This window comes from Pseudomonas migulae NBRC 103157, assembly GCF_002091715.1.
GTDB lineage: Bacteria > Pseudomonadota > Gammaproteobacteria > Pseudomonadales > Pseudomonadaceae > Aquipseudomonas > Aquipseudomonas migulae_A.
The window spans coordinates 1-93168 of sequence record NZ_BDAG01000029.1 but is presented as its reverse complement, the minus strand read 5'-3'; the positions used below and the strand labels follow the sequence as shown (position 1 = coordinate 93168).

General features: G+C 60.2%; 88 protein-coding genes. 30 read left to right on the top strand and 58 right to left on the bottom strand.

Annotated features, from left to right (window positions below; genetic code table 11):
- Window positions 1-69: 69 nt before the first annotated feature.
- Together PMI01S_RS20805 and PMI01S_RS20800 are read right to left on the bottom strand one after the other, a co-directional pair.
- A complete protein-coding gene (locus PMI01S_RS20805; protein ID WP_084321945.1) occupies window positions 70-3135 on the bottom strand; it encodes an efflux RND transporter permease subunit in 3066 nt (1021 codons plus the stop codon).
- Window positions 3136-3141: 6 nt separating this feature from the next.
- A complete protein-coding gene (locus PMI01S_RS20800) occupies window positions 3142-4242 on the bottom strand; it encodes an efflux RND transporter periplasmic adaptor subunit (RefSeq protein ID WP_084321944.1) in 1101 nt (366 codons plus the stop codon).
- A 93-nt stretch (window positions 4243-4335) separates the two neighbouring features.
- Here PMI01S_RS20800 and PMI01S_RS20795 point away from each other — a divergent pair, with 93 nt between their 5' ends.
- Window positions 4336-4980, top strand: coding sequence for a TetR/AcrR family transcriptional regulator (locus tag PMI01S_RS20795; protein ID WP_084321943.1), 645 nt, complete (start codon window positions 4336-4338; stop codon window positions 4978-4980).
- 106 nt (window positions 4981-5086) lie between these two features.
- On the opposite strand, the gene PMI01S_RS20790 is transcribed toward PMI01S_RS20795, so the two are convergent.
- Window positions 5087-5869 carry a class I SAM-dependent methyltransferase gene (locus PMI01S_RS20790; protein WP_008035485.1) on the bottom strand — a complete coding sequence of 261 codons (783 nt, stop codon included), beginning with the start codon at window positions 5867-5869 and terminating at the stop codon, window positions 5087-5089.
- Window positions 5870-5962: 93 nt separating this feature from the next.
- On the opposite strand from PMI01S_RS20790, the gene PMI01S_RS20785 reads away from it, so the two are divergent.
- Window positions 5963-6583, top strand: coding sequence for an energy transducer TonB (locus tag PMI01S_RS20785; protein WP_084321942.1), 621 nt, complete (start codon window positions 5963-5965; stop codon window positions 6581-6583).
- Between the two features lie 17 nt (window positions 6584-6600).
- Here the strand turns inward: PMI01S_RS20785 and PMI01S_RS20780 are convergent, their stop codons facing one another.
- The 7 genes from PMI01S_RS20780 to ppc form a co-directional block, all read right to left on the bottom strand.
- The gene (locus tag PMI01S_RS20780) at window positions 6601-7296 is read right to left on the bottom strand and encodes an extensin-like domain-containing protein (protein WP_084321941.1); all 696 of its coding nucleotides are present in this window, start codon (window positions 7294-7296) and stop codon (window positions 6601-6603) included.
- Window positions 7297-7298: 2 nt separating this feature from the next.
- Complete coding sequence (locus PMI01S_RS20775; RefSeq protein ID WP_084321940.1) at window positions 7299-8120, bottom strand: isocitrate lyase/PEP mutase family protein; 822 nt, start codon at window positions 8118-8120, stop codon at window positions 7299-7301.
- A 33-nt stretch (window positions 8121-8153) separates the two neighbouring features.
- Entirely contained in the window at window positions 8154-9014 is an 861-nt protein-coding gene (locus PMI01S_RS20770) for a DUF72 domain-containing protein (protein WP_084321939.1), read from the bottom strand.
- Window positions 9014-9319: a hypothetical protein gene (locus tag PMI01S_RS20765; RefSeq protein ID WP_084321938.1), complete on the bottom strand. Its 306-nt coding sequence runs from the start codon at window positions 9317-9319 to the stop codon at window positions 9014-9016. The genes PMI01S_RS20770 and PMI01S_RS20765 overlap by 1 nt, the downstream gene beginning before the upstream one ends.
- Before the next feature lie 187 nt (window positions 9320-9506).
- Window positions 9507-10181 (bottom strand): tRNA (adenosine(37)-N6)-threonylcarbamoyltransferase complex dimerization subunit type 1 TsaB, encoded by a 675-nt coding sequence (gene tsaB / locus PMI01S_RS20760; protein ID WP_084321937.1) that lies wholly within the window; start codon window positions 10179-10181, stop codon window positions 9507-9509.
- A 94-nt stretch (window positions 10182-10275) separates the two neighbouring features.
- Window positions 10276-10923 carry an adenylate kinase gene (gene adk / locus PMI01S_RS20755; protein WP_084321936.1) on the bottom strand — a complete coding sequence of 216 codons (648 nt, stop codon included), beginning with the start codon at window positions 10921-10923 and terminating at the stop codon, window positions 10276-10278.
- A gap of 288 nt (window positions 10924-11211) precedes the next feature.
- Window positions 11212-13842: a phosphoenolpyruvate carboxylase gene (gene ppc, locus PMI01S_RS20750; RefSeq protein WP_084321935.1), complete on the bottom strand. Its 2631-nt coding sequence runs from the start codon at window positions 13840-13842 to the stop codon at window positions 11212-11214.
- A gap of 213 nt (window positions 13843-14055) precedes the next feature.
- Here ppc and PMI01S_RS20745 point away from each other — a divergent pair, with 213 nt between their 5' ends.
- From PMI01S_RS20745 to lptF, 3 genes are all read left to right on the top strand, one after another.
- Window positions 14056-14400 carry a pilin assembly protein gene (locus tag PMI01S_RS20745; protein ID WP_084321934.1) on the top strand — a complete coding sequence of 115 codons (345 nt, stop codon included), beginning with the start codon at window positions 14056-14058 and terminating at the stop codon, window positions 14398-14400.
- Between the two features lie 354 nt (window positions 14401-14754).
- The gene (locus PMI01S_RS20740) at window positions 14755-15168 is read left to right on the top strand and encodes a DUF4398 domain-containing protein (RefSeq protein ID WP_084321933.1); all 414 of its coding nucleotides are present in this window, start codon (window positions 14755-14757) and stop codon (window positions 15166-15168) included.
- Between the two features lie 48 nt (window positions 15169-15216).
- A complete protein-coding gene (gene lptF / locus PMI01S_RS20735; RefSeq protein WP_084321932.1) occupies window positions 15217-16005 on the top strand; it encodes a lipotoxin F family OmpA-related lipoprotein LptF in 789 nt (262 codons plus the stop codon).
- 199 nt (window positions 16006-16204) lie between these two features.
- Here lptF and PMI01S_RS20730 read toward each other — a convergent pair whose 3' ends face one another.
- The 15 genes from PMI01S_RS20730 to PMI01S_RS20660 all read right to left on the bottom strand — a co-directional run bounded on the left by PMI01S_RS20730 (window position 16205) and on the right by PMI01S_RS20660 (window position 32577).
- Window positions 16205-16534 carry a PA3694 family proteiin gene (locus tag PMI01S_RS20730; protein WP_084321931.1) on the bottom strand — a complete coding sequence of 110 codons (330 nt, stop codon included), beginning with the start codon at window positions 16532-16534 and terminating at the stop codon, window positions 16205-16207.
- Window positions 16531-17445 carry an alpha/beta hydrolase gene (locus tag PMI01S_RS20725; RefSeq protein ID WP_084321930.1) on the bottom strand — a complete coding sequence of 305 codons (915 nt, stop codon included), beginning with the start codon at window positions 17443-17445 and terminating at the stop codon, window positions 16531-16533. The genes PMI01S_RS20730 and PMI01S_RS20725 overlap by 4 nt, the downstream gene beginning before the upstream one ends.
- 84 nt (window positions 17446-17529) lie before the next feature.
- Window positions 17530-18807 (bottom strand): flavohemoglobin expression-modulating QEGLA motif protein, encoded by a 1278-nt coding sequence (locus tag PMI01S_RS20720; protein WP_084321929.1) that lies wholly within the window; start codon window positions 18805-18807, stop codon window positions 17530-17532.
- 35 nt (window positions 18808-18842) lie between these two features.
- Window positions 18843-19397: a hypothetical protein gene (locus PMI01S_RS20715; protein ID WP_084321928.1), complete on the bottom strand. Its 555-nt coding sequence runs from the start codon at window positions 19395-19397 to the stop codon at window positions 18843-18845.
- Window positions 19398-19557: 160 nt separating this feature from the next.
- On the bottom strand, window positions 19558-20274 hold the full coding sequence (locus PMI01S_RS20710; protein WP_167362919.1) for a TetR/AcrR family transcriptional regulator: 717 nt from the start codon (window positions 20272-20274) through the stop codon (window positions 19558-19560).
- 102 nt (window positions 20275-20376) lie between these two features.
- On the bottom strand, window positions 20377-21879 hold the full coding sequence (lysS, locus tag PMI01S_RS20705; RefSeq protein WP_084321926.1) for a lysine--tRNA ligase: 1503 nt from the start codon (window positions 21877-21879) through the stop codon (window positions 20377-20379).
- Between the two features lie 84 nt (window positions 21880-21963).
- Window positions 21964-23059, bottom strand: a protein-coding gene (prfB, locus tag PMI01S_RS20700; protein WP_139272976.1) for a peptide chain release factor 2 whose coding sequence is annotated in 2 segments (ribosomal slippage) — window positions 21964-22986 and window positions 22988-23059 — 1095 coding nt in all. Because the reading frame shifts where the segments join, the coding sequence is not laid out codon by codon here.
- Window positions 23060-23161: 102 nt separating this feature from the next.
- On the bottom strand, window positions 23162-24163 hold the full coding sequence (locus PMI01S_RS20695) for a response regulator (RefSeq protein ID WP_084321925.1): 1002 nt from the start codon (window positions 24161-24163) through the stop codon (window positions 23162-23164).
- 48 nt (window positions 24164-24211) lie between these two features.
- Window positions 24212-25222 carry a chemotaxis response regulator protein-glutamate methylesterase gene (locus PMI01S_RS20690; RefSeq protein WP_084321924.1) on the bottom strand — a complete coding sequence of 337 codons (1011 nt, stop codon included), beginning with the start codon at window positions 25220-25222 and terminating at the stop codon, window positions 24212-24214.
- Window positions 25219-27507 carry a hybrid sensor histidine kinase/response regulator gene (locus PMI01S_RS20685; protein ID WP_084321923.1) on the bottom strand — a complete coding sequence of 763 codons (2289 nt, stop codon included), beginning with the start codon at window positions 27505-27507 and terminating at the stop codon, window positions 25219-25221. The genes PMI01S_RS20690 and PMI01S_RS20685 overlap by 4 nt, the downstream gene beginning before the upstream one ends.
- Window positions 27504-28187 (bottom strand): chemotaxis protein CheW, encoded by a 684-nt coding sequence (locus PMI01S_RS20680; RefSeq protein WP_084321922.1) that lies wholly within the window; start codon window positions 28185-28187, stop codon window positions 27504-27506. Before PMI01S_RS20680 ends, PMI01S_RS20685 begins: the two co-directional genes overlap by 4 nt.
- Window positions 28184-29452 carry a CheR family methyltransferase gene (locus tag PMI01S_RS20675; RefSeq protein WP_084321921.1) on the bottom strand — a complete coding sequence of 423 codons (1269 nt, stop codon included), beginning with the start codon at window positions 29450-29452 and terminating at the stop codon, window positions 28184-28186. The genes PMI01S_RS20680 and PMI01S_RS20675 overlap by 4 nt, the downstream gene beginning before the upstream one ends.
- Window positions 29449-29985 carry a chemotaxis protein CheW gene (locus PMI01S_RS20670; RefSeq protein WP_084321920.1) on the bottom strand — a complete coding sequence of 179 codons (537 nt, stop codon included), beginning with the start codon at window positions 29983-29985 and terminating at the stop codon, window positions 29449-29451. Before PMI01S_RS20670 ends, PMI01S_RS20675 begins: the two co-directional genes overlap by 4 nt.
- Entirely contained in the window at window positions 29985-31607 is a 1623-nt protein-coding gene (locus tag PMI01S_RS20665) for a methyl-accepting chemotaxis protein (protein ID WP_084321919.1), read from the bottom strand. The genes PMI01S_RS20670 and PMI01S_RS20665 overlap by 1 nt, the downstream gene beginning before the upstream one ends.
- Before the next feature lie 247 nt (window positions 31608-31854).
- Window positions 31855-32577, bottom strand: a complete 723-nt coding sequence (locus PMI01S_RS20660) for a tellurite resistance TerB family protein (RefSeq protein ID WP_084321918.1) — start codon at window positions 32575-32577, stop codon at window positions 31855-31857.
- Window positions 32578-32763: 186 nt separating this feature from the next.
- Here PMI01S_RS20660 and PMI01S_RS20655 point away from each other — a divergent pair, with 186 nt between their 5' ends.
- The 8 genes from PMI01S_RS20655 to PMI01S_RS20620 all read left to right on the top strand — a co-directional run bounded on the left by PMI01S_RS20655 (window position 32764) and on the right by PMI01S_RS20620 (window position 42892).
- Window positions 32764-33678, top strand: coding sequence for a LysR family transcriptional regulator (locus PMI01S_RS20655; RefSeq protein ID WP_084321917.1), 915 nt, complete (start codon window positions 32764-32766; stop codon window positions 33676-33678).
- Window positions 33679-33808: 130 nt separating this feature from the next.
- Complete coding sequence (locus PMI01S_RS20650) at window positions 33809-35266, top strand: gamma-aminobutyraldehyde dehydrogenase (RefSeq protein ID WP_084321916.1); 1458 nt, start codon at window positions 33809-33811, stop codon at window positions 35264-35266.
- Between the two features lie 228 nt (window positions 35267-35494).
- The gene (ydcS, locus tag PMI01S_RS20645) at window positions 35495-36646 is read left to right on the top strand and encodes a putative ABC transporter substrate-binding protein YdcS (RefSeq protein ID WP_084321915.1); all 1152 of its coding nucleotides are present in this window, start codon (window positions 35495-35497) and stop codon (window positions 36644-36646) included.
- A 124-nt stretch (window positions 36647-36770) separates the two neighbouring features.
- The gene (locus tag PMI01S_RS20640; protein ID WP_084321914.1) at window positions 36771-37808 is read left to right on the top strand and encodes an ABC transporter ATP-binding protein; all 1038 of its coding nucleotides are present in this window, start codon (window positions 36771-36773) and stop codon (window positions 37806-37808) included.
- Window position 37809: 1 nt separating this feature from the next.
- Window positions 37810-38757, top strand: coding sequence for an ABC transporter permease (locus PMI01S_RS20635; RefSeq protein ID WP_084321913.1), 948 nt, complete (start codon window positions 37810-37812; stop codon window positions 38755-38757).
- On the top strand, window positions 38747-39556 hold the full coding sequence (locus tag PMI01S_RS20630) for an ABC transporter permease (RefSeq protein WP_084321912.1): 810 nt from the start codon (window positions 38747-38749) through the stop codon (window positions 39554-39556). The genes PMI01S_RS20635 and PMI01S_RS20630 overlap by 11 nt, the downstream gene beginning before the upstream one ends.
- A 174-nt stretch (window positions 39557-39730) precedes the next feature.
- Window positions 39731-41155: a gamma-aminobutyraldehyde dehydrogenase gene (locus PMI01S_RS20625; RefSeq protein WP_084321911.1), complete on the top strand. Its 1425-nt coding sequence runs from the start codon at window positions 39731-39733 to the stop codon at window positions 41153-41155.
- A 252-nt stretch (window positions 41156-41407) separates the two neighbouring features.
- Entirely contained in the window at window positions 41408-42892 is a 1485-nt protein-coding gene (locus tag PMI01S_RS20620; protein ID WP_084321910.1) for an APC family permease, read from the top strand.
- Window positions 42893-43414: 522 nt separating this feature from the next.
- Here the strand turns inward: PMI01S_RS20620 and PMI01S_RS31735 are convergent.
- Complete coding sequence (locus PMI01S_RS31735; protein WP_159439518.1) at window positions 43415-43801, bottom strand: hypothetical protein; 387 nt, start codon at window positions 43799-43801, stop codon at window positions 43415-43417.
- Between the two features lie 84 nt (window positions 43802-43885).
- Here PMI01S_RS31735 and PMI01S_RS20600 point away from each other — a divergent pair, with 84 nt between their 5' ends.
- The 3 genes from PMI01S_RS20600 to PMI01S_RS20590 all read left to right on the top strand — a co-directional run bounded on the left by PMI01S_RS20600 (window position 43886) and on the right by PMI01S_RS20590 (window position 46236).
- Window positions 43886-45109 carry a type II and III secretion system protein family protein gene (locus PMI01S_RS20600; RefSeq protein WP_084321907.1) on the top strand — a complete coding sequence of 408 codons (1224 nt, stop codon included), beginning with the start codon at window positions 43886-43888 and terminating at the stop codon, window positions 45107-45109.
- 125 nt (window positions 45110-45234) lie between these two features.
- Entirely contained in the window at window positions 45235-45948 is a 714-nt protein-coding gene (locus PMI01S_RS20595) for a tetratricopeptide repeat protein (RefSeq protein WP_084321906.1), read from the top strand.
- 18 nt (window positions 45949-45966) lie between these two features.
- Entirely contained in the window at window positions 45967-46236 is a 270-nt protein-coding gene (locus tag PMI01S_RS20590; protein ID WP_084321905.1) for a DUF3613 domain-containing protein, read from the top strand.
- 205 nt (window positions 46237-46441) lie between these two features.
- Here PMI01S_RS20590 and PMI01S_RS20585 read toward each other — a convergent pair whose 3' ends face one another.
- From PMI01S_RS20585 to PMI01S_RS20525, 13 genes are all read right to left on the bottom strand, one after another.
- A complete protein-coding gene (locus tag PMI01S_RS20585) occupies window positions 46442-47404 on the bottom strand; it encodes a type II secretion system F family protein (RefSeq protein WP_084321904.1) in 963 nt (320 codons plus the stop codon).
- A gap of 29 nt (window positions 47405-47433) precedes the next feature.
- Window positions 47434-48420, bottom strand: coding sequence for a type II secretion system F family protein (locus PMI01S_RS20580; RefSeq protein WP_084321903.1), 987 nt, complete (start codon window positions 48418-48420; stop codon window positions 47434-47436).
- Entirely contained in the window at window positions 48417-49850 is a 1434-nt protein-coding gene (locus PMI01S_RS20575; RefSeq protein WP_084321902.1) for a TadA family conjugal transfer-associated ATPase, read from the bottom strand. The genes PMI01S_RS20580 and PMI01S_RS20575 overlap by 4 nt, the downstream gene beginning before the upstream one ends.
- A 3-nt stretch (window positions 49851-49853) precedes the next feature.
- Window positions 49854-51074, bottom strand: coding sequence for an AAA family ATPase (locus PMI01S_RS20570; protein ID WP_084321901.1), 1221 nt, complete (start codon window positions 51072-51074; stop codon window positions 49854-49856).
- Complete coding sequence (locus PMI01S_RS20565; RefSeq protein WP_084321900.1) at window positions 51068-51562, bottom strand: TadE/TadG family type IV pilus assembly protein; 495 nt, start codon at window positions 51560-51562, stop codon at window positions 51068-51070. The genes PMI01S_RS20570 and PMI01S_RS20565 overlap by 7 nt, the downstream gene beginning before the upstream one ends.
- Window positions 51562-52041 carry a TadE/TadG family type IV pilus assembly protein gene (locus PMI01S_RS20560; protein WP_084321899.1) on the bottom strand — a complete coding sequence of 160 codons (480 nt, stop codon included), beginning with the start codon at window positions 52039-52041 and terminating at the stop codon, window positions 51562-51564. Before PMI01S_RS20560 ends, PMI01S_RS20565 begins: the two co-directional genes overlap by 1 nt.
- An 8-nt stretch (window positions 52042-52049) precedes the next feature.
- A complete protein-coding gene (locus PMI01S_RS20555) occupies window positions 52050-53396 on the bottom strand; it encodes a TadE/TadG family type IV pilus assembly protein (protein ID WP_084321898.1) in 1347 nt (448 codons plus the stop codon).
- A gap of 73 nt (window positions 53397-53469) precedes the next feature.
- Window positions 53470-54297, bottom strand: a complete 828-nt coding sequence (gene cpaB / locus PMI01S_RS20550) for a Flp pilus assembly protein CpaB (protein ID WP_084321897.1) — start codon at window positions 54295-54297, stop codon at window positions 53470-53472.
- A 15-nt stretch (window positions 54298-54312) separates the two neighbouring features.
- Window positions 54313-55647: a DUF8689 domain-containing protein gene (locus PMI01S_RS20545; protein WP_084321896.1), complete on the bottom strand. Its 1335-nt coding sequence runs from the start codon at window positions 55645-55647 to the stop codon at window positions 54313-54315.
- Window positions 55648-55649: 2 nt separating this feature from the next.
- Complete coding sequence (locus PMI01S_RS20540; protein ID WP_084321895.1) at window positions 55650-56180, bottom strand: A24 family peptidase; 531 nt, start codon at window positions 56178-56180, stop codon at window positions 55650-55652.
- 27 nt (window positions 56181-56207) lie between these two features.
- The gene (locus tag PMI01S_RS20535; RefSeq protein WP_084321894.1) at window positions 56208-56399 is read right to left on the bottom strand and encodes a Flp family type IVb pilin; all 192 of its coding nucleotides are present in this window, start codon (window positions 56397-56399) and stop codon (window positions 56208-56210) included.
- A 151-nt stretch (window positions 56400-56550) separates the two neighbouring features.
- Window positions 56551-56742 (bottom strand): Flp family type IVb pilin, encoded by a 192-nt coding sequence (locus PMI01S_RS20530; RefSeq protein ID WP_084321946.1) that lies wholly within the window; start codon window positions 56740-56742, stop codon window positions 56551-56553.
- Window positions 56743-56893: 151 nt separating this feature from the next.
- Window positions 56894-57085: a Flp family type IVb pilin gene (locus tag PMI01S_RS20525; RefSeq protein ID WP_084321893.1), complete on the bottom strand. Its 192-nt coding sequence runs from the start codon at window positions 57083-57085 to the stop codon at window positions 56894-56896.
- Window positions 57086-57491: 406 nt separating this feature from the next.
- Between PMI01S_RS20525 and PMI01S_RS20520 the strand changes: the two genes are divergently transcribed.
- Complete coding sequence (locus PMI01S_RS20520) at window positions 57492-58361, top strand: response regulator transcription factor (protein WP_084321892.1); 870 nt, start codon at window positions 57492-57494, stop codon at window positions 58359-58361.
- A gap of 80 nt (window positions 58362-58441) precedes the next feature.
- On the opposite strand, the gene PMI01S_RS20515 is transcribed toward PMI01S_RS20520, so the two are convergent.
- Window positions 58442-58627 (bottom strand): hypothetical protein, encoded by a 186-nt coding sequence (locus PMI01S_RS20515; RefSeq protein ID WP_017340256.1) that lies wholly within the window; start codon window positions 58625-58627, stop codon window positions 58442-58444.
- A gap of 416 nt (window positions 58628-59043) precedes the next feature.
- Between PMI01S_RS20515 and PMI01S_RS20510 the strand changes: the two genes are divergently transcribed.
- Window positions 59044-60669, top strand: coding sequence for a glucan biosynthesis protein D (locus PMI01S_RS20510; protein ID WP_084321891.1), 1626 nt, complete (start codon window positions 59044-59046; stop codon window positions 60667-60669).
- 208 nt (window positions 60670-60877) lie between these two features.
- Here PMI01S_RS20510 and PMI01S_RS20505 read toward each other — a convergent pair whose 3' ends face one another.
- From PMI01S_RS20505 to PMI01S_RS20495, 3 genes are all read right to left on the bottom strand, one after another.
- A complete protein-coding gene (locus tag PMI01S_RS20505; protein WP_084321890.1) occupies window positions 60878-61984 on the bottom strand; it encodes an NADH:flavin oxidoreductase/NADH oxidase in 1107 nt (368 codons plus the stop codon).
- A 267-nt stretch (window positions 61985-62251) separates the two neighbouring features.
- Window positions 62252-63961 (bottom strand): single-stranded-DNA-specific exonuclease RecJ, encoded by a 1710-nt coding sequence (gene recJ / locus PMI01S_RS20500; RefSeq protein ID WP_084321889.1) that lies wholly within the window; start codon window positions 63959-63961, stop codon window positions 62252-62254.
- 58 nt (window positions 63962-64019) lie between these two features.
- Complete coding sequence (locus tag PMI01S_RS20495) at window positions 64020-64562, bottom strand: YaeQ family protein (RefSeq protein WP_084321888.1); 543 nt, start codon at window positions 64560-64562, stop codon at window positions 64020-64022.
- 150 nt (window positions 64563-64712) lie between these two features.
- On the opposite strand from PMI01S_RS20495, the gene PMI01S_RS20490 reads away from it, so the two are divergent.
- Complete coding sequence (locus PMI01S_RS20490) at window positions 64713-65912, top strand: CaiB/BaiF CoA transferase family protein (protein ID WP_084321887.1); 1200 nt, start codon at window positions 64713-64715, stop codon at window positions 65910-65912.
- A complete protein-coding gene (locus tag PMI01S_RS20485; RefSeq protein ID WP_084321886.1) occupies window positions 65866-66825 on the top strand; it encodes a TIGR02285 family protein in 960 nt (319 codons plus the stop codon). Before PMI01S_RS20490 ends, PMI01S_RS20485 begins: the two co-directional genes overlap by 47 nt.
- A 175-nt stretch (window positions 66826-67000) precedes the next feature.
- Here PMI01S_RS20485 and PMI01S_RS20480 read toward each other — a convergent pair whose 3' ends face one another.
- The 10 genes from PMI01S_RS20480 to ffh form a co-directional block, all read right to left on the bottom strand.
- Window positions 67001-67285 (bottom strand): DUF3509 domain-containing protein, encoded by a 285-nt coding sequence (locus tag PMI01S_RS20480; RefSeq protein ID WP_084321885.1) that lies wholly within the window; start codon window positions 67283-67285, stop codon window positions 67001-67003.
- An 833-nt stretch (window positions 67286-68118) separates the two neighbouring features.
- Window positions 68119-69528: a threonine synthase gene (gene thrC, locus PMI01S_RS20470; RefSeq protein ID WP_084321883.1), complete on the bottom strand. Its 1410-nt coding sequence runs from the start codon at window positions 69526-69528 to the stop codon at window positions 68119-68121.
- A 66-nt stretch (window positions 69529-69594) separates the two neighbouring features.
- Complete coding sequence (locus tag PMI01S_RS20465) at window positions 69595-70899, bottom strand: homoserine dehydrogenase (RefSeq protein ID WP_027924910.1); 1305 nt, start codon at window positions 70897-70899, stop codon at window positions 69595-69597.
- Between the two features lie 134 nt (window positions 70900-71033).
- Window positions 71034-71765, bottom strand: coding sequence for a bifunctional protein-disulfide isomerase/oxidoreductase DsbC (dsbC, locus tag PMI01S_RS20460; RefSeq protein WP_084321882.1), 732 nt, complete (start codon window positions 71763-71765; stop codon window positions 71034-71036).
- Window positions 71766-72022: 257 nt separating this feature from the next.
- Complete coding sequence (gene xerD / locus PMI01S_RS20455) at window positions 72023-72919, bottom strand: site-specific tyrosine recombinase XerD (protein WP_084321881.1); 897 nt, start codon at window positions 72917-72919, stop codon at window positions 72023-72025.
- Window positions 72920-73018: 99 nt separating this feature from the next.
- Window positions 73019-73369, bottom strand: coding sequence for a 50S ribosomal protein L19 (gene rplS / locus PMI01S_RS20450; protein WP_003175895.1), 351 nt, complete (start codon window positions 73367-73369; stop codon window positions 73019-73021).
- Window positions 73370-73414: 45 nt separating this feature from the next.
- Complete coding sequence (gene trmD, locus PMI01S_RS20445) at window positions 73415-74167, bottom strand: tRNA (guanosine(37)-N1)-methyltransferase TrmD (protein ID WP_007897583.1); 753 nt, start codon at window positions 74165-74167, stop codon at window positions 73415-73417.
- Between the two features lie 2 nt (window positions 74168-74169).
- Window positions 74170-74706 (bottom strand): ribosome maturation factor RimM, encoded by a 537-nt coding sequence (gene rimM / locus PMI01S_RS20440; RefSeq protein ID WP_017340266.1) that lies wholly within the window; start codon window positions 74704-74706, stop codon window positions 74170-74172.
- 5 nt (window positions 74707-74711) lie between these two features.
- On the bottom strand, window positions 74712-74963 hold the full coding sequence (gene rpsP / locus PMI01S_RS20435; protein ID WP_003198088.1) for a 30S ribosomal protein S16: 252 nt from the start codon (window positions 74961-74963) through the stop codon (window positions 74712-74714).
- 250 nt (window positions 74964-75213) lie between these two features.
- Window positions 75214-76590, bottom strand: a complete 1377-nt coding sequence (gene ffh, locus PMI01S_RS20430; protein ID WP_084321880.1) for a signal recognition particle protein — start codon at window positions 76588-76590, stop codon at window positions 75214-75216.
- A 195-nt stretch (window positions 76591-76785) separates the two neighbouring features.
- On the opposite strand from ffh, the gene PMI01S_RS20425 reads away from it, so the two are divergent.
- The 3 genes from PMI01S_RS20425 (at window position 76786) to PMI01S_RS20415 (ending at window position 80360) form a co-directional block, all read left to right on the top strand.
- Window positions 76786-77598, top strand: a complete 813-nt coding sequence (locus PMI01S_RS20425; RefSeq protein ID WP_084321879.1) for a cytochrome C assembly family protein — start codon at window positions 76786-76788, stop codon at window positions 77596-77598.
- A 12-nt stretch (window positions 77599-77610) separates the two neighbouring features.
- Window positions 77611-78846 (top strand): HlyC/CorC family transporter, encoded by a 1236-nt coding sequence (locus PMI01S_RS20420; RefSeq protein WP_084321878.1) that lies wholly within the window; start codon window positions 77611-77613, stop codon window positions 78844-78846.
- A 197-nt stretch (window positions 78847-79043) separates the two neighbouring features.
- Window positions 79044-80360, top strand: coding sequence for an MFS transporter (locus tag PMI01S_RS20415; protein ID WP_084321877.1), 1317 nt, complete (start codon window positions 79044-79046; stop codon window positions 80358-80360).
- 93 nt (window positions 80361-80453) lie between these two features.
- Here the strand turns inward: PMI01S_RS20415 and purT are convergent, their stop codons facing one another.
- The 5 genes from purT to PMI01S_RS20390 form a co-directional block, all read right to left on the bottom strand.
- A complete protein-coding gene (gene purT, locus PMI01S_RS20410; RefSeq protein ID WP_084321876.1) occupies window positions 80454-81635 on the bottom strand; it encodes a formate-dependent phosphoribosylglycinamide formyltransferase in 1182 nt (393 codons plus the stop codon).
- 100 nt (window positions 81636-81735) lie between these two features.
- Entirely contained in the window at window positions 81736-82203 is a 468-nt protein-coding gene (locus tag PMI01S_RS20405) for a 7-cyano-7-deazaguanine/7-aminomethyl-7-deazaguanine transporter (protein WP_084321875.1), read from the bottom strand.
- 174 nt (window positions 82204-82377) lie between these two features.
- A complete protein-coding gene (locus PMI01S_RS20400; protein ID WP_084321874.1) occupies window positions 82378-82593 on the bottom strand; it encodes a DUF1289 domain-containing protein in 216 nt (71 codons plus the stop codon).
- Window positions 82590-83114, bottom strand: coding sequence for a gamma carbonic anhydrase family protein (locus tag PMI01S_RS20395; protein WP_084321873.1), 525 nt, complete (start codon window positions 83112-83114; stop codon window positions 82590-82592). Before PMI01S_RS20395 ends, PMI01S_RS20400 begins: the two co-directional genes overlap by 4 nt.
- A 69-nt stretch (window positions 83115-83183) precedes the next feature.
- Window positions 83184-83783, bottom strand: coding sequence for a CoA pyrophosphatase (locus PMI01S_RS20390; RefSeq protein ID WP_084321872.1), 600 nt, complete (start codon window positions 83781-83783; stop codon window positions 83184-83186).
- A 153-nt stretch (window positions 83784-83936) separates the two neighbouring features.
- Here PMI01S_RS20390 and PMI01S_RS20385 point away from each other — a divergent pair, with 153 nt between their 5' ends.
- The 7 genes from PMI01S_RS20385 to nagE all read left to right on the top strand — a co-directional run bounded on the left by PMI01S_RS20385 (window position 83937) and on the right by nagE (window position 92656).
- Window positions 83937-84488 carry an NUDIX hydrolase gene (locus tag PMI01S_RS20385; protein WP_084321871.1) on the top strand — a complete coding sequence of 184 codons (552 nt, stop codon included), beginning with the start codon at window positions 83937-83939 and terminating at the stop codon, window positions 84486-84488.
- A gap of 96 nt (window positions 84489-84584) precedes the next feature.
- Window positions 84585-85088, top strand: coding sequence for a L,D-transpeptidase family protein (locus PMI01S_RS20380; RefSeq protein WP_084321870.1), 504 nt, complete (start codon window positions 84585-84587; stop codon window positions 85086-85088).
- Between the two features lie 358 nt (window positions 85089-85446).
- Window positions 85447-86178: a GntR family transcriptional regulator gene (locus PMI01S_RS20375; protein WP_084321869.1), complete on the top strand. Its 732-nt coding sequence runs from the start codon at window positions 85447-85449 to the stop codon at window positions 86176-86178.
- 44 nt (window positions 86179-86222) lie between these two features.
- A complete protein-coding gene (gene nagA / locus PMI01S_RS20370; RefSeq protein WP_084321868.1) occupies window positions 86223-87329 on the top strand; it encodes an N-acetylglucosamine-6-phosphate deacetylase in 1107 nt (368 codons plus the stop codon).
- Window positions 87322-88332: an SIS domain-containing protein gene (locus PMI01S_RS20365; protein WP_084321867.1), complete on the top strand. Its 1011-nt coding sequence runs from the start codon at window positions 87322-87324 to the stop codon at window positions 88330-88332. Before nagA ends, PMI01S_RS20365 begins: the two co-directional genes overlap by 8 nt.
- Window positions 88333-88391: 59 nt before the next feature.
- Complete coding sequence (ptsP, locus tag PMI01S_RS20360; RefSeq protein ID WP_084321866.1) at window positions 88392-90908, top strand: phosphoenolpyruvate--protein phosphotransferase; 2517 nt, start codon at window positions 88392-88394, stop codon at window positions 90906-90908.
- A 32-nt stretch (window positions 90909-90940) separates the two neighbouring features.
- Window positions 90941-92656, top strand: coding sequence for an N-acetylglucosamine-specific PTS transporter subunit IIBC (gene nagE / locus PMI01S_RS20355; RefSeq protein ID WP_084321865.1), 1716 nt, complete (start codon window positions 90941-90943; stop codon window positions 92654-92656).
- Window positions 92657-93168 lie beyond the last annotated feature (512 nt).

Sequence of the window (93168 nt, the reverse complement as noted above, 5' to 3'; positions counted from 1 at the left end):
ATTACCGCAGAAATGGATATGCACCACCCAGTCAACAAAAGCCTGGTCGGCCCAAAGGCCGCCAAGACCTCAAACCGGTTCTTTCTTGATGCGGAACCAAGCCGCATACAGCGCCGGCAAAAACAACAGCGTCAACGCCGTCGCCACAATCAGCCCCCCCATGATCGCCACCGCCATCGGCCCGAAGAACACACTGCGTGACAGCGGAATCATCGCTAGCACAGCGGCAAGCGCCGTCAGCACGATCGGCCGAAAACGACGCACCGTGGCCTCGATGATCGCCTGCCAGGGTTTCAGCCCCGCAGCGATGTCCTGCTCGATCTGATCCACCAGAATCACCGAGTTCCGCATAATCATCCCGGACAGCGCGATGGTCCCGAGCATAGCCACAAAACCAAACGGCTGGCGGAACACCATCAGGAACAGAGTCACCCCGATCAACCCCAATGGCGCCGTCAGAAACACCATCACCGTGCGTGAGAAACTGCGCAGTTGCAGCATCAGCAACGTCAGCACCACCACAATGAACAGCGGCACGCCAGCCTTCACCGAGTTCTGGCCACGGGCCGAGTCCTCCACGGTCCCGCCGACTTCCAGCAAATAGCCATCAGGTAGTTCCGCGCGGATCGGATCGAGCGTCGGCATGATCTGCTGCACCAGCGTCGCCGGTTGTTCCTTGCCGTAGATGTCGGCGCGAATCGTCACGTTCGGCAAGCGGTTGCGGTGCCAGATGATGCCTTCTTCAAAGCCGTATTCCAGCGTCGCGATTTGTGACAGCGCCACGCTGCGACCGTTGTCGGTCGGCACCGCCAGGCTCGGCAGCAACGACAGTTCAGTGCGTTCATGCAACGTGCCGCGCAGGAGGATTTCGATCAACTCATTGTCTTCGCGGTACTGGCTGACGCTGGACCCGGTCAGCGAGCTCTGCAGGAATTTCGACAGGTTTGCAGTACTTACGCCCAGCGCGCGGGCGCGGTCCTGATCGACGTTCAGATAAACGACTTTGCTCGGCTCTTCCCAGTCCAGGTGGACGTTGGCCACGTGGGGATTCTCGCGAACCTTGGCCGCCACTTTGCGGGCCAGGGCGCGAACGTCCTCGATGTGTTCACCGGTGACCCGGAACTGCACCGGATAACCAACCGGCGGGCCGTTTTCCAGACGCGTCACCCGCGAACGCAGGGCCGGGAACTGTTCGTTGAGGGTTTCAATCAACCAGGTGCGCAGGGTTTCGCGGTCTTCGATGGTCTTGGCCAGGACGACAAACTGGGCGAAGCTCGCCGCCGGCAGTTGCTGATCCAGTGGCAGGTAAAAACGCGGCGAACCGGTGCCGACGTAGGCCACGTAATTGTCGATACCGGCGTGATCCTTCAGTAAACCTTCGAGGCGTTTAACCTCGTCGGCAGTGTTGCTCAACGAAGCGCCTTCGGCGAGCTTCAGATCGACCATCAACTCCAGTCGCCCCGAGGCCGGGAAGAATTGTTGCGGCACAAAACGGAACAACACGATGGAGGCAATGAACAGCACCACCGTCAGCGCGATCACCGTCTTGCGCCACCGCACGCACCACTCCACCAGGCGTCTGACACGCTGATAGAACGGAGTGGCGTAAGGGTCCGGTTGGCCGGTGCCGTGTTTCGCCGCATGAATCTTCGCCAGGTCCGGCAGGAGTTTTTCCCCCAGATACGGCACAAAAACCACGGCGGCAATCCACGATGCCAGCAGCGCGATGGTCACCACCTGAAAAATCGAACGGGTGTATTCGCCAGTCCCCGATTGCGCAGTGGCAATCGGCAGGAACCCGGCGGCGGTGATCAGCGTACCGGTGAGCATCGGAAACGCGGTGCTGGTCCAGGCGTAACTGGCCGCCCTGATCCGGTCGAAGCCCTGCTCCATTTTGATTGCCATCATTTCCACGGCAATGATCGCGTCGTCGACCAGCAAACCCAACGCCAGCACCAGCGCACCGAGGGAAATCTTGTGCAGGCCGATGCCCAGGTAATACATGCAGGCGAAGGTCATCGCCAACACCAGCGGAATCGCCAGCGCCACCACCATGCCGGTGCGCACGCCGAGGGAGAAGAAGCTCACCAACAGGACGATGGCCAAGGCTTCCACCAGCACTTGTACGAACTCACCGACACCGGTTTTCACCGCAGCCGGCTGGTCGGAGACCTTGCGCAGCTGCATACCGGCCGGAAGGTTTTTCTGGATCCTGGCGAACTCGATTTCCAGTGCCTTGCCCAGCACCAGAATGTCCCCGCCGTCCTTCATTGCCACGGCCAGGCCGATGGCGTCTTCCGCCATGAAGCGCATGCGCGGTGCCGGTGGATCGTTGAAGCCGCGACGAACGTTCGCGACATCGGAGATACGGAACGTACGATCACCGACACGGATCGGGAAGTTCTTGATCTCTTCGACCGTCTGAAAATTCCCCGAAACCCGTAGCTGCAACCGCTCACTGGTGGTTTCAAAGAAGCCAGCCGTGGACATCGCGTTCTGCTCTTCAAGCGCCTGCTGCACCGCCGCCAACGGCAAGCCGAGGGTGGCGAGTTTGACGTTGGACAGTTCGATCCAGATCTTCTCGTCCTGCAACCCGAGCAGGTCGACCTTGCCCACGTCCTTGACCCGTTGCAGCTGAATCTGGATGCGATCGGCGTAGTCCTTGAGCACCGCGTAATCAAAACCATCGCCGGTCAGCGCGTAGATATTGCCGAACGTTGTGCCGAATTCATCGTTGAAAAAAGGCCCCTGAATGCCCGGTGGCAAGGTATGACGAATGTCGCTGATCTTCTTGCGGACCTGATACCAGAGATCCGGAATATCCACCGAATGCATGGAGTCACGCGCAACGAACGTCACCTGGGATTCACCCGGTCGAGAAAACGAGACGATGCGCTCGTACTCACCGGTTTCCATCAGCTTCTTTTCAATGCGCTCGCTGACCTGTCGCGACACTTCCTCGGCGGTGGCCCCGGGCCAGTTGGTGCGGATCACCATGGCCTTGAAAGTGAACGGCGGGTCCTCGCTTTGTCCGAGTTTGGTGTAGGAAAGCGCGCCGACAATCGCCAGCAACAGCATCAGGAACAGTACGATCTGGCGATTACGCAGCGCCCATTCGGAAAGATTGAAACCCATCGGGGATTACTCCTTGTCCGCCAGATTGACCACGCGGTTGGAGCGATCCACCGGGCGTATTTGCTGCCCGTCATGAAGCACATGGACGCCGGCGGCCACCACCCAGTCGCTGGCGTTCAGGCCTTCGAGCACCGGCACGGTTTTCTCGCCGAATGCACCGACCCGGACCGGGGCTTTTTTCAGGGTGTTGTTGGCGCTGAGCACCCAAACGTAGGTGGCGCCGTTTTCGGCGGTCACTGCCGAGAGCGGTACCGACAGTGCCACGACGTCGGCAGTCTGGATAAATACCCGGGCGCTCTGGCCAAGTTCGGCCGGGACTTTACCGGCAGTGAACGCGATCCGAGCCGCGAAGGTGCGCGACTTTGGATCGGCGGCGGGCGACAGCTCGCGGATGCGTCCGGCGAATCGTTGATCGGGTTGGGTCCAGAGTTCCACCGACACCGGCTGACCGACCTTGAAACGACCGAAACTCTGCTCCGGCAGGCTGATCAGCACTTCGCGCTCGCCATCGGTAGCGAGGGTGAACACGGTTTGACCGGCGGCGACGACTTGCCCGACTTCCACCGCGCGCTTGGCCACGACGCCGTCCTGAGGCGCGCGTAATACGGCGTAGCTGGCCTGATTGGTGGAGACGTTGAATTCGGCCTTGATCTGCTTCAGGCGTGCTTCACCGGATCTGTAGAGGTTTTCAGCATTGTCGTACTGGGAACGGCTGACCATCTGACGTTCCATCAGGGTCTTGTAGCGATCACGCTCGGCGCGTACGAGATTGAGATTGGCTTCGGCAGCCGCGACCTGGGCGCGGGTTGCTTCCAGTTGCAGGCGCACGTCCTGGGGATCGAGTTCCGCCAGAGGCTGGTCAGCCTTGACCCGCTGCCCTTCTTCGACCAGTCGTCGACTGACTTTGCCGCCAATGCGAAAGGCCAGGTCCGGCTCGTAGCGGGCACGGACTTCACCGGGATAGCTTTCCATCGCCTGGGCCGAAGGCTCTGGCTGCACGACCATGGCCGGTCGGACAGTGACCTGCGGCGCCTCTTCGTGACCACACGCAGACAATAAAAACGCCAGACTGACTGGCAAGGCGAGGGGCAAGGCATAGCGGAACATGGTGAAGGACCTTTCGCTAATGGTGCTTGGAATAATTATACTGAGCAGTATGTTATTAATAGCAAACTCACCAGTCCAGTATTAAAAACGAATATGCCGAACAATCTTTCAGCCCCCAATGGCCCGGGCCGTCCCAAGGATCTGGCCAAACGCCAGGCGATCCTCGATGCGGCGAAAATCCTGTTTCTGAGCAATGGTTATGCGAGCACCAGCATGGACGCCGTCGCGGCTGAAGCTGGCGTGTCGAAGCTGACCGTCTACAGCCATTTCAACGACAAGGAGACGTTGTTCTCCGCCGCCGTGGTCGCCAAATGCGAAGAACAATTGCCTACGCTGTTTTTCGAATTGCCTGACGGCATTTCAGTGGAAGCAGTGCTGTTGAATATCGCGCGCGGCTTTCATCACCTGATCAACAGCGATGAATCGGTGAACCTGCACCGGTTGATGATGACGCTGGGCAGCCAGGACCCAAAGCTCTCGCAAATCTTCTTCGAGGCCGGGCCGGAGCGCATGTTGCATGGCATGGAGCGGTTGCTGAGCAAGGTAGATCAGAGCGGTGCGTTGAGCATCGACAAGCCCCGTAACGCGGCGGAGCACTTCTTTTGCCTGCTCAAGGGCGCGGGGAATTTTCGGTTGTTGTATGGCTGTGGCGAGCCGTTGACCGGGGATGCGGCCGAGGAACATGTGCGGGAAGTGGTGGGGTTGTTTATGCGGGCGTATCGGCCTGAGACAGCCTGATAGGTATCGACTGTCTGTTCTGGCCCCTTCGCGAGCAAGCCCGCTCCCACATGGGAATGCATTCCCATGTGGGAGCGGGCTTGCTCGCGAAGGCTGCGACTCGGTCTCAGGGCTTGAGCGCCTTCTTCGGATAAATGTCATACCGACTGGATTTCCCGTCCAGTGCATGACTCGGCTTCGGCCCCGCAATGCACGGCGCCTTGCGCGGACGCTTCACCACCACCCGATGGCTGGCCAATGCCAACGCGGCCTCCAGCAACGCGGGTGCATCCGGGTCATCCCCCACCAACGGCCGGAACAGGCGCATTTCCTTCTTTACCAGCGCGGTTTTCTCACGGTGGGGAAACATCGGATCGAGGTAGATCACCTGCGGTGGCTCGCCCTCCCAGTTGCGCATGACCTCGATCGAGTTACCCTTGAGCAAACGCATGCGCGCCACAATCGACGCCACGTCGAAATCTTCCGCGCCGCGTGCCAAACCATCCTCGAGCAACGCACCGATCAACGGCTGGCGTTCGATCAGGCTCATCTCGCAGCCCAGGCTCGCCAGCACGAACGCATCCTTGCCCAGCCCCGCCGTGGCATCCAGCACCCGCGGACGCACGCCCTGCGCGATGCCAACAGCCTTGGCGATCATCTGACCGGTGCCACCGCCGAACAAACGGCGATGAGCCGCGCCGCCCTCGACAAAGTCCACCCGCACCGGCCCCGGGGCGTCGGGCCCCAGCTGTTGCAACTGCAAACCCTGCTCCCCCACCTGCAAGGCAAACTCGCCATCATCGACCTGCAAAGGCAGGCCCAGGCGTTCGGCCCATTGCTCGGCCTGTGGCTGAAAAGCCGTGCCCAGGGCCTCGACATGGATGCGGCAAGCCGCGGGTTGCTCAATCATGGGAAAACACGCTCAAAAAATTAATGATCGGCAAAAACGGCCGATAACAAAACTAACGAGCATTTTGCCAGAGCTGAGCGTCGACCGAGAGAAATGTCAGACATTCAACGCACATCGATAGGTTACATCTCGCCCCACGGCGATTTTGGCCTGCGAAATTCCCAGGCACTGAGCGGCGTCAGTCACCTGTGGCAGGATTTTTTTGCCCAGGCTCTGGCCGATCAGTCGGGCGATGTCGTGCCGGCTTCTCTCGATTTTCCGGCGGTCGATCTCGAGAGCCCGGTCGAACCTACGATTGGCAGCGAGCTGCTGGCGCACATCGTTTCCCAGCGTGAATGCGATGTGAAAGAAACCCAGGTCAAGCCACCCGAGCCATTGTTCCTGCCGATTGCCGAGTTCGACATGGACCTGGCCGACAAACCGTTCCCACCGTTCCCGGCAGAAGAAATCGTCGCTCAGCAGAAACAGCAGGACTTCGAAAGCGGCTGGGTTCGCCCGATCGTGCTGACCGCAGGTCAACCCGTGCCAGAAGCCGGCCCGGCGCCGCAACCGCGTCCACTGCACTTGCCGATCGCCGAATTCGAAATGGACCTGCTGGACAAGCCATTCCCGCCGTTCCCGCCCGAAGAGCTCGCGGAACAACAGAAAAACTTCGATTTCGACATCGGCTGGGCACGCCCGATCGTTCTGCAGAACCTGCGCATCGCCGCCTGATCTTCAATAACAAGTCCTCAGCGACACACCCACCACGGCCCGACATCCACGTGAAAATGATTGCGATGGGCAGCGTTGTAGTCCGGGCCCAACACCACACTGAACACGTCGCAGGCGCCGTCGCGGACCTGACGTAAAAACCGTGCGTCCTGATTATCCTTCGGCCAATCCTTGAGCACGCTGATCGATCGGCCGTCGGCCAGGCGAAAACCGGCGATATCCAGCGCGTTCGCCGTGGCGTGCTGGCTGAGCCTGCCATTCTCACGGCCGTAGACGTTTCGACAGGCAAAGCTTCCCAGATGGTCGACGCGGGTGACCGCTTGCCAGTAGACCGTCTGGGCCGCTGGTTGCAACGCATGATGTTCGAACAGGGCAAACGACACCGCCAGGCGACAACTGGCGAGGAAACTGCTGCTCAATGCGACGTTCCCGCCCTGCACGCGCAAGGCCTCGTTCAATGGACACTTTGCATCAGGGCTGTCGGCTTGAGGGGCGACGCGCAATCCGGAACTGCTCAGGGCCTGCTCGCACAACTGCGAATCATCGCGCAGTAGCATGAGTTTGTAGCGGGTCAGCAGGTTCGGTTTGGCCTTCACGTCCAGCGGCGCCCAAGGGTTCCACTGCGGCGGCAGCGAGATCCAGCCGCGCCAGACGCTCACTCCAGCCACACCGACCATCAGCAGCAACACGAGCAGCACCCGCACAAACCGCATCGTCAGCCTTTGAATAACTGATTGGCTTGCGCGTACGGCATCGACCGCGACGTGAAGGTGAATGTGCCGGAGGTCTTGACTTCTTCGGCCGCCCGGTAGAACTCGCCAAGCGCTGCCAACGCCAGTGCCGAGCCGACGCTGATGCGTTTGACGCCCATTTCGCTCAACTGCTCGACCGTCAATTTCAGCCCGCCGGACATCAGCACGTTAACCGGTTTGGGCGCCACAGCGCGAACCACCGCCAATACGTCTTCAGCGCTGCGCAGTCCCGGCGCATACAGCACGTCGGCGCCTGCTTCGGCGAAGGCCTGCAAGCGGCGAATGGTGTCGTCCAGATCGGGATTGCCATGCAGGAAGTTCTCGGCCCGGGCCGTCAATGTGAAGGGGAACGGCAAACTGCGAGCCGCGGCGACAGCGGCTTCGATCCGTGCCACCGCATGCTCGAAACAGTAGATCGGGGCCTCTGCGCGGCCGGTGGCATCTTCGATCGAACCACCCACGGCGCCCGCTTCGGCGGCTCGCAAAATACTTTGCGCACACTCGGCCGGATCGTCGGCAAAACCGTTTTCCAGATCGACCGCCACGGGCAGATCGGTAGCCGCGACAATCGCCCGAACGTTCGCCAGGGTATCGTCCAGCGTCAGTCCGCCATCGGGACGGCCCTGGGAAAAGGCATAACCGGCACTGGTGGTCGCCAGCGCCTCGAAGCCCAGGCTGGCGAGCATTTTCGCCGAGCCGGCGTCCCACGGATTGGGAATGACAAAAGCGCCAGCGCGTTCATGCAGTGCTTTGAACGCCTGGGCTCGAAGGGTTTGCGCATCCATTGGCAGGCTCCTGAAAAAGGCAGGGAATCCGCCTCAGAGCAGGCCAAGTTGCTCGGCGGCGGGCTCTCTGTATAGCTCAGGCAGCGGCGGCAGGCCAGGCAAACGCAGCATCAGTTGTGCGTGAAAACGTTGCGCAAGCTTCGCGGCCAGCAGGTTGTCGGCGGTGTGCAGGAAAATATAAGGCGTGCGGCCCTCTTCGATCCACAGGGCGATTTTCTCGATCCAGGGCACCAGGAACGGATCGTTGGCTTCCAGTTGCGGATGGCCGATGAAGCGCACTTGCGGGAACTGAGTGAACGCCGCCGGACGGGGCGGAACCCTGGGTTTCTTGGATTGGGCGTGAAGTACGGATGGATCGGTCGAGGTGCAACTGAACAGCGCACGCGGATCGAGGCAGATACGTTCAACGCCGCGATCCAGCAGCAGACGATTGAGCGCGCGCTCGGCATCACCCTTGGCGAAGAAATCGTCGTGTCGCACTTCGATGGCCAGAGGCCGGCCCACAGCGTCGATAAAACCCGCCAGCTCGTGCAATCGTTGGGGTGTGAAGCTTTTCGACAGCTGCAACCACAGTGGCGAGACTCGCTCGCCTAACGGGCTGAGCAGTTGCAGGAACGTTTCGGTGGCGATCAGTTGTTCACGCAGGTCACCGCCGTGGCTGATGTCGCCGGGGAATTTGGCGGTGAAGCGGAAGTGTTCGGGCATGGTCTCGGCCCAGCGTTGCACGGTGCTGGCAGCCGGGCTCGCGTAGAAGGTCGTATTGCCTTCCACGGCGTTGAATACTTGAGAATAGAGATTTAGAAAATCGGAGGATTTTGCGTCCTGCGGATAGAGGTAATCACGCCAGGCGTTTTCACTCCAGGACGGGCAGCCAAGGTAATAAGGCAGTCGCATCAGATGTACAGGTCGAGACCCATCACATCCGAATCCCAATCGACAAAACCGGCAGTGCTGAGGTAGCTGGCCAAGGCCATCGCTACGCTTTTGCTCATGGCGCGGTGGTAAATCATGTCTTGTTGACGCGCGGGAAGATTGCTCAGGCGCTGGGCGGAGGCTTTGGCGGCGCGGGCGGCCAGTTGCTCTTCGGAAGGGAATTCCAGCTCACCCTCGATATCGACGGATTCGTCCTCAACCACATGCCCTTTGCGAGGCTTGCGCTTGATGGGGTAGGACTGAGAGGAAAGGCCGTCTATACGCATAAAGTCATGCTCGGTATCGATGATGGCAGTCTAGTGGCACACAACCCACTTCGCAAACCGCCGAGTGATAACTAGAACACAGAAAAACGAAAAGGTTTAAAAGCGGGATTAGAAAACGACGATTGGCAGGCGTTGGCTATTCATTGTGGCGAGGGGACTTGTCCCCTCGCCACAGGAACAGCGGGAATCAACGCGCTTTGGGGGTCGCAACCTTGTCGCGCAGGTAAACCGGCTGCGCCTCATCCGCCACAATCGCTTCACCGCGTGCCCAGGCAAATCGCGCCAGGGTCAGCAGGTCTTCGGCGTGAGGCAGCATGCCCGCATCCTGCCCCGTCAGGCCGACGGCAATGCGTTCGGCGTACCCCCAACCGGTGCCCGCGCCAAACCACTCACCGCTGGCATCGGCCGGCAGTGCCGCCATTTCCGGCGGCAATACGGCTTCGTTACCGACCAGACGCATCTCCCCCGCCGTTTCGCGGTAGCAACCCCAATACACTTCATCCATCCGCGCATCGATGGCCGCCGCGACCTGACTCACGCCGTGTTCGCGATAAGCCCGCTGCGCCAGCACTGCCAGGTTCGACACCGGCAACACCGGGCGATCCAGCGCAAACGCCAGGCCTTGCACCACGCCAATGGCAATCCGCACGCCGGTGAACGCGCCCGGCCCACGGCCAAAGGCAATCGCATCGACCGCTTGCAGGGTGGTCCCGGCATCGGCGAGCAATTGCTGGATCATCGGTAACAGCTTCTGCGCATGCAGGCGCGGGATCACCTCGTAATGGCTCGTGACTTTGCCGTCATGCAGCAAGGCAACGGAGCAAGCTTCGGTCGCGGTGTCCAGGGCCAGCAAGGTGCTCATCGATGTTTCCGTAAGAGAGGTCAGAAAAAAGTGCGCCAGTATAAACAACTACGGCCCGCAAGCGGGCCGTAGAAGATGAAGCGGTTCAGACTTTTCAGCTCAGCGCTTCAAGCACCTTGCCGGTGATCGCTTCAACCGAGCCGACGCCAGCGATGTGGCTGTACTTCGGTTTGCCTTGAGCCGCCGACAGCTTCTGGTAGAAATCTACCAGTGGCTTGGTCTGCGAGTGGTAGACCGACAGGCGATGGCGCACGGTTTCTTCTGTGTCGTCCTTGCGTTGCACCAGGTCTTCACCGGTGATGTCGTCTTTACCAGCAATTTTCGGCGGGTTGTAGACGGTGTGGTACACGCGGCCGCTGGCCTCGTGAACGCGACGACCGGCGATACGCTGAACGATTTCTTCATCATCAACGGCGATTTCGACCACGTGGTCCAGCTCGACGCCGGCCTTCACCAGGGCTTCAGCCTGAGGAATGGTGCGCGGGAAACCGTCGAACAGGAAACCGTTGGCGCAATCCGCCTGGCTGATGCGTTCCTTGACCAGATTGATGATCAGGTCATCGGATACCAGGCCACCGCTGTCCATCACGCTCTTGGCGATCAGGCCCAGCTCGGTGCCGGCCTTGACCGCGGCACGCAGCATGTCGCCGGTGGAGATTTGCGGGATGCCGAACTTTTCGGTGATGAACTTAGCCTGAGTACCTTTACCGGCCCCGGGAGCTCCCAGCAGAATGACGCGCATCGATGTGCTCCTCAATTTTTTATATAGATAACAACGGATTCGCCTCGTGGGGCCAATCTCAAAAACAGGGTCGTGACCGCCCAAACGGCCAAAGGCTGATCAAGATACACAGCAGGCCCGGACCACACAAGCCGCCGAAAGTCGGAGAAACCCGCGCCTTGTGTGACTCTGCGACGGGGTACCCCAAGTCGCAACCCCATCATTAACTGTCGCCTGGCAGCACTTTCCCGCCCTGCGCAAACCGGCACTCAACGCCCGCGCCGAGTGCCCGAATCCACGACAAAAACCTTAGCCGGTATTTCGCAAACCGGCGGCAATCCCCGCCACAGACACCAGCAACGCCTGTTCTACCGGGCTGCCCTGTGCCACTTCCTGCTGTCGCGAACGTGCCAGCAACTCAGCCTGCAATAGATGAAGCGGGTCGAGGTAAGTGTTGCGCAGACGGATGAATTCGAGGGTGTCTGGGCTATGTGCCAGTAGCTGCGACTGGCCGGTCAATCCCAGGACAACCGAACAGGCCTGCGACAATAGGTCGCGTAAATGCGCGCCCAAAGGCAGCAGATCCGGCTCGACCAACCGCTCATCGTAGGAGCGGGCGATGTCGGCATCGGCCTTGGCCAGGACCATTTCCAGCATGTCGATGCGCGTGCGGAAGAACGGCCACTGCTCGCGCATTTGCCCCAGCAACTCCCCTTCGCCACGCTCCAGTGCCTTGCTCAGCGCCGCTTCCCAGCCGAGCCAGGCCGGCAACATCAGACGTGTCTGGGTCCAACCGAAGATCCATGGAATCGCCCGCAGGCTTTCGATCCCGCCGGCGCGACGTTTGGCCGGGCGGCTGCCCAGTGGCAGGCGTCCCAACTCCTGCTCTGGGGTGGACTGGCGGAAATACTCGACGAATTGCGGATTTTCCCGCACCACGGCGCGGTAAGCGCTGACACCGTCTGCTGCCAATTCGTCCATCAAATGACGCCAGGCCGGTTCCGGCGGCGGCGGTGGCAGCAAAGTCGCCTCCAGTACGGCCGCAAGGTAGAGATTGAGGTTTTGCTCGGCGATGTCCGGCAGGCCGAATTTGAAACGAATCATTTCGCCCTGCTCGGTGGTGCGGAAACGTCCCGCCACCGACCCCGGCGGCTGCGACAGGATCGCCGCGTGTGCCGGGCCGCCGCCACGGCCCACGGTGCCACCGCGACCGTGGAACAGCAGCAGCTCGACTTGCTGCTCGCGGCAAATATCCACCAGACGTTCCTGCGCCCGATACTGCGCCCAGGCCGCCGCCGTGGTGCCGGCGTCCTTGGCCGAGTCGGAATAACCGATCATCACTTCCTGCGGCCCTTGCAGGCGCGCGCGATACCCCGGCAGCAGCAACAGTTTTTCAATCACCGGGCCGGCATTGTCCAGGTCGGCGAGGGTTTCGAACAGCGGCACCACGCGCATCGGCCGCAACACGCCAGACTCTTTGAGCAGCAGTTGTACAGCGAGCACATCGGACGCCGCGCCGGCCATGGAAATGACGTACGAACCGAGCGAAGCGCCCGGTGCAGCGGCGATTTCCCGGCACGTCGCCAGCACTTCAGCGGTGTCGGCAGATGGTTTGAAGTACGCCGGCAGCAACGGCCGACGGTTGTTCAGCTCGCGCATCAGGAAAGCGATGCGCTCCTCTTCGCTCCAGTCTTCATAGCGACCGAGGCCAAGGTAATCGGTGATTTCCGTCATCGCCGCCGAGTGCCGCGACGAGTCCTGCCGAACATCGAGACGCACCAGGAACAAACCGAACGTCACCGCGCGACGCAGGCAATCAAGCAACGGCCCATCGGCGATCACGCCCATGCCGCACTCATGCAGCGACTGGTAGCAGAGCTCCAGGGGATCGAGCAGGTCGCGATTGTTTTGCAACACATCGGCGGTTGCCGGCGTCGCGGTGGTCAAGGCGGCATGCGCCCAGTTACGGGTGGCGCGCAGGCGTTCACGCAACTGTTTAAGGACGGCGCGATACGGTTCGGCGCTGTCGCCGGCCTTGGCTTTCAGCGCGTCGCTGGCCTGTTGCATCGACAGCTCGGCGGCCAGGTGATCGACATCGCGCACGTACAAATCGGCAGCCATCCAGCGCGCCAGCAGCAACACTTCGCGTGTCACGGCAGCCGTCACGTTGGGGTTGCCGTCGCGGTCGCCGCCCATCCATGACGCAAAGCGAATCGGCGCGGCCTCCAGCGGCAAATGCAGGCCAGTGGCGTCATGCAGGGCTTTATCGGCCTTGCGCAAATAGTTCGGGATTGCTTGCCACAGCGAATGCTCGATCACCGCGAAACCCCATTTGGCCTCGTCCACGGGCGTCGGACGGGTGCGGCGGATTTCTTCGGTGTGCCAGGCCTCGGCGATCAGGCGCTGCAACTTCGCGTGGATCTGCTCGCGCTCGGCGCTGGTCAGGTCACGATGGTCCTGAGCGGCGAGTTGCGCGGCGATGGCATCGTATTTCTGGATCAGCGTACGGCGTGCGACCTCGGTCGGGTGTGCGGTCAACACCAGCTCGATTTCCAGTCGTCCCAATTGCCGCGCCAGGGACTCGGCACCATGGCCTTCGGCAAGCAGGCGCGCGAGCAATTCGGGCAGCACACGCGCTTCGAACGGCGCGGGCTGCGATTCTTCGCGGCGGTGAATCAGCTGATATTGCTCGGCGATGTTGGCGAGGTTGAGAAACTGGTTGAACGCCCGCGCCACCGGCAGCAACTCGTCTTCGCTCAACTGGTTGAGGCTGGCGCTCAGTTCGGCGTCCATCGAACCGCGACGGTCAGCCTTGGCGCCTTTGCGGATCTGCTCGATCTTGTCGAGAAAACCGTCCCCGTACTGCTCACGAATGGTGTTGCCCAACAGCTCACCCAACAGGTGAACGTCCTCGCGCAAGCGTGCATCAATATCGGTCATCAGCCGTTCTCCAGCGAAAAATCCGGTGTCTTGGAATGACATGCCTTGAAAACAAAGAGTGCCGCCGTAAAGCGCTTCTTACAAGCAAACGACGAAGGGACTTTAAACCTCGGGCCTGCGAGCTAGTCTGAAGAGTAAGCCGTACGACGGCTTTCGCCGGCCATGCCGGACACTTACCCTGCCTGCCACGAGCAGGCGCGCAATGAGGTTTTTATGAAAATCCGCGAGCTTGCCCATCACTGGGAAGAAAACGCCAAGGGTCGCCTGACCGACACCGGCTACGCGATTCATCTGGATGTGGAGGCCGCCGCACGACTGGCGGCGATTATCGAGATGTACCCCAAGCGGCATCCCGAAGAACTGCTCGGCGAACTGATCGGCGCTGCGCTGGAAGAGCTGGAAAAGAGCTTCCCGTACGTGAAGGGCTCAACCATCGTAGCCACCGATGAAGAAGGCGATCCACTGTACGAAGACATAGGTCCGACTCCGCGTTTTCTCGCGTTGTCCCGTCGTCATTTGCATGATTTGTCATCCAGCGAAGACAAGCAGAAGCACTGAATTCACCTCGAAACCTGTGGGAGCGGGCTTGCTCGCGAAGGCGGTGTGTCAGCCAGCAGAGAGGTTGACTGACACACCGCCTTCGCGAGCAAGCCCGCTCCCACATCAGGTCGCAGAACCCCTTCAACAAAACCCGGGAATACCGCTGCACATCGCTAAAGTTCCCGACTTAGAGCCTTGTCCATTCGGTCAAAGTTTTTTCCGGCGAAAGGCCATCTTCTCTGAACTTTTGAAAAATGCCTCGGGTCGTAACCAGTAACCACGCCTGGGACGGCCGTTTCAAAACGCTTTCGAAATTTGATGGTTGCGGCTCCTTACCCAGGATGGATTTTTAGCTTTTCAGGAGTTTTTCCAATGGAGTTGATGACCATGAAAACCAGCACTGCCAAGTCCTCGTCCAACCACTTGCGTAGCCTGAAACTGGCCGCTCTGGCGATCGGCAGCAGCTTCGTTCTGGCCGGTTGTGCCGGTAACCCGCCGACCGAGCAATACGCCGTAACCCAATCCGCCGTGAACAGCGCCGTCAGCGCGGGCGGCACCGAGTTCGCCGCGGTTGAGATGAAGTCCGCTCAGGACAAGCTCAAACAAGCCGAAATCGCCATGCACGACAAAAAGTATGACGAAGCCAAAATGCTCGCCGAACAGGCTGAGTGGGACGCTCGTGTCGCCGAACGCAAAGCCCAGGCGATCAAAGCCGAACAAGCTGTGAAGGACTCTCAGAAAGGGGTTCAGGAACTGCGTCAGGAAAGCCAGCGCACCGTGCAATAAGCGCCGCCTCGACGTACTTCTTACTCGACTTAAAAGGACGAAACCAAAATGCGCACACAATTGATGATCCCTGCCCTGCTGGCCGCAAGCGTTGCACTGGCCGGCTGCTCGACGCCGCCCAATGCCAACCTGGAACAGGCCCGCACCAACTACAGCGGCCTGCAAGCCAACCCGCAGGCGAGCAAAGTCGCGGCACTGGAAACCAAGGACGCCAGCGATTACCTGGACAAGGCCGACAAGGCTTATCTGGACAAGCGAGATTCGAACGAGGTCGACCAATTGGCCTACCTGACCAATCAGCGTGTTGAAGTGGCGAAGCAGACCATCGCCCTGCGCACCGCTGAAGCCAATCTGAAAAACGCCGCCGCACAGCGCGCCCAGGCTCGTCTCGACGCTCGCGATCAGCAGATCAAGCAGTTGCAGGACAGCCTGAACGCCAAGCAGACCGATCGCGGGACGCTGGTGACTTTCGGGGATGTGCTGTTTGCCACTGACCGTGCCGACCTGAAATCCAGCGGTCTGGTGAACATCAACAAACTGGCGCAATTCCTTCAGGAAAACCCGGACCGCAAGGCGATTGTCGAAGGCTATACCGACAGCACCGGTACAGCGTCGCACAACCAGTCGCTGTCCGAGCGTCGCGCCGGTTCCGTGCGCATGGCGCTGGTGAAGATGGGCGTTGATCCGGCGCGCATCGTTGCCCAGGGTTACGGCAAGGAGTATCCGGTGGCCGAGAACTCCAACGCCTCGGGCCGGGCAATGAACCGTCGGGTGGAAGTGACCATTTCCAACGACAACCAGCCAGTGATTCCGCGTTCGGCGGTCAGCTCGAACTAAGCTTCACGCAGTAACGCAAAAGCCCCGCCTGAGTCGATCAGGCGGGGCTTTTTGTTTTCGCGGTTTGGCGGTTTGGCGGAACACCGCGTGGCCCCCCATCGCCAGCAAGCCGGCTCCTACCGGTTCAATGCAATCCTGTAGGAGCCGGCTTGCTGGCGATGAAGGCAACCGCGGCTTGTCTGATTTGAACGCGTTACCGTTACTGCTCCAGCTTCTGCGGGGTTTCCTGCCCCATGCAGCGCACCGCTTTTTTCCGGTCGTTGATCAGCACGCCGCTCAGGCCTTTCTGTTCGGTATCAAACAGCACCAGCACGCCATCGATGCACTGCGCCACTTGCGCCGCCGGCTCCAGGGAGACTTTGTAATCCTCACCCGGCACGGTCTTGAGCATGGTGAATTGGTTGAGCAGCAACGCATCCTCAGGCTTGGCGAAGTGCAGGTAGCCGTACCACCACAGGGCACCCACTGTGCCGAGGATGCTGCAGATACCGGTGATGATCAGCGGGATGGCGTTACGTTCTTCACTCATTGCGGGCTCTCTGATGGTTCATCTTCTGAATTCGGGGGGGCCGGGTAATTGGGGATTTCACCCAGTCGACGCAGGCCGTTGAAATGCTGCGGGTCTTCGAGGTAACGCAGCATGACTTTGCGCCAGACCGGGTCGGCGAACGTCTGCACGTGACCGCCGCGGGTCAGTTGCAGCACCCGCGGCGGCGGCGCAGCTTGATACAGACGGATGCCGTTGGAAAGGGGCACGATCGGATCGTCGATGCTGTGGTAGATCAATTTCGGCACGCCATTGAGCTGCTCCATGGAATGGATCGCGCTGTCACCGTCCGGCACCAGCCAGGACAGCGGCACCTGGAACGCCCAGGTCAGCCAGGAATTGCTCAGGGCGAACTGGCCGATGCTGCGATAACTGGCAGGCACGCCGTCGAGGACAAAGGCCTTGAGTTGCTTCTGGCGTTCAGGGTGTTGAACCAGGTAATGCACGGCCATTGAGCCACCGAGGCTTTGGCCGAGCAGGATCAGCGGCTTGCCTTTGACTTCCGGTGCCTGGTCGAGCCACTTGAATGCGGCGTCGATGTCCTGATAGATCGCCGGCAAACTCGGTTCGCCTTCGGACAAACCGTAGCCGCGATAATCGATCAGCAGTACCTGATACCCCTCTTCCGGCAACCACCAGCTGCCGCCCAGATGCATGGGCAGATTGCCGCCGTTACCGTGCAGGTGCAGCACCGTGCCTTTGACCTCGACGCCTTTTTTCGCTGGCAGCCACCAACCGTGCAGCTTGAGACCGTCGGCGGTGGTGAGGGTAACGTCGCGGTATTCGAGTTTGGCTTTTTCCGGGGTGAACAACTGGCCGGGCTCGGGGTAGAACAGCAAGGAGCTGCAACCACCGAGGGTCAGGAGAAGGCAGAGGATGCCGAGGATTCTCATCCGTTGAAACCTCGCGAAAAAGGGTTGGAACACAGGTCAAATGTGGGAGCGGACCAAGCCTGCTCCCACATGGGGTCCGTGTCCTTACAGGATGTTGGAATAATCCGCTTCGATCCGGTCCAGGCTCAAGTGATTCAGGAAGTTGGAGAAGCACATCCACGCCGACAGCGCGTTCATGTCGCGGAACTGTTCAGGCAGATATTTGGGTGGCACCACCAACCCCTCATCGACCAATTGGCGCAAGGTCCGCATGTCCTCCAGCGTGGTCTTGCCGCAAAACAGCAGCGGTATCTGCTCAAGCTTGCCCTTTCGCACGGCCAACTGAATGTAGTTGTAAACCATGATGAAGCCCTTGAGGTAGGACAAGTCTTTGGTAAATGGCAGACCATTCGGCACCGAACCGCGGAAAACCCGACTGGCATTGCCGTAGCTTTCCGCCATTTCAAAGCCCTGCTCGCGGAAGAACTCGAAGATCTGCAGGAAGTCCGCGCCCTCTTCCACCATGTGAATGGCGCGGGTGCGGTTGGTCAGTTTGCGCAGGCGGCTTGGGTAAGAGGCGAATGTAATGATTTCCATCAGGATCGCCAGGCCTTCCTGAGTCACCGTCGACGAGGGCGGGCCTTTGGACAGGAAGGTGCAGATCGGCTGGTTCAGACCGTTGAGCGTGGTGCCGACATGCACCAGCCCTTCATGGACTTCGAGGGCGCGTACGTCACGCTCGTTGAACATCGCGTCGGTGCGGATCTTGATGTAGTCGGCGCCCGCGGCGGCATCGGCGACGATCCCGTCAGACTCGAATACCCGAATGGTTTCCTCGGCCTCGCCAAATACTTTGCTCAGCCGGGTTTGCAATAAATGCACGGCGTCCTTGGCGGTAAGGATCTTCGGCTCATCCTTGAGGTCACCACGGCCATCGATGTTGTTCAGGTAATCGGAGAGCATCAGGCCGAGGTCGGACAGGGTCGGGTCACCCGCGTGGAACGCATCGGACGCCGCGCCGTACAGTTCCTGGGAAATCAGCCCGAAATCCTCGGTGCCGCGTGCTTCGAGCATGCGCACCACCATCCGGTATTCCTTGCACATGCGGCGCATGATCTGGCCGACCGGGTTGAACTGGCCGAGCTGACGGGTGATGTCACGCTCGATGTTCTGGAACTCCAGTTTCACTCTGCTGGAGTCGAAGGACAGTGGCCGGTTCAGGTAGTAATCACGGTCCACCTCCGGCATTTCCTTGCCCTTGGCCTTGAGGAAACGCTTGCGGATGCTGTCGTCCCACTTCACCGCGTCCAGGACGCGTATCGGCGTCTGCGCCAGCACGATGCGATCGGACAAAATGCGTATCGACTGCTGGTAATCGTCCACCCGAAACTCCTGTAGAAAAACCGTTATGTGCTGGTTTACTTGGCTTTGGCCAAGCGCTGATAGCGCACGGCCTCGACGAATACGTCGGAATTGGCCGGATCATCGAGGTAAGCGAAGACCTGATCCATGTTGGTGTTGATCAGCACGCCGTCGCCATCGTCGGTCTGGAAACCTTCACCGCTGAGGGTTTTCTGCCCCAGCGCCTGGTTGATCTGCTCGACGTCGAGGTTATAGACCACCAGTTCATGCTTGTCGGTGAGTTCGAAACCGGCAATGGTGAAATGCCCGCCGAACTGCGCGGGCACTTTCGCCGACAGGTACCAGCGACTGCCATGGCGCGAGACGGTGAAGGGATAAGCTTCGCGCTCCTTGGGTTTGGCCTTGAAATAGCTGACCGCCTGATAGCGATTGTCGCCAATGCGCGTCAGCTCCAGGTTCATGGGTTCGCCCCAGGCGTTGGTGCTGGTCCACTTGCCGAGTAATCCCTTGGGCGCGGGGTCGCTCGTGGGCAGCGGTTCCTTGAAGGTCACCAGGCAGCCACTGAGCAGCAGGAACGACAAGGCGATCACAACGACGCGCCAGGCTTTCATTCAACACTCCCTTTGAAACATACGCCGGCTTGATGTGGCCACCGAACCTGTGGGAGCGGGCTTGCTCGCGAAAGCGGTGTATCAGAAGACGGAAATGTTGAATGTTAAACCGCCTTCGCGAGCAAGCCCGCTCCCACAGGGGATCGAGCACCACAATGGATCACACCGACGCCAGGACCAAGTGCATATACCGCGTCAGGATACCGAGCATTTCGGCTTCGGCGGCAGGCTCGGCGTCGTTGAGCAGGCCCTGATATTCCATCCGTCCGATAATCGCCGTCAACACTTTGGCATCTTGATGGGGTTCACGGGAACCCAAAACCTGGAAAAGCTGACACGTGCCCTGCAGGAGAATTTGCTGGTGCGAGCGCACCAGCTCCGCCAGGCGGGGGTTGAGCAACGCTTCCTGACGGAACGCTTGCTCGGCCATCAAATGTTCGCGGCGGTTGATCAGTTGCCGATGGACATAGTCCGCCATCAACCGCGCAATATCGTCCGCCAGCTGCGAGCGCGACTCGGGGCTGCCGTCGCCGCTGACGACCATCTCGCGCAGCAGGCCTTCATTGTTCACCCACAACTTGGCCATGAACGCCGCGCTGCGCTCCACGTATTGGGCGAAGGTATCGGTGAGCAGGTCATCGATGTCCTTGAAATAGTAGGTGGTGGCCGACAGCGGCACACCGGCCTCGGCGGCGACCGCACGGTGACGCACCGCCCGCACGCCATCGCGCACGACAATGCGCATGGCGGCATCGAGAATGTCCTGTCGACGTTGCTCACTGCCCTGGCGGCTGGCCTTGCGGCCCTGGTACTGAACACTTTCAGCGACCGCAGTGGCGACACCCGCTGCACCTTCTAGAGCCATTGCGCGATTCACGGCAGGTATTCCTCTCTTACTTCAAAAGTAACCAATTGATACGTTTGTACCAGACAGGCAATAAAAAGCCGCCCATTTCAGGCGGCTTTTTAGTTGAAACACTTACGCTTGCGGCCGCATGTGCGGGAACAGGATCACGTCGCGAATCGACGGGGAGTTGGTCAGCAACATCACCAGGCGGTCGATGCCGATCCCTTCACCCGCCGTTGGCGGCATGCCGTACTCCAGCGCGCGAACGAAGTCGGCGTCGTAGTGCATGGCTTCGTCGTCGCCGGCGTCCTTGTCGGCCACCTGCGCCATGAAGCGCTCGGCCTGGTCTTCCGCGTCGTTCAACTCGGAGTAGGCGTTGGCGATTTCACGACCACCGATGAACAGCTCGAAACGATCGGTGACGTTCGGGTTGTCGTCGTTACGACGGGCCAGCGGCGACACTTCGAACGGGTACTGGGTAATGAAGTGCGGCTGCTCCAGCTTGTGCTCGACCAGCTCTTCGAAAATCATCACCTGCAGCTTGCCCAGGCCTTCAAAGCCCAGCACTTTCGCGCCAGCCTTCTTGGCGATGGCACGAGCCTTCTCGATGTCGTTCAGGTCGTCAGCGGTCAACTCGGGGTTGTACTTGAGGATCGAGTCGAACACCGACAGACGCACGAACGGTTCGCCGAAGTGGAACACCTTGTCGCCGTACGGCACGTCGGTGCTGCCCAGAACCAGCTGCGCCAGCTCGCGGAACAGTTCTTCGGTCAGGTCCATGTTGTCTTCGTAGTCGGCGTATGCCTGGTAGAACTCCAACATGGTGAATTCAGGGTTGTGACGGGTCGAAACGCCTTCGTTGCGGAAGTTGCGGTTGATCTCGAACACCTTCTCGAAACCGCCAACCACCAGACGCTTGAGGTACAGCTCAGGCGCGATACGCAGGAACATTTCCATGTCCAGCGCGTTGTGGTGCGTTTCGAACGGCTTGGCTGCCGCGCCGCCCGGGATGGTTTGCAGCATCGGCGTTTCGACTTCGAGGAAGTCGCGCTTCATCAGGAAGCTGCGGATGTGCGCAATCACTTGCGAACGCACGCGGAAGGTCTGGCGCACGTCTTCGTTGACGATCAGGTCAACGTAGCGCTGGCGATAGCGCTGTTCGGTGTCGGTCAGACCGTGGTGCTTGTCCGGCAGCGGGCGCAGCGACTTGGTCAGCAGGCGCACTTCGGTCATTTCAACGTACAGGTCGCCCTTGCCGGAACGGGCCAGGGTGCCAACGGCTGCAATGATGTCGCCCATGTCCCAGGTTTTCACTGCGGCCAGGGTTTCTTCGGACAGGGTCTTACGGTTGACGTAGACCTGAATGCGCCCGGTCATGTCCTGGATCACCATGAACGAGCCACGGTTGAGCATGATGCGACCGGCAACCTTGACCGGGATTGCAGCCTCTGCGAGCTCTTCCTTGGTCTTGTCCGCGTACTGTTTCTGCAAGTCTTCGCAGTAGTTGTCACGGCGGAAGTCGTTCGGGAAGGCATTGCCCTTGGCGCGCTCGGCAGCCAGCTTTTCCTTGCGCAGGGCGATCAGGGAGTTTTCTTCCTGTTGCAGGGCTTGCGGGTCGAGTTCTAGGTCGCTCATGTCTTTAAGTATTCCATCAGGTTCATTGTCCCCGGCCGTTGGCCGGGGATCGCCAGCAAGCCGGCTCCTACAGGGGGGATCGTGTTACAGGCCTTGTTTCAGGCTGGCCACCAGGTATTCGTCGATGTCGCCGTCGAGCACCTTGTCGCAGTCGCTGCGTTCGATGTTAGTGCGCAAATCCTTGATTCGCGACGCATCGAGTACGTAGGAGCGGATCTGGTGACCCCAGCCGATGTCCGACTTGGTCTCTTCCAGGGCTTGCGAGGCGGCGTTGCGTTTCTGCACTTCCTGCTCGTACAAGCGCGCCCGCAACATTTTCATCGCGGTGTCTTTGTTGGCGTGCTGGGAGCGTTCGTTCTGGCAACTGACCACGGTGTTGGTCGGTACGTGGGTAATCCGTACGGCCGAGTCGGTGGTGTTTACGTGCTGACCACCGGCACCGGAGGAGCGGTAGGTGTCGATGCGCAGGTCCGACGGGTTGATGTCGATTTCGATGTTGTCATCGATTTCCGGCGACACGAACACGGCCGAGAACGAGGTATGACGGCGGTTGCCGGAGTCATACGGGCTCTTGCGCACCAGTCGGTGCACGCCGATTTCGGTACGCAGCCAGCCAAAGGCGTATTCGCCCTTGATGTGCACGGTAGCGCCCTTGATCCCGGCGACTTCACCGGCAGACAACTCCATGATGGTCGCGTCGAAACCGCGTTTGTCAGCCCAGCGCAGGTACATGCGCAGCAGGATGTTGGCCCAGTCCTGGGCCTCGGTGCCGCCGGAGCCAGCCTGGATGTCCAGGTAGGCGTTGTTGGCGTCCATTTCACCGCTGAACATGCGACGGAATTCGAGTTTTTCCAGGGACTCGCGCAGACGCTCGACTTCGGCGGCGACGTCATCGACGGCGGCCTGGTCTTCTTCCTCTGCGGACATCAGCAGCAGGTCTTTGGCGTCGGCCAGGCCGGTGTGCATTTCGTCGAGGGTTTCGACGATCTGCGCCAGCAGGGACCGCTCGCGGCCCAGTTCCTGAGCGTACGACGGGTTGTTCCAGACAGACGGATCTTCAAGCTCGCGATTGACTTCAGTCAGACGCTCATGCTTTTGATCGTAGTCAAAGATACCCCCGAATAGTTTCGGATCGCTCGGACAGGTCCTTGATACTGTTAAGGATCGGGTTGATTTCCATGGCGGGCAGCACTCGTTGGCGAACTTTTGAAAGCCGGCGAGTATAACGGCAAACGGTCCAAAACGGCAGCCCGCCTGGCTGAAAAGGCCTGTCCGCTCGCTCCTACTCGATGCCGACCTGATTACGCCCATTGTTCTTCGCCAGGTACAGCCCCTTGTCCGCCGCCGAGATCAGTTGTCGGCAATCGGCGCCCGGTTGCGGGGTCATGGTCGACAGACCGATGCTGATGGTCAGGCTCGAGCCTTCGGTCGGGAAAATGTGCGGGATCTTCAGCGCGGCCACGGTCTGGCGCAGTTTCTCCGCCACCAGTCGCGCACCGCCCGGCGTGGTGTTGGGCAGCACCAGCGCAAACTCTTCACCGCCATAACGGGCCGGCAGGTCCGAAGGCCGGGCGCTGGCGTCACGGATGGCTGTGGCGACCTTGCGCAACGCTTCGTCGCCTTCCAGGTGGCCAAAGCTGTCGTTGTAGGACTTGAAGTAGTCCACATCGATCATCAGCAACGACAGTTGGCTCTGGTCACGCAACGAACGGCGCCACTCCAGCTCCAGGTATTCGTCGAAGTGACGACGGTTCGACAGCCCGGTCAGGCCGTCCGAGTTCATCAAGCGCTGCAGCACCAGGTTGGTGTCGAGCAATTGCTGCTGGCTGACCCGCAGCGCGCGGTAGGCCGCATCACGCTGCAGCAGGGTCATGTAGGAGCGCGAGTGATAGCGAATGCGCGCCACCAGTTCGATGTTGTCCGGCAGTTTCACCAGATAATCATTGGCCCCGGCCGCGAAAGCCGCGCTTTTGATCAACGGGTCTTCCTTGGTCGACAGCACAATGATCGGAATATCCTTGGTGGCCGGATGATTGCGGTATTCACGCACCAGGCTCAGGCCGTCAAGACCGGGCATGACCAGATCCTGGAGGATCACGGTCGGTTTGATCCGGATGGCCTGCGCAATGGCCTGATGCGGGTCTGCGCAGAAATGGAAGTCGATGTTCTCTTCATTCGACAACCCGCGGCGCACCGCCTCGCCGATCATCGCCTGATCGTCCACCAACAACACCATGGCGGCGTTTTCGTCGGTTTTAAAGCCGTCGAGCTGTAATTCATTCATGTTCGGTCACCTGAGTACTGCCTGGGCCAGGATTGCTGCTAAGCGTAGTCATTTAGCGAAAATCTCCAGCAATCGTGGCGCTATCTTGTCCAGCGGGCGAATTTCTACAGCGGCGTCGATGGCCGCTGCCGCTTTCGGCATGCCATACACCGCGCTGCTTTGTTGGTCCTGAGCGATGGTCAGGTAGCCCTGTTGGCGCATGAGTTTAAGCCCCTGCGCGCCATCGCGCCCCATGCCGGTCAATAAAACACCCACGGCATCGCCGTTCCAGTAACTGGCCACGCTCTCGAAAAACACATCGATCGAGGGCCGATAGATCTCGTTGACCGGCTCGGCGGTGTACGCCAGCGTGCCGTTTTTCAACAAGCGGATATGGTGGTTGGTGCCGGCCAGCAGCACGGTGCCGGCCTGTGGCTGTTCGCCTTCCTGGGCCAGGCGCACGTCCAGGCCGCTGGCGCTGCTGAGCCACTCGGCCATGCCAGCGGCGAACACCTGGTCGACGTGCTGCACCAGCACGATAGCGGCCGAAAAATCTCGCGGCAGCCCCTTGAGCAGTACTTCCAGCGCTGCCGGCCCGCCCGCGGACGAACCGATGGCGATCAATTTTTGCCGAGAGCCCGAATGACGCGACGGACTCGGCGCGGGTCGTGCCCGATTGCCCTTGTCGCCGATCAGCCAGCTGATGTTCAGGATCTTGCGCAGTAGCGGCGCCGCCGCTTCCTGGGCATTGCCGGCACCGATCGCCGGCGTATCGACCACATCCAGCGCCCCATGCCCCATGGCCTCGAACACCCGATGCACGTTCTGCTGGCGGTCGACCGTGACAATCACAATGGCGCATGGCGTCTCGGCCATGATCCGCCGGGTCGCCTCGACGCCATCCATCACCGGCATGATCAGGTCCATCAGGATCAGGTCCGGGGTGTTTTCCACGCAACGTTGCACCGCCTCGGCCCCATTGCTGGCGACCCAGATCACCTCGTGCGCTGGCTCAAATGCCAAGGCGCGGCGCAAAGCCTCAACCGCCATGGGCATGTCGTTGACGATTGCGATTTTCATGCCCGCGCTCCTCCGATGAGCTCAACCACTGCATCAAGCAGGGCGTCGTCATGAAAACTGGCTTTGGCTAGATAATAGTCGGCCCCGGCGTCCAGTCCACGACGACGGTCTTCTTCACGGTCTTTATAGGACACCACCATAACCGGCAGCGATTGCAATCGATTGTCCCGACGCAATAAAGACACCAGTTCGATGCCATCCATGCGTGGCATATCGATGTCGGTAATCAGCAGATCGAAATCCTCCGAACGCAGGGCGTTCCAGCCATCCATGCCATCCACCGCCACGGCCACGTCGTAGCCGCGATTGACCAGCAATTTGCGCTGCAACTCGCGAACGGTCAGCGAATCGTCGACCACCAGGACCCTTTTGCGCGCTGCTTCGACCGCCTGATTACCGTGGCGGGCAATACGTTCCAGGCGCCCGGTATTGAGCAGTTTGTCCACAGACCGCAGCATGTCCTCGACGTCGACAATCAGCACCACCGAACCGTCGTCGAGCAAGGCGCCGGCAGAAATGTCCTGCACCTTGCCCAGACGCTCGTCCAGAGGCAAAACCACCAGCGTGCGCTCGCCAATAAACCGTTCGACCGCGACGCCGTAGATCGCATCGCGCTCGCGGATCACCACGACCTTGAGGGTTTGCTGACTGTTCTGACTCGCTGGGCGCTGGAGCAATTGGCTGGCGGCAACCAATCCGACGTGCCGGCCTTCGTACCAGAAATGCTGACGGCCTTCGACCTGCACGATGTCCGCCGGCTCCAGGTCGCACATGCGCTCGATGTGAGCCAGCGGAAACGCATACGCCTCGTCGCCGACTTCGACCACCAGGCTGCGCACCACCGACAGTGTCAGCGGCACTTCGAGGTGGAAACGGCTGCCCTCGCCCGCCGTCTGCTCCAGCACCACTGCGCCGCGCAACTGACGAACCATGTGTTGAACCGCGTCCAGGCCGACGCCGCGTCCGGACACTTCAGTGACCTCGCCCCGCAGGCTGAAGCCCGGCAGGAACAGAAACGTCAACAGTTCCTCTTCGCTCAATTGCGCGGCGGTGTCCGGCGGCGACAACTGCCGTTCGATGATGCTGCGGCGGACCTTTTCCAGATCGACGCCGTTGCCGTCATCGCTCAGTTCCAGCACCAGCAGACCGGCCTGATTGGACGCGCGCAAGCGGATCAAACCTTCTTCCGGTTTACCGGCCAGCATCCGCTGCTCCGGGGATTCTATGCCGTGATCGACGGCGTTGCGCAGCAGGTGCGTCAGTGGTGCTTCGAGTTTCTCCAGAACGTCGCGGTCGACCTGGGTTTTCTCGCCTTCGATCTCCAGCCGTACCTGTTTACCGAGGCTGCGACCCAGGTCGCGGACCATGCGCACTTGCCCGGTCAGTACATCGGCAAACGGCCGCATCCGACAGGCCAGCGCCGTGTCGTACAGAACTTGCGCGCGCTGACTGGCCTGCCAGGCGAACTCATCCAGTTCGGCGTTTTTTTCCACCAGCAATTGCTGGGATTCCGCCAGCAGCCGGCGAGCATCGTCGAGGGCTTCCCGGGCCTCCAGGCTCAAGGTCTGTTCCTTGAGACGGACGTTGAGGTTTTCCAGTGCCCGCAGGCCGTTGTTCTGCATGCGCTTCAGGCGCTGCATGGTGGCCAGGTGCGGTTTGAGGCGCTGGGTTTCCACCAGAGATTTACTCGACAGGTCGAGCAAGCTGTTCAAGCGCTCGGCCGTAACGCGCAATACGCGCTCGCCACTTTCGGTGGTGCGTTTGGTCTTGGGCGAGGGCTCGGCGGCACCTGCCGAAGGGGCTTGCGTGGCGGCCGGCATGGGCGACTCAACCGTGGCCGTCGGCGGCTCCAGCTGAAGTTCTGCCATCGGCGGCGCGATGGGGGCAACCGTCGCCATGTGAACAAGCAGCCGTCCCATCAAGACGACATAAGCTTCGATATCCGCAGGCGCCGGTGCGTTGTTCGGCGTCGCGATGCGCATCAGCAGATCGGTGCCCTGCAGCAAGGCATCAATGTGCTCGGGCCGCAGATACAACCGGCCTTCCTGGGCGCTGACCAGGTAATCTTCCATCACATGGGCAACGCTGACGCCGGCATCGACGCCGACAATTCGCGCCGCGCCTTTGAGCGAGTGAGCCGCGCGCATGCACGATTCAAGGTAATCGGCCTGGGTCGGATCGCGTTCAAGCGCCAGCAGCCCCGTGCTCAACACCAGGGTCTGGGCCTCGGCTTCCAGGCTGAACAGCTCCAGCAAAGAGGCGTCGCGCATTTGCTCAGGGGTCATGTGAGGCTCCGGGTCACGGCAGACAGCAGCTGTTCTTCATCCAGCCAACGCAGGCTGCGACCTTTGAATTGCAACACGCCACGGGTGTATTTGGCACTGGCCTGGTTGCCAGAGCGGGACGCCGCGTCGAGGATGTGCTCCTCGATGGCATGGATGCCGTCGACTTCGTCCACCGGCACCACCACTGGCCCACCGTGGGCGGCAATGATCAACATCCGCGGCATCACGCGTGCGCCTGAAGCCACGCTGCTGGTGGCGTCCAGCCCTAGCAGTTCCACCAGCGAGAGGCACGCTACCAGTGCGCCGCGTACGTTCGCCACGCCGAGCAAGGCCCGGGAGCGCTGGTGCGGCAGGGAGTGGATGGCTTGCAGCGGCGCCACTTCCACCAGGCTGCGGGTGGCCAGGCCCAGCCATTCTTCACCGAGGCGAAACATCAACAGCGAGCGGGTTTTCACATCGCTTTGGACGGCAACCGAGACTTGCCCGCGGTCGTCCTGCTGCAACGCATAGCGGTCAAGCAAACGCGTGGCGGCGGCCGAATACACCGCGCAATTGCGGCAGTGAATGTGGTCGATCAACAGCGGGCAGGATTTGTCGCCGTGGATACCGATGCGATTCCAGCAATCATCGATGGCCTGGGCATCTTCATGGGTGAGGCTAAAGGTGTCGGCGGCGTTCATCGTTTGCGCTCACTGTCTGCGCGCTCGCTTCGGGCGGCGCGGTCCTGCAATCGTCGGGCGCCCGCCGTGTCGCCCTGGGATTGCAGCAAGGCCGCCAGGTGCATCAACGCGTCGGGATGTTGCGGTTCGAGGTACAACGCCTTGCGATAGAACCCCTGGGCTTCGAGGGCACTGCCGGCGACATCGCTGAGCAGTCCGAGCCAGTAAAACACTTGGGCCACCGGTTCATGACTGCGCAAATAGCTTTCGCACGCGGCGCGGGCTTCGGCGCTTTTGCCTTCGTTGGCCAGTGCGGCGATGTTAGCCAGCAATGTGGCGGCGTCCGGGTTGGCGGCTTTCGTCACCACCGGCAACGGCGTCACGGTTGCGAAAGGCCGGCTGCGCACGGGCGGCGGTGTCACGCTGCGCACCGGCTGGCGCGCCGGTAACTGAGTCGGCAAAAAGGCTGGAACAGCTTCAGGCGCAAGGACGCTCTGCCGGCTGAACGCGAAAGACTGAGGAATTCCAATCGAGCGCATGCCAAAGCGCCCCAGCAAACTGCCCTCGGCCGGGCCGATAAACAGCACACCCTCGACATGGGTCAGGCGCTTGAGCACTTCGAACACTTGCTGCTGGGTGGTCTGATCGAAATAGATCAGCAGGTTGCGGCAGAACACGAAGTCATACGGTGGTTCGTTGGCCAGCAACGCCGGATCCAGCAGATTGCCGACCTGCAAACGCACCTGTTCCAGTACTCGTTCGCCAAGGCGATAGCCATCGTCTTCAACGATGAAATGCCGGTCGCGGAATGCGATGTCCTGGCCACGAAACGAGTTTTTGCCGTACAGCGCGTGCTTGGCTTTTTCCACCGACAGCGGGCTGACGTCCATGCCTTCGACTTTGAACTGATGTGGTTTGAGTCCGGCATCCAGTAACGCCATGGCGATGGAATAGGGCTCTTCGCCGGTGGAACATGGCAGGCTGAGGATTCGCAGCGCGCGCATGTTGTTGATGTCGGCCAGGCGTTTTGTCGCCAGTTTCGCCAGGGTGGCAAAGGACTCCGGGTAACGGAAAAACCAGGTTTCGGGAACGATCACCGCTTCGATCAGCGCTTGTTGCTCATCCCGCGATCCCTGCAAGGTGTGCCAATACTCATCGGCCGTCTGCGACCGTGATGCGGTGCTGCGCTGGCGCACGGCCCGCTCGATGATCGCCGGGCCCACCGAGGTCACGTCGAGGCCGATGCGCTCCTTGAGAAAATCGAAAAACCGCTGATCGCTGCTCATGGCCGCTCCTCAAGCAACGCCGGATCCAGTGGCGGTGACGGAAACAGCAGTGCGCGAACCTGTTCATCCAGCAGGTCGGCGACACGCACCCATTGCAGCAAACCTTGCGCATCTTCGCGAACAGGTCCGAGGTAAGGTGCCTGGCGATTGTCGAGACCATAAGGCTGAAAATCCGCCGGGTTGCAGCGCAGCGTGTCGGTCGCCTGTTCCAGGATCAGCCCGAGCAACTGCGTCTCAACGGATTCATCCGGACGATAATTGACCAGCACTAAACGCGTGCTGGTGCGGGCCTGAGCCGGTAAACCGAACGTCAGCGCACTGAGGTCGATGACCGGCACCACCGCGCCGCGATAGGCGAACACCCCGGCGACCCAGTCCGGTGCGCGGGGAATCGGCTTCAACGGCAGACGCGGCAGCACTTCCGCCACCTCGATCGCTTGCAGGGCATAACGCTCGCTGGCGATGCGAAACACCAGAAACAACGCCTGCATCGCCGGCTTCACGGCGGTGCGTTTGGCCGTGAGTTCGCTCATCAGACTTTGAATCGCGAAACGCCGCTACGCAGCCCGACGGCCACCTGGCTCAGTTCGTCGATGGCAAAACTGGCCTGGCGCAGGGACTCGACGGTCTGGCTGCTGGCATCGCCCAACTGCACCAGCGCGTGGTTGATCTGCTCGGCACCGGTGGCCTGGGCCTGCATGCCTTCGTTGACCATCAACACCCGCGGCGCCAGCGCCTGAACCTGATGGATGATCTGCGACAGCTGCTCACCGACCTGCTGCACCTCAGACATGCCGCGGCGCACTTCTTCGGAGAACTTGTCCATGCCCATGACCCCGGCCGACACCGCCGACTGGATCTCGCGCACCATCTGCTCGATGTCGTAAGTGGCCACGGCGGTCTGGTCCGCCAGACGCCGCACCTCGGTGGCGACCACGGCAAACCCGCGACCGTATTCCCCGGCCTTCTCGGCTTCAATAGCGGCGTTCAAGGAAAGTAGGTTGGTCTGGTCGGCGACCTTGACGATGGTCACGACCACTTGATTGATGTTGCCGGCCTTCTCGTTGAGGATCGCCAGTTTGGCGTTGACCAGATCCGCGGCGCCCATCACCGAGTGCATGGTCTCTTCCATACGCGCCAAGCCCTGCTGCCCGGAACCGGCCGCCACCGAGGCCTGATCGGCAGCGGTGGAGACTTCGGTCATGGTGCGTACCAGATCGCGCGAAGTCGCGGCGATTTCACGGGATGTCGCGCCGATTTCCGTGGTGGTGGCGGCGGTTTCCGTGGCGGTGGCTTGTTGTTGCTTGGAGGTGGCGGCGATCTCGGTGACCGACGTGGTGACCTGCACCGAGGAGCGCTGAGCTTGGGACACCAGCGACGTAAGCTCGGCCATCATGTCGTTGAAGCCGGTTTCCACGGCGCCGAATTCGTCCTTGCGCTCCAGGTTCAAGCGCCCACTCAAATCACCGGTGCGCATGATTTCGAGGATCTGCACGATGCGGTTCATCGGTGCCATGATCGCGCGCATCAGCAACAGGCCGCACAGACCGGCGGCCAAAACCGCCACCAGCAGGGAGATGCCCATGATGGTTTTCGCAGTGCCCACCGCGTCATCGATGTTCACGATGTCCTGATCCGCCACCGCCTTGTTTTCGCGCAGGATGTCATTGAGCTTCATGCGCCCTGCTGTCCACGCCGGGATCAGTTGTTCATTGAACAACTTGATGGCCTCGGCTTCCTGATTGCGCTTATGCAAGTCGAGCACTGCGGCCAGGATCTTGCCGTAATTCTCATGGAGTTTTTCGAAGGCTGCGAATTCGAGCTTGTCTTCGTCCGTGGTGACGGTGGCGCGATAGCTATTCATCGCGTCCAGCACGCGCGCTTCAAAATTCTTGAAGTCTGCGGCGTCCTCGGCGCTGATGCCCTGCCCTTCCTTCAAGCCCAGCATTTCCTGGATCTGGAGAAAACTGTCGACCCAGGCGCCACGAATCGTCGAGCTGTAATACACCCCTGGAAGCGCGTCATCACGAACGCTGGCTTCGCTGGCCTCGATCTTCAACAGCCGCGAATACGAGACGACGACCATCAGCAGCATGATGGCGATAATTACCGCAAAGCTCGCCAAAATGCGTTGGCGCAACGTCCAGTTCTTCACAGTCAGTCCTCGGGGGCCGTTTCAAATGTTGCGGAGTATAGCCGAGGGCGGTGTTTCATTTATAAGACGGATGCGCGGCAGTTCTCATCCAGAGGAAAAACGTCGGGAGCGCTATGAATGAGTGGCGTAGCGGATGACGTCTTCGCGGGCAAGCCATGCGCCTACTGGGCCTGGTGTCGCCCACATATCATGTGGCCGACTCAAATCCTGCAGGAGCATGGCTTGCCCGCGAAGGCGATCTTGAGGGTTACAAAGAAGCCTGGCGCACCTGTTTTTCCAGCTCGGCCTTGAGGCCCGGTTCCAGCTTCAGCTGGCGCGCCAGTTCATCCAGGTAGGACTTCTCCATGAAGTTCTCTTCGTCCACCAGCATTACGCTGGCGATGTACATCTCGGCGGCCATTTCCGGGGTGCTGGCGGCGCGCGCCACATCGGTTGGATCGAGCGGTTTGTTGAGTTCGGCGTGCAGCCAGTGTTGCAGCTCCTGATCATTGTCGAGTTTAGTGAACTCGCCTTCGATCAACGCCCGCTCGCGCTCATCGACATGGCCGTCAGCCTTGGCCGCGGCCACCAGCGCCTTGAGAATCGCCTGGCTGTGTTGCTCGACCTGCGCCGTCGGCACGCGGTCCACGGTTTGCGGCTCTTGCTTCGGTGCAGTGCCCTGCTGGGCCTGCCAGTTGCCGTAAGCCTTGTAGGCAATCACGCCCAATGCCGCGAGGCCGCCGTAGATGGCCACTTTGCCGCCGACCTTGCGAACCTTCTTGTTGCCGATCAAAAGGCCCATGGCACCCGCCGCCAGCGCACCGCCACCCGCGCCCGAGAGCAAACTGCCAAGCCCGCCCGAACCACCGCTGCCGCCGAGCAAGCTGCCCAATCCACCGCTGGACGCTTTGTTCTGCGAGCCACCGGCCTTGTTCTGCAACATGTCCTGGCCAGATTTGAGCAACTGATCGAGCAATCCACGGGTATTCATTCTTGCCGCCTCCACAAATGGGGTAAACCAGACACTGAGGCCACCAGCCTAGATCGAAAGTGCCCAGCCCCTCCCGGCGAGAGTGCTTCCAGATGTTGCTCAACTTCTTTAACGCAAAAAAGCCCATCGATTAAAAAGATATAAACTCGAGTGAATCTATAAAAACCGCCCACCGGGTACTTATTCATGATGACCTTGCGTCAAATCCGCCATTTCATCGCCGTGGCCGAGACCGGATCGATCTCCGCCGCCGCGCAAGCCGCGTTCATTTCCCAATCGACATTGACCCTGGCGATCCAGCAACTCGAAGAAGAGATTGGCGTCGGCCTGTTCAACCGACACGCCAAGGGCATGAGCCTGACGCACCAGGGCCATCAATTCCTGCGCCAGGCGCACCTGATTCTGGCCACCGTGGACAACGCCAAGCGCAGCCTGCAACAAAGCACCGACCAGGTCGCCGGGCAATTGATCATCGGTGTGACCAGCCTTGTCGCCGGTTACTACCTCGCGGATTTACTCACCCGCTTTCAGCGCGCCTACCCCAACGTCGAGATCCGCGTGATGGAGGACGAGCGCCCGTATATCGAGCATTTGCTGGTCAGCGGCGAGATCGATGTCGGCGTGTTGATCCTCTCCAACCTCGAGGACCGCCACGCCCTGCAAACGGAAGTACTGACCCATTCGCCTCATCGGTTATGGCTGCCGGCCCAGCATCCGCTGCTGGAACACGACAGCATCAACCTCGCCGACGTCGCCCGTGAGCCGTTGATTCAACTGAACGTCGATGAAATGGACCGCAATGCCCAGCGCATGTGGTCGGCGGCGTCGCTTCAACCACGCATCACCCTGAAAACCGCCTCGACCGAAGCGGTACGAAGCCTGGTAGCCGCAGGGTTGGGCGTATCGATCCAGCCCGACATGACGTACCGCCCATGGTCATTGGAGGGCGACATCATCGAAGCGCGGCCAATCGCCGACCTGAGCCAGACCCTCGACGTCGGCCTGGCCTGGCGTCGTGGCACGGCGCGCCCGGCGCTGGTGGACCCGTTCCTGACCGTGGCACGCGAACAACCCCACGGCGGGCGCAAGCCATCTATTTAATCGAATGCCACCTTCAGTATTTAGTATTTGTCGACCTCGGGTCCGGGCACTAGTCTTGGTACATCTATAAGACGGCCGGGCCCCAGTCACTGGGAGCAGCATGGCCACACAAGAAAAGAGATCCCGAAAAATGACTGGCGCGCAGACCCCGCTGTTCACCGCGTTGCTGATCGATGGAGAACTGGTCGCGGGTCAGGGCTTTGTCGAGCCGATCCTCAATCCGGCCACCGGTGAGGTGTTGACGCACATCGCCGAAGCCAGCACCGAGCAAGTCGAAGCCGCGATCCTCGCGGCCCATCATGCGTTCGCCAGTTGGTCACGGACCACGCCACAGCAGCGCTCGAACCTGCTGCTGGACATCGCCAACGCCATCGAAAAACAAGCCGACCTGCTCGCCCGCCTCGAATCCCTGAACTGCGGCAAACCCTTGCACCTGGCGCGTCAGGACGACTTGAGCGCGACGGTCGACGTGTTTCGCTTCTTCGCCGGCGCCGTGCGCTGCCAGACCGGCCAGCTCAGCGGCGAATACCTGCCGGGTTACACCAGCATGGTGCGTCGCGATCCTATTGGGGTTGTAGCGTCCATCGCGCCGTGGAACTACCCGATCATGATGGCCGCGTGGAAAATCGCCCCGGCCCTCGCCGCCGGCAACACGCTGGTGTTCAAACCGTCCGAGCACACGCCGTTGTCGATTCTGGCCCTGGCGCCCGCGCTGGCCGAGATCCTGCCGCGCGGCGTGATCAACATCATTTGTGGCGGCGGTGAAGGCGTTGGCAGCCACTTGGTGAGCCACCCGAAAATCCGCATGGTGTCGCTGACCGGCGATATCGTCACCGGACAAAAAATCCTGCAAGCCGCGGCAAAAACCTTGAAGCGCACGCACCTCGAACTCGGCGGCAAGGCGCCGGTGATCGTCTGCAACGATGCCGACATTCAGGCCGTGGTCGAAGGCGTGCGCACATACGGTTACTACAACGCCGGCCAGGACTGCACCGCGGCCTGCCGGATTTATGCACAGGCCGGCATTCATGACCGACTGGTGGCGGAACTCGGCGCAGCGGTCAGCAGCCTGCGCTTCGCCGGCAAACGCGATGCCGACAATGAAATCGGCCCGCTTATCAGCACCCGCCAGCGCGACCGCGTGGCCAGTTTCGTCGAACGCGCCCTCGGCCAGCCGCACATCGAGCGGGTGACCGGTGCGGCCGTGCATTCCGGCGCCGGCTTCTATTACCAGCCGACCCTGCTGGCCGGCTGCAAACAGAGCGATGAAATCGTCCAGCGCGAAGTGTTCGGGCCGGTGGTCACCGTGACCCGCTTCGACGGGCTCGAACAAGCAGTGGACTGGGCCAACGATTCGGAATACGGCCTCGCGTCTTCGGTCTGGACCCAGAACCTCGACAAAGCCATGCAAGTGGCCGCGCTCTTGCAGTACGGCTGCACCTGGATCAACAGCCATTTCATGCTGGTCAGCGAAATGCCCCATGGCGGCCTGAAACGTTCGGGTTACGGCAAAGACTTGTCCAGCGATTCGCTTCAGGACTACAGCGTGGTGCGGCACATCATGGCGCGCCACGGACAGCATTTATAAAAGCGCACTACGCTAACAATTAGCCGTAAAGGCATTGATGTTGAAACGTTGGAACAACGCGAATCCCTTGCAGGAGCTGGCTTGCCAGCGAAGGCGTCGGTCCAGTTGACAACCAGGTTGACTGACCCACCGCTATCGCCAGCAAGCCGGCGCCTACGAGGATCGTGTTTACAACGCTGAACCACGTTCAAAACTGCCCCGACCATAATTAAAGAAGAGGGAATCCCCATGTTCGTGCACAAGACCGCACTGCTCAGTGCAATCACTACCGCGCTGCTGGCCAGCGCCAGTATCCAGGCCGCCGAACCGCTGAAAGCCGTCGGTGCCGGCGAAGGTCAGCTGGATATCGTCGCCTGGCCCGGTTACATCGAACGTGGTGAAAGCGACAAGGCCTACGACTGGGTGACCGATTTCGAGAAGGAAACCGGCTGCAAGGTGAACGTGAAAACGGCGGCCACTTCCGATGAGATGGTCAGCCTGATGTCCAAGGGCGGTTACGACCTGGTGACCGCGTCGGGCGATGCGTCGCTGCGGTTGATCGTCGGCAAGCGTGTACAGCCGATCAACACGGCGTTGATTCCGAACTGGAAGAACCTTGACCCGCGTCTCAAGGATGGCCCGTGGTACGTCGTCAACAAACAAACCTTTGGCACTCCGTATCAGTGGGGCCCGAACGTGTTGATGTACAACACCAACGTCTTCAAGACCGCGCCGGACAGCTGGGGGGTGGTGTTCGAGGAACAGAACCTGCCGGACGGCAAGTCCAACAAGGGCCGGGTTCAGGCCTACGACGGTCCGATCTACATCGCCGATGCGGCGCTGTATCTCAAGTCGAAGCGGCCGGAACTGGGGATCAAGGACCCCTACCAGCTCAACGAAGAACAATACAAAGCCGCGCTGGACCTGCTGCGTAAACAGCAGCCGTTGGTCCACCGCTACTGGCATGACGCGACCGTGCAGATGAGTGACGTCAAGAACGAAGGCGTCGTGGCGTCCAGCAGCTGGGGCTACATGGTCAACGGCCTGATGGCGGACAAGCAGCCGGTGGCTTCGGTCATTCCGAAAGAAGGTGCAACGGGTTGGGCCGACACCACCATGCTGCACGCCGACGCCAAGCACCCGAACTGTGCTTACAAGTGGATGGACCATTCGCTGCAACCGAAAGTCCAGGGTGACCTGGCCGCCTGGTTCGGTTCGTTGCCGTCGGTTCCGGCGGGATGCAAGGAGAGCGAATTGCTGGGCGCCGAAGGCTGCAAAACCAACGGTTTCGACCAGTTCGACAAGATCGCCTTCTGGAAAACCCCGCAGGCTGAAGGTGGCAAGTTCGTGCCGTACAGCCGCTGGACCCAGGACTACATCGCGATCATGGGCGGTCGCTGACACCTGAAGGTCCTTCGGACCTTTATCGCCAGCAAGCCGGCTCCTACAGAGTACGCGTACCCCGTGTAGGAGCCGGCTTGCTGGCGATGCTTTTCAAGATTCCAGATTCCCGGAGCACCGCACCATGACGCTTGCAGTCCAGTTCACCAACGTTTCCCGTCTATTCGGCGAAGTGAAAGCCGTAGACCGGGTTTCCATCGATATCCAGGACGGCGAGTTCTTTTCCATGCTGGGCCCTTCCGGCTCGGGCAAAACCACGTGTTTGCGCCTGATCGCCGGTTTCGAACAACCGAGCGCAGGCTCGATCCGGATTCATGGCCACGAAGCCGCCGGGCTGCCGCCGTATGAGCGTGACGTCAACACGGTGTTTCAGGACTACGCGCTGTTCCCGCACATGAACGTGCTCGACAACGTAGCCTACGGTTTGAAAGTCAAAGGCGTCGGCAAAACAGAACGCCGCAAGCGCGCCGAAGAAGCCCTCGACATGGTCGCCCTCGGCGGCTACGGCGAGCGCAAGCCGGTGCAACTCTCCGGTGGTCAACGCCAGCGCGTGGCCCTGGCCCGCGCCTTGGTCAATCGCCCTCGGGTGTTGCTGCTCGACGAACCCCTCGGCGCCCTCGACTTGAAACTGCGCGAGCAAATGCAGAGCGAGCTGAAAAAGCTGCAGCGCCAGCTCGGCATCACCTTCATCTTCGTCACCCACGATCAGACCGAAGCCTTGTCGATGTCCGACCGCGTGGCTGTTTTCAACAAGGGTCGCATCGAGCAGGTCGACACACCGCGCAACCTCTACATGAAACCGGCGACCACCTTTGTCGCGGAGTTCGTCGGCACCTCCAACGTGATTCGCGGCGATCTGGCGCAGCAACTCAGCGGCAATCCGCAGCCGTTTTCGATCCGCCCGGAACACGTGCGTTTCGCCGAAGGCCCGCTGGCCAGTCACGAGATCGAAGTCAGCGGTTTGCTCCACGACGTTCAGTACCAGGGCAGCGCCACCCGCTATGAACTGAAACTGGAAAACGGCCAGACCCTGAACATTAGCCAGGCCAACAATCAATGGCTGGACGTCAGCGCGCAACATCAGACCGGGCAACGCATCAGCGCACGCTGGGCGCGGGAAGCGATGATCCCGTTGCACGACACCGTTGCCGGCGGGGTGTGAGATGACCAGCGTGGCTCTTCCTCAAACCCCGGCCGGCGGCTCGCCGTTACGCAGGTTTTCCAACCTGCTGTATCGCCGGCCGAACTTTTACCTGTCGCTGCTGCTGGTGCCGCCGTTGTTGTGGTTCGGCGCGATCTACCTTGGTTCGCTGTTGGTGCTGTTGTGGCAAGGCTTCTATACCTTCGACGATTTCACCATGGCGGTCACGCCCGACCTGACCCTGGCGAACTTCGCCGCGCTGTTCCAGCCCTCGAACTTCGACATCATCCTGCGCACCCTGAGCATGGCGGTCGTGGTCTCGATCGCCAGCGCCATCGTCGCGTTCCCGATTGCCTACTACATGGCGCGCTACACCACGGGCAAAACCAAAGCGTTTTTCTACATCGCTGTGATGATGCCGATGTGGGCCAGCTACATCGTGAAGGCCTATGCCTGGACCTTGTTGCTGGCCAAGGGCGGCGTGGCGCAATGGTTCGTTCAGCACCTTGGACTGGAGCCGGTGTTGCAGTTCGTGCTGGGCATTCCGGGTGTGGGTGGCAGCACCTTGTCGACCTCACACCTGGGGCGCTTCATGGTGTTCGTCTACATCTGGCTGCCATTCATGATTCTGCCGATTCAGGCCTCGCTGGAACGCCTGCCACCGTCGTTGCTGCAAGCCTCCGCCGACCTCGGCGCCAAGCCGCGCCAGACCTTCATGCAGGTGATTCTGCCGCTGTCGATTCCGGGCATCGCCGCCGGTTCGATCTTCACGTTTTCGCTGACCCTGGGCGACTTCATCGTGCCGCAACTGGTGGGCCCGCCGGGGTACTTCGTCGGCAGCATGGTGTACGCCCAGCAAGGCGCGATCGGCAACATGCCGATGGCCGCGGCCTTCACCCTGGTGCCGATTGTGTTGATCGCCATTTACCTGACCATCGTCAAACGACTGGGGGCCTTCGATGCACTCTGAGAAAGCTTCATTGGGTCTGCGCATTGCTGCCTGGGGCGGATTGGTGTTTCTGCACTTCCCGATCCTGATCATCTTCCTGTACGCCTTCAACACCGAAGACGCGGCGTTCAGTTTTCCGCCCAAGGGTTTCACCCTGAAGTGGATCGGCGTGGCGTTCTCGCGACCGGACGTGCTGGAAGCGATCAAGCTGTCGCTGCAGATCGCCTCCGTCGCCACGTTGATCGCACTGGTGCTTGGCACGCTGGCATCGGCAGCGTTGTACCGTCGGGATTTTTTCGGCAAACAAGGCATCTCGCTGATGCTGATTTTGCCCATCGCATTGCCGGGGATCATCACCGGGATCGCGCTGCTGGCGACGTTCAAGACGCTGGGGATCGAGCCGGGAATGTTCACCATCATCGTCGGGCACGCGACCTTCTGTGTGGTGATCGTCTACAACAACGTCATCGCCCGTTTGCGCCGTACATCGCACAGCTTGATCGAAGCCTCGATGGACCTCGGTGCCGATGGCTGGCAGACCTTCCGCTACATCGTCCTGCCGAACCTTGGCTCGGCATTGCTCGCCGGCGGCATGCTCGCGTTTGCACTGTCGTTCGACGAAATCATCGTCACCACCTTCACCGCCGGCCATGAACGCACCCTGCCGCTGTGGCTGCTCAACCAGCTCAGCCGCCCACGGGACGTGCCGGTGACCAACGTCGTCGCGATGCTGGTGATGATGGTGACCATGCTGCCGATTCTCGGCGCCTATTACCTGACCCGCGGCGGTGAGAGCGTGGCGGGGAGTGGCGGGAAGTAACGAAGAACACCGATCCCAGTGTGCGAACCCAATCCTGTCGGAGCTGGCTTGCTAGCGATTACTGACTGACGTTCAACATAGATGTGGGCTGACACACCGCGATCGCTAGCAAGCCAGCTCCTACAGGATCCGGTTTCTCCAGAGAAAAATAATAGATTCAAAGAGGACAACGCCATGCAAACCAAACTCTTGATCAACGGCCAACTCATCGACGGCGAAGGCCCCGCCCAACCGGTGTTCAACCCGGCCCTCGGTCGCGTGCTGGTGGAAATCAACGAAGCCAGCGAAGCCCAGGTCGACTCTGCTGTACGGGCCGCCGACGCCGCGTTCGACAGCTGGTCGCACACCCCGCCGAAAGAGCGCTCGCTGCTCTTGCTCAAACTCGCCGACGCCATCGAAGCCCACGGCGAAGAGCTGGCCAAACTCGAATCCGATAACTGCGGCAAACCCTACAGCGCCGCGCTGAACGACGAGATCCCGGCGATTGCCGACGTGTTCCGTTTCTTCGCCGGCGCCAGCCGTTGCATGAGCGGCTCGGCCGGCGGTGAATACCTGGCCGGCCACACCTCGATGATCCGCCGCGATCCGGTGGGCGTGATCGCCTCCATCGCGCCGTGGAACTACCCGCTGATGATGGTCGCCTGGAAAATCGCCCCGGCCCTCGCCGCCGGGAACACCGTGGTGCTCAAACCGTCGGAACAGACCCCGCTGACCGCGTTGCGCCTGGCGCAACTGGCGTCGGAAATCTTCCCGGCCGGCGTGCTCAACCTGGTGTTCGGCCGTGGTCCTACCGTCGGTAGCCCGCTGGTCACCCACCCGAAAGTGCGCATGGTGTCACTGACCGGATCGATCGCCACCGGTTCGAACATCATTTCCAGCACCGCCAGCAGCGTCAAGCGCATGCACATGGAACTGGGCGGCAAAGCCCCGGTGATCATCTTCGACGACGCCGACATCGACGCCGCTGTCGAAGGCATTCGCACCTTCGGTTTCTACAACGCCGGCCAGGACTGCACCGCCGCCTGCCGCATCTACGCGCAGGAAGGCATCTACGAGACATTCGTCGAGAAGCTCGGCGCAGCGGTCAGCAGCATCAAGTATGGCCTGCAGGATGACCCGTCGACCGAACTCGGGCCACTGATCACCGCGCAGCACCGCGACCGGGTAGCCGGGTTCGTCGACCGCGCCGTGGCGCAACCGCACATCCGCCTGATCACTGGCGGCAAGGCAGTTGAAGGCAACGGCTTCTTCTTCGAACCGACGGTGCTGGCCGATGCACAGCAGGACGACGAAATCGTCCGCCGCGAAGTGTTCGGCCCGGTGGTGTCGGTGACCAAATTCACCGATGAAGCGCAGGTGCTCGGCTGGGCCAACGATTCGGACTACGGCCTGGCGTCGTCGGTGTGGACCGCCGACGTTGGCCGCGCGCATCGCCTGTCGGCGCGCTTGCAGTACGGCTGCACCTGGGTGAACACGCACTTCATGCTGGTCAGCGAAATGCCCCACGGCGGTCAGAAATTGTCCGGGTACGGGAAGGACATGTCGATGTATGGGCTGGAGGATTACACCGTTGTGCGGCATGTGATGTTCAAGCATTAAAAGCATCGCCAGCAAGCCGGCTCCTACGGTGGTTTGTGTCGTACACATTCATGGCGCACGACACAAACCACCGTAGGAGCCGGCTTGCTGGCGATGGCGTCACCGCGGTTTCAAGGCAGAAACCGGCAACACGCACCTCCAGGCTTCAACGCAGACAAACAAAACAATAACCACCGATCCGGGCAGCACCGCCAAGGCGCCGCCACGGTTTCGGACATCCGAAATCTGCCGATTTTCCGGAGCTAACACACTATGAGTGCACTACCCGAACTCACCGCAGTCGCCATCGACAGCGATGCCGAGCAACTGCGCAAGCTGGGTTACACCTCCAACTTCAACCGCAGCATGAGCCTGTGGGAAAACTTCGCCCTGGGCTTCACTTACCTCTCTCCGGTCGTAGGGGTTTATACCCTCTTCGGCCTGTGCCTGGCCGCCGGTGGGCCACCGATGTTCTGGGCGTATTTGCTGGTCGGTTGCGGCCAGTTGCTGGTGTGCCTGATCTTCGGTGAAGTGGTCTCGCAGTTCCCGATTTCCGGTGGCGTCTATCCGTGGGCTCGCCGCTTGGTGGGCAAGCGCTGGGCGTGGATGGTCGGCTGGATCTACTCCATCGCCCTGTGCGTCACCATCGCTGCCGTTGCCGTGGGCGCCGGTCCGTACCTCGCGGCAATGATGGGCTTTGAACCGAATAACAACACCAACATTGTCATCGCACTGGTGCTGACGTTGTTCGCCACACTGGTCAACCTCAGCGGCACCAAAGTGCTGGCGCGAATCGCCATGTTCGGCTTCCTCTGCGAACTGGTCGGTGCGGTGATCGTCGGCGTTTACCTGTTGATTTTCGAACGTCATCAATCGATCAGCGTGCTGTTCAACACCTTCGACATCAGCATCAATGGCTCCTACCTGCCGGCCTTCCTCACCGCCTCGCTGGCGGGGATGTTCCTGTACTACGGCTTCGAAGCCTGCGGCGACGTGGCGGAAGAAACCCCGAACCCGAGCAAGCAAATCCCGGTGGCGATGCGCATGACCATCTACATCGGCGGCATCGCGGCGATGTTCGCCTGCCTGGCGCTGATCCTCGCCGTGCCCGACATGCAAGCCGTGATCAACGGCACCGACAAAGACCCGGTCACCACCATCCTCAACAACGCCTTCGGCCCGGTCGGTTCGAAAGTGGTGATGGGCGTGGTGATGATTTCCTTCATCTCCTGCGTCATCAGCCTGCAAGCGGCAGCGAGTCGTCTGCTGTATTCCTACGCCAGGGATGAAATGGTCATCGGCAGTTCACTGCTGAAAAAGATTTCACCTGCAACCCAGGTTCCGGTTGCCGCACTGTTCGTCTCCGGCGTCCTGCCAGCGTTGATCATCATTCTGGGCTTCTTCCTGCAAGACGCGGTGGCCACCATCGTCAGCTTCGCCGCCATCGGCATCTACCTCGCATTCCAGATGATCGTGCTCGCGGCGCTGTATGCACGCCTGAAAGGCTGGAAACCGAGTGGCAAATTCACCCTCGGCGCCTGGGGTTGGGCGGTGAACGTCGGCGCGCTGGTCTACGGCGTCGGCGCCATCATCAACATGGCCTGGCCGCGCACGCCGGACGCGGCGTGGTACATCAACTATGCGATGGTGCTAAGCACGGCGATCGTGATTGGGTTGGGGTTGGTTTACATGTGGATTGCCAAGCCGTATGACCATGGTACGGCGCCTGCTGGGGATGCCTGGAAGGTTCGTCACTAAGGACAATTACCCCCGGGATCCTATCGGCTCCCGGGGCAAGCTTCACTCGTCAAACGGCATCTGCCATCCCCCGCAGCTCCGTCTGAAACTCATCCTCATTTCATCCCCACTGTTTTTTCCCCGCCACACCCGCTTCCTCCACGCCATCATCCAAGCCAACCAAACCTGGTTCTGCGTCCACCACTTGGGACGTTTGATGTAAGAGCCGGCTTGCTGGCGATGGGCGCAAAGGCGCTACGTTGAACCAGACAGCACGCGTTATCGTTGACGACCATCGCCAGCAAGCCGGCTCCTACAAGGGTCAGTGTCAACGGCGTGGATCAAGGGAGGGATATGCCGGATTTGGTGCAGGCACAGCGGCCGTTCCCGATCATGGGCACCTGTAGCTGAAGCAAAACCTGTAGGAGCCGGCTTGCTGGCGATGGGCGCAAGGGCGCTACGTTGACCCAGACAGCACGCATTATCGTTGACGACCATCGCCAGCAAGCCGGCTCCTACAAGGGTCAGTGTCAACGGTGCGGATCAAGGGAGGGATATGCCGGATTTTTCTAAAATCATGGCACTTTGGTTTGATTGAACTACCGTCAAACAATAAGAAGTCATAACGGCTCCAGTTTCCAAGTTAGCTTCAGTGATCAGATTGGCAAAAGGAGTTAGCTCACTATGATCATGGCAGGCGTATTCCGGCTCTGTACCTGCATGGCCGTTTATTTTTCGGGGGGGGCAGGTTGGCGGACAGTACCGTCCGTAACTGCCAGCATCACTCTGCCGGGCACTCCAGATAACCGCCTCACTAAAAACCGTTTTAGCAAAGGTCGCTCGCTGTCCAGCCAGATCAGCGAACTGCGCCCGCTCGTGTGTTGCACGCAAGGAATAACGCCAAAGCCACGGATAAGTGGTCTGGCGCATTGGGGGGGATAGTCCGATCCCCGTGAAGTGATCAGAGACAACTTAGTCTGCCTATAGATGGCCTATCCAGTGAGGATGCACTAAATGAGCCTTCGTCCCGCGCCCGCTTTCAAGCAAATTATCCATGGCCTGTTCTGGACGGGTCTCAGCGTGAATGCGGCTCAGGCCGCACCTGCCAATTGTTCGCAACTGGACAGTTGGTCGACAACTTTCGAGGTCGGTCAGGGGCTGCAGAATGAAATGCGAAGCCCCGTTCCGATAACGCAACTGGCGGTGGGTGACCCGAAAATTGCCGACGTGCAACCCAGCGGCAGCAACGCGTTCATACTCACGGGCATGACACCGGGGACCACCAGCCTGATGGTCTGGACTGCCTGTTCGAAAACGCCGCGCCAAAGCATGGTGTTCGTCAAGGGTAAAGCCACATCGGCACTGACCAGCGCGCCGTCGGTGCCCTCCGACGACCCGCTGCTGCCGAGCCAGGTGCAGACCGATATCCGTTTCGTCGAAGTCAGCCGGACCAAGCTCAAGGAAGCCTCCGCCTCGATTTTCGGCACCCGTGGCAACTTCCTGTTCGGCTCGCCGAGAACCTTGCCCTCCATCGGCGGCATTGTCACGCCGGCGATTCCGGTGAATAACAACAACTTCAACCTCACATTTGCTACCGGCAATACCCTGGTGGCGCTCAATGCGCTGGAAGGCAGTGGTTTCGCCTACACCCTGGCTCGGCCAAGCCTGGTAGCGCTCAGCGGGCAGAGTGCGAGCTTCCTGGCCGGCGGTGAGATACCGATTCCGGTGCCCAGTTCAGGCAGCGATAACGTGTCCATCGAGTACAAGGAATTCGGTATCCGCCTGACTCTGACGCCAACCATCATCGGGAAAAATCGTATCGCGCTGAAGGTGGCGCCGGAAGTCAGTGAACTGGACTTCACCAACGCCGTGAGCGTCGCCGGCACGATAGTCCCGGCCCTGAGCGTGCGCCGTACCGATACCAGCATCTCCCTGGCCGACGGCGAAAGCTTCGTCATCAGCGGCCTGATCAGCTCCCGCAACAACTCCCAGGTGAACAAGTTTCCGGGGCTGGGCGATATCCCGGTTCTGGGCGCATTTTTCCGCGACAACACCATCAACCGTGAAGAGCGCGAACTGCTGATGATCGTCACCCCCCATCTGGTCCAGCCACTGGCTGCCAATGCACAACTACCGTCATTGCCCGGTGAACAGCTGCGCAATTACGACCCGAACTTCTACCGCATGTTTTTCCTGGAAAATGGCGACTTCGACAGTCTCAGCGGGCTCTCGCAATGATCAGAAGCCTGAACCGGACTTGCCTCACCCTCACCCTCACTCGTAACGGTGACGTTGAACGCCTGCCGGGCCAGTTTCATAGCCATTGGCCGGGCGTTCAACCTGTTGTAGCCAGAGGACATTCGATGAAAGCAGTCATTGCAATAGCGGCGACATTAATGCTCGCAGGCTGTGCCAGTAATGGCCTGTCTTCGCGACCGGCCAGCTGTGCCAAGCCCGGTTCGGAGCAGGAACTGGCCCTGAACCTGGCCGACAACATGGCCGACGAAGGCCGCTTGTATGCCAGCCTGGCGAACCTGGAAGGTTTGCCCGACAACCTGGTCCAGGTTCGCCTGCGCAAGGCTCGGGTGCTGCGCATGATGGGGCGTAGCGGCGACGCGCAGCCGTTGTACGAAAGCTTGCTCGGCACCTGTCTGACGGCTGAAGGGGAACATGGCCTGGGCCAGTTGGCCGCCGCCAAAAATGATAACGCCACCGCTGCCACTCACCTTGAGCGTGCGGTGAAGATGGCCCCCACCGACGACAGGATGCGAAATGACCTGGGGGTCGTCTACCTCAATCAGCGACGGATCCCTGAAGCACGCTTTGAGTTCATGACCGCCATGGAGCTCAAGCAGGCAAACACACTGGCGGCACTCAATATGGTGACGCTGCTGATCTACCAGGATAACTGGAAGGCGGCTGCTGACCTCGTGACCCGCGCCGACTTGAGCCCCAAGCAAGTCGCCGAGGCTCAAACCCGCGCGGAAAAACTCAAGGCCTCCGCCAAAAAAGTGGTGGCTTCCGAGGGGAATCGCAGGACAGAGGTAGCCGATGCCTCTTCCAGTGCGAACCAGTAAAACGTACGAGGAGTCGAGATGAATACCAAAAGGCTGTTGATCGTGTGCATGGCTTGCCTGTCCACCACTGCCTGGGCTATTGAGCCGGGCCCCTCTTCGCCGTATCAACAAGGCACCGAACAGTGGTTGCAGTTGCAGATTCGAGGTGTGGTTGCCTCCCCTGAACTGCAAACCGCTTCGGCCGCCGAACGTGACCTGGCCATGCAGCGCTGGCTGAATAGCTTCAACTACCCGATTCCGGAGTTTTATGACCAGGATACTGGGGGAGAGATCACTAGCGGCAACTGAGGCATGTCGATGGGTGATCAGCCTCTGGCGTAGTCCAGAGTAGCCTGGCTGCAAAGCCGGGCTTGATGTCGTGTGCAGGAAAGCGATGGTCTCTACGCATCAGGATTACCCTGCTGCGGGAAATGTGTGGATCCATGACAGGAAAGTGCAGATCAGCCTCGGGGGGCAAGGCCATCGCACTCGATAGCCTCCGCCCGTTTTCACCTCACCCGAATACTTTGAGTACCCCGATCAAGGCCGGGCCGATAGCGACCAGAAAGAAGCTCGGCCACAGACAGAAAATCAGTGGAAATATCAGCTTGGTACCAATTTTCGCCCCCATCTCTTCGGCGGCCTGAGTACGCCGATCACGGAATTCATCGGCATAGATGCGCAGGGTATCGGCCACGCTGGTACCAAAGCGGATACTCTGCGCCAACAGGCTGACCAGCCCTTGTACGTCATCCAGGCCAGTGCGCACAGCCAGTTGTTTGAGCGCCGCTGTACTGGAAATGCCCGCGCGGATTTGCGCATTGACCAAGGCCAGTTCTTCAGCCAGTTCGACCTGGCTGACTGACATCTCCTCCGCCACCCGTTCGATCGTGGTGGGCAAGGCAAGGCCCGACTCCACGCAGACGACCATCAGATCCAGCGCATCCGGAAACGCGGCACGCAACCGACCTTGTCGCAACTGCTTGCGCTTGGCGACATACAGCGCTGGCAGCAACCATCCGATACCGGCAGCCAAGACCACCGCCAGCAGCCCCATGGCGAGGGAAACCCTGGGAATCATCGGCAATAGCAGCAACGCAATACCGACTAATAACAGCGGCGTCATCAAGCGCACAGCCCAGTACATCTGCACCGCCGAAGAGGACCGGTACCCTGCATGCGTCAACAATGTCTGGGTGACGGATGTCTGAGCCGATTCGGCCGAGGCAAAACGCTGGCCGACCCGCTCCAGTAACAGTTGCAGATTACCCGGGGCTTCTTGCCCGGCGGTGTTGCCTAAATGACCACGCTTGATCAGCGCCAGACGACGCTGTACCGGATCCTGAAGCCCCATTACCAGCAAGCTCACGGCGACAACCGCAAGCACCGTACTCAAACCGATCGCGCCGAGGAACAACAGGCGCCCCACCTCCTCGCTCCCCGTGACCCGACTGAACAACCCGAGCAAAAAGTCCATGACCTGTACCTCCCGGTAGCGAATACCGCTTAAACCTGAATCCGAATGATTTTGCGTATCCAGAAAATCCCGACCAGCATGGCGCAAAACGCCCCGATGATCAGTTTGTGGCCGATGGGATCATTGAGCAGCACAGGCATGTAGGTGGGGCTTGTGAAAACGATCGCAATCGCCAGCACGAACGGAATCGACACCAGCACCCAGGCTGACATCCGCCCTTCGGCCGACAGGGTCCTGATCTTGCGCTGGAAGCGAAAACGCCCGCGGATCAGGCGACTCAAACGCTCCAGCACCTCGGTCAGATTGCCGCCGGTCTCGCGATGGATGAGGATTGAGGTCACCAGCATCATCACCGTCATGCTCGGCATCCGCTCCAGCAGGCCGAGCATGGCCCGGCGTACATCGTTGCCGTAGTTGATATCAGCGAAAGTCAGGCCAAACTCCTGAGCGACCGGCCCCTTATGCTCCTCGGCGACCAAGCGCAGGGTTTCGTTGAACGGGTGCCCGGCGCGCAGGGCACGGCAGATGGCATCCAGTGCATCCGGCAGGCCTTCCTCAAACCCGGCGAAGCGTTTGCTACGGTCACGAGAAATTTTCAGCAGTGGTAGCCAGAACGCTCCGAAGCCCGCCAGCAACGCCATCCACCAGACTGACGAGATCATCCAGATCGAGAGGCTTGCACAGGCGCCCAGGAACAGCCCGAGCAACAACACCCGATAAGCACGGTATTCATGACCGGACTGCTCGATCATCTGGGTCAGGCTCGCCATAAAGGGCAACTGCTCGAGCATGGCCTCCAGAGGCGTCAAGCGCGTCAGGTACTTCTGTCGCAACACCGTCTGCATATTGGGCAGATTGTTGGCTTTCTCCAGAACGTGCAAACGACCGCGGATACGCTTGCGCATCTTGCCGGCCTCGCCGAACACCGGCACCACCACCCCCTGAGACAGGAGGAACACAGCGATAAACACCATGCCGAGGAACATCAGAATGAATTCGCCAGGAATATTGCTCATGACTGCCGTGCCTCCATCCATTCAGGCCTGAACATCGTAAGCGGCAACTCAATGCCGCGCTTGGCCAGCACATCGCGGAACGCGGGGATCATGCCGCTGGGACGATAATCACCCAGCACTTCGCCGTTTTCGCCCATGCCATGGCGCACGAAGGAAAAGATTTCGGTCATGGTGATGATTTCGCCCTCCATGCCGTTGATTTCCTGCACGCTGACCAGTCTGCGCTTACCATCCTCTTGGCGTTCCAATTGGATCACCACATCAATGGCGGAAGCGATCTGCTGCCGCATGGCCTTGATCGGAAAGGTCGCCCCGGTCATCGACACCATGTTCTCGACTCGCCCCAACGCATCGCGTGCAGTGTTGGCGTGGATCGTGGTCAACGAGCCGTCGTGGCCGGTGTTCATCGCAGTCAGCATGTCCAGCGCCTCTACGCCGCGAACCTCGCCGATCACTATGCGGTCCGGACGCATCCGCAGGCTGTTGCGCACCAACTCCCGCTGGCTCACTTCGCCACGGCCCTCGATGTTCGAAGGCCGGGTTTCCAGGCGCACCACATGGGGTTGCTGCAGTTGCAGTTCGGCCGAATCTTCGATGGTGACAATCCGCTCGTTTTGCGGAATGAAACTGGACAGCACATTGAGCATGGTGGTCTTGCCGCTGCCGGTACCGCCGGAAATCAGCACGTTCAAGCGCCCACGGACAATCGCCTTGAGCAGCAGGGCAATGGCCGGGGTCAACGTCCCCACCTGGATCAGACTGTCGGTATTGAGCAGGTCCACCGCAAAGCGCCGAATCGACATGCTCGGGCCATCGATGGCCAGCGGCGGGATAATCGCGTTGACCCGCGAACCGTCCTTGAGCCGGGCATCCACCAACGGCGAGGACTCGTCGATACGCCGACCCAGGTTGGAGACGATACGGTCGATGATGTTCAACAAATGCTGATCATCGCGAAAACGCACATCAGTCCGTTGCAGTTTGCCGAAGCGCTCGACATAGACCGAGGCAAAGCCGTTGACCAGAATGTCGGACACGCTGTGATCGGCCAGCAACGGTTCCAGAGGCCCCAGGCCGAGCACCTCGTCGGTGATCTGCTTGATGATCAACTGGCGGCTGACGGAACTCACCGGTGCCGAATGCTCATCGAGCAGGCGCTGGCAAATATCGCGAATCTGCCGAGCAGCCTCGGCCTGCTCAAGGGAGTCCAGCAAGGACAGGTCCATGACCTTGAGCAACTGCTGGTAGATCTTTTCCCGCCACTCGGACTCCACCGGGGTGACCTGGCTTTTGGTTTCGTATAGAACGTCTGGTGTCACACGTTCCCACGCCATTATTTCCTCTGGCGGATCCAGCAGATCGTCGTGCGATTGGGCAGCGACGGGTTTACCGGACTGTTTGCGCAAGCGGTTACGAAAGTCGCTGATCATGGGTCATCCCCCGAAAAAACGGTTGAAGGTGCGTTTGAGCAAGCCTTTGTTGCCGGCCACCTGTTGACCGACCAGGTCCTCGGTCATGTCGCGCAGTGCAGCAGTAATCGCTGCCCTCGGCGCATGCAGCCCCAACGGCACACCAGTGTTCTGACTCTGGCTGACCAGATTGAAGTCGTTGGGTAATTTCGACAGATTGGTGCAACGTAGCGCCTCGCCAACATCTTTCAGGCTGATCGCTGCGGCCTTGTCATAACGGTTGACCACTATCTGCAATTGATCCCCGCGCACGCCCAGGTCATCGCGAAGAATCCGCACCAGAGAGCTGGCATCGCGCAGATGGCTGACGCTCTGTTGCACCACCACGTACACCCGATCCACCTGCTCCAGCACAGAACCGGTGAGGTGATCGATTTGCCGCGGCAGGTCGACCACCACCCAGCCATAACTGGCGCGGGCCAACTGCAAGAGGGCGTCAAGTTGCTCGGGCTGGGCATCCTGCGGCAAACACAGCTCACCAGCCCGACCACCCAGCACATGCAAGGTCGGGCTGAAGTGACTGCAAAAACCGCGTAACGCGACGCTGTCCATGCCGTCGATCTGATGCAACACCTCCAGTTGGCTGTGCGTCTGCGCCACATCCAGACAATGCGTCACGCTGCCAAATTGCAGGTCCATATCCAGCAACAGGGTGCTGCCGCCTTTCATGCTGAGCTGTTGTGCCAGGTTGCAGGCCACCATGGTTCCGCCGGAACCGCCCTTTGCGCTCATCACGGCGATCAATTTCCCGTCAGCCCCACTGCCGCTCCGAACCTCCGTGAGCAGCCGATTCATGGCGGCGACCAGTTCGGTCTCGGCGATGGGCTCCGGCAGCACGTCCCGCGCACCGGCCTGCATCGCCAGGCGCATGGCTTCCTGTTCGCTCAGCAGTCCGCACACCAACATCGGCGGACGCTCGTGGGCCGGGCGTTGCAACAGCGCCGACAACTCCTCGCGCCACAGGTGGCTGACGCGCAACAGCAACAGATCGGGCATACGGTCCAGGCTGTAGAGCGGGTCAACATGCCCATTGCTCACCAGGCGAGTGCTGACCTCAAGGCCAGGCATGCGCTGACAGACACTCTGCAGATCGCGTAAAGAGGTGGCATCACGGCTACTGATCAGCAACCGCAAACCGGTTTTGCCAGTCGAACTGGATATCGGCGTTTCCTTCATATTCAGCATGGTGTGATCTCCCCGGAATCGGAATGACGCCCGAGACTTTCGCGTGGCAACGTTGCCCTGAATGCAGGCAAGGTAATGGGCACGCCTAACCCGGGAATAAACAGATTGAAAACGAAGTTTTGCAGACTCAACTGGACATAGCGGATGGCACGAAAGCCGTTGACGCTGACCAGGTCAGCGGGGTTGGCCACCAGAGCGCCATTTGCGTCCAGATAGGTCAACGTCAGATTAGTGGTGGCCAGATTGCTGATCAGCTGGCTCGTACCTGCATCGGTCGCGGCATTGAAGATTGCCCGCCGCAACACCACCGGATCGCTGATATCGCAGACAGCTGCCAGGCGCGCACCACGGCGCGCGGCCTCATCCAATGCATTGACCGTGAAGTACAGGCGGCCCATTTCCAACACGCCAAACAACAGCGTGAACACCAGCAGACCAACGAAGGCGAACTCCACCGTATAGGTTCCGCGCATGTGTTTTCTATTCATCACAGTGCCCTCATCACGGTAGTGGCAACCAGCGGAATGCTCAGCGCAATCTGATTGCCAAACAAACCCGGAATCGAGCCGCCACAATTGCCACTGCCAATCACCGGGCAGAACGTATAGGTGATGGTGACTCGTACATGGTCGGTGCCCACCGCGGCGACGACCACGTTGTCAGGCGTCAACCCGGACAACACAGCGGTGCCGGTGTTGGCAGGCACGCCATACACCGCAACGTTTTTCGTCTGGGTCTGTAGCGCATTGCTCAGAGAGACCGCACCCAGCGTCGAGTTCCAGGCGTGGCCTGCGACAAAACGGTCGGCATCCCGGCTGGCCTGCAGCAACACGTTGTACTGATAGAGCATGCGGCCGATCTCACCGAGGCTCAGTAACAGCAGCAGCAACACCGGCAGGACGAGGGTGAATTCCACCATGGCCAGGCCTTGCTGGCGCTGCGGAGGTTTAAACGCGTGAAGTCTCATGACGCCTCCTATGAGTCAGTGCTCGGAGTACCGCTGCCGTTGAGATAGGTTTTGTAGAGCTGGATGATCTGTGGGCCGGAATCGGTTGACGGCGTAGGGCCGGCCACGTTGTCGCCTTCGCACTCCTTCACGAACTGCCCGAAGATCTGAGCGTCCCCGCCACCGCCATCCATGGGTTGCACCACGTAATAGCAGCCAAAACCGAGGACGGGGATCGAGGTTGAACCGCCTTGTTTGCCCGTGCAGTTGCCCACCACAATTTTCATCATCCGGCGCTCGAACACGCCATGACTCTCACAACCACTGCCAGCCCCTGCCACACACGCGGCAACGCTCGCACGCCAGTCGTTGTAGTCAAATATCGCGTTGCTGCCCGCCGTGAGATCGCCGTTGCTCGAGGTGACGGCTTGTCCCTTGTACTTCGCCTGTGCCGGTGTAACCGAGTCGTCGTAAATGATCGCGGGGTTGCTGGACGCGGTCACCAGGTCCGGCGGATAGTCCGAGGCACTGACCGGGCCGTTGTAAATGCCGAAGCGTGTGTTCAAGCCCTGGGAGGTAGGGCCGACCTTGTTGCCAGGTGCGGTCTGGACGTTGTCCCCCACAGCGCGGCAGACCTTGCCGCCTCCGGCCAGGTCCTCCCTGACCGTACTGCCGCCCGAACCAAAATCGAGCAACTGAAAGTTGCCTGGACCAATGGGCGACGAATTGCCGGCAGCCGTCTTCAATACCTGCAAATCACCAAACTGGAAGCCCCAGAACATGCCTGCGCCAGGGTTGTATTGAGTCGGGTCGCCACAGACCATCAAAGGCGAGAGATCGCAAGGACTGGTAGGGCTGGGTCCGGCAGTGGCGATTGCCGCCACTGCTTTGGCCCCCAGGCCGCCAGAACCGAATACCTGGGCGAAATTCCAGAAAAATCCGGTCAGGTTATAGCTCGGTACCGATACCCGAACGTATTTGGCATTCGCTGGCCCGGGATAGGAGAACGGCCCATAGACACTGCTTGCCAGTTCCACCACCGCGAATGTGGCTGCGTTGCCACCAACCGCCGTTGCCAATTCTGTGTTGCCCGTGGCATTCGCATTGTGCGTCAGCGTATTGAGTGCGGCAGTCCGCGTCGTACTGGCAATATTGGCACCACCTTCCACCTGACTCAGGGTTTTGGCGCCACTCAGGGCCGCGGCGTCCACCGCATTCTGCAAGCGCGTTTTGTTCAGCATCATGTGCCCGCCGTCCAAAGCCAGTGCGGCCACCATGCCAATCGCCGCCAACGCGATCACCATCAATACACTCACCGATCCTTTCTGGCGCCTTGGCGTCGCAGTGAACGGCTGCTGAATACGACGATTCATCATCAAGCCCTCATTTGCCAATACTGATGCGGATCGGCTCCGCCAAGACCTGGTGTCCAGGACCTGTTACGCCCTGTCAGCGAATGTTGACGACTTTGGTTTCGACCCCGCGGATGACGGTGATAGCCCCACCACTTTCGCCGCTGCTGCGTTGCACCACGCGTTTTGGCACCGTGGCGGTGGCCACTGCCATGACCGGTGCGGCAGGTGCAACAGGTGCAACAGGTGCAACGGCCGCGATTTTTTTCTCGGTGTTCAGCGGATTGCGCAAGGTCAATTGCAACTTCCCTTCCGTTTGCGCCGTGACCAGGGTTTCAGCCTCTGCGGTCGTCATTTCCAGCGTCACTGCACGCACCACCACCGGTTGGGTCTTGTCGGTACCCGCCGTCTGGTCTACCGCCAATACCCGCAAGTTTTCGAGGATGGTCCTGGACACGGCGCTATTGCTGCCGGCACTGGTGGTTTTGGTCGCGAGTACATCGACCCGGTTACCCGGCAACAGGAACCCGCCCACACCGACCACATCGTCCACCCGTACCGAGATGGCACGCTTGTCTGTCGCAATCAGCGAAGCCAGAGTGCTGCCACCCAAGTGCTCACTCAGACGCGCACCGCGCACAATGTCGCCCTTCAGAATGTCGAACGTTGCGATCTTGCCCACAGCCTTTTCGCTCAAGTCGAAGGCGTCTTCCGGGATCGTATCCATGGGCATGCGTACGGTCGTGACCTGCTGAGCCTCGACCATCTGCCCGAATGGAATCTCTACCGTGGCGACCACTACGCTTCGAAGGTGATCATCCGGGCTGGCATTGAGCCGGGCGCTCAGCCAGGAGTCAGCCATCCATGCAGCACCAAGGCCCATGACCAGGGAAACGCCTATCAGGGAAAGAGTACGAGAGCTCATGTCAGTATCTCCGTATCAAAGAAAGTCGAGCTGGACGAAGTAGTTGTGCCAGGCCCATTCCAACTCTTGCGGTGACAGTGGTCCGGAACCGCCCATGTAACGTTGACGATCGAGCGCCATGCTCAGGAGATCTCGGGGATGGCAAGGCACCAGGGGCATGCCTTCACTTGCATAAAGCCTTTGCAGCACATAACGCACCAGCAACTGGTCATAAGGCACGCCCAGACGCTCGCTTTCCTGACGCCAGATCTTTTCGTACTCCTCGGGCTGCAGATAACCGAATTGCAGCTTGTAGCCAATCCGGCGAAGAAAGGCCTCATCGGCCAACTCCAGAGGATTGAGGTTGGTGGAAAACACCAGAATCAGATCGAACGGCAGCTCGCAATGCCGACCGCCGCCCAGGTTGAGATAATCGCGCTTCTCTTCCATCGGGACGATCCAGCGATTCAACAGCTCGGCGGGCGGCATGCGCTGGCGCCCCATGTCATCGATGATGAACAGGCCATTGCTGGCCTTGAGCTGCAAGGCAGCCTGGTATTGACGGGTGTAAGGGTCATAGCGAACGTCCAGTTGCTCCATGCTCAACTCACCGCCAGTGACGACGATCGGGCGTTTGCAGCACAGCAATCGACGGTCGATCCCTTCGTTGAGCATCAGGTTGTTCTGTTGAACGTTATCATCGAGCCGCTGATGCACTTGCGGGTCATAGATCTCGATCACGGACTCGTTGATGACGATGGCATGAGGCACCCAGATGGCCTCGTTGAACAGACGGATCAGCCGACGGCTGATATAGGTCTTGCCAGTACCCGCAGGGCCATAAATCATAATGGCGCGCCCGGAGTTCATCGCCACACCTAACTGATCGAGCATGCTGTCGGTGAGCACTACGCCAGCAAAGGCATTGCGCATATCGTTGGCGTTGATGCGACCATGGTGAATGGTTTGCAGTTTGATCAGGGACCGGTAGGTGCTCACCGGGAAGGGTGCCGCGCCGATGTAGCCACTGCGCGACAAGGCATCGCGGGCGGCGCTGCGCCCGCGTTCGGTCAGGCCATAACGCAGCATTTGCCCACTTGTCGTTTGCGACCCCAACTGGCCAAGCACTTCGACACGACCGTCCTTGCGCAGAAACGCCAGAACTTCATCCAGTACAGCGCCGGTCAGCGCCAGGCGCTCCACCAGCCGCGGCATGTCCAGCACGCCAGCGTCATACAAGTGTTTGCATACCAACTCGCCGAGGAAACTGTCTGTCAGACCAGTTTCGCGGATTGAGCACGGCTGGGGAGCCAGTCGTTGCACCGCGGCTCGAGCGCTGGGGTAGGCATCACTATCGACAATGATGTGCATGACTAACCTCCGAATCCACCGGCAACCAGTTGCCAGTAGACGCTGATTAAAGTGCCTATCAAGATTGCAACCGAATAAGGGAAAGGCTTGCCGGCTACTTCATCTGAAGTTGGCGCCAGATAGGCCTGCGCCCTCAGAATCAACCAATAACGTCCCAGGGTCTGAAGCAGTTGGCCGCGATACAGCACAATCAAAAAACCGCACACGCCACCCGCTATCAGGCTGAACAAGGCAGCCCACAATGCAAAATGGAAGGGTAGAAAACTGCCGACCATGGCCATTAACTTGACGTCGCCGGCGGCCATGCCACCCAAGGCGTACATCGGCAGAAACAGTGCAAAACAGACCAGGATGCCCAACAGGCTGTCAGCCAATCCGCTGACGCCACCTAAATACATTTGACCGCCCAGTCCCAGGGCAAGGCCCAACAGGACCAGCATGTTGGGGATACGGTGGCGACGCAGATCGCTCACCACCGCCACGCCCAATAGTCCTAGCAGTAAAACCGTCGTCACCAGCAATTCCATGGACATGGCGCATTCCCCCTACCGGGATTATCGTTAGCAGGCAGCACCTTTGACCGCCGCGCACAGTGCTGTAATCCTGGTGTTCACGGCGCCACCCAAAAGAATAAACATTGCGGCCACCGCTACCGTAACTAATCCACCGGCGACGGCGTATTCAACAATGGTCAGGCCATCTTCATCTTTGGCGAACTTGGCGATTGAAGTTCTGATGGTTAGCAGAGTCATTTTTGTATACCTCACTTCAACTGTGATACGGATCAGAAGTGCGTTGGCGGGGACACCATGAAGTCCATTGAGTTGCCCGATCTATCAGAGAGACTGTAAAACTGGTTGCTCTATGGATATCACCGCGCCCCACCACAGTAAGTGGCTGTCATCAGCAGGCGGCACCTTTGACCGCAGCGCACAGCGCTGTGATTCTGGTGTTCACGGCGCCACCCAAAAGAATAAACATTGCGGCCACCGCTACCGTAACTAATCCACCCGCTACCGCGTATTCCACAATGGTCAGGCCATCTTCATCTTTGGCGAACCGGGTGATTGAAGTTCTGATTGTTTGCAGATTCATTTTTTTGTACCTCACTTCATCGGTCATACGACTCAGAAAATACATTGGCGGGGACTGCGCGAAGTCCATTGAGTTGCCGGTCTATCAGAGAAACTGTAAAACCGGTTGCTCCATGAACATCACCGCGCACCACCACAACGGGTTACTGTCATCAGCAGGCAGCGCCTTTGACCGCAGCGCACAGCGCTGTGATTCTGGTGTTCACGGCACCGCCCAGAAGAGTGAACATTGCGGCAACAGCTACCGTGATTAATCCGCCGGCCACCGCGTATTCCACAATGGTCAGACCGTCTTCATCTTTGGCGAACTTCACTACCGAAGCCTTGATTGTTTGCATGTTCATTTGGCCCACCTCACTCGAATGTTGTTTTTTCTGAGGCAGAACTTTCTGTGCTGCCTGATGCAACCCTAGTCAGTAAGCAGGCATAGGCGTTAGGAGGATTTTGCACATCATTAGGACTTTTTTGCGGAGCGGCCGGATACGGGGCATTGGCCTTTGCAGAAGTCACGAGAGGGGTAAACAAGGCATTGAAACGCAACGGCAATTGTCATTGATTCAGAAGCGACAAGTGGTTAAACCCAGGATCGTCGACAACACACCCGCAAACACTCGGCCCGGTCAGCCGCCCAGGAAACGCATATATCGAATAGATCTGTAACTCGTCGTTCCTATAAGGATTCAATCTGCAAAGTGATGGCGCATTGACAATACTCGAGAAAAGAGTCACCCAGACCTGCAGAGTAGAGACATGACGTCCAATTTGACCAAAAGGCCATCGCTCCTATGGTTCGATCTGACTCATGATCGATCCACGAAAGAACTGATCGCGCAGTTCGAGGGTACTTGCGACTGCAAACTGGCGAAAAACTCCATGCTGCCCATCGGGGAACAGGCGGACATGATCTGCATGCATTTCGATCGCCCCGACACACCAGGCTTGAGGCTGTTGCTGGAGATCAAACGCAGCACACCGGCCATCCCGATCACCATGTTCACCGTGCAGCACTCAGAGGAACTGGCCGTCTGGGCCATGCGTTCCAGCGTCTGGGAATACATGGTGCTCCCGCTCTCGCTCACAGAGAAGAGTCGCTACCTGACTGCTGTAGTTCAGCTCTGCGAGCTGCGCCGAAATGTTACCGACCTGCGCAAGACACTGCTGGTCGACCACTCCCCAACCCTGCCCGACAGCATCCGGCTGACCTCAGGGCACCAAAAACACCAGGCACTGAGCAATGTCATGCTGTACATCGAACAACACTTTCGAGACAGCATCGATCAAAGGGAATTGGCGCAGCGCTGTGGCATGACGACATTTCGCTTCAGCCGCCTGTTCAAGGAAGCCAATGGACTCGGCTTCACGGATTACATCTTGAACAAGCGCATGAACTTCGCCAAAGAACTGCTCGACAACAGCCAGATGCCTATTACCAGCATCGGCTATGAGGCCGGCTTCAAGGATCCGTCCTACTTCGCTCGTGCCTTCAAGCAGTTCGCAAACTGCACGCCCAGTGAATACCGCTTGGCGCGTCAAGAAAGAGCAACTGCAGCAGCGCAACTGGCGCAGGATGAAAATATCACTGAAGCGCTCGAAAGCCTGATAGAAAGCCTCAGCGGTTGATCGGCACCCGCAAGATTGCGCCCATGCCGGGCGTACATGAAAAAGGGGCAGACTTCACAGTCCGCCCCTCGGCTTCTTACTCAAAACCGCGAAACACTGCGCATCGCATCCACCAGATACCGCATCGCAATCCGGTCACTCTCCGACAACTCGCGATACCGCTCCACCAGTTTCAACTCCTCGGAATTAAGCCGACGCCTTCGCCGCCCGATGCCCAGGCAAGGGAAGATTCCCAACATTTCGGTGATGCCTTGTACTTTCGACATGGACGATGTCCCTCTTTACGTCAAAAAAGAAAACTTCAAAAACCGCATCGCCCTACCCTTTTTCAGCGGTCACCTCGTGCCAACTGAATCCCACCGGCCTGAGGGCGGAAACCGGTCATGCCCATAGAATAGAAACTATCCGGGTGCTGAAAAGCGGTTTTTAGAGTAATTAGTCGAAAAAAGCAGAAACGCCCTGTAAATCAGAAATCGCTGTGGGAAACGTTACCGGAAATGTCTTGTTTCACAGCCGAGCCATCGTCACGCCATCAATCATTTTTGCTCTGCCACCGAACGGTTTAAGCTATTTGGCATCTGTTTAAAGTCCGTTGCGTTTGGCCGAAGGCATGTCCGAACCTCCATTTTTGATCCAGCACGTGCCAGGAACGGCGCGGGATTGTTCACGACAGGTTGTACTTATGCATCGCAGGAATTTGCTCAAAGCGTCCATGGCCATCGCTGCCTACACCGGTTTGTCCGCCACAGGCCTGCTGGCCGCCCGGGCCTGGGCGGGTAATGGCACCGCTGATGGCGAGGCTCAAGCCTTTGATTTCGAAGCCCTGAAAATCCAGGCCAAGCAGCTCGCCGGCAACCGCTACCAGGACACCAAGCAGGTGCTGCCGCCGACCCTGGCGACCATGACCCCACAAAATTTCAACGCGATCCGCTACGACGCCAATCATTCCCTGTGGAAGGATTTGAAAGGTCAGCTGGATGTGCAGTTTTTCCATGTCGGCATGGGTTTCAAGCAGCCCGTGCGCATGTACAGCGTCGACCCCAAGACGCGTCAGGCGCGGGAGGTGCATTTCCGCCCTTCGCTGTTCAACTATGAAAAAACCACGGTCGACACCAAGCAGCTCACGGGCGACCTGGGTTTTTCCGGGTTCAAGCTGTTCAAGGCACCTGAGCTGGACCGGCATGACGTGTTGTCGTTCCTCGGCGCCAGTTATTTCCGCGCGGTAGACGCCACCGGCCAGTACGGTCTGTCGGCCCGCGGTCTGGCGGTCGATACCTATGCCAAGAAGCGCGAGGAATTCCCGGACTTCACCAAGTTCTGGTTCGAGACCCCGGACAAGGACAGCACCCGTTTCGTGGTGTATGCCCTGCTGGATTCGCCGAGCGCGACCGGCGCCTATCGTTTTGACATCGATTGCCAGGCCAGTCAGGTCGTCATGGCTGTCGACGCCCACATCAACGCGCGCACCGCCATCGAGCAACTCGGCATTGCGCCGATGACCAGCATGTTCAGCTGCGGCACCCACGAGCGCCGCATGTGCGACACCATTCATCCGCAGATCCACGACTCGGATCGCCTGGCGATGTGGCGTGGCAATGGTGAGTGGATCTGTCGTCCACTGAACAATCCGGCCACCCTGCAATTCAACGCGTTCGCCGACACCGACCCGAAAGGTTTCGGCCTCGTGCAGACCGATCACGAATTCGCCAATTATCAGGACACGGTCGACTGGTACAGCAAGCGTCCAAGCCTGTGGGTCGAACCTACGACCGCGTGGGGCGAAGGCTCTATCGATCTGTTGGAAATTCCTACGACCGGCGAAACCCTGGATAACATCGTCGCGTTCTGGACCCCGAAAAAACCGGTCGCGGCGGGCGATTCCCTGAACTACGGCTACAAGCTGTACTGGAGCGCTTTGCCGCCGGTCGGCACGCCGCTGGCGCGGGTCGCCGCGACCCGTTCGGGCATGGGCGGCTTCACTGAGGGCTGGGCGCCGGGCGAGCATTACCCGCAGGTCTGGGCACGCCGGTTTGCGGTGGACTTCACTGGCGGCGGGCTGGACCGCTTGCCTGAAGGCACGGGCATAGAACCGGTGGTGACATGCTCCAATGGCGAGGTCAAAGACTTCAACGTGCTGGTGCTGGATGACATCAAGGGCTACCGGATTACGTTTGACTGGTTCCCGACCAATGACAGTGTGGCCCCGGTGGAGCTGCGGTTGTTTATTCGCACCAATGACCGGACGCTGAGCGAGACCTGGCTGTATCAGTATTTCCCGCCGGCGCCGGAGAAGCGTAAGTACACCTGAGAGCAATTTGGTGTCTGAACGGGCCTCTTCGCGAGCAAGCCCGCTCCCACAGTGAATCTTCATGGGACACAAATTTCGTGTACGACAAAGATCAAATGTGGGAGCGGCCTTGCCCGCGATGACGGCCGAACAAACACCAAAAATCCAGAGCAGGAATGCAAAAAGCCCCGGTCAACTGAACCGGGGCTTTTTGCTTTTACCGCATCACTCAGTCACGCAAATCCGACTCATGAATCGGCTGATCCCGATGCGTCGCGCGCTGATACTGCGCCGGCCAGATCGCCTTGCGCCCTCCCAGGTCGTCATCGGCATGCAACGGCCAGTACGGATCGCGCAACAACTCACGGGCGAGGAAGATGATGTCCGCCTGACAGGTGCGCAGAATGTGCTCGGCCTGCGCCGGCTCTGTGATCATTCCTACAGTGCCGGTCGCAATGCCTGACTCCTTGCGCACACGTTCGGCGAAGCGGGTTTGATAACCGGGACCTGTAGGAATTTCCGCGTTGGCCGCCGTTCCGCCCGAGGAGACGTCAATCAGGTCCACGCCCAAGTCTTTGAGGCGTCGCGCCAGTTCAACGGTTTCATCAGGGTTCCAGCCGTCTTCCACCCAATCGGTGGCCGACACACGGACGAACACCGGTAACTCCTCTGGCCACACCGCGCGGACCGCTTTGGTGACTTGCAGCACCAGCCGAATACGATTCTCGAACGAACCGCCATATTGATCGCGACGCTGATTGCTCAGGGGCGAAAGAAACTGGTGCAGCAGGTAACCGTGGGCGGCGTGGACTTCGACGACTTTGAAACCGGCGGTCAGGGCCCGTTTCGCCGAGTCGACGAACGCTTGGACAACCTCGGCGATCTGGCCCTCATCGAGCTGCTTCGGTGGTGTGTGTTGCGGATCGAAAGCGATTGGCGAAGGGCCGACCGGGGTCCAGCCGCCGTCTTCCGGTTTGACGCTGCCGTGCTTGCCGATCCACGGCCGATGGGTGCTGGCCTTGCGCCCGGCGTGGGCCAACTGAATGCCGGCGACGGCGCCTTGGGCGGCGATGAAGCGAGTGATGCGTTGCAGCGGCTCGATCTGTTGGTCATTCCACAAACCGAGGTCTTCGGCGGTGATGCGTCCATCGGCGGTGACGGCCGTGGCTTCGGTAAAAATCAGACCGGCGCCGCCGACAGCACGGCTGCCGAGGTGCACCAGGTGCCAGTCATTGGCCAGGCCATCGACGCTGGAATACTGGCACATCGGTGATACGGCGATACGGTTTAGCAGGGTCAGTTGGCGAAGGGTATAGGGTTCAAGCAGCAGACTCATGGGGCACCTCTCGTCTCAGTGGGCAGGCTCCAGGGTTCTGTTTGAAAAGTCGACGAGTGACAGGAAAAAAGTGCAGCACCCGCCCCCGCGGGCAAAAAATTGACAAGACGTCACAAGGCCAATCAAGCAGTGCTTAGAGCCTAGTCGACAATGGGGGATGAGGGAGGGTTCCGAGAGATTCGGCGTGAGGGAAATCGCCATCGCCAGCAAGCCGGCTCCTACAGGATGTGCGCAAATCCTGTAGGAACCGGCTTGCCGGCGATGGGGTCAACGCGGTTCGATGTGGGCAATCATCAGCTGAACCGTCTCATTCCCGCGAAACTCGTTAAGGTCGAGTTTGTAGGCCAGTTCCACCCATTTGATCGTCGGATTCGGCCAGATATCGCGGTCAATACCGAACGCGATGCCGTCCAGCTTCACCGAGCCGCATTCGCTTTTCAGCACCACTTTGAGGTGCCGTTCGCCAACAACGCGCTGCTCGACCAACTGGAATACCCCATGAAACAACGGCTCCGGGAAGTGCTGTCCCCACGGACCGGCATGACGCAGGGCGCGGGCCAGTTCAAGGTGAAACTCCTCGACCGCCAACGTCCCGTCCGACAGCAGTCGCCCGGTCAGGTCTTCCTCGCGCAATTGCCTACGCACTTCAGCGTCAAAGGCTTCGGCAAACAGCGGAAAATTCGCTTCCGGCAACGTCAAACCTGCCGCCATGGCGTGGCCGCCGTACTTGCTGATCAGGTTTGGATGCTGCGCCGCCACCACGCTCAAGGCGTCGCGAATGTGGAAGCCCTGAACCGAACGCCCCGACCCCTTGAGCATGCCATCGCCCGCATCGGCAAAGGCAATCGTCGGACGGAAATAGCGCTCTTTCATACGTGAAGCGAGGATCCCGATGACGCCCTGGTGCCACTCGGGATCGAACAGGCACAGGCCGAACGGCATCGACTCAACCGGCAAGTCCTTGAGCTGGGCCAGCGCCTCGCGCTGCATGCCTTGCTCGATGGATTTGCGGTCCTGGTTCATGCCATCGAGCTGAACGGCCATTTCCCGGGCGAGCCCGGCATCGTCGGTGAGCAGGCATTCGATGCCCAGGCTCATGTCATCCAGCCGCCCCGCCGCGTTCAGGCGCGGGCCGACGATGAACCCGAGATCGGTCGAGGTAATGCGCGTGTGGTCGCGCTTGGCGACTTCAAGGATCGCCTTGATCCCCGGTCGTGCGCGTCCGGCGCGAATTCGCTCCAGGCCCTGGTGGACGAGAATCCGGTTGTTGGCGTCCAGCGGCACCACGTCGGCGACACTGCCGAGCGCCACCAGATCGAGCAACTCGCCGATGTTCGGCTGCGGTGTGCTCTCGTACCAGCCGAGGCTGCGCAGACGCGCGCGCAGGGCCATCAGCACATAGAAAATCACCCCGACACCGGCCAATGCCTTGCTCGGAAATCCGCAACCCGGCTGGTTGGGATTGACGATGGCATCGGCCAACGGCAGTTCATCACCGGGCAAGTGGTGGTCGGTGACCAACACGCGAAGACCCGCCTTTTTCGCCGCGGCCACCCCCTCAACGCTGGAGATGCCGTTGTCCACGGTGATCAACAGCTGCGGTGTGCGGGTCAGCGCCACTTCGACGATTTCGGGTGTCAGGCCGTAGCCATACTCGAAACGGTTCGGCACCAGATAGTCGACATGCGCCGCGCCCAGCAGGCGCAAGCCCAACATGCCGACGGAACTGGCCGTCGCGCCGTCAGCATCGAAGTCGCCGACGATCAGAATCCGCTGCCGCTGTTCCAGGGCTGTCACCAGCAAATCCACCGCGGCATCAATGCCTTTTAGCTGCTGGAACGGAATCAGCCGCGCCAGGCTCTTGTCCAGTTCAGCCTCGGACAACACGCCCCGAGCCGCATACAGGCGGGTCAGCAGCGGCGGCAGATCACCGAGAAATGGCAGGGTGTCGGGCAACAGGCGAGGTTCGATGCGCATGGGGTGACAGATGCTTCTCTTGAATACGTAGGATAAAACCGGATGACGCGGTGAAAAATCAGCCGCGTTCGCCGCTCAGCCACTGCAACTGGACTTCGTGCTGACCACGGTCGTCGGTGACGAAAATCGTCCCTTCGCTGATCATCACGTCCCACTTGATAACGCGCGGCATGTCTTTGGCCAGGGTTTCCAGGACTTCCTGCGGCACAGCAGCGATGTGTACGTTTTTCAGGTTCTTGATCGCCGGGATCACTTTGGTTTCCCAGACGCGCAGGCTGCCGTAGGCCAGCAGACTGGTGCGCTCGGTGCGGCGGGAGCACCAGGTCAGGCGATCAGCGTCTGGCTGGCCGACTTCGATCCAGTGCAGGACACGGTCGTCGAGGCTCTTTTCCCACAGGGCGGGTTCATCCACGTCTGACAGACCACGGCCAAACGACAGCTGCTCGTTGTACCAGAAGGCGTAGGCCAGCAGTCGCACAGTCATGCGCTCTTCGGTTTCCGACGGGTGACGGGCGATGGTCTGCTTCACCGTCTCGTAAATGCTGCGATCGAGGTCGGTGAGGTTCAGTTCAAACTTGTAGGTCGTGGACGGCTGGGCCATGAACGGGCTTCTTGATACGTGGAAAGGCGGCAAGTCTAACCGATGCGGCAGACAATCAACGAATTCGCGACCATCAACCGTGAGCGACTGACAGCGGGCTGTGCTAAAACGCTGTATCAGCCAAGTCCTTGTCCTACAGGATCCACCAGTATGCCGTTCACCGCCAAACCACTCTCAGGCCTGAAAGTCATCGAATTGGGCACGTTGATCGCCGGGCCGTTTGCCTCGCGCATCTGCGGCGAATTCGGTGCCGAAGTGATCAAGATCGAATCCCCCGACGGCGGTGATCCGCTGCGCAAATGGCGCAAGTTGTATGAAGGCACGTCACTGTGGTGGTTCGTTCAGGCACGCAACAAGAAGTCCCTGACCTTGAACCTGAAACACCCGGACGGCCTGGCGATCCTGAAAAAGCTGCTCGGTGAAGCAGACATCCTGATCGAGAATTTTCGCCCCGGCGTGTTGGAAAAGCTCGGTCTGGGTTGGGACGTCTTGCACGCACTGAACCCGAAACTGGTGATGGTGCGCCTTTCGGGTTTCGGCCAGACCGGGCCGATGAAGGATCAACCGGGTTTTGGCGCCGTCGGTGAATCCATGGGCGGCTTGCGCTACATCACCGGTTTCGAGGATCGGCCACCGGTGCGCACCGGGATTTCCATCGGCGACTCGATTGCCGCGCTCTGGGGCGTGATCGGTGCGTTGATGGCTTTGCGTCATCGCGAGGTCAACGGCGGTCTCGGTCAAGTGGTGGATGTGGCGCTGTACGAAGCGATCTTCGCCATGATGGAAAGCATGGTCCCGGAGTTCGACGTGTTCGGCTTCATTCGCGAACGCACCGGCAACATCATGCCCGGCATCACCCCCTCCTCGATCCACACCAGCGCCGATGGCAAACATGTGCAGATCGGCGCCAACGGCGATGCGATTTTCAAACGTTTCATGCTGATCATCGGCCGTGAAGACCTGGCCAATGACCCGGCGCTGGCCAGCAACGACGGGCGTGACAGCCGGCGCGACGAGATTTATGGAGTGATTGATCGCTGGGTCAATTCGCTGCCGCTGGACACCATCATCGAGCAGTTGAATCAGGCCGACGTTCCCGCCAGCCGGATCTTCAGTGCCGAAGACATGTTCAATGATCCGCAGTACCTGGCGCGGGAAATGTTCCTGAAAGCGAAGCTGCCGGACGGCAAAGATTTCAAGATGCCGGGAATCGTGCCGAAACTCTCAGAGACACCCGGCAGTTCGCAATGGGTCGGGCCGCAGTTGGGCGAACACAATGCGCAGGTACTCAACGATCTTGGCTATGACAAGGAACAGATCGCAAAGCTGCGTGAAGACGGGGCCATCTAGTCTGAAGTGCCTGCTTTCGCTGCTTATCACTCACCACCGCGCGAGGGCGGTATACGCGCTCGCGGCCGTGTTGATGCTCGTTGTTCCGACGCCATCAGCGATGGCACAACCCAAGGAAACCATGGTCTGGCTGTTGCGGGATCTCCCCCCGCTGACGATTTTCGAAGGACCGAAAAAAGGCCAGGGCGTCATCGATCAACTGTTACCGCTGTTGATCGCCGGCATGCCGCAATACGAACACACCTTGATGCGGGTCAATCGCGCTCGCGCCTTGCAAATGCTCCACGAGCCTTCCCTTACGTGTGATGCAGCGTTGAACCGGAGCAAGGAACGCGAGCGCTGGATCGCATTTTCCATTCCGGTGTTTCGGGCGATGAGTAACGGCGTGGCTGTGCGGCGCGTTGACCGCGAGACCCTTGCGCCCTTCATCCAGGACGGTGAACTGGACCTGACTGCCTTCCTGGCGAGCGGCGGCGAGAAGCTGGGCATTATTGCCGAGCGCAACTACGGTGAGTACCTCGACGCGCTGCTCAAACAGGCACCGGCTGACTCGCTCACCCCGCACTACGGCAACGACGCCTTGGGTAGCCTGTTGCAAATGCAACGTCTGGGGCGCTTGCGGCTCTTGCTGGGGTACCGCCCGGAAATCCGCTACCAGGCTCAGCAGCAAGGGATCGCCGAGGATGAATTGCTGTTTTACCCGATTCGCGGCGCGGAGAAATTCCTGTCCGGTTACATCGGCTGCACCGACACGCCCAAAGGCCGGCAGGCAATTGTCGAGATCAATCAATTGCTGCGAAAACTGCCCCATGAGCGCTTGAGCGAGGCGTACGCCGCGTGGCTCGACCCGGAAAGTCGCGGCGCCTATCTGGAAGAATCCAGGCAGTATTTCGAGCAACAGGCGCAGCCATGACAAATCGCGGGCAAAAAGAAACCCCGAGAAGTGGGGAGACATCTCGGGGTTAAACGTGGTCTACAAAAAGACCAGTAGCAGCAGGGTTACAAGCACCGGAGCACAATGCTTGATCCTGCTGTTACATGCTCTGACTGACCTTGGGCCCGTAAGGTTCCCGTAAAAAATAATTCACTTACGGCCGGCCCAGGACCTTGTCCTGTGCCGCATTGCGCAATGCCGCGATTACGCAGGGTTCCAGGCGTCCTTCGGCAATCATCAGATCGCGATGCAACCCGTCGACGACATCCGTGAGCAGACGTTTGTCGCTCAACTGAGCCTGATTGAATGCCCGTTCGACCACGATGGCGCCGGTCGAGCTCTTCAGTGTCACCAGGCATTCGCCGTGGGTGCCTGATGGGGTCAACGTTACCTGATACGGGCTCAGAGCCTCACCGAGCAATAGACTGATACTTTCCATCTCGATCACCACTCAATAGTCCGAAAACGAAGTGCCTGGGGCGTGTTCACAATAAGTGACCATTGGCCCGAGAAGAAAGTTCTGGATTTCAGTTGCAGACGCATCGGCGTCTCTGGTTGATGGAGCATGCATGGGGGAGATGACAGGTTTGTGTATGGCCTGGGTTTTGGTGGTTGATCGGGATCGGGTGGATATCCGTTTCTTCGGTGAGGGCGGCTATTGAGCCCCTTGGAGGAGCGCCAAGCGTGGTGAAAAGCAAAAGCGTACGCGATGTCCTGTAGGAGCCGGCTTGCTGGCGAAAAGCGTCCAGACGACGCGTTCATTCAGGCAGCCCGCGTTATCGTTGACGTCCATCGCCAGCAAGCTGGCGCCTACAAGGGGAATGCAGATGTGTTTGGATAAATACGCTCCCCCGTAGGAGCCAGCTTGCTGGCGATAGCGGTGGATCAGGCAATGAGTGCGTGACGGAACGGATGCCATCGCCAGCAAGCCGGCTCCTACAGGGGAGCGGTGTGTATATCCGGAGTGAGTGGCCGCAGCAGAGAAGGAGAACGCGTACGCAAAATGAGCCACGCCTCGGCGGCTAGGCTTCGTTCCGGTTCTGCGCAGTGGGCAACCCGGCATGGATGCCGGGTTAGCTGCCCCCCGGCCATGGATGGCCGATGGCGGCGGGCCTGCGGAGCAGGACCGAAGCGAGGCACCGGGGGCAAGAGCCCTTTGGTTACTTTGGGCTGGGCCGGCATTCCGGCTTTTCCAAAGTGACTCGCTGTAAAAGCGAAACCAATAGCCGCCGTTACCGCAGCAACGGATATGCCCCCAATCAATCCATCCGATTACAACGGCTTGCCACGATTCCCATGCTGACTGACAAACGCCTGAACAGCCTTCAAGTCATTCGGCAACACCGTGCAACGCTCATCCCGCTCAAACAGATCAGCCAAATGCGCCGGCAATTCCAACGCCTTGCCGACACCCGCCTTCTCCACCGCATCCGGGAATTTGACCGGGTGCGCAGTGCCAAGGATCACCATCGGAATATCCAGACTACGACGGCATTCACGCGCAGCCTTCACGCCAATGGCCGTGTGCGGATCCAGCAACTCACCCGTCTGCTCGTAAACCTCAGCAATGGTTTCGCAAGTTTGCGCATCATCCACAGCCAGCGAATCGAACAGCTTGCGCGCTTCAGTCCAACGCTCCTGTTCAACGCTGAAACCACCGCCCTGCTTGAACGAATCCATCAGCCCGGCGATCGCCGCACCGTTACGACCGTGCAGGTCGAACAGCAAGCGTTCGAAGTTCGACGACACCATGATGTCCATCGACGGCGACAACGTGGCGTGCAGGGTTTCCTTGACGTACTGATTGCCGCTCATGAAGCGGTGCAGGATGTCGTTGCGGTTGGTGGCAACGATCAACTGGTTGATCGGCAGCCCCATGTTGCGCGCCAGGTAACCGGCGAAGATGTCGCCGAAGTTGCCGGTCGGCACCGAGAACGACACCGAACGCGCCGGTCCGCCCAGTTGCAGGGCTGCGTGGAAGTAGTAAACGATCTGGGCCATGATCCGCGCCCAGTTGATCGAATTCACCGCCACCAGGCGCGTGCCTTTGAGGAAGCTCTGGTCGGCGAAGCTCGCCTTGACCATTTCCTGGCAGTCATCGAAGTTGCCTTCGATGGCGATGTTGTGGATGTTCTCGCCGAAGATGGTGGTCATCTGGCGACGCTGCACTTCGGACACCCGGTTGTGCGGGTGCAGGATGAAGATGTCGACGTTTTCGCAGTGCTTGCAGCCTTCGATGGCGGCCGAACCGGTGTCGCCGGACGTAGCGCCAACGATCACCACGCGCTCACCGCGTTTTTCCAGCACGTAGTCGAGCAAACGGCCGAGCAGTTGCAGGGCGAAGTCCTTGAACGCCAGGGTCGGGCCGTGGAACAGCTCCAGCACCCATTCGTTGCCGTTCAACTGACGAAGCGGCGCGACGGCGTTGTGCGAGAACACGCCGTAAGTCTCTTCAAGAATCTTTTTGAAATCGGCATCCGGGATGCTGCCGGTGACGAACGGGCGCATCACCCGGAAGGCCAGTTCGTGATAGGGCAGGCCGGCCCAGGAAGCGATTTCTTCCTGGGTGAAACGTGGCAGGTTTTCCGGGACGTACAGACCGCCGTCGGTGGCGAGACCGGCCAGCAGGACGTCTTCGAAATTCAGGGCCGGTGCCTGGCCGCGGGTACTGATATAACGCATGACTGGCTCCAATAGACAGTGTTCGCAAACCCGGGCCCGCACGCAGGCCCGGTGAACGATAACGGCTTAGTTCAGGTGCTCGACGCGGATCCGTACGACCGGACCGACCACGCCTGTCAGGGCTTCGAGGGCGGCGATCGCGTCGTTCATGTGCTGTTCCAGCACACGGTGAGTGAGCAGGATCATCGGCACCAGACCGTCATGCTCTTCGACTTCTTTCTGCATGATCGATTCGATGTTGATGCCGCGCTCCGACAGGATGCTCGCGACCTGAGCCAGCACGCCCGGATGGTCCTTGGCCTGAATGCGCAGGTAGTAGGCGCTTTCGCAGGCTTCGATCGGCAGGATCGGATGCGCCGACAGCGAGTCCGGCTGGAAGGCCAGATGCGGCACGCGGTTTTCCGGATCGGAGGTCATGGCGCGAACCACGTCCACCAGGTCGGCGATCACCGACGAAGCGGTCGGCTCCATGCCGGCGCCGGCGCCGTAGAACAGTGTCGAACCGGCGGCGTCACCGTTGACCATCACCGCGTTCATCACACCGTTGACGTTGGCGATCAGGCGATCGGCCGGGATCAGCGTCGGGTGTACGCGCAACTCGATGCCAGCCGCCGTGCTGCGAGCGACGCCCAGGTGCTTGATGCGATAGCCCAGCGCTTCGGCGTAATTCACGTCAGCCGTGGTCAGCTTGGTGATGCCTTCGGTGTAAGCCTTGTCGAATTGCAGCGGGATGCCGAACGCGATGGACGCCAGGATCGTCAGCTTGTGGGCCGCGTCGATGCCTTCAACGTCGAAGGTCGGATCGGCTTCGGCGTAACCCAGGGCCTGCGCCTCGGCGAGTACGTCTTCGAAGGTGCGACCCTTCTCGCGCATCTCGGTGAGGATGAAGTTGCCGGTGCCGTTGATGATGCCGGCAACCCAGTTGATGCGGTTGGCCGACAGGCCTTCACGGATCGCCTTGATCACCGGAATGCCACCGGCCACAGCCGCTTCGAATGCCACGATCACGCCTTTCTCGCGAGCCTTGGCGAAAATTTCATTACCGTGAACGGCGATAAGCGCCTTGTTCGCGGTGACCACATGCTTGCCATTCTCGATGGCCTTGAGTACCAGCTCGCGGGCAACGGTGTAGCCGCCCATCAGCTCTATAACGATGTCGATCTCAGGGTTCGTGGCCACTTCGAAGACATCGTTGGTAATCGCAATACCGGTCGTTTGGAACTGAGGCTTTGGCGTGCGCATGGCAATTTGTGCCACTTCGATTCCACGCCCGGCACGACGAGCAATTTCCTCGGCGTTGCGCTGAAGTACGTTGAAGGTACCGCCACCGACGGTCCCTAACCCACAGATGCCTACTTTGACCGGTTTCACTGTGAACTCCCCATGAAACGGCCGACTCAAGGCCGGCCGTGAAAACAACCGCATGCTCGCGGCTCTCTATTAATGGCCCGGCAAATGTTGCCACCGGACCATGATCGTCAAAGGCTGGCCGTGACGATGCGAATTTACTTCGCGCCCAGCGCCAGTTTGGCGACTTGTGGCGCAGGCTGGTAGCCCGGAATGACCTGACCGTCGGCCAAAACGATGGCCGGTGTGCCGTTCACGCCAATCGACTGACCGAGGGCGAACTGTTTGGAAACCGGGTTATCGCACTTGGCGGCCTTGATTTCCTTGCCGTCGACCATTTTGTCCATGGCGGCTTTCTTGTCTTTGGAGCACCACACTGCTTGCAGTTGCTCGTCACCCGGCGAGCCCAGGCCCTGGCGCGGGAACGCGACGTAACGCACTTCGATGCCGCGCTTGTTCAGCTCAGGCACTTCGGCATGCAGTTTGTGGCAGTACGGGCAGGTGGTGTCGGTGAAGACGGTGATGTGCGATTTGGTTTCGCCGATGGCCGGGTAAACCACGGTTTCCGCAACAGGAATTGCGTTGACCAGCTTGGAAATGCCCAGGCGTTCGGCCTTCTCGGTGAGGTTGACCGGTTTGCCGTCCTTGAGCTGGAACATGTAGCCCTGAACCACGTACTGGCCGTCGGCGCTGGCATAGAGCACGCGGCTGCCCTTGAGTTTGACTTCGTACAGGCCAGGCAACGGGCTGGCGGAAATGCTTTCTACCGGCACTTCGAGCTGGAGGGTTTCCAGGCTTTTACGGATGGCTTTGTCGGCCGCGTCATCGGCGACGGCAAAGGTGCTGACCAACGCAATGGCTGCGGCGGCGAAAATCTGGGTCAGACGCATGAGAACTCCTGAAGGCGGACAAATGGGACGATCAGAACGCCCGTGCCGAAACACCGGGTCATAACCGCCCATCGTGCAAACCGGCAAAGCCTACCACATAAGGCCCCTGTGGCCGAATGCGCCTGTCGCACGACATTCTGGTCTACGCAGATTCAAATGTGGGAGCGGGCTTGCTCGCGAATGTGGTGTGCCAGTCAAAGAAGATGTCGACTGATACACCACATTCGCGAGCAAGCCCGGTCCCACAAGGGATGTGATCAACCGCGGGGGTGATGTTTGGCGTGCAGATCCTGCAAACGCGCCCGGGCGACGTGGGTGTAGATCTGAGTCGTGGACAGATCGCTGTGGCCGAGCAGCATTTGCACCACCCGCAAATCGGCGCCATGGTTGAGCAAATGCGTGGCGAAGGCATGGCGCAAGGTGTGTGGGGACAGCGATTTACCGATTCCGGCGACTTTGGCCTGATGCTTGATCCGGTGCCAGAAGGTCTGGCGCGTCATCTGCTCGCCGCGCTGGCTGGGAAACAGTACATCGCTGGGACGCCCCCCGAGCAACTCGCCACGGGCGTCACGCATGTAGCGCTCGACCCAGACAATCGCCTCCTCGCCCATCGGCACCAGCCGCTCCTTGCTGCCCTTGCCCATCACTCGCAGCACGCCCTGGCGCAGGTTGACCTGCTCCAGCGTCAGGCTGATCAGCTCCGTCACCCGCAGGCCGCAGGCGTAAAGCACTTCAAGCATGGCGCGGTCTCGCTGGCCGATCGCTTCGCTCAAGTCCGGAGCCTTCAACAGTGCTTCTACGTCTGCTTCCGACAGGGATTTGGGCAACGGCCTACCGAGTTGAGGCATATCGACGCGTAACGTCGGATCGACCGCGATCAATTTTTCCCGCAGCAGATAGCGATAAAAGCCACGAACACCCGAGAGAAATCGCGCAGTGGAACGGGGTTTGTAGTTCTGTTCCAGGCGCCAGGCCAAATGATCGAGGATCAATTCGCGGCCGGCGTTGATCAACTCCAGCCCTTTGTCCTGCAGCCAGCCGTTGAACAGGGCCAGGTCGCTGCGATAGGCATCGCGGGTGTTATCGGAGAGACCTTTCTCCAGCCACAGCGCGTCGAGAAACTGGTCTATCAAGGGATGATCGATGGCGGGCATAAAGGCTCAGGCAAGACCGACAGTACGGTCAGGGAAGATAAATCGCAGGCAACAAAAAAGCAGCCCGTAGGCTGCTTTTTTCTGCATCGGAAGCTGGACTTAAGCCAGTTTTTCCTTGATGCGAGCTGCTTTACCGGACAGGTCACGCAGGTAGTACAGCTTGGCTTTACGTACGTCACCGCGACGTTTAACGGCCATGCTGTCGATTTGCGGGCTGTAGGTCTGGAAAGTACGCTCTACGCCAACACCGTTGGAGATTTTACGAACGGTGAAAGCACTGTTTACGCCGCGGTTACGCTTGGCGATAACAACACCTTCGAACGCTTGCAGACGCGAACGGTCGCCTTCCTTCACTTTCACCTGAACGACAATGGTGTCGCCCGGGGCAAAGGTAGGGATCTCTTTGGTCATCTGCTCTGCTTCGAGTGCAAGGATGATTTTGTTAGTCATGCTGTGCTCCTAAGGTAAATCGTCGGATCTACCATCGATACGTTGTTAACTATCGTCCCGCTCGCGGATGTATTCCTCGAGCAGCTTCTTCTCTTCTCCAGAAAGCGAGCGGCTTTCCAGAAGATCGGCGCGTCGTTCAAAGGTCCTACCAAGGGACTGCTGTAAACGCCAACGCCGGATGTGCGCGTGATTGCCACTTAGCAATACGTCGGGAACACGCTGATCCGCATACACCTCCGGTCGGGTGTAGTGCGGGCAATCCAGCAAACCATCCGTAAAGGAATCTTCCTCGGCGGAGTCCGCATGCCCTAAAGCTCCAGGCAGCAGTCGTGTAACCGCATCGATCAGGACCATCGCCGGCAGCTCGCCGCCAGACAGTACATAGTCGCCAATCGACCACTCTTCATCGACATGAGCATCAATAAAACGCTCGTCAATGCCTTCATAGCGGCCGGCAATCAGGATCAATGCATCCAGATTCGCCAACTCGCGTACCGCCGACTGAGTCAGTTGACGGCCTTGGGGGGACAGGTAAATCACCTTCGCCGCCTCCCCGGCTGCTGCCTTGGCCTGAACCAGAGCATCTTCCAGGGGCTTGATCTTCATCACCATGCCCGGGCCACCGCCAAATGGGCGATCGTCCACAGTGTGATGTCGATCCGTCGTGTAGTCTCGCGGATTCCAACAGGTGAGCTGCAAGAGCCCCTGTTTCACCGCCCGACTGGTGATGCCGTACTCGCTGATGGCGGAGAACATCTCGGGAAACAAACTGATCACTTCTACGCGCAAGTTAGCCACGTTTAGAAGTCCGCGTCCCAATCCACCTTCATCTCGCCTGCTGCCAGGTCGATGGCCAACACGCATTGCTCCGTATAGGGCAACAGGCGTTCGCGATCATCCAGGCTGCCAGCGCAAGGCTTGACCACCATGACATCGTTCGAGCCAGTCTCCAGCAGGTGATCGATCTTCCCGAACAGTTGCCCGAGGGTGTCGATAACCTTGAGACCTTCCAGCTGGTACCAGTAGTACTCGCCGTCGGTCAGTTCCGGGAACAGGTTGCGCGGCACGCAGATCTCATAACCGGCCAGAAGACGAGCTTCTTCACGATCATCGAGGTCCTTGAGCTTTGCGACCAGGAACTTGTCATTCCCGCGTCCGCTGACCAGCTCTACCTGCTTTACATTGCCGTCACGCTTGAGCGTCCAGGTTTTGTAGTCCAGCAGGTTCTTGATTGGATCAGTAAAGGAATACACCTTCACTTCGCCGCGAACGCCATGAACAGAATAAATTTTGCCGATAACGATCAAATCATCAGCAACAGCTGGCGTCGCGTTCATATTGCTCAGGCCGCAGCCTTAGCAGATTCCTTCAACAACTGAGCAACGCGCTCAGAAGGCTGTGCACCAACGCTCAGCCAGTAGGCTACGCGCTCTTGGTTCACGGACAGACGAACTTCTTGACCACGAGCAACAGGGTTGAAGAAACCAACCTGTTCCTTGTGCGAACCGTCGCGCGGGTTGCGGCTGTCGGTTACGGTCAAGTGGTAAAACGGGCGCTTTTTGGAGCCGCCAAGGGCAAGACGGATTGTTAGCATGTGAACATCGTTCCTGTAGTCGGTGCTGCAAATCTAAAGGCACAGCGGGCATAGGTGCCCGAAAGGCCGCATATTCTAAGGAATATCCGGACTTTTGCAAATGACTTTTTCCGGCGGTCTATCGGCCGCCATCCAGATTTGCTATAGAGCCGTCGTTGAAAACGGCCAGTCAGCTCCCGCCAAGCGCGGGTTTGCTGGAGATCCCGCATCCCTGCGGGTCTGCGCCGACATGACTGCCGGCGCGGATTCTTTACATTTTCGGCATGCCGCCGCCGGGCAACATACCGCCCATGCCGCGCATCATTTTGGCCATTCCGCCTTTCGCGGAGAACTTCTTCATCATCTTTTGCATCTGCTTGTGCTGCTTGATCAAGCGACCGATGTCCTGCACCTGGGTGCCGGAACCCATGGCGATCCGGCGCTTGCGTGAACCGCTGATCATCTCAGGGTCGCGGCGCTCGGCCGGGGTCATGGAGTTGATGATGGCTTCCATCTGCTTGAATTGTTTCTCTGCCGCGCCCTGGGCATTGCCCATTTGCGCCAGGTTCACGCCGCCGATGTTCGGCAGTTTGTCCATGAGGCCACCAAGGCCGCCCATGTTCTTCATCTGTTGCAGCTGATCGCGGAAGTCTTCGAGATCGAAGCCCTTACCTTTTTTCAGCTTCTTGGCCAGTTTGTCGGCCTTGTCCTTGTCGAGGGTCGCTTCTGCCTGCTCGATCAGGCTGAGCACGTCGCCCATGCCGAGGATGCGTGACGCGATACGCTCAGGGTGGAACGGTTCGAGCGCTTCGCTCTTCTCGCCCATACCGATGAACTTGATCGGCTTGCCGGTGATGGCGCGAACCGACAGCGCGGCACCGCCACGGGCATCACCGTCGACCTTGGTCAGGATCACACCGGTCAGCGGCAGTGCATCACCGAAGGCCTTGGCCGTGTTGGCGGCGTCCTGACCGGTCATGGCGTCGACCACGAACAGCGTTTCGACCGGGTTGATCGCGGCGTGCAGCGCCTTGATCTCGCCCATCATCTCTTCGTCGATGTGCAGGCGACCGGCGGTATCGACGATGACCACATCAATAAACTTGAGCTTTGCTTCTTTAATAGCCGCTTGCGCGATCTCGACCGGCTTCTGGCTCAGGTCGGACGGGAAGAAGGTCACGCCCACTTCACCCGCGAGCATTTCCAGCTGCTTGATCGCCGCAGGACGGTAAACGTCCGCGGACACGACCATGACCGACTTCTTCTTGCGCTCTTTAAGGAAGCGCGCAAGTTTACCGGCGGTGGTGGTTTTACCCGCGCCCTGCAAACCGGCCATCAATACGACGGCAGGCGGGACGGCGCTCAGGTTCAGGTCTTCGTTTGCCGCGCCCATCAGGCTTTCGAGTTCGGCCTGGACGATCTTCACGAAGGCCTGGCCCGGCGTCAGGCTGCGCGACACCTCGGTGCCGACGGCGCGTTCCTTGACCGAGTTGACGAAGTCTTTGACGACCGGCAAGGCGACGTCGGCTTCGAGCAACGCCATGCGCACTTCGCGCAGGGTGTCTTTGATGTTGTCCTCGGTCAGCTTGGCCTTGCCGGTGACATGGCGCAGCGTCTGCGAGAGACGGTCGGTTAAGTTTTCAAACATTGCGCGATCCTTTCAGGCCCTGTGTAGACCGGGATAATGGCGGCCCAGACCGGAATCAACATGTGCTCGGCGAGCCTGCGGCGTGGGCAGGTCGCGGATTATAGCGAAGACTGTGACTGGCGGACACCTCGCACTTTCGTGGTGTGTGGGTTCTATGCCAAACTCAGCGCCTTTCGGGCTTGCCTAACAGGATTTATGCTCCCCTTGTCACCCAGTTTGCTGACTACCCTCGCCGCCGCCTTCTTATACGCCGCTGCGACTATCTATCAGGGCACTCGCCTGGCCACCGGCGCCAAGGCGAACAAACGCCTGCTGGTCACGCTCGGCGTGTTGGCCGTGCTGGCTCACAGCGCCAGCCTGTTCACCCATCTGCTGACGCCCATCGGCCTGGGCCTGGATTTCTTCAGTGCCGCCAGCCTGATCGCCGCTGCGGTCATCGCCCTGACCCTGCTGGCCTGCTCGCGGATTCCGGTGGAAAACCTGCTGATATTACTGTTCCCGCTGGGTGCCGCGACCGTGCTACTGGCGCAGTTCGCCCCGGCCGGCACGGTGCAGATCATCGATGAAGAGCCGGGCATCCTTGCGCACATCCTGCTGTCGATCCTCGCGTATGGCATGTTCACCATCGCGGTGTTCCAGGCCTTGCTGCTGCTGGTTCAGGACCATCAACTCAAGCACAAGCATCCGTCCGGGCTGATCAAGAACTTCCCGCCGCTGCAAACCATGGAAAGCCTGCTGTTCGGTTTCCTCTGGGCCGGCTGGACGCTGTTGTCGCTGTCACTGATCTCTGGCTGGCTGTTTGTCGACAACCTGTTCGCCCAGCACCTGGTGCACAAAACCCTGCTGGCGTGCCTGGCCTGGATCGTCTTCAGCGTGCTGCTCTGGGGTCGTAACCGCCTCGGCTGGCGCGGACACAAGGCCATTCGCTGGACCCTCGCCGGTTTCTGCCTGCTGATGCTGGCGTATTTCGGCAGCAAGCTGGTCCGTGAATACATCCTGCACATCTGACGGGCGGCATTAATGGACGACTTGCCCATAGGGCCGATGCTCGCTGTAGTGGCCCTGTTGATTTTATGGTCGGGGCTGTTTACCGCCATCGAGGCGGCGCAGCAGCACTTGCTGGCCCAACGCACGGCCTCGCGCTCCAGCGACAAGCCGGTGGCGAAGCTGAGTTTTCCGCTCAACAGCCTGATTCTCTGTAACACCCTGTGCCGCGCACTGGTGGTAGTCATCAGCACTTTGCTGGCGATTTTCACCTGGGCCGAAAATGGTCCATGGGCGGCTTGCCTCGGCGCCGGCGTGATTCTGCTGGTGTTCGCCGACTATCTGCCGCGCACCCTCGCCGCTCGCTACCCTGACGCGATCCTGTCCCTGGGCAACACCCTGCTTGGCGCCCCCCTGAAAATCATTTACCCGGCCGCCTGGCTGCTCAACGGCATCAGCCAGTTGCTGATGCGACCGTTTGCCCGCAAGGCCAATGTGGTGCAGCAGAGCGAAGACGAGACGCCGAATGATCGGCGCGACGACCTTGAACAGTCTGTCTGTCGCCCGCATCCGGTGTCGGGCATCCACGCGCTGGACAACATCACAGTCAACGACATTCTGGTGCCGCGCAGTGATGTCGACGGGATCAACCTCGACGACTCGATCGAAGAAATCCTCGAACAGCTTCGCGCCAATCGGCGCACGCGCCTGCCGGTTTTCCACAGCGACATCAATCAGGTCGAAGCAGTGCTCAACACCCGGCAGATCCGCCATCTGCTGCCCGATGGCCAGCTGACCCGCGAAGCGCTGCTGGCCGCATGTCACGATCCGTACTTCGTACCGGAAAGCACCCCGCTGCAACTGCAATTACTGAATTTCCACAAGCAGCAGCGGCGCCTGGGCATGGTGGTCGACGAGTACGGCGAAGTGCTGGGCATCGTGACCCTGGAAGACATTCTTGAAGAAATCGTCGGCGAATTCGAAAGCCAGCACAGCCTGGACAACCCGCACATCCATCCGCAGGCCGATGGACGCCTGGTGATCGATGGGGCAGCGTCGATACGCGACCTGAACAAAAGCCTCGGCTGGCACTTGCCCAGCGATGGCCCGAAAACCCTTAACGGGCTGGTGACCGAGGCGCTGGAGACGATTCCGGACAGCGCGGTGTGCCTGAAGATCGGGCGTTATCGGCTGGAAATCCTGGAGACGGAAGACAATCGCGTTACTCGCGTGTTGATCTGGCATACAGCTGCGACACACACAACTGTCTGACCACCCCATTCTGCAGGAGCCGCCCGCAGCAAGCCGGCTCCTACAAAAAGCCGCATCGACCATGGCATAATCGATCCCGCTTACCCAAGCCCCGCCCCACCCCCGTGCTACCCGCACTCCGCTTCAAACCCACATCCCTGGGTGTTCAACCATAATAATTCGCTCCACTGGGGCACATGACTGTCAGGGATAACCGCATGACGACCAGCACGACTTATACCGAAACCATGCCCGCGCAACCGACGAACTCCGCCACCCGAGTGGCCACCGCGAGTTTCATCGGCACCGCCATCGAGTTCTACGACTTCTACGTGTATGCCACTGCCGCTGCGCTGGTGATCGGCCCGGTGTTCTTTCCGCAGACCTCCGGCACCGCCCAGATGCTGTCGGCATTTCTCACCTTCGGCATCGCCTTCCTCGCTCGGCCGCTGGGCTCGGCGCTGTTCGGCCATTTCGGTGACCGCATCGGGCGCAAATCGACTCTGGTCGCCTCCTTGCTGCTGATGGGCGTGTGCACCACGCTGATCGGCGTGCTGCCGGGTTATGACAGCATCGGGGCCTGGGCGCCGATCCTGCTGTGCGTGCTGCGCTTCGGCCAGGGTTTGGGCCTGGGCGGCGAATGGGGCGGTGCGGCATTGCTGGCGACGGAGAATGCGCCCAAGGGCAAGCGCGCCTGGTTCGGCATGTTTCCGCAACTCGGCCCTTCGATTGGCTTTCTCGCCGCCAATGGTTTGTTCCTGACGCTGGCGATGACGCTGGACGACGAACAGTTCCGTTCGTGGGGCTGGCGGATTCCGTTCCTGCTCAGCGCCGCGCTGGTGATGGTCGGCCTGTACGTGCGCCTCAAGCTGCACGAAACTCCGGTGTTCGCCAATGCCATGGCCCGTCAGGAACGGGTGAAGATCCCGCTGGTCGAGCTGTTCAGCCAGTATTGGGCGCCGATGCTGCTGGGCGCCGGTTCGATGGTGGTGTGCTATGCGCTGTTCTACATCTCGACGGTGTTTTCACTGAGTTACGGCGTGTCGACGCTGGGCTACACCCGCGAAACCTTCCTCGCGCTGCTGTGCTTCGCCGTGCTGTTCATGGCCGCTGCGACGCCGTTGTCGGCCTGGGCCAGTGACCGTTATGGGCGCAAACCGGTGCTGATCATCGGTGGCGTGCTGGCGATTCTGTCCGGGTTCTTGATGGAACCGCTGCTGACCCAGGGTTCGACCTGGGGCGTGGCGCTGTTCCTGTGCATCGAGTTGTTTCTGATGGGCGTGACGTTCGCACCGATGGGTGCGCTGCTGCCGGAGCTGTTTCCGACACACGTGCGCTATACCGGCGCATCAGCAGCCTACAACCTGGGCGGAATTGTCGGAGCCTCGGCGGCGCCGTTCTTCGCGCAGAAGCTGGTGGCGATGGGCGGCTTGAGTTATGTCGGCGGGTATGTGTCCGGGGCGGCGGTGCTGAGTCTGATTGCGGTGCTGTGCCTGAAGGAGACGCGGCATAACGATTTGAATCGGGTGGCCTGATAGATCGAATCGCCAGCAAGCCGGCTCCTACAAGGTTGATGCGTGACCTGGAAATCATGCGGACCTGTAGGAGCCGGCTTGCTGGCGATGCTTTTAAAGCTCTACAACGACAGCCTGAGAAGCACGGGTTGCTTTAGCCCGGGCAGCCTCGATCGACTCATCCCGCGCCAGCGCCACACCCATCCGGCGCTGACCATTCACCTCAGGCTTGCCAAACAGACGCAACGCCGTGTCCGGCTCGCTCAACGCAGCGCCCAGATTCGCGAAAGCCGTTTGGGTCGACTGCCCTTCCACCAGAATCACCGCCGAAGCCGAAGGCCCGAACTGACGGATCAACGGAATCGGCAGGCCCAGAATCGCCCGCGCGTGCAGCGCGAATTGCGACAGGTCCTGAGAAATCAGGGTCACCAGGCCGGTGTCATGCGGACGCGGCGAGACTTCGCTGAACCACACCTGATCGCCTTTGATGAACAGCTCGACCCCAAACAGACCACGACCGCCCAAGGCTTCAGTGACCGCTTTGGCCACGCGCTCGGATTCCGCCAAGGCAACCGGGCTCATGGCTTGAGGCTGCCAGGATTCCTGGTAGTCGCCCTTCTCCTGACGGTGACCGACCGGCGCGCAGAATGTGGTGCCGCCGACGTGACGCACGGTCAGCAGGGTGATTTCGTAGTCGAAGTCGATGAAACCTTCGATGATCACGCGACCTTTACCGGCGCGACCGCCTTCTTGTGCATAATCCCACGCGGTTTTCACATCATCGACGCTGCGCAGCAGGCTCTGACCCTTGCCCGACGAACTCATGACCGGCTTGACCACGCATGGGAATCCCAGGTCCTGAACGGCCTTGCTGTAATCCTCGAACGTATCGGCGAAGTGGTACGGCGAGGTCGGCAGGTCCAGCTCTTCAGCGGCCAGACGCCGGATGCCTTCACGGTTCATGGTCAGCTGCGCGGCACGCGCGGTCGGGATCACGGTGAAACCTTCGGCTTCCAGTTCGACCAGGGTCGCGGTGGCGATGGCTTCGATTTCCGGCACGATGAAATGCGGCTTCTCGGCTTCGATCACCGCACGCAGGGCGGCGCCGTCGAGCATGTTGATCACGTGGCTGCGGTGGGCCACTTGCATGGCCGGTGCGTTGGCGTAACGGTCGACGGCAATCACTTCAACGCCCAGGCGTTGCAGCTCGATCACCACTTCCTTGCCCAACTCACCACAGCCACACATCAATACGCGGGTCGCGGTTGGCGACAATGGAGTTCCGATACGGGTCATCTCAGGTCCTCAAAGGAGCGGATCAACGAGGGATGCGACGCCGTGCGCGCTTCCCATGGGGAGAAAGCGCGGCATTTTACATGAACCTGAGGGTTTGGCTTCAGCCGGCGACAGCCTGTTTGCGCAAGCGCCACGCCATGATCAACCACACAGCCGTTACGCCGGCGAACTTCGAGCCCATGGCGGTGAGGATCACGGCCGGAGTGAAAGCGTCGATCATGCCGAAGAAGATGAAGGTATCGAGGGGAATGCTCAGGGCCGAACTTATCCACAGGCGGTCGTGCAGCGGACGTTTGGTGATACTGAACACCAGCCAGTCGATGCACTCGGACACCGCGAACGCCGTGGCGCTGGCCAGCGCGATGGAAGGATCGGACGTGACGTAGGACAACACCAGCGCTGCCAGCATGGCCGCGATCGCGCCATGGCCGAAGCGGGTTTGCACCATGTCGCGCAAAACGAACACCAAACCGCCCCAGGCGGACCAGATGACGTCCAGGTGCGGTGCGGTAGAGAAGGCGTAATTGATCAGCACGACGCTGCTGATGTAGGCGATCAGGAAGAGCATGGGGCGGGGGGATACCTGGCAATTTGGTGTGCAGGGTACTTTAGAGAAAGCCGTGGTGTCAGTGCTGACGCCTTCGCGAGAAAGCCCGCTCCCACATTTGATTGATGCTGCTCACCTATTTGGTGATCGACACTGAGCCAATGTGGGAGCGGGCTTGCTCGCGAAGGCCGCACCTCAATTATCCGATTTTGCCCCAATCATCCAGAGCAACCCGCTGGACTTGGCCCTTTCATGACACAACCCCAGCACCTTGCGGCGCTCTTCGTTATCCATCCGGCTCCAGCGCGTGATCTCTTCCACTGTGCGCTGACACCCGGTGCAAATGTCATCGTCGTCCAGCGCACAGATATTCACACAGGGCGATAGGACCGGGCGTTCTGGCGTGCTCATGCTTCCTGCTCGACCAGATCGCGGGCATAACGCTGCGAGTTATGCACATAGTGCGCGGCGCTGGCCTCCAGCATTTTCTTTTGCGGTTCGGTCAACTCACGGACCACCTTGCCCGGCGAACCCATGACCAGCGAACCGTCCGGAATTTCCTTGCCCTCACCGATCAGCGAGTTGGCGCCGATGATGCAGTTCTTGCCGATCTTCGCGCCGTTGAGGATCACCGCGTTAATGCCGATCAGGCTGTAATCACCGACGGTACAGCCGTGAAGCATGGCGTTGTGGCCGATGGTCACGCCAGTGCCGATGGTCAGCGGGTAGCCCATGTCGGTGTGCATCACGGTGCCGTCCTGGACGTTGCTGTTCTTGCCGATCAGGATCAGCTCGTTGTCGCCACGCAGCACCGCGTTGAACCAGACGTTGGCACCCTCTTCCAGTTTGACCTTGCCCACCAGCACGGCATTGGGGGCGACCCAGCTCTGCGGATGGGTCTCGACACGGGCGTCGCCCAGGCGGTATTTCATCGTGTAGTCCTCAAGGCCAGGCAGGCTCACTGGTAAAAAAGCGGCTCTCACGCCATACGAACGATGGCTTCAGGTGTTGATAAAACTCTTGGGGGGCTGGTGCAGGCTGATCCCGGCGTCATAGAGCAGGTTGATCAACTCGACGATCATGATCGCCGTCAGGCCCCAGATCTTGTATTCGCCATAACGATAACTCGGTACATACCAACTGCGCCCCTGATAATCGATGCGATGGGTATGTTCGCGTGGGTCCATGCGGAAGAACTCCAAGGGAACGCTAAACACCGCAGCGATCTCGGCGTCGTTGGCCAGATACTCGACGAAATCCGGAATCACACCGACATATGGCGTGACCTTGATGCCGTGCAGGGAGATCAGCGGGCTCAAGGGGCCGATCACTTCGACCAGCCCGGGCGGCAGGCCGATTTCTTCCTCGGCTTCGCGCAAGGCGGTAAAAATCAGGTCCGGGTCTTCAGGATCCCGTCGTCCGCCAGGGAAGGCGACTTCACCGCCATGGGTCGAGAGCCCGCTGGCGCGCAGGGTCAAAACCAGTTCCGGTTCATCACTGCGGGTGATGGGCACCAGTACCGCGGCCTCAGGGAAACGCTTGTCGGTTTCCAGTGTGCGTGGGGTGTGGTTGCTTACTCGATGCAGTAGCTCGTCCAGCATGAGTCTTCTCGATTTATTCTCTACCTCGCATCATGCACCAATCACACCGACCGCCCAACCCCCGAACTGCCGCGTGTCGCGTGTCGCGAAACGACAACTTGCCGACAGACACCGACGCACGCCAAGATAGGTGCAGCATTCAGGAACCCAAGCATGAAATTTTGCAGTCAGTGCGGCAACCCGGTGACCCAACGTATTCCGGAAGGCGATTCGCGTCTGCGTTTTGTCTGTGACAGCTGTCACGCGATCCACTATCAGAACCCCAATATCGTCGCCGGCTGCGTGGCGACCTGGGGCTCGAAAGTGTTGCTATGTCGACGCGCCATCGAGCCACGGCTCGGTTACTGGACCCTGCCCGCCGGCTTCATGGAGAACGGCGAAACCATCGAGCAGGCGGCCATTCGCGAAACGGCTGAAGAAGCCTGTGCGCGGGTGCGCAACCTGAGCATCTATACGCTGATCGACGTGCCGCACATCAGTCAGGTGCATGTTTTCTTTCGCGCGGAGCTGGTGGACCTGGATTTTTCCGCCGGCCCCGAGAGCCTGGAAGTGGCACTTTTCGACGAAGCCGACATCCCGTGGTCCGACCTGGCTTTCCGCACGGTGGGCCGTACCTTAGAATGCTTCTTCGCTGACCGGCGGATCGAGGTCTACCCCGTGCGGTCCGAGTCGATCCCGCCGCTTGCTCAGCCTGCCATTACTTGATTTCAGTTTCGGAATTTTCGCAGACGTTAAAAGATCGCAGCCTGCGGCAGCTCCTACAATAAAATAGCCGCGACACCTTTCAGGGATATCGTTTCAATGCGCTGGTTGCTTGCCGTGTTTTGCTTGTCGTTCGTTGCCCTGTCACAGGCTTCCGTTGCGGAGACCCTGGACGGCAAAGTCATCGAAAAAGTCCTGGTTCTCAAATCCACCCACCAATTGCAATTGATCAAGGACGGCAAGCCGCTCAAGACCTATCGCATTTCCCTGGGCAAACGTCCCAAGGGGCCGAAACTGATGGAGGGGGACAAACGCACGCCGGAAGGTTTCTACTGGATCGACTGGCGCAAGACCAGCGACCGTTTCAACCTGGCGATGCACATTTCCTACCCGAACATCAGCGACTCCGCCCGCGCCCGCCGTGAAGGCGTCGAGCCTGGCAGCATGATCATGATCCACGGTACGCCGGACACCGAAGACACCCCTGAAGACCTGTTCCACACCCTGGACTGGACCGACGGCTGCATCGCCATGCGCAATATGGACATGCGTGAAATCTGGAACCTGGTGCCGGACGGCACGATGATCGAGATTCGCCCGTAAACCTGTAGCGAGGGAGCTTGCTCCCTCGCTACAAAAGTTATGTGCCGCTCTCTGGCTTCGTGTCTGACCGCTACCTTCGGTCGCCTTCGAAAAATAAATTCAAAAGATCGCAGCCTTCGGCAGCTCCTACAGGGTAGATACCATTCCCCCCCGCAGGAGCTGCCGAAGGCTGCGATCTTTGCTTTAAAAATCCTCGCCCCTAATACCACTTCAAACCGAAGAGCGTTTACGCCGCACAACAGGGCAGGCTTTCCCACGCCTTCAGCAAAGTACTGGTATTGACATGGTATTTAAGTGGTATTAGTTTTCGCTGCACCACCGGGCGACAACACTCCAATATCCGCATCGGACATCCCACATGAACGACCTCCAGGCCCTACGTCCTGACGACACCCAGCCCACGCCGTTGTACCTGCAACTGGCGCGCAATCTGGAAGCGGCGATCCATGCCGGCCAGTGGAAAGCCGAGCAGGCCATGCCGTCCGAGCGCAATCTGAGCGAACAGCTGGGCATCTCCCGCGTCACCGCTCGCAAGGCGCTGGAAGTGCTGTTCGAACAAGGCCTGATCCGCCGCAACCAAGGGTCCGGCACGTTCATCACCCCACGCCTGGAACAACCGCTGTCGCGCCTCTCGGGTTTCAGCGAAATGTTGCGGCTCAAGGGCTTCATCCCCGGCTCGCAATGGCTGGAGCGTGAAATCACCCCGCCGACCCACGAAGAACTGATCCGCCTCGGCCTGTCACCGAATGACAAGGTCGCCCGGCTCAAACGCCTGCGCAAAGCCGACGACACGGTGATGGCCATCGAGATGAGCACCCTGCCCGCCTCGATCATTCCCAGGCCGCAAGCAGTGGGCGACTCCCTTTACGAATACCTCGACGGCATCGGCAAACCGATCGTTCGCGCCTTGCAGCACATTCAGGCGATCAACGCCTCGGACGAATTCGCGGCGCTGGTGGGCATCGCCCCCGGCACCGCCATGTTGCTGATGACCCGGGTCGGCTACCTCGAAGACAACACACCGATCGAAGTCACCGACACCTATTGCCGCAACGACTACTACGACTTTGTCGCAGAGCTCCGAAGATAAAAGCTTCGTAGATAAAGCTTCGCGGCTAAAACCGAGACCCCATCATGTCCGAAGACAACATCCTCACCGCCGGCGGCTGGATACGCGGCCGGCTGATTCACGAACACGGCAAGGTCGTGTCGATCGAAGGCGTGCCTTGTGATCCGGCAGACAACGACCTGCCTTATCTGCTGCCAGGTTTCATCGACCTGCACGTTCACGGCGGCGGCGGCAAAGACATCATGGAAGGCGCGACAGCCTTCGAAACCATCACCCGAACCCACGTGCGTTTCGGCACGACTTCGTTGCTGGCCACCACCATGACCGCGCCGAGCGAAGAGATTTCGAGCGTGCTCAAAGCCGTCGGCGAATTCTGTGAGCGACGCCCCGGCGGCAGCGCCCGGGTACTCGGCGTGCACCTGGAAGGCCCCTACATCAACCCCGGAAAACTCGGTGCCCAACCGAATTTCGCCCACACCGCATTGATGGCCGAAGTCGAAGAATACCTGGCGCTGGCACCGATCCGAGTCATCACCATTGCCCCGGAAATCGCCGGTCATGACGCCTTGATCCGCGCCCTCAGTGCTCGTGGCGTGCGCATGCAAATCGGCCACACCCTCGGCAGTTATGAGGAAGGCGTGGCGGCGCTGAATGCCGGCGCGACCAGCTTCACCCACCTCTACAACGCCATGAGCCCGTTGCACCACCGCGAACCCGGCATCGTCGGCGCGGCGCTGGCCCATGCCAAATATGCGGAACTGATTCCGGATTTGCTACACGTGCACCCCGGTGCGATGCGTGTGGCCCTGCGGTCGATCCCGTGCCTGTATTGCGTCACCGATTCCACCGCCGCCGCCGGCATGCCCGACGGTGAATACAAGCTCGGCAGCCACACCGTGACCAAATGCCTGGGCGGCGTGCGCTTGCCCGACGGCACGCTGGCCGGCAGCACGCTGACCATGGATCAAGCCCTGCGCAATCTGGTGAAGATCGGTTTGCCGATCAGCGAGGCCTCACAACGTCTTTCGCAATTCCCCGCCGACTACCTCGGCCTCACTGAACGCGGACGCCTGCAACCCGGCGCCTGGGCCGACTGCGTGCGGCTTGATCGCTCACTCACACTGACCGCCGTCATGGTCGAAGGAGAAGACATTGACTTCAAAAATGCTTGATGAGGCGCTGTCCTCGTTCGAAGCCGTGCACGCGCAATTGCAGCAGCTCGACCCGCAGATGATTGAGATCGCCGGACGCCTGCGCCGTCAGCCGCCGCAAGTGGCGATGACTGTCGCTCGTGGCAGCTCCGACCATGCCGCCAGTTACTTTGCCTACCTGACCATGCAGCAACTCGGGATTCCCGTGGCGTCGATGCCGATGTCGGTGGTGACCATGCAGCAAGCGCCCTTGAAGGTCAGCGGGCAGGTGGCGTTCGCATTCTCGCAATCCGGGCAGAGTCCGGACCTGGTCAACAGCCTGCGTTTGCTGCGCAAGCGCGGCGCCTTGAGCATTGCCATGGTCAACGCCGAGAGCTCGCCGCTGGAAGCCGCGTGTGAGTTCAGCCTGCCGCTGTGCGCGGGGACGGAAAGCAGCGTCGCCGCGACCAAGAGTTTTATCGCCACCCTCAGTGCCAGTGCCCGCCTGATTGCACACTGGAAACAGGACGAGGCATTGCTGGAAGCCGGCCTTGCGCTGCCGGAAGGTCTGCGCGATGCCGCCCGACAGGACTGGAGCCTGGCCATTGATGCACTGCGCGATTGCCAACGGTTGATGGTGATCGGCCGTGGCGCCGGTTTTGCCATCGCCCAGGAAGCGGCACTCAAGTTCAAGGAAACCTCGGCGATCCAGGCTGAAGCCTTCAGCAGTGCCGAAGTCCGTCATGGGCCGATGGCGTTGATCAACGAAAACTATCCGCTGCTGGTGTTCGCCCCGCGCGGCGCCGAACAGGCGGGTTTGCTCAGCCTCGCCGCCGACATGCGCCAACGCGGCGCCCGTGTGTTGCTGGCCGCACCGGATGACATCGCCGAACGCGACCTCACCCTGACTCGCGCCGAACACCCGGCCCTTGACCCGATTCTGGCGATCCAGAGTTTCTATGTCATGGCCGCCGGTTTGGCAGTCGCTCGAGGCATGGACCCGGATCAACCACGGCATTTGAGCAAAGTGACCCGCACGCACTAAGCCCATAGCCACTGCCTACGGCGTTGATACGAACTGTTGTTTTTTAATGAGACCGAGCCATGCACAACAATAACAAAGAGCTGACCCTCAGCGCCCCGCTCAGCGGCCCGGTGCTCACGCTCGCCAAAGTCCCGGACCCGGTGTTCGCCAGCGGCGCCATGGGCGACGGCATCGCCATCGATCCGCTGAACGACACCCTTCATGCGCCATGCGCCGGTGTGGTGGTGCACGTCGCCCGCACCGGCCACGCCATCACCTTGCGCGCCGACAACGGTGCCGAACTGCTGCTGCACCTGGGCCTCGACACCGTCGAGTTGCAGGGCGAAGGCTTCTCGATGCTGGTCAAGGAAGGCGCGCGGGTCAGCAATGGCCAACCGTTGTTGCGCTATGACCTGGACAGGGTCGCGCAGCGGTGCAAAAGTCTGGTCAGCCTGATGATCCTGACCAACAGCCAGGACTTCCAGGCCCGGCCGATCACGCTGAAATCAATGAAAGTCGGCGAGCCGTTGCTGCACATCATTCGTCGGCAGGCGTCGGGGGCGCAGGCTGAGGCGGACCTGTCCGGGGAAGCGATTGTCGGGCACATTCGTATCGCTCATCGCGGTGGGCTTCATGCTCGCCCGGCAGCGCTGATTCGCCAGACCGCTCAGGGTTTCAAAAGCAAATCGCAGCTGCACTTCGCCGGTAAATCGGCGACCTGCGACAGCCTGATCGGGCTGATGGGCCTGGCCGTCGGCGAGCAGGATGAAGTGCAGGTCAGTTGCCAGGGCTCGGACGCCGAAGCGGCGCTGCAAGCCTTGTTGATCGCGTTATCCACGGCGCTGGCCGAAGCCCCTCACGCGGTCGCGCCAGCACCGGTTACCCGCTTCAACCGGACGGCTGAAGCGGGTGTGCTGCACGGTGTCTGCGCCGCGCCCGGGCTGGTCAGCGGGCCATTGTTTCGCTTGAATGCCATCAGCCTGCCGGCGGATGCCGGCAGCCACGACCCCGCACAACAACTGCACGCCCTCGATACCGCGCTGGCCGTCGTGCGCAGCGAAATCGGCAGCACCCTGGCCCAGGCCAAAAAGCACAAGCACACCGACGAAGAAGCGATCTTTGCCGCCCACCTCGCGCTGCTCGAAGACCCGGCGTTGCTGGATGCGGCGAACGCGTCCATCGACCGGGGCATGGCCGCGACGCACGCCTGGAGCCAGTCGATCGACCTGCAATGCGAGGTGCTTGCGCAACTCGGCAGCCCGCTGCTGGCCGAACGAGCCAACGACCTGCGCGACCTCAAGCAACGGGTGCTGCGCGCCTTGCTCGGCGAGACCTGGCACTACGACGTACCGGTCGGCGCCATCGTCGCTGCCCATGAACTGACCCCGTCCGATCTGCTGCAACTCAGTCAGCAAGGCGTCGCCGGTTTGTGCATGGCCGAGGGCGGCGCGACGTCCCACGTGGCGATTCTCGCTCGCGGCAAAGGCTTGCCGTGCATGGTCGCGCTGGGTTCGACACTGCTGGATCAGCAACAGGGGCAAGCGGTGGTGCTGGATGCCGACAGCGGTCGCCTGGAACTGCTGCCGACTGCCGAACGTTTGTCGCAAGTGCGCCAGGCACAACTCGACCATCAGCAGCGCCGCGCCGAACAACAAACCCAGGCACATCATCCGGCACTGACCCTCGACGGTTTGCACATTGAAGTCGCCGCCAATGTCGCTTCCAGCGCTGAAGCCGCCGATGCGTTGGCCCATGGCGCCGATGGCGTCGGCCTGCTGCGTACCGAGTTTCTGTTTGTGGATCGCAACACCGCACCGGACGAAGAAGAACAGCGCAGCGCCTATCAGGCCGTGCTCGACGCCATGGGCGACAAGTCGGTGATCATCCGCACCATCGACGTGGGTGGCGACAAGCAACTCGACTACTTGCCGCTCCCCGTCGAAGCCAATCCGGTGCTCGGTCTGCGCGGTATTCGCCTGGCGCAGGTCCGCCCGGAAATCCTCGATGAGCAACTGCGCGCGCTGCTGCACGTCAACCCGCTGTCGCGCTGCCGGATCCTGCTGCCGATGATCACCGAAGTCGACGAGCTGCTGCACATCCGCCAGCGCCTCGACGCCTTGTGTTCTGAACTTGGTGTGAGTGAACGCCCGGAGCTGGGGGTGATGATCGAAGTCCCGGCCGCCGCGTTGCTGGCCGAGCAACTGGCCGAGCATGCGGACTTCCTGTCCATCGGCACCAATGACTTGTCGCAATACACCCTGGCCATGGACCGCGACCACGCCGGCCTCGCGTCTCGCGTCGATGCGATGCACCCGGCGCTGCTGCGCTTGATTGCCCAGACTTGCGCCGGTGCGACCACGCATAAGCGTTGGGTCGGCGTGTGTGGCGCGCTTGCCTCCGATCCGCTGGCCACGCCGGTCCTGATTGGCCTGGGCGTCAGCGAGCTGTCGGTCAGCCCGGTGCAGGTCGGCGAAATCAAGGACCGCGTCCGTCACCTCGACGCCGCCGAATGCCGACGCATCAGCCAAAACCTGCTCAAGCTGAGCAGCGCCGCGGCGGTGCGTCATGCCTGTCACCAGCAATGGCCTCTGAGCTGAACAACAACAAAAAGAATCCAGGGAGATCCGCCATGTACCAATATTTCATCGAAGGCCTGCAACGCCTCGGCCGCGCGCTGATGCTGCCGATCGCGATCCTGCCGATTGCCGGCCTGCTGCTGCGCCTGGGTGACACCGACCTGCTGAACATCGCGATCATCCACGACGCCGGCCAGGTCATTTTCGCTAACCTGGCGATGATCTTTGCCATTGGCATCGCAGTCGGTTTCGCCAAGGACAACAACGGCACTGCCGGCCTCGCCGGGGTGATTGGCTACCTGGTGATGATCTCCACCCTCAAGGTGCTCGACGCGAGCATCAACATGGGCATGCTCGCCGGGATCGTCAGCGGCCTGATGGCCGGCGCGCTGTACAACCGTTTCAAGGACATCAAGCTCCCGGAATACCTGGCGTTCTTCGGCGGTCGGCGTTTCGTGCCGATTGTCACCGGGTTCGCCGCTGTCGGCCTGGGCGTGGTGTTCGGGTTGATCTGGCCACCGATCCAGCACGGCATCAACAGCTTCGGCACCTTGATGATGGAGAGCGGCAGCTTCGGCGCCTTTATCTTCGGCGTGTTCAACCGCCTGCTGATCGTCACCGGGCTTCACCACATCCTCAACAACATGGCGTGGTTCGTCTTCGGTAACTTCACCGACCCGACCACTGGCGCGGTCATCACCGGCGACTTGTCGCGCTACTTCGCCGGCGACCCGAAAGGCGGCCAGTTCATGACCGGCATGTTCCCGATGATGATCTTCGGCCTGCCCGCCGCATGCCTGGCGATGTACCGCAACGCCCTGCCGGAACGGCGCAAGGTCATGGGCGGGATCTTCCTGTCGATGGCGCTGACCTCCTTTCTGACCGGCGTGACTGAACCGATCGAATTCGCCTTCATGTTTCTCGCGCCGCTGCTGTATCTGCTGCATGCGCTGCTGACGGGCCTGTCGATGGCGATCACCAACCTGCTGAACATCCACCTCGGCTTTACCTTCTCCGGCGGCTTCATCGACATGATTCTCGGTTGGGGCAAATCCACCAATGGCTGGCTGGTGGTGCCGGTCGGGCTGGCGTATGCCGTGATCTATTACGCGGTGTTTGATTTCTGCATCCGTCGGTTCAATTTGAAAACGCCGGGCCGTGAAGAGGTCGCCACGGCCGAGAAAGCCGTGGTGCCTGAAAACGAACGGGCCGGGGCGTACATCAAGGCGCTCGGTGGCGCACAGAACCTGATTACCGTGGGCGCTTGCACTACGCGGCTGCGACTGGACATGGTGGATCGCAACAAGGCCAACGATGCCGAGCTTAAAGCGCTGGGGGCGATGGCCGTGGTGCGTCCGGGCAAGGGCGGAAGTTTGCAGGTGGTCGTCGGGCCGATGGCCGACAGCATTGCCGACGAGATCCGCTTGGCGATGCCGGCGCTGGGCCGCGCGCTGGTGTCCACACCACCGGCCACCATCGACACGGTTGCACCGGCCGCAGTGGCGACGCCGGAAGCACAGCAATGGCTGAATGCGTTGGGTGGCGGCGAAAATGTGTTGCAGATGGATTGCGTGGCCATGACCCGGATTCGTTTGCACCTGGCCGATGGCAAAGCGTTGTCGGAGTGTGATTTGAAAGCACTGGGTTGCCAGGGGGTCAGTCAGTTGGAGGGTGGCGTCTGGCACCTTTTGGTTGGCGACAAGGCAGCGAGTCTGAGTGACGCGCTGGAGGCGCTGGTCAATCGCAGTGAGGTGAGTGCCAAGGTTTAGGCCTTGGCTGCCTGAAAGGCCGTCATCGCCGGCAGCCGGTCTCGCTCCCACAGAGGCCGGGGGCGTCAGCGGAAATCGGGGCGGTTGGCAGGGCGTCATCGCCAGCAAGCCGGCGCCTGCGAGGTCTGCGTATAGCCGCGAGGATAGGTGGGCTGGCAGGCCGACTTCGCCAGCAAGCCGGCTCCTACGAGGTCTGCGTATTTCCGCGAGGACAGGTGGGCTGGCAGGCCGCCATCGCCAGCAAGCCGGCTCCTACGAGGTCAGCGTATTTCCGCGAGAATAGGTTGGTTGGCAGGGCGTCATCGCCAGCAAGCCGGCTCCTACGAGGTCAGCGTATTTCCGCGAGAATAGGTTGGTTGGCAGGGCGTCATCGCCAGCAAGCCGGCTCCTACGAGGTCAGCGTATAGCCGCGAGAACAGGTTGGCTGGCAGGCCGTCATCGCCAGCAAGCTGGCTCCTACAAGGTCAGCGTATTTCCGCGAAAATAGGTTGGTTGGCAGGGCGCCATCGCCA

Coding starts and splice junctions, on each gene's coding strand:
- PMI01S_RS20745 (WP_084321934.1), top strand. CDS start 14,056: ATGAAAATCCGCGAGCTTGCCCATCACTGGGAAGAAAACGCCAAGGGT.
- PMI01S_RS20640 (WP_084321914.1), top strand. CDS start 36,771: ATGACGCTTGCAGTCCAGTTCACCAACGTTTCCCGTCTATTCGGCGAA.
- PMI01S_RS20420 (WP_084321878.1), top strand. CDS start 77,611: ATGGACGACTTGCCCATAGGGCCGATGCTCGCTGTAGTGGCCCTGTTG.
- PMI01S_RS20520 (WP_084321892.1), top strand. CDS start 57,492: ATGACGTCCAATTTGACCAAAAGGCCATCGCTCCTATGGTTCGATCTG.
- PMI01S_RS20530 (WP_084321946.1), bottom strand. CDS start 56,742: ATGAATCTGCAAACAATCAGAACTTCAATCACCCGGTTCGCCAAAGAT.
- PMI01S_RS31735 (WP_159439518.1), bottom strand. CDS start 43,801: ATGCGCCAGACCACTTATCCGTGGCTTTGGCGTTATTCCTTGCGTGCA.
- dsbC (WP_084321882.1), bottom strand. CDS start 71,765: ATGCGTCTGACCCAGATTTTCGCCGCCGCAGCCATTGCGTTGGTCAGC.
- thrC (WP_084321883.1), bottom strand. CDS start 69,528: ATGCGTTATATCAGTACCCGCGGCCAGGCACCGGCCCTGAATTTCGAA.
- PMI01S_RS20540 (WP_084321895.1), bottom strand. CDS start 56,180: ATGTCCATGGAATTGCTGGTGACGACGGTTTTACTGCTAGGACTATTG.
- lysS (WP_084321926.1), bottom strand. CDS start 21,879: ATGAGCGACCTAGAACTCGACCCGCAAGCCCTGCAACAGGAAGAAAAC.
- PMI01S_RS20635 (WP_084321913.1), top strand. CDS start 37,810: ATGACCAGCGTGGCTCTTCCTCAAACCCCGGCCGGCGGCTCGCCGTTA.
- PMI01S_RS20695 (WP_084321925.1), bottom strand. CDS start 24,163: ATGAATGAATTACAGCTCGACGGCTTTAAAACCGACGAAAACGCCGCC.
- PMI01S_RS20620 (WP_084321910.1), top strand. CDS start 41,408: ATGAGTGCACTACCCGAACTCACCGCAGTCGCCATCGACAGCGATGCC.
- PMI01S_RS20790 (WP_008035485.1), bottom strand. CDS start 5,869: ATGATTGAGCAACCCGCGGCTTGCCGCATCCATGTCGAGGCCCTGGGC.
- rplS (WP_003175895.1), bottom strand. CDS start 73,369: ATGACTAACAAAATCATCCTTGCACTCGAAGCAGAGCAGATGACCAAA.
- recJ (WP_084321889.1), bottom strand. CDS start 63,961: ATGCGCATCGAACCTCGCCTGTTGCCCGACACCCTGCCATTTCTCGGT.
- PMI01S_RS20490 (WP_084321887.1), top strand. CDS start 64,713: ATGCCGTTCACCGCCAAACCACTCTCAGGCCTGAAAGTCATCGAATTG.
- PMI01S_RS20405 (WP_084321875.1), bottom strand. CDS start 82,203: ATGCTCTTCCTGATCGCCTACATCAGCAGCGTCGTGCTGATCAATTAC.
- PMI01S_RS20765 (WP_084321938.1), bottom strand. CDS start 9,319: ATGCGTATAGACGGCCTTTCCTCTCAGTCCTACCCCATCAAGCGCAAG.
- PMI01S_RS20670 (WP_084321920.1), bottom strand. CDS start 29,985: ATGAGCGAACTCACGGCCAAACGCACCGCCGTGAAGCCGGCGATGCAG.
- PMI01S_RS20480 (WP_084321885.1), bottom strand. CDS start 67,285: ATGGAAAGTATCAGTCTATTGCTCGGTGAGGCTCTGAGCCCGTATCAG.
- purT (WP_084321876.1), bottom strand. CDS start 81,635: ATGACCCGTATCGGAACTCCATTGTCGCCAACCGCGACCCGCGTATTG.
- nagA (WP_084321868.1), top strand. CDS start 86,223: ATGTCCGAAGACAACATCCTCACCGCCGGCGGCTGGATACGCGGCCGG.
- PMI01S_RS20715 (WP_084321928.1), bottom strand. CDS start 19,397: ATGAAAGCCTGGCGCGTCGTTGTGATCGCCTTGTCGTTCCTGCTGCTC.
- PMI01S_RS20425 (WP_084321879.1), top strand. CDS start 76,786: ATGCTCCCCTTGTCACCCAGTTTGCTGACTACCCTCGCCGCCGCCTTC.
- PMI01S_RS20510 (WP_084321891.1), top strand. CDS start 59,044: ATGCATCGCAGGAATTTGCTCAAAGCGTCCATGGCCATCGCTGCCTAC.
- PMI01S_RS20560 (WP_084321899.1), bottom strand. CDS start 52,041: ATGAGACTTCACGCGTTTAAACCTCCGCAGCGCCAGCAAGGCCTGGCC.
- PMI01S_RS20725 (WP_084321930.1), bottom strand. CDS start 17,445: ATGAGAATCCTCGGCATCCTCTGCCTTCTCCTGACCCTCGGTGGTTGC.
- PMI01S_RS20650 (WP_084321916.1), top strand. CDS start 33,809: ATGACTGGCGCGCAGACCCCGCTGTTCACCGCGTTGCTGATCGATGGA.
- lptF (WP_084321932.1), top strand. CDS start 15,217: ATGCGCACACAATTGATGATCCCTGCCCTGCTGGCCGCAAGCGTTGCA.
- PMI01S_RS20785 (WP_084321942.1), top strand. CDS start 5,963: ATGTCAGACATTCAACGCACATCGATAGGTTACATCTCGCCCCACGGC.
- PMI01S_RS20740 (WP_084321933.1), top strand. CDS start 14,755: ATGGAGTTGATGACCATGAAAACCAGCACTGCCAAGTCCTCGTCCAAC.
- PMI01S_RS20680 (WP_084321922.1), bottom strand. CDS start 28,187: ATGAACGCCGCCGACACCTTTAGCCTCACCCATGAAGATGCCCAGGCC.
- PMI01S_RS20485 (WP_084321886.1), top strand. CDS start 65,866: ATGACAAGGAACAGATCGCAAAGCTGCGTGAAGACGGGGCCATCTAGT.
- ffh (WP_084321880.1), bottom strand. CDS start 76,590: ATGTTTGAAAACTTAACCGACCGTCTCTCGCAGACGCTGCGCCATGTC.
- PMI01S_RS20800 (WP_084321944.1), bottom strand. CDS start 4,242: ATGTTCCGCTATGCCTTGCCCCTCGCCTTGCCAGTCAGTCTGGCGTTT.
- PMI01S_RS20375 (WP_084321869.1), top strand. CDS start 85,447: ATGAACGACCTCCAGGCCCTACGTCCTGACGACACCCAGCCCACGCCG.
- ydcS (WP_084321915.1), top strand. CDS start 35,495: ATGTTCGTGCACAAGACCGCACTGCTCAGTGCAATCACTACCGCGCTG.
- PMI01S_RS20525 (WP_084321893.1), bottom strand. CDS start 57,085: ATGAACATGCAAACAATCAAGGCTTCGGTAGTGAAGTTCGCCAAAGAT.
- PMI01S_RS20505 (WP_084321890.1), bottom strand. CDS start 61,984: ATGAGTCTGCTGCTTGAACCCTATACCCTTCGCCAACTGACCCTGCTA.
- PMI01S_RS20555 (WP_084321898.1), bottom strand. CDS start 53,396: ATGATGAATCGTCGTATTCAGCAGCCGTTCACTGCGACGCCAAGGCGC.
- PMI01S_RS20385 (WP_084321871.1), top strand. CDS start 83,937: ATGAAATTTTGCAGTCAGTGCGGCAACCCGGTGACCCAACGTATTCCG.
- PMI01S_RS20415 (WP_084321877.1), top strand. CDS start 79,044: ATGACGACCAGCACGACTTATACCGAAACCATGCCCGCGCAACCGACG.
- PMI01S_RS20495 (WP_084321888.1), bottom strand. CDS start 64,562: ATGGCCCAGCCGTCCACGACCTACAAGTTTGAACTGAACCTCACCGAC.
- cpaB (WP_084321897.1), bottom strand. CDS start 54,297: ATGAGCTCTCGTACTCTTTCCCTGATAGGCGTTTCCCTGGTCATGGGC.
- PMI01S_RS20580 (WP_084321903.1), bottom strand. CDS start 48,420: ATGAGCAATATTCCTGGCGAATTCATTCTGATGTTCCTCGGCATGGTG.
- PMI01S_RS20575 (WP_084321902.1), bottom strand. CDS start 49,850: ATGATCAGCGACTTTCGTAACCGCTTGCGCAAACAGTCCGGTAAACCC.
- PMI01S_RS20400 (WP_084321874.1), bottom strand. CDS start 82,593: ATGAGCACGCCAGAACGCCCGGTCCTATCGCCCTGTGTGAATATCTGT.
- rimM (WP_017340266.1), bottom strand. CDS start 74,706: ATGAACGCGACGCCAGCTGTTGCTGATGATTTGATCGTTATCGGCAAA.
- xerD (WP_084321881.1), bottom strand. CDS start 72,919: ATGCCCGCCATCGATCATCCCTTGATAGACCAGTTTCTCGACGCGCTG.
- PMI01S_RS20770 (WP_084321939.1), bottom strand. CDS start 9,014: ATGCGACTGCCTTATTACCTTGGCTGCCCGTCCTGGAGTGAAAACGCC.
- PMI01S_RS20535 (WP_084321894.1), bottom strand. CDS start 56,399: ATGACTCTGCTAACCATCAGAACTTCAATCGCCAAGTTCGCCAAAGAT.
- ppc (WP_084321935.1), bottom strand. CDS start 13,842: ATGACCGATATTGATGCACGCTTGCGCGAGGACGTTCACCTGTTGGGT.
- PMI01S_RS20675 (WP_084321921.1), bottom strand. CDS start 29,452: ATGAGCAGCGATCAGCGGTTTTTCGATTTTCTCAAGGAGCGCATCGGC.
- PMI01S_RS20805 (WP_084321945.1), bottom strand. CDS start 3,135: ATGGGTTTCAATCTTTCCGAATGGGCGCTGCGTAATCGCCAGATCGTA.
- PMI01S_RS20390 (WP_084321872.1), bottom strand. CDS start 83,783: ATGCTGGACGAGCTACTGCATCGAGTAAGCAACCACACCCCACGCACA.
- PMI01S_RS20585 (WP_084321904.1), bottom strand. CDS start 47,404: ATGGACTTTTTGCTCGGGTTGTTCAGTCGGGTCACGGGGAGCGAGGAG.
- PMI01S_RS20515 (WP_017340256.1), bottom strand. CDS start 58,627: ATGTCGAAAGTACAAGGCATCACCGAAATGTTGGGAATCTTCCCTTGC.
- PMI01S_RS20775 (WP_084321940.1), bottom strand. CDS start 8,120: ATGGATGCGCAAACCCTTCGAGCCCAGGCGTTCAAAGCACTGCATGAA.
- adk (WP_084321936.1), bottom strand. CDS start 10,923: ATGCGCGTCATTCTGCTGGGAGCTCCCGGGGCCGGTAAAGGTACTCAG.
- PMI01S_RS20595 (WP_084321906.1), top strand. CDS start 45,235: ATGAAAGCAGTCATTGCAATAGCGGCGACATTAATGCTCGCAGGCTGT.
- nagE (WP_084321865.1), top strand. CDS start 90,941: ATGTACCAATATTTCATCGAAGGCCTGCAACGCCTCGGCCGCGCGCTG.
- PMI01S_RS20365 (WP_084321867.1), top strand. CDS start 87,322: ATGCTTGATGAGGCGCTGTCCTCGTTCGAAGCCGTGCACGCGCAATTG.
- PMI01S_RS20730 (WP_084321931.1), bottom strand. CDS start 16,534: ATGAGTGAAGAACGTAACGCCATCCCGCTGATCATCACCGGTATCTGC.
- PMI01S_RS20660 (WP_084321918.1), bottom strand. CDS start 32,577: ATGAATACCCGTGGATTGCTCGATCAGTTGCTCAAATCTGGCCAGGAC.
- PMI01S_RS20685 (WP_084321923.1), bottom strand. CDS start 27,507: ATGACCCCTGAGCAAATGCGCGACGCCTCTTTGCTGGAGCTGTTCAGC.
- PMI01S_RS20545 (WP_084321896.1), bottom strand. CDS start 55,647: ATGCACATCATTGTCGATAGTGATGCCTACCCCAGCGCTCGAGCCGCG.
- ptsP (WP_084321866.1), top strand. CDS start 88,392: ATGCACAACAATAACAAAGAGCTGACCCTCAGCGCCCCGCTCAGCGGC.
- PMI01S_RS20565 (WP_084321900.1), bottom strand. CDS start 51,562: ATGAATAGAAAACACATGCGCGGAACCTATACGGTGGAGTTCGCCTTC.
- PMI01S_RS20630 (WP_084321912.1), top strand. CDS start 38,747: ATGCACTCTGAGAAAGCTTCATTGGGTCTGCGCATTGCTGCCTGGGGC.
- PMI01S_RS20570 (WP_084321901.1), bottom strand. CDS start 51,074: ATGCTGAATATGAAGGAAACGCCGATATCCAGTTCGACTGGCAAAACC.
- PMI01S_RS20600 (WP_084321907.1), top strand. CDS start 43,886: ATGAGCCTTCGTCCCGCGCCCGCTTTCAAGCAAATTATCCATGGCCTG.
- PMI01S_RS20395 (WP_084321873.1), bottom strand. CDS start 83,114: ATGAAATACCGCCTGGGCGACGCCCGTGTCGAGACCCATCCGCAGAGC.
- PMI01S_RS20590 (WP_084321905.1), top strand. CDS start 45,967: ATGAATACCAAAAGGCTGTTGATCGTGTGCATGGCTTGCCTGTCCACC.
- tsaB (WP_084321937.1), bottom strand. CDS start 10,181: ATGAGCACCTTGCTGGCCCTGGACACCGCGACCGAAGCTTGCTCCGTT.
- PMI01S_RS20380 (WP_084321870.1), top strand. CDS start 84,585: ATGCGCTGGTTGCTTGCCGTGTTTTGCTTGTCGTTCGTTGCCCTGTCA.
- PMI01S_RS20625 (WP_084321911.1), top strand. CDS start 39,731: ATGCAAACCAAACTCTTGATCAACGGCCAACTCATCGACGGCGAAGGC.
- PMI01S_RS20655 (WP_084321917.1), top strand. CDS start 32,764: ATGATGACCTTGCGTCAAATCCGCCATTTCATCGCCGTGGCCGAGACC.
- PMI01S_RS20690 (WP_084321924.1), bottom strand. CDS start 25,222: ATGAAAATCGCAATCGTCAACGACATGCCCATGGCGGTTGAGGCTTTG.
- PMI01S_RS20795 (WP_084321943.1), top strand. CDS start 4,336: ATGCCGAACAATCTTTCAGCCCCCAATGGCCCGGGCCGTCCCAAGGAT.
- PMI01S_RS20780 (WP_084321941.1), bottom strand. CDS start 7,296: ATGCGGTTTGTGCGGGTGCTGCTCGTGTTGCTGCTGATGGTCGGTGTG.
- rpsP (WP_003198088.1), bottom strand. CDS start 74,963: ATGCTAACAATCCGTCTTGCCCTTGGCGGCTCCAAAAAGCGCCCGTTT.